This window comes from Serratia sp. CY38905 (assembly GCF_052168875.1).
Classification (GTDB): Bacteria; Pseudomonadota; Gammaproteobacteria; order Enterobacterales; family Enterobacteriaceae; genus Serratia; species Serratia sarumanii.
In genome coordinates, this window is sequence record NZ_JBJNLV010000002.1 from 1 (window position 1) to 112,093 (window position 112,093).

Below are 112,093 nucleotides of genomic sequence, written 5' to 3' on the forward strand. Positions count from 1 at the left end.
AATGGCTGGTGTTGCCGGGGCGCAGAGAGCGAAGTTATCCGAGAGAGCTCAGAGCCAGAAGCAGGAAATACCCAGATAAAAAAGTTGCTGGCCACCCTTAAGTGACCAGCATTACGCGTAACGCGCCCTTTTTTTCGCCTGCCGATCGCCGTCATCCAACACCTGGTGACATTTGATTAGAAAAAATCACGCTGGCGCCTCTTGTATTTCTTCTTGGCAGAATGATAATCACTCTCGTTGCATTTTACGTTTCTTTACAGAGTTGCGCAGCGCATGTCGAGCCAGCTTTCTCTGCCGCCGCGGTCTTTTCAGGGGTGATTATTTATGTTCGTTCCCTTTCTTATCATGTTCCGTGAAGGGCTGGAGGCCGCGCTGATCGTCAGCCTGATCGCCAGCTACCTGAAACGCACGCAGCGCAGCCAATGGCTGGGCGCGGTGTGGGTCGGTGTGATTGTCGCCGCGGCGCTGTGTCTGGCGCTCGGCATCTTCATCAATGAAACCACCGGCGAGTTCCCGCAGAAGCAGCAGGAGCTGTTCGAAGGCATCGTCGCGGTGGTGGCGGTGGTGATCCTCACCTATATGGTGTTCTGGATGCGCAAAGTGTCCAAGTCGGTCAAGGTGCATCTGGAAGGGGCGATCGATCAGGCGCTCAGCGCCGGCAAAGGGCAGGGTTGGGCGCTGGTGGCGATGGTGTTCTTCGCCGTGGCGCGCGAAGGGCTGGAGTCGGTGTTCTTCCTGCTGGCGGCTTTCCAGCAAGACGTGGGCGCCGCGGCGCCGATCGGCGCGGTGCTCGGCCTGGCGGCCGCCATCGTGCTGGGCATGATGATTTACTGGGGCGGGGTGAAGCTGCACCTGGCCAAATTCTTCAAATGGACCAGCCTGTTCATTCTGTTCGTCGCCGCCGGGCTGGCCGCGGGGGCGATCCGCGCCTTCCATGAGGCCGGTCTGTGGAACCACTTCCAGGACATCGCCTTCGATTTCAGCAGCACCCTGTCGACCCATTCGCTGTTCGGCACCCTGCTGGAAGGCATTCTCGGTTATCAGGAAGCGCCGACGGTCAGCGAAGTGGCGGTCTACTTCCTGTATCTGATCCCGGCGCTGATTTTCTTTTTCCTGCCGCAGCGCGCGGAGCCGGCAGCGGCCCCGGCGCAACGTAAAATCAATCATTAATGTTTAATAGGGAATCTCGTATGTCTACTCCGTTATTTCGCCGCAAGGCGTTGCACGCAGCATTACTGGCTATCCCGGCGTTTGCGCTGAGCATCGACGCGCTGGCGGCGGACGTGCCGCAGGTCAAAGTCACGGTCAACGACAAGCAGTGCGAACCGATGCAGCTGACCGTGTCGGCCGGCAAGACGCAGTTTGTGGTGCATAACACCAGCCAGAAAAACGTCGAATGGGAAATCCTGAAAGGGGTGATGGTGGTGGAAGAGCGCGAGAACATCGCGCCGGGCTTCACCCAGAAAATGACCGCCACGCTGGAAGCGGGCGAATATGATATGACCTGCGGGCTGCTGAGCAATCCAAAAGGCAAACTGACCGTCACTGCGGCGGCCAATGGCACCACCGACGGCAAGCCGAGCGCGCTGGATCTGGTTGGCCCGATCGCCGAATACAAAGTCTACGTCACCAAAGAAGTCGATGGGCTGGTGAAACAGACCAAGCTGTTCACCGACGCGGTGAAGGCCGGCAACGTGGAGCAAGCGCGCAAGCTGTATGCGCCGACCCGTCAGCACTATGAGCGCATCGAGCCGATCGCCGAGCTGTTCTCCGATCTGGACGGCAGCATCGACGCCCGTGAAGACGACTACGAGAAGAAATCGGCGGACCCTAACTTCACCGGTTTCCACCGTCTGGAGAAGGCGCTGTTTGCCGACAACTCGACCAAAAACATGGGTAAATACGCCGATCGGCTGTATCAGGACACCGTTGAGCTGCAAAAACGCGTGGGTGAACTGACCTTCCCGCCGAGCAAGGTGGTGGGCGGCGCAGCCGGGCTGATCGAAGAAGTGGCGGCGAGCAAGATCAGCGGTGAAGAAGACCGCTATAGCCGCACCGACCTGTGGGATTTCCAGGCCAACGTCGACGGCGCGCAGAAGATCGTCAATCTGCTGCGCCCGCTGCTGGTTAAGGCCAACAAGCCGCTGCTGGACAAGATTGACGCCAACTTCAAAACCGTGGACACCATTTTGGCGAAGTACAAAACCAAAGAGGGCTATGAGTCCTACGAGAAGCTGAGCGAAGCCGATCGCAACGCGTTGAAAGGGCCGATCACCACGCTGGCGGAAGACCTTTCACAACTGCGCGGCGTGTTGGGCCTGGACTGAGGCATAGGATTATGAGCAACAAGGCAGGCCCGAACAGCGGGCCGCATCCGCAATCGCAGGGGGCGGCCTCGCCTTCGCGGCGCCGTTTGCTGCAAGGGCTGGGGCTGGGCGCACTGGCGCTGGGCGGCAGCCGCCTGGCGCAGGCGGCGGGCAACGCGGCGGAGCCGTTGGCGACGCCGCAGGATGAGCGTTGGCAGAAACAGCCGTTTTATGGTCGCCATCAGGCCGGGGTGCTGACGCCGCAACAGGCGGCGATGATGCTGGTGGCGTTCGACGTGCTGGCGACCAGCAAAGCGGATCTGGAGCGTCTGTTCCGGCTGCTGACCGATCGCATCGCGTTCCTGACCCACGGCGGCAAGGCGCCGGAAGTGGATGCCAAGCTGCCGCCGCTCGATTCGGGCATCATGGGGCCGGAGATTTACCCGGACAACCTGACCATCACCGTTTCGGTCGGCGCATCGCTGTTTGACGAACGCTTTGGCCTGCAGGCGCAAAAACCGCTGCGGTTGCAGAAGATGACGCGCTTCCCCAACGATGCGCTGGACGCCGCGCTGTGCCACGGCGACCTGCTGCTGCAGATCTGCGCCAACACCAATGAAACCGCTCTCCACGCGCTGCGCGATATCATCAAGCATTCGCCGGATCTGCTCAGCGTGCGCTGGAAGCGGGAAGGGTTCATCTCGGCGCATGCGGCGCGCAGCAAAGGCAAAGAAACGCCGATTAACCTGCTGGGCTTCAAAGACGGCACCGCCAACCCGAAAACCGACGACAAACCGCTGATGGATAAGGTGGTGTGGGTTGGCGACGGCGCCGGCGAGCCGGTGTGGACGGCGGGCGGCAGCTACCAGGCGGCGCGCATTATTCGCTTCCGCGTGGAGTTTTGGGATCGCACGCCGCTGCAGGAGCAGGAAACCATCTTTGGCCGCGAAAAGCACAGCGGCGCGCCGCTCGGTATGAAGCATGAACATGACGAGCCGAACTACGCGAACGATCCCGACGGCAAGGTGATACCGATGGACGCGCACATTCGGTTGGCGAACCCCCGCACGCCGGAAAGCCAAAGCAACCTGATGCTGCGGCGCGGCTACAGCTATTCTCTTGGCGTCTCGAATGCCGGGCAGCTGGAAATGGGGCTGCTGTTCGTCTGCTATCAGGCCGATCTGGAAAAAGGATTCCTGACGGTGCAAAAAAGGCTCAACGGCGAAGCGCTGGAGGAATACATCAAGCCGATCGGCGGCGGGTATTTCTTCGTATTGCCGGGCGTGAAAGAGGGCGGCGACTATCTGGCCAGCGGCTTGCTCAAGGCCTGAGTGCGCAATGACGAGGCGCGATCTTCCGCCTCGTTTTACTTTGTATTGCCTATTGCGCGGGACATTGCGCGACGAAGTTCAATTCGATGCTTTGCCTGCGGATTAAAAAAATCTGCACGGCTCACTGGCTTTGGATTGCGCAAAATTTAATCGAGAAACCAAAGTGTCATTTGTGGTTTTTAATTGCAATTCATTGATATTGTTGATGTAAAAATTTTTCTGGAATGACGTGTCGAGCGTGATATAGTGTTTTAGCGCTAACTGAAAACAAAAGATATTAAATTTTTTTACATTTTAGTAACGCGACGAGATTGAATGTCATTATACTGTAATCATCTGGCGGTAGTTTTCACACGGTGCACAGCTTGAAGCTGTAAATATCACTGCGGGGATCGCTAATGGTAAAGTCCTTGGTTGGGCTGGAAAGAAAAAATAACACATCTCCCCTGATTTCTCGTTGTAACGAGGGTTATCTCTCCGACTCTCTTTTACCGGCAACTCCGCACTCTTATCGCTACCGAATCTCATCACTTTTTACTCCACGTTTATTGATGCAGTCCGCGTTGTCCCGTGAAGACACGGCGCTTAAGCGTTGCCGTCAATTCACCTTGTCCCTTGGCTCTTATTGGCTCGGAGGAGGCCAAAACCTAATACGTGTGTGAAACATAATCGCGCGGCCAGGCCGTTGCGGTAGGTGAAACAAACTGTAAGGTGCCACTATGGGTAGACAGAAAGCAGTGATCAAAGCACGTCGTGAAGCGAAACGCGTTATTCGTCGTGACGCTCGTAGTCATCGCCAGCTGGAAGAAGAGTCTGTGACCTCGCTGGTGCAAATGGGGGGAGTCGAGTCTATCGGCATGGCGCGAGACAAGCGCGATAGCTCACCCATCGAGGCTAGAACCGAAGCTCAGGGTCATTACTTATCAGCCATAGAGAATAAGCAGCTGATCTTCGCCACCGGCGAAGCCGGCTGTGGCAAAACATTCATCAGCGCCGCCAAGGCGGCGGAGGCGCTGATTCATAAAGAGGTGGATCGGATTATCGTTACCCGTCCTGTTTTGCAGGCGGATGAAGACCTCGGTTTCTTGCCGGGGGATATCTCCGAGAAGTTCGCGCCTTATTTCCGCCCGGTGTATGACATTCTGGTACGTCGTTTAGGATCTTCCTTTATGCAGTACTGCCTGCGCCCGGAAATCGGCAAGGTAGAGATTGCGCCGTTCGCTTATATGCGCGGGCGCACCTTCGAAAATGCGGTCGTTATCCTGGATGAAGCCCAGAACGTGACCGCCAGCCAAATGAAAATGTTCCTGACCCGCCTGGGCGAAAACGTGACGGTTATCGTTAACGGCGACGTGACCCAGTGCGACTTGCCGCGCGGCGTGAAATCCGGCCTCAGCGATGCCCTGGAGCGCTTCGAAGAGGACGAGATGATCGGCGTTATCCGCTTTGAAAAACAGGACTGCGTGCGTTCCGCTTTGTGCCAGCGCACGCTCAACGCTTACAGTTAACCTATCCGCTACTGGAAAGGCCGCTTCGGCGGCCTTTTTTATCGCCCCTCATTTATCATTTCGTTTAACCTTTGTGTAAATTATTGTGGTTTTTTGTATAGATTTTCGTTGAGTTAGCGTCAATGATTAGTGAGTGCCAGATTGGCGCGCAATTTGCCTGTGCCGCCAAAAGGACATTATCTGGGGTGTGCGCCGTGCGGCGCATAGCGTGTAGGTTCCTTGATGCGATTCAAACATGAAATACATCGTTCTGATTTTGCTTATTTTATGCGTCGTCTATGTGCATTACCGCGGACGGGTGCGCTACAACGTGTGGCGGCAGCTGTCTGACCATTCCACCTTTACCGCACCATTGAACGTCTTCATGTATCTGTTTTCCCGCGTGCCGACCACGCCGTACCTGAAGCCGGAGCAGTTTCCTGAGTTGGCGGTGTTGAGAGATAACTGGGAAACCATCCGCGACGAAGGACAGAAGCTGATGGAGATCCAGCAGATCAAGGCGTCCGATCAATTCAACGACGCCGGTTTCAACTCTTTTTTCAAGACCGGTTGGAAGCGCTTTTATCTGAAATGGTATGAAGACAGCCATCCCTCCGCCATGACCCTGTGCCCGCAGACCACGGAACTGCTGCGCAGCCTGCCTTCGGTCAAGGCGGCGATGTTCGCCGAACTGCCGGACGGCAGCCGTTTGCCGCGCCACCGCGACCCTTACGCCGGTTCGCTGCGTTATCACCTGGGGCTGATTACCCCCAACGATGACCGCTGCTTCATTGAGGTGGACGGCGAGCGCTACAGCTGGCGCGACGGGGAAGGCGTGATGTTCGATGAAACCTATCTGCACTACGCGGAAAACCAGAGCGGGCAGAACCGTCTTATCCTGTTCTGCGACATCGAACGGCCTATGCGCTACCGCTGGGCGCAGGTGGTGAACCACTGGCTGGGGCGCAATCTGATGAGCGCCGCCACCGCGCCGAATGAAGAGGGCGATCGCACCGGCGGCGTCAACAAGATGTTCAAATACATCTATGCGATACGCCGGGTGGGGAAACGCCTAAAGGCCTGGAATCGCACCGGTTACTACATCATCAAGTGGATTTTGTTCGGGGGGATCGCCGCGGCGATATTCTTCTCGGTATAAACGAAGGTGGGGGCGCACGGTGTGCGCCCCTTTTTGATCAGGCGAAGATAGTCATCATGTAGGCGGCGAACAGCGCCAGGTGGGCGGTGCCGTTCAGCACGTTGGTGCGGCCGGTCGAGAACGACAGCTGGCACAGCAGCAACACCGTCAGCATCACCACGATATGCGGCGTTTGCAGGCCGAAGATCAGCGTCTGCCCGGTCAGGGTGGCGATGATGGTGACCGCCGGCACGGTCAGGGAGATGGTCGCCAGCACCGAGCCGAAGAACAGGTTCATGGCGCGTTGCACCTGATTGTTCAACACGGCGCGCAGCGCGCCCAGCCCTTCAGGCGACAGGATCAGCAGCGCCACCAGGAAACCGGTGAACTGCGCCGGCGCGTTCATTTTGGTCAACAGACCTTCCAGCGGATTGGCGTTGAACTTGGTGACGGCGATAACCGCGATCAGGTGCACGATGAGCCAGGCGGCATGCCAGGCGCTGCTGTGGGAAGAAGGCTTGCCGTGATGCGGGTCGCCGTCGTCGTCTTCATGCTCGTACACGAACAGGCTCTGGTGGGTTTTGGTCTGGATCACCAGGAACACGCCATACATGGCGGCGGAGATCAGCGCTACCAACAGCGCTTGCCCGGTGCTGAAGTTGCCGCCCGGCAGCGCGCTCGGGAATACCAGCACAATCACCGCCAGCGGGAAAATCGCCATCAGGTACTGTTTGATGCCGCCCAGATTGACGTACTGGGTGGCGAATTTGCGCCCGCCGAGCAGCAGCGCGAAGCCGACCAGGCCGGCGGAAACGATCATGATGATGGAGTACAGCGTGTCGCGCATCAGCGCCGGCGCGGCGTCGCCGGTGGCCATCAGCGCCGAGATCAGGCTGACCTCGAGGATCACCACCGACAGGCTGAGGATCAGCGAGCCGTAGGGTTCACCCAACCGGTGAGCCAGCACGTCGGCGTGGCGCACCACGCTGAAGGCGCTGCTGAGGATCCCCACCAGCGCGAGAATATTGATGCCGACGATCAGCGGAAAGTTAGCGGTGCTGCTCCACAGATTCAACACCACCAGCGCGGCGATGGGAAAGATCAGCGAGTATTCGGTGTGGCGAGATTTGGTGGATCGGCCAGGATCGTGTTGCGACTTCATGAGGGTGGCACTCCTTCTCAAACAGCGTAGCCCGTCGGCGCCGGTCGCCGTGGCACGGCAACTCTGCGTTTCCAGTAGGTATTTTATATTAGGATACACCCGCGGCGCCGGTGTGATGTTGTTTTTATCTGAGAAAGCAATTGCTTGCTTTATGTGATCAGGGTAGCAAAAAAACCGCACGGGGTGCGGTTTTATTTACTTACTTTTACGCAGTAACGCCAATTTTTAACGTTAGATTTGAGAAAAGTCGTGTTTACTCATTTACCGCTTGGTTAATCAAGGAAAACGAGACAGTTAGTCATCAATATTATCCATGATTTCATGCCGTTTATTGTGGTAACCCTCTTCATTTAGCCCCTCACGCCAGTAAGGTACGGCATAAAGACGATTGCGATCGCATTGGCGTTCACGGCGCAGGTAGCGGCGCAACCCCACCACCAGGCGATCTTCACCGGCGAGCCAGAAGTGCGCTTCGCCCTGCGGCAGGGACTGCGCGCGGAACTGAGCGATCAGTTCGTCGGTTTTCTCCGTGCCGCCGACGATCCAATTGACTTCAACATCAGCGGGTTTTTTCAGGTCAATCATGTCAGCGGTGCTGTCGACGCGGACGAAAGCGCGCCCGGCGCTGCGCGGCGGCAGGTTTTCCAGCAGCGCGGCCAGCGCAGGCAGCGAGGAAGGATCGCCCGCCAGGCAGTAGAAATCGGCCGCCGGCAGCATCGGTTTGGGGCCGCCCGGGTTGCTGATGCCGATTTTATCGCCGATTTTCGCCTGGCGCGCAAAGTCGACCGCTGGGCCTCGGTGATCGTGAATCGCAAATTCGATGTCCACTTCCGCCTGTTCCGGGCGCACGGCGCGAATAGAATAGGTGCGCACGATCGGGCGCACGGCGTCCGCGGCCCAGCGCGGGCCGTTTTCGGTCAGCGTCGGCAGATCCGGCTGAGTTTGGTCGGCGAGCGGCAAAAAGACTTTGATGTGCGCAGCGGCGGCGTTGGCCGGGTAGTAGCGCAGATCGGGCGCGGTAAAGGTGATGCGGCGCAGGTGCGGCGTAATGTCCTGTACGGCGCTGACGGCGATCAGGTAGGGGGCGCGTGAGCGAGGGGCTTCGGTAGTCACGGGGATCTCCTTATAGTTCGTTTGGCGGTGAGTATACCATGCCGTTTGATAATGAGAATTGTTTGCTCATTGAGGCGCAATCGCCTGTGAGCTAGGCTTAAGGTTCACGCAATACGCACGGGAGGACGTGATGCCATACCAAGACACGAACGACTTGCCGGACAATGTGAAGCATGTGCTGCCGGCCCATGCGCAGGCGATTTATAAAGAAGCGTTCAACAGCGCCTGGCAACAATATCGGGATCCTGAAGATCGACGCGGTGACGCCGGCCGGGAAGAGACGGCGCACAAGGTGGCCTGGGCAGCGGTCAAACAAAGCTATCGCAAGGGTGACGATGAGCGCTGGCACAAAAAGTAACGCCTTTTATGCCCGGTAAAAATCGCGCAGACGTTATGCTGACCTCGGCAATTAATATTATTGCTGCTCAGTACAAATACTTTTCCACGTTAACGCCGCTTTGCAACTTGATTGCGCGGCGGGAAAAGAATATGGTCATTATTAATAGGCGCGGTTATTGAATTAATAAAATTCCGCACCAAAAAATAAAATTGCAAAGGTTCAGTAGTGGCGAGGGAGGACGAGAAATCGTATTCCCGGGAGGTTGTAACAGTGTTAACGCGAGATTTTCTGCAAAAAGCGGATTGCAAAACCGCCTTTGGCGCTATTGAGGAGTCGCTGTTGCTGACGCCTGAACAGCGCGCAGCCTCGTTGGCGTGCACATTATCGCGCCGGCCGGATCACAGCCCGGTATGGGTATTCGGTTACGGTTCGCTGATGTGGAATCCGGTTTTCGAATCGGAAGAAGTGCGGCCAGCCATACTGCAGGGCTGGCATCGGGCGTTCTGCATGCGTTTGACCGCCGGGCGCGGCACGCTTCATCAGCCGGGGCGCATGCTGGCACTGAAAGAGGGCGGCCAGACCACCGGATTGGCGTTTCGTCTGCCGGAAGGCAAGCTGCGCGAAGAGCTGGAGCTGCTGTGGAAGCGCGAGATGATCACCGATTGCTACGTGCCGACCTGGTGTGAGCTGCAGCTGGAGGGCGGTGAGGCCGTCACGGCGCTGGTGTTCGTGATGAACCCGCAGCATCCGTTGTTTGAAGCAGACACCAGCCACCAGGTGATCGCGCCATTGATCGCCAGCGCCAGCGGCCCGCTGGGCACCAACGCGCAATACCTGTTTGCGCTGGATAACGAGCTGAAGCACCACGGCATGCAGGATGATTGCATCGGCGATCTGGTGCGTTACGTGCAGCAATGGTTGCAGCAGAACCGCCCCGGCACTTTCGGGGCCGAGGCCACGGCCTGAGGCGTTGGCGGGGCGGCAGACAGTAAAGGGCTCAGCGTGCGGAGCCCTTTTTCATATATCTAATACCTCTATTTAATAACTTTATTCTGCATGATTATTTAAGCCTGTCTCTTTGTATGGTTATTTATCTCGTTATTTTTAAAGCCATTCATCATTTTCCTCCGTCTTCACACCCCGAGAGTCACGATAAATAATTCACTTAGTATTAAATTGCATAACTAAAGGCTATTTCTTATTTGTTCAGCCCCGCAGGACTCCGTATCAATATGGCAGACGCTACCGCAAGAAACAGGGAGACGGGGATGAACTTTCAACAATTAAAAATTATTCGCGAATCGGCGCGCTGCAACTACAACCTGACCGAGGTCGCCAATACCTTATTTACTTCGCAGTCCGGCGTCAGCCGGCATATTCGCGAGCTGGAAGAAGAGCTGGGCATTGAAATATTCATTCGCCGCGGCAAACGGCTGTTGGGCATGACCGAGCCCGGCAAAGAGCTGCTGGTGGTGGCGGAACGCATTCTCAACGACGCCAACAACATCCGTCGCCTGGCGGACGTCTTCAGCAGCAACGATTCGGGGCAGCTGCATATCGCGACGACGCACACCCAGGCGCGCTACAGCCTGCCGGGGGTGATCAAAGAGTTTCGCGCGCTTTATCCACGGGTGCGGGTGGTGCTCAATCAGGGCAGCCCCGAAGAGATCGTCTCGATGCTGGCCGCCGGCGAAGCCGATATCGGCATCGCCAGCGAGCGGCTGATGAGCGACGAGTCGCTGGCGGCGTTCCCGTACTACCGCTGGCATCACACCATTTTGGTGCCGGAAGGGCACGAATTGACGCGCCAGCCGCAGGTGACGCTGGAGATGCTCAGCACCTTGCCGCTGATCACTTACCGCCAGGGCATTACCGGGCGCGCGAAGCTGGATGCGGCGTTCAAAGCGGCGGGCCTGACTCCGGACATCGCGCTCAGCGCGCAGGATTCCGACGTAATTAAAACCTACGTCGAATTGGGATTGGGCGTGGGCGTGCTGGCGGACATGTCGTATGAAAAAGAGCGCGATCGCGGGTTGGTGAGCCTCAACGCCGAGCACCTGTTTGAACCCAATACGGTATGGCTGGGCCTCAAGCGCAGCCAGCTGCAGCGCAACTATGCCTGGCGCTTTATCCAACTGTGCAACCCGACGCTGTCGCTGACCGAAATCAAGGACAAGGTTTTCTCGTCGCAGCTGGATGCGGTGATTGACTACCAGATTTAATCGATAAGCGGCAGGCAACCCCTGCCGCGCATTCCGCATCGCTCCCCTAATAATCAAAATCCCATCTATATACATAAAAAGAATATCTATAGTGATTTAAGTACCTTCAGCTGCCGATCGTGCTCGCATACACTCGCGAAATTATTATAAATTCCATCCGCTTGGAGAGTTTCAGATGAAAGCGCTCGTTCCTTCTTTGCTGTTTTTAGCCGTGGTGGCCAGCGTTAACGCGCAGGCGGCGACGCCGGCCAACACGCTGGTGATCGCGCAGTCTATCGATGACGTGGTCAGCTTTGACCCGGCCCAGGGATTTGAGTTAACCACGGTGCAGTCGTTCAACAGCCTGTATCAGCGTCTGATCCAGTCCGATCCGCACAACCCTATCGATCTCAAGCCAACCCTGGCCAGCAGCTGGCAGGCCGGCGCCGACAATCGCAGCCTGACTTTCAGTCTGCGCCCGGACGCCAGGTTCGCCAGCGGCAATCCGCTGCGGCCGGAAGACGTGATCTTCTCGCTTTCACGGGTGGTAAAACTGAATCTGGAGCCGTCGTTTATCCTGACGCAGCTGGGTTGGAACGCGAAGAACGTGGAGCAACACCTGAGCAAGGTGGATGACCACCAGGTAAAAATCAGCTGGAGTGAAAACGTCAGCCCAGCCTTCGTGCTCAGCCTGCTGTCGGCGCCGGTATCGTCGATCGTCGACGCCAAAGAGGCGCTGGCGCACCAGCAGGGCGACGATCTGGGGCACCAATGGTTGAACAGCCACTCCGCCGGCAGCGGCCCTTACAAAATCCGCACCTATGTGCCACACGAGGTGGTGGTGCTGGACGCCAACCCAGGCTCGCCGGAAGGGGCGCCGACGCTGAAAACCATCCTGATCAAAAACGTGCCCGATCCGGCCGCGCGCCGTTTGCTGATCGAGCAGGGCGATGCCGATATCGCGCGCAACCTGGGGGCAGACCAGATGGCGGCCCTGAAGGGCAAGCCGGGCGTCAAACCGTTGGCCATTCCTTACGCCTCGCTTTATTTCCTGCAGTTCAACGCCAAGGCGTCGTCGGCGCTCGGCAATCCGGCGTTCTGGGAGGCGGCGCGCTGGCTGTTCGATTACCAAGGCATCGCCGACGATCTGCTGAAAGGGCAGTTCCAGAGCCATCAGGCATTCCTGCCGGACGGTTATCTGGGTGCGCTCAAGGATCAGCCGTACAGCTTCAATCCACAGAAAGCCAAAGAAATACTGGCCAAAGCGGGGCTCCGCAACGTCAGTTTCCGTCTGGACGTCAACAACCAGCCGCCGTACCTGGATATCGCCCAGGCGTTGCAGGCCAGTTTTGCCCAGGGCGGCGTGAAGGTGGAACTGGTGCCGGGCATCAGCTCGCAGGTCTCCACCAAGGTGAAAGCGCTTAACTACGATGCGACGCTGACTTCCTGGGGGCCGGATTATTTCGACCCTAACACCAACGCCGCAGCCTTCGCCTACAACCCGGAAGACGGCAGCAAGACGCTGGCCTGGCGCGCCAACTGGCAGATCCCGGCGCTGAGCAAGCTGACGCTGGCCGCCACCGCGGAAAACGACACCGCCAAACGGGTGGCCGACTACCAGCAACTGCAAAAACAGGTGCAGCAAAGCTCGCCGTTCGTCATCGGCCTGCAGGCGCGCAGCCTGATTGCGGTGCGCGACAACCTCAAGGGCTATGTGCAGGGCATCAACCCTGACATGGTGTTCTACAGCAAGGTCAGCAAGTAATGGCCGCTGAACTGTCCGCCTCCGCCGGGGCGGCCCGGCGGTATTGGCGCTGGGGCGGGCGGCTGCTCGGCGGCGCGCTGTCGCTGGCGTTGACGTTGCTTGGCCTGCTGCTGTTCACCTTCATGCTGTCGCATCTGGCGCCGATCGATCCGGCGCTGCAGGTGGCGGGCGATCATGCCAGCGAAGCCACCTACGCACAGGTGCGGCATGAGTTGGGATTGGATCAGCCGTTGCCGGTGCAGTTTTGGCGTTATCTGGTGCACCTGGCGCACGGCGATTTGGGTATTTCGCGCATCACCGCCCAGCCGGTGTTGAGCGATTTGCTGCGTACCTTCCCGGCGACGGTGGAGCTGGCCACCTGCGCCATTATCCTCGGCGCCCTCGGCGGCATTACGCTGGCGTTTCTGGCGGTGCTCAAACCGGGCAGCTGGCTGGATAACGCGGCGCGTCTGCTGTCGCTGATCGGTTATTCGGTGCCGATTTTCTGGCTGAGCCTGCTCGGGCTGCTGCTGTTCTACGCCACGCTGCACTGGTCGGCGGGGCCGGGGCGGCTGGACGACATCTACCTGTACAGCATGGAGCCGCGTAGCGGTTTCGTGTTGATCGACAGCTGGCTGTCCGGCGATCGCGACATGTTCTACAACGCCATCGGCCACCTGTGGTTGCCGGTAGTGGCGTTGGCGCTGTTGTCGATGGCGGGCATTACTCGGTTGCTGCGGGCGGCGATGCTGGAAGAGTGCAACAAGGAATACGTGACGCTGGCGCGTTCCAAGGGGGCCGGCCGCCTGCGCATTCTGCTGCGCCATGTGTTTCCCAACGTGCTGGGCACGCTGATCACCGTACTGTCTCTCTCCTACGCCAGCCTGCTGGAGGGGGCGGTATTGACCGAAACGGTGTTCGCCTGGCCCGGCGTCGGGCGTTACCTGACCTCGGCGCTGTTTGCCGCCGATACGCCGGCGATCCTCGGTGCCACGCTGCTGATCGGCACCTGTTTCGTGCTGTTGAATGCGCTGGCCGACGCCTTGACCTATTTAGTGGATCCGCGAACCCGATGAGCCAATATCTCTCTGAACACGAACCGCAAAGCGAGCCGGCCGTCGGTTACCGCCGTGGCCGGCGCCTGACCACGCTGACGCTGGGCGCGGCGCTGGTGGCGATTCTGATCGTCACAGCGCTGTTGGCCCCGTGGCTGGCGCCTTTCGATCCCAATCTGCAGCATATCGAGCTGCGGTTACTGCCGCCTTCCGCCGCACATTGGCTGGGCACCGACGGTTTTGGCCGCGACTTGCTCTCCCGCGTGATTTACGGCGCGCGGCCGACGCTGATTCTGGTGTCGCTGATTCTGGTGTTGACCATTCCCATCGGCCTGCTGGTCGGCATTGGCGCCGGTTATCTCGGCGGCTGGGTAGAGCGCATTTTGATGCGCCTGACCGACATTTTTCTGTCGCTGCCGAGCCTGGTGATCGCGCTGGCGTTTGTGGCGGTCATGGGGCCGGGGCTGATGAACGGCGCGCTGGCGCTGGCATTGACCAGTTGGCCGGCCTTTGCCCGCCAGGCGCGGGCCGAAACCCTGGCGCTGCGCCGCAGCGATTACCTGGCGGCGGCGCGCATGCAGGGCATCAACGGGCTGCGGCTGATGGTCGGCCACATTTTGCCTTTATGCCTGCCGAGCGCGGTGGTGCGCGCGGCGCTCAGCCTGGGCGGCATCATCCTGTCCGCTGCCGGTCTGGGGTTCCTCGGCATGGGCGTCGCGCCGCCGACCGCCGAATGGGGCTCGATGGTGGCCGAAGGCAGTAAAGTGATTTTCGACCAATGGTGGGTCGCCGCCGCGCCGGGCGGGGCGATCCTGTTCGCCAGCCTGGCGTTTAACCTGCTGGGCGATGGCCTGCGCGACAAAATGGATCCTCGTCATGGACACTGATAACACCTTATTGACCGTCGAACGGTTGGCGATCGGCGTGCCGGGGCCACAGCCGGTGGCGCTGGTGAAGCATATTTCGTTCAGCATGGGGCGGGAGCGGCTGGCGCTGGTCGGTGAGTCCGGCTCCGGCAAATCGTTGACCGCGCGTGCGCTGATGGGGCTATTGCCGCCGCCGTTGCAGCTGCAGGCGCAGCGCCTGACGCTGGGCGATGAAGACTTGACGCGCCTGAGCGAGCGCCAGTGGAGCCGGCTGCGCGGCGATCGGGTGGCGATGGTGATGCAAGATCCCAAGCATGCGCTGAATCCCAATCAGCCGATCGGCCGTCAGGTGGAGGAGCCGCTGGTGCTGCATGCGAAGCTGAGCCGCGCCGAGCGGCGTGAAAAAGTATTGGAGATGCTGGCGGCGGTGGGCTTGCCCGATCCGGCTGCGCTGTGCCGCCGCTATCCGCATCAGCTCTCCGGCGGCATGGGGCAGCGGGTGATGCTGGCCATTGCGTTGATCAACGATCCGCAGCTGTTGATTGCCGATGAACCGACTTCGGCGCTGGATCACCAGATGCGCGATCAGGTGCTGCAGCTGATAGAAAACCTGGTGGCGCAACGCAATATGGGGCTTATCCTGATCAGCCACGATTTGCAGCAGGTGGCGCACCACTGCGAGCGGGTGCTGGTGATGTACAAAGGCGAGCTGTTGGATCAGCTGCCGGCAGCAGAGCTGGCGCAGGCCACGCATCCTTATACCCGCACGCTGTGGGCGTGCCGGCCGAGCCGCGAGACGCGCGGCAAACCGCTGCCGGTGCTGGATCGCGCGCTGTTGGAGACGTTGAAATGAGCGTGATCGCACTGGAGAACCTGAGCGTCAGTCACCGCCAGGGCTACGAACTGCGCACCGTGGTGCATGAGGTTAACCTGCGCATCGAGCCGGGCGAGTGTTTCGGGCTGGTGGGGCCTTCCGGCTGCGGCAAGTCCTCGTTGCTGTGGGTGCTGGCCGGGCTGAATGGCAGCTGGCAGGGCGGCTTTGAGTTGCTGGGGCGGCACCTGCAGCCGGGCCAGGCGTTTACCGGCGAACTGCGGCGCGAGGTGCAGATGGTGTTTCAGGATCCCTATGCTTCGCTACACCCCAAGCACCGGCTTTTGCGTACGCTGTCGGAGCCGCTCAAACTGCTGCAGGAAAGCGATATCGAACGTAAAATCAGCGCGGGCTTTCGCCTGGTGGGGTTGGATCCGCGCCTGCTGGAGCGCTACCCGCATCAGCTGTCGGGCGGCCAGCGTCAGCGTGTGGCGATCGTGCGCGCATTGTTGCTGCGGCCGAAGCTGCTGTTGCTGGATGAACCGACCTCGGCGTTGGACATGTCGGTGCAGGCGGAGATCCTCAACCTGCTCAACGAGCTGAAACAGGCGGGCGATCTGACGATGGTGCTGGTCAGCCACGATGCGGACGTGATTGACCACATGTGCGATCGTTCGGTGGCGATGGCGCACGGCCGCATCATCGTTTGACCCTATGCCCGCCAACGCGGCGGGCATATCCATCCTGGTAATAAATAAAGCAATTTATCGTCGTTCTTCCGTTAATTCTTACCCCCTACACTCGAAAAACAGCGCAACCGCGTGATAGTGGAGAGTGTATCGATGAAACGGTTAATCCCAACCTTATTGTATGGCGCGCTGGCGGCCGCGTTCGGTGCGCAGGCCGCCACCCCGCAGGACACCTTGGTGGTGGTCAGTTCGCTGGAGGGCATTATCAGCCTCGATCCGGCGGAGAGTTTTGAAACCGTCAGCTCGGCCAATCTGGTCAACCTCTATCAGCGCCTGGTGGCGCCGGATCGCGGTGCGCCGCAAACGCTGGCGCCGGACGCCGCCGCCAGTTGGCAAGCGGGCGCCGATGGCCACAGCCTGATCTTTACCCTGAAACCGCAGCAGCGCTTTGCTTCCGGCAATCCCCTGCGGCCCGAAGACGTGATTTTCTCGCTGGTTCGCGCGGTGAAGCTGAACAAGGCGCCGTCGTTTATTCTCGGTGAGTTTGGCTGGACGCCGGATAACGTTGAGCAGCATTTGAAGACGGTGGGGGATAACCAGGTGCAACTCAGTTGGCCCGCCAACATCGGCAGCGAGCTGGCGTTGCGGCTGCTGACGGCGAATGTGGCCTCGATCGTGGATGAAAAGCTGCTGAACGAGCACGCGCAGCAGGGGGATTACGGCAATGCCTGGCTGCGCGGCCATTCCGCCGGCGGCGGCCCGTATCGGGTGAGTAACTATGTGCCGCACGAAGCGCTGCTGTTTGGCCGCAACGACTATGCGCCGTCGCCGGCCCGGCTGAAAACGGTGTTGTTCAAGAACGTCAGCGACGCCGGCACCCGCCGTTTGCTGTTGCTGAAAGGGGATGCCGACGTGGCCTACGATCTGGGTGCCGACCAGTTCGACTCGCTGCGCAACGCGTCTGGCGTGCGCATCGAGCAGGCCGATGCGCCCCGGGTCTATTACCTCGGTTTCAACACCGGCAGCAAAGACAACCCGGCGCTGGGCAATCCGGCGCTGTGGCGGGCGGCGCGCTGGCTGGTGGATTATCAAAGCATCGCCGAGCAGCTGCTGAAAGGGCAATATCGCGTGCATCAGGCCTTCTTGCCGCAGGGATTGGATGGGGCGCTCGACGATCGGCCGTTTACGCTCGACGTGGGCAAAGCCAAACAGATCCTGCGCGATGCCGGTATTGCCGAAGGTACGCGCCTCGATCTTATCGTCATCAATCAGCCGCCGTACACTGACATCGCGCAGGCGCTGCAGGCCAGCTTTGCGCAGGCCGGGCTGCGGCTGGATATCCATCCGGTGGTGGAGAGCGACCTGTGGGGCAAGATGCGCGGCCGCGATTTTCAGGCGATCTTCACCTACTGGGGCGCAGACTACCTGGATCCGAACACCAACGCCAGCGCCTTTGCCTACAACGTGCCCGGTGGGCCGAAAACCCTGGCCTGGCGCACCCAGTGGGGCATTCCCGCCATCAGCGCGGAAACGCGTGCCGCGGCCGCAGAGGGTAACAGCGCCGCGCGCCGCGCACGTTATGCCGCGCTGCAACGGGAACTGCAGGCCAGCTCGCCCTATGTAGTGGCGCTGCAGGGGCAAACGCTGGTGGCATTGCGCGACAACGTCAAAGGTGCCCGGTTGGATATCGCCAACAGCATGCTGTATCTGGATCGGGTCAGCAAGTAGCGCCAACGCCGCGCGCCTGGCCGAGCTTTCTGTCGCACCAAAGGTCGCCCGTGCGTGAAATCGCTTGCTGCTGCAACCTGGAATCGTGAGAGGTTTTGTCAGGGTGAAATAAAATGAAATTTCATAACGTGCTCACATGGCACTGATAAATTGGCGCTGAAAGGCGGCGTTGTTTACGTCTTTCACCGCGGTTGTCCGCAATGAGGCGGACACATCACCTCAGGAGATATTATGGACAATAACGGAAACGCTTCAGTGGAGCGCGCGGCAACCTGGCTCGCCGCCGGTGAGGTTGTGACGCCGGAACAGTTTTTATGGTTTCCAGCCACTGGCCAATCCGGCAACGGCCAGCATGGCAGAAGTGGCCGGATTGCTCAATCGGCTGATCGAGGCGCTGAAGAACTCACCGAACAACGCCGGCGCGTTCTGGCCTGTGTCCAGCAAGAGCAACAGCCAGCCGGCGGCCGCCAAGGCGATGCCGAAAGGTTGCGGCGTTCGCCAGGCGCGACGGTTGCGCAGGCCGCGCGCCAATGCCATGCTTAATCCGAACATTGCCGCCAGGCAGACCAGCAGCGGCAGCATCGTCCAACCGAGCCAGGCGCCCAGCGCCGCCAGCAGTTTGAAGTCGCCCTGGCCGATGCCGTTACGCCGCCGCAGCTGTCGATAAAGCGCGTTGAGCAGCCACAACGCCCCGTAGCCGGCGGCGGCGCCGATAACCGCATCGTCCAGCGGCGCCCAGCGAGCGTCGAGATTGCACAACAGCCCGCCCCACAGCAGCGGCTGGGTCAGCCGGTCCGGCAGCCAGCGGTGGCGCCAGTCCAGCCAGGCCAGGGCGATCAGCAGCGCCGCGGCCGGCGGTAACCACAGCCGGTGTGCTGCCGGCGGGACGAAAGGCAGCGTCGCCAACGCCACACCCAAGGCCGTCAGCAGCAGGCTGCGGCGGCGCAATCTCGGCGGGCTGGCGCGCACGGCCGCCGTTCGCTCCAGCCGGGTGATGAGCGCGAAGGCGACCATTCCTGCCGACAGCAGCGCGGTAAAAAACAGTGCGTGCCACAGTGAGAAAAGAAACATCAAGGCTCCGTCAGTCGTGAAACAGATGTTTAAAATAACGGCAAAATGCGTATTTCATCGGAGTGAAATGCGGTGGATTGTGAGAAATGCGCAGTCGTGCGCATTGCCACTTTAGGTATTGCAGAGTGATACAATGCCATGCGCGGTGGCGCGCAGCAGTGGGTTGCTGCGCTTTTTATCGGCAAAATCGGCGCTAAAAGGGTGTGAATTCACCTGGCGGCCGGAATGGAGCGGCCAATGGCGTAAGTGACGGCGTCACTGAGAGGTGATTGGGGTTTATCCTATTGTTTCTGCTCGTCAAGCCGTTAGGCTTTAAGGGAGAGGCGCCCCGACAGGCCGGGACGTAAGGTTTTTCAGATCTGCCGCGGGAAAGGCGGCAGCAAAGCAGTGGGTTGGCATGCTCCAGGAGGGAGGGAGGCCAACGGTGTCATGAAAGACGAAATTCAGGCAGGACTCATCAAAATCAAAAAACGACTCTGGCGCCGCCGCCGGGCGGCCTGGCTGGCCGGGCCGCTGGTGTGGCTGGCCGGCGCGGCGCCCGTGTGCGCCGAATCCCCGCCGGCGCCGGACGCCGTTATTTCTTCCGAACGGCAAGCCGCGGATCCGGCCGAGAGTTTGCCGGAGCTGGGCGGTGCGCCCGACGATGCCGCGCGCGAGAAGCAGTGGGCCGAGATGGCCAAGCAGTTTGGCGAAAAAGATCTGAATAACGTTTCCCGTCAGCAGATGCGCAGCCGCGCCGAGGATTACCTGCTCGGCCAGGCGGCCGACACGTTGCAGCAACAGGCGCAGGAACTGTTGTCGCCGCTGGGCACCGCCCGGCTATCGCTGAAGATGACCGGGGAGGGTGACTTTACCGGCAGCAACGGGCAGTTATTCAGCCCGCTGTACGACGTCGACGGATTGCTGACCTACAGCCAGATCGGCTGGCTGCAGCAAAGCGCCGGGGCGCTCGGCAATTTTGCGCTGGGGCAGCGCTGGATCGTCGGCGACTGGCTGCTGGGTTACAACACGGCGCTCGACAGCGATTTCGCCCGGCAGCGCAATCGCGGCAGCGTCGGTGCGGAAGCCTGGGGAGACTACCTGCGTTTCTCCACCAACTATTACTACCCGCTGTCGGCGCTGGCGCAACAGCCCGGTGATGGCGTGTTTTTCAGCCGTCCGGCGCGCGGTTACGACATCACGACGCAAGGCTATCTGCCGTTTTATCGCCAGATCGGCGGTTCGCTCAGCTATGAGCAGTATCTGGGCGATAATGTCGATCTGTTTGGCAGCGGCAAAAAACAAAACGATCCGCGCGCGATGCAGCTGGGGCTCAATTACACGCCGGTGCCGCTGGTGACGATGAAGGCGCTGCATAAGATTGGCGCGGGTGGGCAGAGCCAGGATCAGGTCGAACTGGCGCTGAGCTATCGGCTCGGGGTGCCGCTGGCGAAGCAGATTTCGCCGGAGTATGTGGCGCAGGCCAAGTCGCTGCGCGGCAGCCGCTACGATCCCATCGAACGCAAGAACGTGCCGGTGCTGGAATTCCGCCAGCGCAAAACGCTGCAGGTGTTCCTGGCCACGCCGCCGTGGAGCCTGCAGGCAGGGGAAACCGTGCCGCTGGTGCTGGAAATCAAGGCGTTGAACGGCATCGCTCACGTCAGTTGGCAGGGGGATACGCAGGCGCTGAGCCTGACGCCGCCGCACAACGCCAACGATCCGCAGGGCTGGACGGCGATCGTGCCGCCGTGGGACGACGCGCCGGGCGCCGCCAACAGCTACCGGCTGTCGGTCACGCTGGAGGACGAAAAGCAGCAGCGCGTGACCTCCAACTGGATAGAGCTGAAAGTGGCGCCGCCGCTGACGGCGACCGCCGGTGATGATGCGAGCCTGCTGCCGATCAAAACCCTGACGCCGCCGCCGATCCCGGCGCAAACCGGGCCGCTGTACGGCGGCGATTAACCGTTTTTACCCTGCAGCACCCACACCGCGGCCTCGACGCGGGATTTTAGCTTCATCTTTTTCAGCAGGTGTTTGACGTGCACCTTGACGGTGCTCTCGGTGATGGTCAGGCGGCGGGCGATCAGCTTGTTCGGCAGCCCCTGGGCGATCAGCTTCAGGATATCCCGCTCGCGCGGCGTCAATTGCTGAATATCGCGATCGGCGCTGGGGCGGTTTTCCCGCAGGCTGGCGGCGAGGATCGGCGTCAGCGTTTCGCTCAGCACCATCTGCCCGGCCGCCGCCTGATGCAGCGCCTTCAGCAGATCCTCCGGCTCCATGTCTTTCAACAGATAGCCGTCGGCGCCGCGTTTGAGCGCGCTGACGACGTCGTCTTCATGGTTGGACACGCTGAACACCACGACGCGCCCCGAGAGGTCGGTCTGGCGCAGGCGATCCAGCGTTTCCAGCCCGTTGATGCCGGGCATGTTCAGGTCGAGCAGGATCAGATCCGGATCGTGCTGCTCCGCCAGCGCGACCCCTTGCTCACCGTTGCTGGCTTCGGCGATGACCTGCAGGCGAGCGTCCATGCCAATCAGCTGTTTTACGCCGTTGCGCAGCATCGGGTGGTCGTCTATCAGTAAGATTGTGGCGGCGGTTTCTGTCGTCATGGTGTCTCCGTTAGTCGATGGCGTGGTTATCCGGCGTGAAGCTGACCCGCACCTCGGTGCCGCCGCCGCTGCGCGGTAAAATATCGCAGCGGCCATGCAGGCTCTTGGCGCGATCGCGCATGATGATCAAGCCGTAATGGTCGGGGCGGGACGTCTCGGCCGGCAGGCCGCGTCCGTTGTCGCATACGCTCAGGGTCACTTCGCCCCGCTTGTTGATGACCTGAATGCTCACCTCGCTGGCGGCGGCATGCTTAAGGATGTTGCTGAGCGCCTCGCGGGCGATCTGCAGCAGGTGAATGGCCTGGTAAGCCGGCACCGTGCGTGGCCCCAGTTGGTAATCGAGGCTGATGGTCAGGCCCAGTTTGGGATTGAACTCCGCCACCGTCGATTGCAGCGCCGCCAGCAGGCCCGGTTCGGTCAATTGCAGGCGGAAGGTGGTCAGCAGCTCGCGCAGCTGGCGATAAGCGCCGTTCAGCTCTTCGCGCATCTGCTGCACCAGCGCCTGGCTGGCCGACGAGAGCGTTTCGCCCTGCATCTGCAGGCAGGCGATTTGCATTTTCAGGCAGGAAAGCGATTGGGCGATGGAGTCGTGCAGCTCGCGGGCGATCGCCGCCCGTTCTTCCATCAGCATCAGCTGCTGCTGATGGTCGACCTGACGCTCGATGGCCAGCACGCTGGTCAGCTGCTCCACCAGGGTGTTGATCAGCTGGCGGTGCTCATCGTTCAGCGGCTGTTGCGGCGCATGCTGTGCCACGATCACGCCGTAGTCGCCGAGCTTGTCGCTCAGGCTCCAGCTCAGCGACGGATTGTCGGGATGCTGGCGGTCGCTGTCGTTCAGGCAGGCGCTGCACACCGGGTTGTGGCAATGCTCCGGCCGCAGCGGCTGGTTGCCGCTCAGCTGCAGCAGCGGTTCCCGGCTGTCGTTTTCATACAGTCGCACCTGAATGGCGCGCAGCGGCGTCAGGGTTTGCAGCTGGTTGAGCAGCGGCGTCAGGCGGCTGCACAGCGGCTCGCTGGCGTGCAGCAGGCGGCTGGCGCGATAAAGGAAGCTCAGCACCTGATTCTTTTGCTGCAGGTCCGCGGTTTTCTCGGCCACGCGCTGCTCCAGCCCGCTGTAGGTGGCCGACAGTTCGTCGGACATGGTGTTCAACGCGCCGCCGAGCGACGCCATTTCATCCTGGTGCCCGCGCTGCGCGAAGCGGCGGCTAAAATCGCCGCGGCCCACCGCCAACGCCATCTCCACCAGCTGTCGCCACGGATGCAGCAACCGGCGGCGCAGGTAGCAGGTGGTGCCGATCAGCAGCAGCAGGGTCAGCGCGATAAAGCCGGCCTGCACCAGCGTCACCATCAGCAGGCGGCGCTCGGTTTGCCTGTCGATATCCGACACCAGCTTATCCAGCAGCTGCACGAAGTGCGCCACCTGCGGCGCGGCGTCGGCCGGGCGCTGCGCGCTGCGCAGGCGTGGTTGCAGGGTCTGTTGCCAGTAGTCGCGCAAGGCGTCGAAAGGTTGCGTCAACCCTTCCTGCTCCACCGAGCGCTGCAGGTCGGGGCTGTTTTCGTCGCGCTCCAGTTCGTGAATCAACGCTTCATGCCGTTCATCCAGCGGCACCTGCGCCAGCAGACGGTAGCTTTGCATACGCAGTGAGCCGGCCTTGTTGATGGCGTGCGCATTGCCCTGAATGCTTTGCGACATCCAGGCGGAAATCCCCATGCCGGCCACGCCCAGAATGCCCGACAGCAACATCAGCAGGGCGACCTGATTCACGATCGAAAGCGGGGCCAACAGGCGTTTCATAAGCGCGGGTTCCTGGCATTTGGCGCCGCTGAAACTCAGGGGGAGAAGGCGGCGACGGGGTAAACAAGTAACGATTCAGCCGTATTTTTGATTATCCCTGAGCATAACCCCATACCTCGAATGAAGTACCCATTAGTTTCCGGCGGGACGGTGAAGCGGTGAGAGTAGCGGTGTGATTTTTTCTAATTCGTTGATTTAAATTGATTTAATTTTTATTCGGGGCGTACCCCTAAGGGGATGAAGGCGCTATTTATGCCGCCAACTACTTGCATTCGGGTTGATATACATCAACTTTGCCGCCGGGGCCGCCCCCTAGGGTGTGCAGAATGATCCCCTGTGTCTGAGGTTTTTATGTCGCAACTTGCAACGCCTTCATCAAAGAAAACCGGTGCGCTGATTCAGGACTGGCGTCCTGAAGACAGCGCCTTTTGGCAGCAGCGTGGCCATCGCATCGCCACCCGCAACCTGTGGATTTCCATTCCCTGCCTGCTGCTGGCCTTCTGCGTCTGGATGCTGTTCAGCGCCGTCGCGGTCAACCTGAACAAGGTGGGCTTCAACTTCACCACCGACCAGCTGTTCCTCCTGACGGCGCTGCCGTCGGTGTCGGGCGCTATTTTACGCGTGCCGTATTCATTCGTGATCCCGCTGTTTGGCGGCCGTCGCTGGACCGCCATCAGCACCTGCTTCCTGCTGGTACCGTGCCTGTGGCTGGGGTTCGCGGTGCAAGACAGCAGCACGCCGTACAGCGTGTTCGTCATCATTTCCCTGCTGTGCGGCTTCGCCGGCGCCAACTTTGCCTCCAGCATGGCCAACATCAGCTTCTTCTTCCCGAAAGCGCGTCAGGGCGGCGCGTTGGGGCTCAACGGCGGGTTGGGAAATCTGGGCGTCAGCGTCATGCAGCTGGTCGCGCCGCTGGCGATTTCTTTCAGCCTGTTCGGCCTGTTTGGCGGCACGGCGCAAAATCAGGCGGAGGGGGGGCAGCTGTGGCTGGAAAACGCCGCCTGGGTCTGGGTGCCTTTCCTGCTGGTTGCCACCCTGGCGGCTTGGTTCGGCATGAACGATCTGGCGGCGGCCAAGGCCTCGCTGCGCCAGCAACTGCCAGTGCTCAAGCGTGGGCATTTGTGGATGCTGAGTTTGCTGTATCTCGCGACCTTCGGTTCTTTCATCGGTTTCTCCGCCGGTTTTGCCATGCTGTCGAAGACACAATTCCCGGACATCGTGATCCTGCATTACGCATTCTTCGGGCCGTTCCTCGGTGCGCTGGCGCGGCCGGTCGGCGGCGCGCTGTCTGACCGTTTCGGCGGCGTGCGAGTGACGCTGATCAACTTTGTGGTGATGGCCGTATTCGCCGCGCTGCTGTTCCTGACCTTGCCGACGGCGGGTGAGGGCGGTTCGTTCATCGCCTTCTACGGCATCTTTATGGTGCTGTTCCTCACTGCGGGGCTGGGCAGCGGGTCGACTTTCCAAATGATCGCCGTCATTTTCCGTAAAATCACTGTCGATCGCGTGAAAGCGGCCGGCGGCAGCGACGAGAGCGCGCAGCGTGAAGCGGTGACGGACTCCGCCGCCGCATTGGGCTTTATCTCGGCGATCGGCGCCGCCGGCGGCTTCTTCATTCCCCAGGCATTCGGCACCTCGCTGGCGTTGACCGGTTCGCCGGCGGGGGCAATGAAAGTATTCCTGGTGTTCTATATCTTGTGCGTGGTGATCACCTGGGCGGTGTATGGCCGCAAGAAAAAAGCCTGAGTATCAAACGTCTTTCTCAATCCCTCCCGGCAGGGGAGGGATATTTCGCTCATCCCGAGTCATCTCTCCTCGCCTCCTCAGTGAAATTTTCTGTCTTTAGGTAAAATTCTCATCTCCGCTTGCCGTTTTTTTCTTTTTTTATAGCACTATCTCTCAATGTGGGAATATTTTCGCCAAAACGGATTATATTATTTGTACGTTTTTTCCGTTTTATTGAGAGTATTCTTACATTAAGGCGTTAATATCTTTCCGCAGATTAAATGAAATTTCCGGGACGGTAAGGCATAATTAGTGCGATTGTTATAAAATCAGTAATAGGGTTTTGTCATAGATGCTGCACGCACTGAGTGGAATGTGTAACGGGGTTAAATCAGATAACTCTCATTCTGTTTTTTCCGGCTTTTTGTAGTCTATCTGACAATCAGATTAGGTGGAAAAACACAATGAATTCACGGATAAGAATGAAATTTCACAATTTTATTCGATTAACAATCTAACAACACCGCTAGTTTTTCCTTTTTAAATCAATGAGGTGACCATTTGAATTTTACGGTAGCCATGAAAGAAATCCATGTTGCCAGCAGGGAAAAAGAGTCATTTGGGTAAACGGAACATCCTTAATAAGGCCTAATGTAAAAAATGAAATCAGAAAATTTTTATAAAGGCCAATATCCGATGAATGCAACCTGTTGAGTTTACATTTAATTTCTTGAACATTTTTTGATATTTCTATACAAAGTGTGCAGGACAGGCACGCTAAGGAAATTAAAAGTGAATCTTGATAAAAGAATAAAGATTAGGAATCTCGATGTTCTGACTCCTGCCGGGGAGAAATTTCGTCTGCGTTGGAAGGAGTATCAAATTCTTTCGCTGCTTGTCGCCAGATCGCCAGAGCTGGTTACCCGAACGGAAATTATAGAAAATATCTGGAAAGGAACTTACTGCTCAGATTCAACGATAAATCAAACAATTAAATCTATTCGCCAAAAAATTAGCGACACGGAACATACGCTTATCAGAACCATTCCCCGTTTGGGTTACAAGGTGGAAAATCAAGCGGCTTTTCACTTTATATCCGAGGATGAGGGCTACGCTGATGATGATATATTAAATGGCGATGAAAATATTGGCGTTGATATTCAAGCGGAACTTTCTGAAAATGAAAGTGAGTCGTCTGAAACAAACGATGAAAAAATAGATAAGCCGCGTAAATCGACGCTGGTGGCTGCGCCTGTTGCAACGGTAGAGTCAGCCCATGAACCCACGCGTGAAAAAAAGTCGACGACGGTGCGGCGCTTTTTCAGCATGCCCGCCAGCCGCGTAGTGAAATACCTGACGGTATTCGCTTCGTTGCTGGTTATTTCACATTTTTCATATGTGCTCGGCAACCAAACTCGTCCACCGGTGATCAATGATATTCAGAACAACACGCGCGTGGTGTTGACGCTGACGCTGAATAATCCCCATACCAACAGCCCGCAAACCCTGCTCTGCCTGTACCAGGGCGAGAGCATGGAGCAGGCGACCATCGAATGTGTCGACCCCAAGCAAGGGCAGCTTAAGTTGCCGGTAAAATATGAGACTTCTTCTACGCCGGGTAAAGGTCGGATTAATCTCATATTGCCGAACAAAACCTTGCAATATCAAGTTGCTTACGATGTTAAAAATTAGCGCTGAATGAGGTTTTATCTTTAGCGATAATTTTACATTTGATGAAATCTTTTATTTCATTATTTGTTATTTGAAAGCCAGGTTCGATTTGTCCAGTCTGGAACTCATTACCTAACGCATATTAGCGTCCTGTTTCCATCGAGGTGACAGGAATAATGAGAACCTGCTGAGTGACAAATTATGGATAAGCGTAAAGTAGCTATTATCGGGGGTTCCGGTTTTATCGGAACACGCCTGGCAAAACGTCTCAGTGCGCGCGATGATCTGACGTTGGTCATCGTTGACAAGCAACCCAGCGCACATTTTCCGGCGCTCTATCAGTATGGCGATGTGACGCAGCCCCAGACCCTGCAAGAACCGCTGGCGGGCTGTGACGCCATCATTAATCTGGCGGCGGAGCATCAGGACAACGTCGATCCTATTTCGCTCTATTATCAGGTCAATGTCGAAGGCGCACGCCATGTCTGCATGACCGCCTCCGCCTTGAATATCCGCCAAATCATTTTCACTTCCTCGGTGGCCGTTTACGGGTTCGTCGAGCAGGAAACCGATGAAGGGGGACGTTTCGATCCCTTCAACCATTACGGCAAGTCCAAGCTCGAAGCGGAATACGTTTATGAAGCGTGGCGCAAGGCGGATAGCGCAAACAAATTGACCATCATCCGCCCGACGGTGGTATTCGGTGAAGGCAACCGGGGCAATGTGTATAACCTGTTTCGCCAGATCGCCAGCGGCCGATTCGTGATGATTGGCAGCGGCAATAATATGAAATCGATGGCTTACGTTGAAAATATTGCCGCGCGGCTGGAACATGCGTTGGACCAGCAGTCAAGTTATCAGGTCAGCAACTACGTCGATAAACCGGATTTTACGATGAATCAATTGGTCGACGTTATTTCCTCCTCGCTGGGCAGAGAAAATAAGACGATTCGCATTCCTTATGTGGTGGGCATATGCGGGGCGACCGCATTGGATGTCGTGAGTAAAATAAGTCGTAAAAAATTCCCAATCAGCCGCGTCAGAGTGCAAAAATTCTGCGCCAGAACGCAATTTAAAAGTAATGTGAAAAATAATTTCGTGGCGCCGGTTGAACTTGATTCGGCAATCGAAAGAACCATTAAACATGAGTTTTCTGATAGATAACTTAACCGCACGCTGACGTTATTTACGTATTTCCGCCGACAAGCGGATAAATCTGTATTTTTCAGGATTAACTCATGCTGACTTATATCCTGGCCGGATCAATTTTGTTTTTGTTAATAGCGCATTGGGAGCTGTAACTCAAGGGCGGTAGCGTGCTTATTCGCTGGAGGAACGATGTTATATCAACTGAGCGTGATATTTGTGCTGGCGGTCGCCTGGGTGCTTATTGCCCGCCGGGCCGCCTTGACGGTGGGATTGGTGGATAAGCCCAATGCGCGCAAGCAACATCTGGGACATATTCCGCTGGTCGGCGGCATCGCCGTATACCTGACGCTGATGCTGATGACGCTGTGGCAACCCGCCTGGCTGCCCGACAGCACCGTCTATCTGCTGTGCATTACGGCGCTGGTGGTGTTGGGCGTGCTGGATGACCGCTTTGATCTGCCCGTGGCGCCGCGCGTCATGGTGCAGGGAGGGATCGCGCTGGCGATGATGCTGGCGGCAGGGATGCAGCTTTCCTCATTGGGCTATGTCTGGGGGCATCAGGAAGTGATGCTCGGCTATGGCGCGTTGCTGCTTACGCCGCTGGCGGTATGGGGAGCGATCAACGCCTACAACATGGTGGATGGCATCGACGGGCAACTGGGCGCTTTGTCCTGCGTTACCTTCGTTGCATTGGCCATTGTGTTCGGATTGGGCGGCCGGGAAGATCTGGCGCTGTGGTGCCTGGGCCTGATCGCTGCGCTGGCGGCTTATCTGCTGTTCAACCTGAGCCTGTTCGGCGCGCGCAACAAGATCTTTATGGGGGACGCCGGCAGCATGGTGATCGGCTTCAGCGTGCTGTGGCTGGTGTTGCTGGCGACTCAGGGGCCGCAGGCGGTAATGCGCCCGGTCACCGCGCTGTGGCTGATCGCCATTCCGCTGATGGACATGGTGACCGTGATGGTGCGCCGCCTGTTGCGCCGCCAAAGCCCCTTCAAAGCGGGCCGCGATCATTTGCACCACATTCTGATGCGTCGCGGGCTCAATGCGCGCCAGGCGCTGGCGATGAGCACCATGCTGGCGGTGACGCTGGCCTGCGTCGGCATTTGCAGCGAAGTGCTGCAGCTGCAGGAAAGCCTGATGCTGGTGGCGTTTCTGTTTTGTTTCTGCGGTTATTTCGCCATGTTGCGCGAACCGCGTCAGGCGACGGTGTTCAGCGATAATCCGACCGTCGGCCGTTAATCCCCTCACGGGCTGCGGCAGCAGCCCGCTTATCACGGTACTTCCATGAATTTTCATTTGCCTCTTTTGATGCCGTTGGCCTTCACCTCCGCGTTGTTGAGCGGGTGTACGGTGGTCCCCGGCTCACATTTACCGACCAGCGGAAAAGCCATCGTCGTGCAGCAGGATGACGATTTCGATTTGAATGACCAGGTGCAGGTTTACCGCATGTCGCCGATGCTGCTGCAGAAAATGCGGCGCGTAGAACCGGTCGCCCGGCCGAATCCGGCGCTGGATCAGCGGTTGCAGAACTATCAATACCGCATCGGCGTCGGCGACGTGTTGAACGTCACCGTCTGGGATCACCCGGAGTTGACCACGCCGGCCGGGCAGTACCGCAGCGCCAGCGATACCGGCAACTGGGTGCATGCGGATGGCACGATCTTTTATCCCTATATCGGACGAGTGGCGGTGGTGGGCAAGACCGTCACCGAAGTGCGCAGCCTGATCGCCGGCCGTCTGGCGCAGTACGTGGAAAGCCCGCAGGTGGACGTCAGCATCGCCGCTTTTCGTTCGCAGAAGGCCTACGTGACCGGCGAAGTGAAAACCTCCGGCCAACAGGCGATCACCAACGTGCCGTTGACCATTCTGGACGCGATCAACGCCGCCGGCGGCCTGACGGACAACGCCGACTGGCGCAACGTGGTGCTGACCCATCAGGGCAAAGAGCGTGCTATTTCGCTGCAGGCGCTGATGCAGCGCGGCGACATCAGCCAGAACGCGCTGCTGCAGCCGGGCGACATCCTCTACATCCCGCGCAATGACGAATTGAAAGTGTTCGTGATGGGCGAGGTGGGCAAGCAAGCGACGCTGAAGATGGATCGCAGCGGCATGACCCTGACCGAAGCCCTCGGATCTTCCGAAGGGATCAGCCAGACGGTGGCGGATGCGACCGGGGTGTTCGTGATCCGGCCGAGCGGCGGTAAAACGCCGCAGCGGCTGGCGACGCTGTATCAGTTCGATCTCTCCGACGCCAGCGCGCTGGCGATGGGCGCTGAATTTCAGCTGCAACCTTACGACGTCGTGTACGTCACTGCGGCGCCGATCGCGCGCTGGAACCGTTTGATCAGCCAGCTGGTGCCGACCATCAGCAGCTTTAACGATCTCAGCGAGGCTACCTTGCGCGTGCGCAACTGGTAACTCCGCAGGGTGAATAAGGAACAGAAGATGAAAAACAATGCGCTGTCCGTGATGGTGGCCGAACAAGATGAAAAGCTGGAGTGGGAGCGGCTGATCGGGCCGCTGTGGGATAACCGTTGGCGGATCGCCGTCGTGACCGGTTTGGCCGGCGTGCTGGGCGTCGCCTACGCCCTGTTGGCCACCCCGGTGTATCAGGCCACGGCGGTGGTGCAGGTGGAGAAGCAGCTGTCCGGCGATTCGCTGCTGCGTGAAACGCTGGACAGCACGATGGGGCAAAGCTCGGCGACGCAGGATGAGGTGACGCTGGCCAAGTCACGCTACGTGCTCGGCAAAACGGTGGACGCCCTCGGCCTGACGGTGCGCGTCAGCCCGGACTATTTCCCGGTGTTCGGCAAAGGCCTTGCCCGGTTGAGCGGTGAAAAGCCGCCGGTGCTGAACATCACCACGCTGACGACGCCGGCGGACATGCAGGGCGAAGCGCTGACGCTGACGGTGCGCGACGGGCAGCATTACGAATTGAGCCATGACGGCGACAAACTGTTCAGCGGCGTGGTCGGGCAGCCGGTGGCGCAGGGCGGTTGGAACATGACCGTCTCGGCGCTGGACGCGGCGCCGGGCGCCAGCTTTACCGTGGTCAAAGTCGCGCGTCAAGAAGCGGTGGACGATCTGCGCAAATACCTGGACGTGGTACCGGGCGGCAAGGACAGCGGCATCATGGCCTTTACGCTGCCGAGCGAAGATCCGCAGAGCGCCGAGGCGATGCTGAAGAACATCACCGACAACTACCTGCAACAGAACGTGGACCGCAAAACGGAAGAGGCGCAGCGCATGCTGGCGTTCCTGCAAGAGCAATTGCCGCAAACGCAAACCTCGTTGAACAATGCCGAAACCCAGCTCAATCAGTTCCGCCAGCAAAACGACTCGGTGGATCTGTCGCTGGAAGCCAAATCGGTGCTGGATACTCAGGTGCAGCTCGAAGCCCAGCTCAATGAGCTGACCTTCAAGGAAGCGGAGATCTCCAAGCTCTATACCCGCGCGCACCCGGCTTACCGGGCGCTGCTTGAAAAGCGCGCCACGCTGGAGGCGGAAAAGGCACGGCTGGGTAAACAGGTGCAGACGCTGCCGAAAATGCAGCAGGAGATCCTGCGCCTCACCCGCGACGTGCAGGTGGATCAGCAGGTTTACATGCAGCTGATGAACAAGCAGCAGGAGCTGAGCATCAGCAAGGCCGGCACGGTGGGCAACGTTCGCATCATCGACGAAGCGGAAACCGCTATCCGGCCGATTAAGCCGCAAAAGATGCTGATCGTCTTGTTGGCGCTGCTGCTGGGGGCGGGAGGCGCCGCCTCGGTGGTGCTGCTGCGCGCGGCTTTCCATCGCGGCATCAATGATATCGATACCCTGGAGAAGCGGGGCATCAACGTCTACGCTACCGTGCCGCTGTCGCCGTGGCAGGTCAAGCGCAACCGCGAGCAGCGCCATTTGCTGCCCAAATCCGGCGGCCGGCGCTTGCCGATCCTGGCGGTGGCCGAACCGACGGATCTGTCGGTGGAAGCGATCCGCAGCCTGCGCACCAGCCTGCATTTCGCCATGATGGAGGCCAAAAACAACATTCTGATGGTCTCCGGCGCCAGCCCGGAAAGCGGCAAGAGCTTTACCAGCACCAACCTGGCGGTGGTGGTGGCGCAGGCCGGGCAGCGGGTGCTGTTGATCGACGCCGATATGCGCAAAGGCTTCCTGCATCGCTGGTTGGCGGATGATGGGCATCAGGGCCTGTCCGACATGCTGGTGGGCAACGTGACGGCGGAACAGGCGGTGCGGAAAACCGCCATCGCCAACCTGGACTTCGTGCCGCGCGGCCAGGTGCCGCCGAACCCGTCCGAACTGCTGATGCATCGCCGTTTCGCCGATTTTCTGCGCTGGGCCGGGCAAAACTACGATCTGGTGCTGATCGACACGCCGCCGATTCTGGCGGTGACGGACGCGGCGATCGTCGGCAATCACGCGGGCACCTCGCTGCTGGTGGTGCGCTTTGAGGTGAATACCGTCAAGCAGATCGAAACCAGCATGCGCCGCTTCGAACAGAATGGGGTGACGATCAAGGGCGTGATCCTCAACGGCATGGTGAAGAAGGCGGCAACCGACATGAGCTATTACAACTTCGCCTACCCAAGCCATCGGGAAGAGCTCCCGCAGGCAGGGGAGTAAGCGGGTGAAGGCCATTATCACCAATGCCCTGTGGCTGATGCTCGAACGCGTTTCGCTCAGCCTGTCCGGCATCTTCGTCTCCATTTACGTTGCGCGCTATCTGGGGCCCGCGCAGTTTGGCGCGCTCAACTATCTGTTGGCGACGATCGCCATCGTGGTGCCACTGGTGCAGTTGGGCGCCGACAGCATCATTTTCAACCGCGTCGCCCGCCGACAGCCGAGCGGCATTCGCCTGATGCTGGCGTCAATACGCCTGCGCCGCCGGCTGTTCCTGGTGGTGGCGCTGCCGATACTGATATGGAGCTATGTCAGCCAAACGCCCGCCAGCCAACTGATGACGCTGTTGCTGCTTGTCAGCGCCTATTTCTCGATTCAGGACGTGTACAAGATTTATTACGATGCCCGCCTGCAGTCGAAACGCAATACGCTGATCAACAACCTGGCGCTGCTGCTGTCGATCGGGCTGCGGCTGGCGCTGGTGAGCGCCGCGCTGCCGCTGGTGTGGTTCGCGGTACCCTACATCATCAGCAGCGCCGTGCCTTACCTGGTGCGCCTCTGGTTATTCCGTGGGGAAGCTGCGGCCTCGCCGCGGGTTACGCCGCGCCAGGCCAGGCGCTACGGCCGTTACTTGCTAAAGGTGGGGCTGCCGTTGGCCATCTCCAGCCTGTCGATAGTGATCTATACCCGCATCGATCAAATCATGCTGGGCAATCTGGTCGGCGAGCAGGCGGTAGGCTGGTTCAGCGCCGCCACCACCCTTAGCCAAGGCTGGGTTTTCGTGCCGATGGCGCTGATCACCTCGTTGATGCCGGGCATTGCCAGCTGCCGCGATCCGTTGGAGCAGGAGTACCGTATCCGGGTGCTTTATCTGGTGGTCCTGGGCCTGTCGTTGCCGGTGTTGCTGGGCCTGTGGTGGTTCGCCCACCCGGCCATTGCGCTGCTGTACGGCGCCGCTTTCCAACCGGCCGCCAGCATCCTGGCTATTTGTACGCTGACCTCGCTGTTTTCGGTCATGGGGACGGTTTCGTACCGCAGCATCGTGCTGTTCGCCGGCTATCGCTTTATCGCCATCAAGATGCCGTTGGTGGCTGTGGCGAACGTGGTGATGAATCTGCTGCTGATCCCGCGCTATGGCCTGATCGGCGCGGCGGTGTCTACGCTGCTGGCGGAATTCATTTCGTTCTTCGTGCTGAACAGTTTATTCCGTGGCGGAAAAATTACCCGACTGCAGCTGACCTGTTTTTACTGCCTGCCGCGTCTTGTCAGCAAATTAAGGAGAGAGCATGTTAAACATCCTGGTTAAAAACATTTCCAAGCGCCTGCCCGATGCCTGGCACCATCAGGTTAAATACGCGCTCTATTTCAAGAAGCTGCCGCACCTGTCAAAACCGACCGGCTTCAGCGAAAAGATCATGCGCCGCAAAATTTACCCGCGCAGCATCTACACCACCTTGTCGGACAAGTTCAAGGTACGTGAATTTATCGCCGGTCTGTGGGGCGAGGAGTACCTGGTGGAGCTGTATGCGCATGGCACTGAACTCAGCTACGACATGTTCAGGCAATTGCCCAACGCCTTTGTGCTGAAGGCCAACCACGGCAGCGGTTATAACCGGTTGGTGTTCGACAAGCGGCAGGTTAGCTACGCGGAGTTGTACGATCTCAGCAACGCGTGGATGCGCAGCAACTTTTATGAGCAGAGTCGCGAAAAGCATTATCTGGATATCGAACCCTGCATCATGGTGGAGCGCATGTTGCTGGATGGCGAACAGGTGCCGAACGATATCAAGTTTCATTGTTTCAACGACAATCATGAAATTCGCATGTTCATCCAGGTGGATTATCAGCGCTTCGGCACCCATCGGCGCGATATTTTTGATATCGACTGGAACCGCACCGAAATCCGTATCAGCTTGCCCAATGCCGACGAACCGATGCCGCGCCCTACGCGGCTGGATGAAATGATACGTTTGGCTCGCCAGACGGCGCAGCAGTTCTCTTATGTGCGCGTGGATTTCTACCAGGTCGGCGAGAAGGTGTATTTCGGTGAGTTGACGTTTACGCCTGGCGCGGGGCTAAGCAAGCTGATGCCGAAAAACATTGAGCAGGAATGGGGCAGTTATTTTACTGAGTAAACGCTTATGCAAAGAGTCGCCTCCAATTTTCAAATGCATGCCAATGCCGGTTATAATCAGTCGCGGGATTTGATCAATCAATCCATCGTATTGACCTTCCTGCTGATGTTTTTCGTGAAAACCTTCCTGACCTCGGGATCGTTCAACAGCGAGCTGATTAATAAAGCCGTGCTGGGGCTGAATGGCCTGATGTTGCTCTATGTCGGCTATGCATTTTTTATCGCTACGCTGGCGGAAAAGGCGGTTGCGGGTTTTTTGGTTCTGCTGTTTCTTATGAATATTGCCACCGGGCATGGTGATTATCTGTTTGGTGCGGTATTCAGCACGGCGGTGATAATTTTATTTCGTCGTATCGAAATGGGGCGTGGCGCTGAAATGTTTGCCATCACCTTTGTGGTGGCAGGGTTGCTGGTGGTTATTCCCTATACCTTTTACACTGATGGGTTTGTTTACCTTGATGAACGTTATGGCAACAGATTAACGCTGGGGTTCGATAACCCGAATACCCTGGCGTATTATTCTTTTGCCTTGTTCGCCACACTGCTGTGCCTGATCGACCATGCGAAATTAACGCGTGGAATGAAAAATATCGCTTCGTTGGCGGTATCGGCGTTAATTCTCCCGGTGCTGATGTATTCCTATTCTCGCACCTGTTTTATGCTGGCGTTGTTGATGCTGCTGCTGTTTTGGCTGGCGCCGCTGCTGCGTGTCGCCCCCAACAGAAAAGTCTGCATCGCGCTGACGTTGGTCATTGTCGGCTTTCAATTCGCCAGCGTTATACGCTGGGGGAGCAATCCGGCATTGGACGTGCTCTTGAACCAGGCGCTGACCGGCCGGATCTGGTTCTCCTGGCAGATGTTTCAGGCGGTGGGGCTACCCAATCCGCTGTTCGGCATGAATATAGAGCCGTATAAGCCAGTCGATTTCTTCTTCATCGCCATGTTTTATTCGGCCGGTGGCATCGCCTCTGTCGTCATGCTTTTTTGTTATTTTCACTTGTTGGGCAATATGCGCAGGCTGAGTCGATTCATGCGCTGGGTGGTGGTGGTTTTCCTGTTAACAACCTTGACGGAAACCTATTTTTTGGTCCCGGTATTTAACGTGTCGTTATTGTTGCTTTGCCGTGGAAAAGAAATAATAAATTCTAAGCTGGAGGGTTAAGAAATGGATTTCTCTATCGTGATCCCTATTTATAATAGTTCGCGCTACCTGCCTAAAACGCTGAAGCGAATTTTCAACGCTTGCCAAGGGTTCGACTATCAGGTGATTTTGGTTGATGATTGCTCTGACGAGGATGACATCAAATCTATCCGCCAGATAGCGGCGACCAATAGCAATGTGATGCTGCATGAGAAAAAACAGAAGAGCAATGCGGCGGTATCGCGCAACTTAGGCACCAAGTTAGCGCAATCGGAGATCGTGTTTTTCCTCGACTCCGATGATTACTTCACGACCAACTATATTATTCGCCGCATGAAGAAACATGAAGATCGCCAGATTGATATTATCTTCGGCAACTATGCAGAGGTGAGCGGCGATTCGGTACGCGACTTCAACTTCCACTACAAATCCGGTTCTTCCGGCGAAGATTTTCTTTTTCTGGAAATGGGCGATATTCGGTCATCCACCATCAGCATGCGTAAAAAAAGCGATCGCCGCTTTTTATTTCCCGAGTTTCTCAATAAGCATCAGGATTGGGGCTTTCTGGTCAACGCCACCAATTTGGGCGCGCAAGTGGCGCATGACGCCGGCGGCGGGGTGTTTCTCGACGTGGGGCGCTACGGGCGCATGACGGCGAAGCTTAATCTGGAGGCCAGCGACCGCTTTATCAATACCTTCCTCAGCCCCAGCGATCGCCATATCAGCGGATTCGCCTGTAAGCATCTGCTGGCCTCGCTGTATTCGGAAAACGCCCAGGCGTTCAATTATTACTCGTCGCGCATCGTGCGGCACAGCCTGAGCGGCAAGTTCAAGATGATCAAATGGTATGGCGATTGTCTGGCGCGGTTGGGGTTGTTCTCGGTTGGCGGCCGGCTGCTGCGCAACGTGCGCCAGGGATTCAGGAGATGACATGCAACCACGCAAGATAATCATCGTTATCGAAAATATGGCGGGCAAGGGCGGTACTGAACGGGTCGCCAGCGGTTTGGCCAATGCGCTGGCGCGTTTGCCGGGTTACGAGGTCGCGGTGTTTTCGCTGTTTGGCGAGCGGAGCTTCTTTCCGCTGGCGAGCGACGTCCGGTTGCGCTGCGGCGGTGGCGATTCGCTGTTCTGGCCGTGGCGGCTGGCGTTCGCGCTGCGGCGTGAACGCGCGGACGTGATCATTACCGTTTCCATGGGGAAACTGTCGGTGGTGATGACGCCTTTCCTGCGTTTGTTCTGTGCCCGCAGCCGGCTGCTGTTGAGTGAGCACGTCAGCTTTCACCAGTATCCGCGCGTATTTAAGTGGCTGAAGTTGCTGGTTTACCGGCTGAGCGATCGCGTGATTTTCCTGACGCGGCAAGATAGCGACGCCATCGCTCGCTGGGTGAGGGCCGGGAAATGTCGGGTGATCGAGAACGTTTCGCCGTTCCGCGCACAGGCGCCAACGCCGGCGCTGCAGCAAAAGGTGGCGCTGGCGGTGGGGCGCTTGAGCAATCAGAAGGGCTTCGATCGTCTGATCGCGCTGTGGCGAGGGGTGGCGGCGCAGGTGCCGGATTGGCGGCTGCTGATTATTGGCGACGGCCCGGAGCGCGATGCGCTGCGGCGGCAGATTGAAGACGCCGGGCTGGCGCGGCAGGTGAGTCTGCTGCCGGCCACCGCCGACGTGGCGGACTATTATCGCCAGGCCAGCCTGTATTTGATGACCTCTCGCTATGAGGGATTGCCGATGGTGCTGATCGAAGCCATGAGTTTCGGCCTGCCGTTGGTGGCCTACGACTGCAAGACCGGCCCGGCCGAGTTGATAGACGATGGCGTCAACGGCTATCTGGTGCCCGATGACGACGCCGCCGCCTTCAGCGAAGGGGTGATCAAACTGATGCTCGATCCGGGTTTGCGCGAGCACTTTTCTGTCGCCGCGTTAGAGAAGTCTCGCCGTTTTTCTCCCGAACGTATTTATCCCCAGTGGCAACAGCTCACCGAGTGAGGACAAAATGGAAAAGATATCCGTAATCATGCCGGCCTACAATGCCGCGAACTCTATCAAAGAGTCGATTCTAGGCGTGCTGAACCAGCGATTTACCGATTATCACCTGTATGTGATCGATGATGCGTCCACCGACGATACTGCCGAGGTGGTGCGGCCGTTTATCCACGATCGCCTCACCTATATACGCAATGAGCATAATCAGGGCGTGGCGGAAACGCGCAACATCGGCATTGAGGCGGCGAACGGCGACTATATCGCCTTCTGCGACAGCGATGACGTATGGCTCCCCAACAAGCTGTCGCGCCAGGCGAGCATTTTGCAAACCCGCCGCTACGACGTGGTGTGTTCCCATTACTACACCTTCGAAGACGACCTGAAATTGATCAAAAACACCCGTGGCGCGGAAGAGCTTATCGGCTATCAGGACATGTTGAAAAGCAACTGGATCGGTAATCTCACCGGCATCTACAACCAAAAGCGCATCGGCAAGGTGTATCAGCAAAAAGTGGGCCATGAGGACTATTTGATGTGGCTGGCGGTGCTGCAGAAGGCGCGTAACGGCCTGGCCTACTGCATTCCTGAACCGCTGGCCTGTTACCGATTGTCTACCCATTCGCTGTCGGGCAACAAAATCCGCGCCGCTGACTGGCAATGGCGGATTTACCGTCAGCATTTGGGGCTGTCTTATCAGAAATCCTGCTATCTGTTCGCCACCTATCTGTTCAATGCCGTGGTGAAAAGGAAATGACCATGAGGGGGATGTATCAGAGGGTGGTTCTGGGCTGTTGCGCCTTGTGGGGCGCTTCGGCTCTGGCGCAGAGCTGCCAACCCAATCTGTTGGCCAACCCCGGCTTTGAGCAGGGGCTCGGCGGCTGGCGAGCGCAGGGCGCGCAGGCCGACGGCGATACGCACAGCGGCAATGGCAGTTTGCGCTATGACAATGCAGATGCCGCGCAGTACCGCACCTTCAACCAGGCGCTGCAGGTTGCGCCCGGACAGACGATCGATTTCGGCGTCTGGCTCAAGACTCGCGGCGTACGCGGGCAAAGCCGCGACGGCGGCGCCGGGGTTTATCTGCAGAGCTTTGATGCGCAGGGGCGCTTTCTGGAGGGCAGCTATCCGGCTGGGGTGACCGGCGACAGCGGCTGGCGGCAGGTGAACGCCAGCTATACCGTGCCGCCGCAGGCGGCGCGAATCACGTTTGGCGTTTATCTGCGCAAGGGGAGCACCGGTACCGCCTGGTTTGACGACGCCTATGCGTGTGCTCGAGCGTCTATGCCGGCGTTGTATCAGCTCGGCGCGTCGGCGCAGGGGAAGGTCGACACGCTGGTCGTCACTTCGCAGCCGCAGCATTTGCAGGTCGACAGCGAATTGCTCAATGCCGAGGGGCAGGTTGTTCACCGTAGCCGTGACCGTTATCAGGTTGAAGGGCAGCGCCGTATCGAATACCAACCGCCGACCGGCCTGGCCCAGGGCGAATACCGCCTGCGTCAGCAGGTCACCGGGCAGCAATCCCGGCCGGCACCGGACAGCGAGCTGTCTTTTCGCGTCGGGCAGCCTGCGGCCAAAGTGGCGATCGACAGCGAAGGCTTTACCCTGCGCGACGGTCAACGGCTTTTCCCGTTGGGTATTTACGCCAACGTGGCGACCGATGAGCATTTGGCGCGCATCGCATCGGCGGGATTCAACACGGTGCTGAATTATGATTATGGGGAGAAGAAAGACCCTTACGCCTTTTTCCGCAACGCACGCCAGCGCGGGCTGCTGGTCATTTACTCCGTCAAAGATCAGTACCGCGGCAGCCGTTTCGCTCCGGCCGTGCGCGGCGGCGATTATGCGGCGATGACGGCCTGGTACGTGCAGCGCTTGCGCTCTCAGCCCAACCTGCTCGCCTGGTACATCAACGATGAGCTGGGGCCGGAATATCTCGATAAGATCGAGGAAAAAAACCTGCAAATAAAGCGGCTTGACGGCGATCATCCTACCTTCCAGGTGTTGAACAAAACCGGGGAGTTGGACGCTCACTTCAACAGCAGCGACATTTTGGCGACCGACCCTTACCCGGTGGGGAACGATCGCGATCTGACGCGCACCACGCGTTATACCGAACTGACGGTGCAGGCCGCCCGCCAGGCGCGCGGGGCCTGGGTGGTGATGCAAATCATGGATCATGCCGCTTATGACGCCCGCCGCAAGCCACATCCGCCGTCAGAGGCGGAAATCCGCAATCAGGCCTGGCAGGCGCTGATCGGCGGCGCCAAGGGGCTGTTGTTTTATTCTTATACCGATCTGTTTTACAAGCGCAAAACCGGCCGCTTCGACCAACGGGAGTTTGACGCCACCTGGCGCGTTGTGGCCGCCGTGTCGCAGCAAATCGCCGCCTTCACCCCTTATCTGCTGACGGGAAAATCGACGCCGCTGGCGGGAAGCAACCCTCAAATGCCGGCGCGGATGTTTGTTCTGGGCGATCGCGCCTTGCTGCTGGTAGCCAACCCTTACTATCGAGAGGAAAGCACCCGATTGCGCCTTCCGGCGGGCTGGCGGCAGCGGGAAGGGGGGGCGGAGATCCAGCTGGCGTTGCCCGCCGTGGGCACCGCGACGCTGTGGCTCCAACGCTGAAAGCGTCGAGTTAGCGTTACGCGGGAGGTTTCTCCCGCGTCCTACCCCCAAATACCCCATCTTGCCTCCCGCCCGTCAGCCTCTGTCTTCCACTCCTGATTTATTCATTTAAATTCAACATATTAATCTCGTTTATCGCACCTATACTTTGGTGGTATTTCTCACCCGGTGCGTGTATCGCCTCCCGCTTTCTCTTGATCGCAATCAATTTGCCGCCGATTGGCCGTCAGTAGGCTGGCGGCAGATTGAGCATGTCTTCTTATAACGACAAGAGCCTTCAGGAGCATTCCGGATGAGCAAATTTTTAGACCGTTTCCGCTATTTCAAGCAGTTGGCGGAGCCTTTTTCTGGCGATCACGGCCAGACCTTGAACACCAACCGCGACTGGGAAGACGGCTACCGCAGCCGTTGGCAGCACGACAAAGTGGTGCGTTCCACCCACGGCGTGAACTGCACCGGTTCCTGCAGTTGGAAGATCTACGTGAAGAATGGCCTGGTGACCTGGGAAACCCAGCAAACCGACTACCCGCGCACCCGCCCCGATCTGCCCAACCATGAACCGCGCGGCTGCCCGCGCGGCGCCAGCTACTCCTGGTACCTGTACAGCGCCAACCGGCTGAAATACCCGCTGATGCGCAAGCGTCTGCTCAAGCTGTGGCGCGAGGCGAAAGCGCAGCACAGCGATCCGGTCGCGGCCTGGGGCTCTATCGTCGGCGATGCGGAAAAAGCCAAAAGCTACAAGGTGGCGCGCGGCCGCGGCGGTTTCGTCCGCTCCAGCTGGCAGGAGGTCAATGAACTGATCGCCGCCGCCAACGTCTATACCGCCAAAACCTTCGGCCCGGACCGTATCATCGGCTTCTCGCCAATCCCGGCGATGTCGATGGTGTCCTACGCCGCCGGCGCCCGCTACCTGTCGCTGATCGGCGGCGCCTGCCTGAGCTTCTACGACTGGTATTGCGATCTGCCGCCGGCCTCGCCGATGACCTGGGGCGAGCAGACCGACGTGCCGGAATCCGCCGACTGGTACAACTCCTCCTACATTATCGCCTGGGGCTCCAACGTGCCGCAGACGCGCACCCCGGACGCCCACTTCTTTACCGAAGTGCGTTACAAGGGCACCAAAACCGTGGCGGTGACGCCGGACTATGCCGAAGTCGCCAAGCTGTGCGACCACTGGCTGAATCCGAAGCAGGGCACCGACAGCGCGATGGCGCTGGCGATGGGCCACGTAATGCTGAAAGAGTTCCATCTCGATCGCGAAGTCGGCTACTTCCGCGACTACGTGCGCCGCTATACCGACATGCCGATGCTGGTGCTGCTGGAAGCGCGTGAAGGCGGCCATTACGCCGCTGGCCGCCTGCTGCGCGCCGCCGATCTGGTGGACGGGCTGGGCCAGGAAAACAACCCCGAGTGGAAAACCGTCGCTATCGACAGCCGCAGCGGCGATCTGGTGGCGCCGCAGGGCTCCATCGGCTTCCGCTGGGGCGAGAAGGGCAAGTGGAACCTGGAACAGCGCGAGGGCAAGTCGCAACAGGAAGTCGAGCTGCAGCTCAGCCTGTTGGGCATGCATGACGACGTTGCCGAGGTGGGCTTCCCGTACTTCGGCGGCGCCGACAGCGAGCATTTCAACAGCGTGGCGCTGGACGAGATCCTGCTGCACAAACTGCCGGTGAAACGCCTGCAGCTGGCGGACGGCAGCGAAGCGCTGGTGACCAGCGTGTACGACCTGACGCTTGCCAACTACGGCCTCGAGCGCGGGTTGGGTGACGCCAACTGCGCCGCCGACTATGACGAGGTCAAGGCCTACAGCCCGGCCTGGGCCGAACAGATCACCGGCGTGTCGCGCCACAACATCATCCGCATTGCCCGCGAGTTCGCGGAAAACGCCGAAAAGACCCACGGCCGTTCGATGATCATCGTCGGCGCCGGCGTCAACCACTGGTATCACATGGACATGACCTACCGCGGCCTGATCAATATGCTGATCTTCTGCGGTTGCGTCGGCCAGAGCGGCGGCGGTTGGGCGCACTACGTCGGCCAGGAAAAACTGCGGCCGCAAACCGGCTGGCTGCCGCTGGCGTTCGGCCTCGACTGGCAGCGTCCGCCGCGCCACATGAACAGCACCTCGTTCTTCTACAACCATTCCAGCCAATGGCGCTATGAAACCGTCGGCACCGACGAGCTGCTGTCGCCGCTGGCGGACAAATCGCGCTTCGGCGGCAGCCTGATCGACTTCAACGTGCGCGCCGAGCGCATGGGCTGGCTGCCGTCGGCGCCGCAGCTGAGCACCAACCCGCTGCGCCTGGCGGAGCAGGCCCGCGCGGCCGGTCAGTCGCCGGTCGAGTTCACCGTCGACAGCCTGAAAAATGGCTCGCTGGGCTTCGCCGTCGAGCAGCCGGACAATCCGCAGAACTTCCCGCGCAACCTGTTCGTCTGGCGCTCCAACCTGTTGGGCTCCTCCGGCAAGGGCCATGAGTACATGCTCAAATACCTGTTGGGCACCGAAAACGGCATTCAGGGGAAAGATCTCGGCCAGCAGGGCGGCGTGATGCCGCAGGAAGTGGAATGGCGCGAGCAGGGCGGCGAAGGCAAGCTGGATCTGGTGGTGACGCTCGATTTCCGCATGTCGAGCACCTGCCTGTACTCCGACGTGGTGTTGCCGACCGCCACCTGGTATGAAAAAGACGACATGAACACCTCCGACATGCACCCGTTCATCCATCCGCTGTCGGCGGCGGTCGATCCGGCCTGGGATTCGAAGAGCGACTGGGAGATCTACAAGGGCATCGCCAAGGCCTTCTCCGAGGTGTGCGTTGGCCATCTGGGCCAGGAAACCGACGTGGTGACCCTGCCTATCCAGCACGATTCCGCCGCCGAACTGGCGCAGCCTTACGGCGTGCAGGACTGGAAGAAAGGCGAATGCGATCTGATCCCCGGCAAAACTGCGCCGCACATCATCGCGGTGGAACGCGATTACCCGGCCACCTACGAGCGCTTCACCTCGCTGGGGCCGCTGCTGGACAAACTGGGCAACGGCGGCAAGGGCATCAGCTGGAACACCCAAACCGAGGTCGACTTCCTCAAGCAGCTTAACTACGTCAAGGCCGACGGCCCGGCGGCGGGGCGGCCGAAGATCGAGAGCGCGATAGACGCGGCGGAAGTGATCCTGTCGCTGGCGCCGGAAACCAACGGCCAGGTGGCGGTAAAAGCCTGGGAGGCTCTGAGCAACGTCACCGGCCGCGATCACCGCCATCTGGCGCTGAACAAGGAAGACGAGAAAATTCGCTTCCGCGACATTCAGGCGCAGCCGCGCAAAATCATCTCCAGCCCGACCTGGTCCGGTCTGGAAGACGAACACGTTTCCTACAACGCCTGCTACACCAACGTGCACGAGCTGATCCCGTGGCGCACCCTCAGCGGCCGTCAACAGCTGTATCAGGATCACGAGTGGATGCGTGCCTTCGGTGAAAGCCTGCTGGTATACCGGCCGCCGATCGACACCCGCGCCGCGCAGCCGTTGCTCAACAGCAAACCGAACGGCAACAAGGAGAAGGCGCTGAACTTCCTGACGCCGCACCAGAAGTGGGGCATTCACTCCACCTACAGCGACAACCTGTTGATGCTGACGCTGTCGCGCGGCGGCCCGATCGTCTGGCTGAGCGAAGACGACGCCAAAGATCTGGGCATCGCGGACAACGACTGGATCGAGGCCTTTAACGCCAACGGCGCGCTGACGGCGCGCGCGGTGGTCAGCCAGCGTATCCCGGCCGGCATGACCATGATGTACCACGCGCAGGAGCGCATCGTGAACCTGCCGGGCTCGGAGATCACCAGCCAGCGTGGCGGCATCCACAACTCGGTGACCCGCGCCTGTCCGAAGCCGACCCACATGATCGGCGGCTATGCGCAGCTGGCCTACGGCTTCAACTACTACGGCACCGTCGGCTCCAACCGCGACGAGTTCGTGGTGGTGCGCAAGATGAACCGCATTGATTGGTTGGATGACGAAGGCAACGACTACGCGCAGGGCAGTCAGCAGGAGAACAGCAAATGAAAATTCGTTCGCAAGTCGGCATGGTGCTGAATCTGGACAAGTGCATCGGTTGCCACACCTGTTCGGTCACCTGCAAAAACGTCTGGACCAGCCGTGAAGGTATGGAATACGCCTGGTTCAATAACGTGGAAAGCAAGCCCGGCGTCGGGTATCCGCACGCCTGGGAAGATCAGGAAAAATGGAAGGGCGGCTGGATCCGTAAAATCAACGGCAAGCTGGAGCCGCGCATGGGCAACCGCGTCGGCGTGCTGGCGAAAATCTTCGCCAACCCGGACGTGCCGGCGCTGGACGACTACTACGAGCCGTTCGATTACGACTACCAGCATCTGCACACCGCCAAACAGGGCAAGCACCAGCCGGTGGCCCGCCCGCGCTCGCTGATCACCGGCCAGCGCATGAACAAGATCGAAAGCGGCCCGAACTGGGAGGAGATCCTCGGCGGGGAGTTCGAAAAACGCTCGCAGGACAAGAATTTCGTTAACCTGCAGAAGGCGATGTACGGCCAGTTCGAAAACACCTTCATGATGTACCTGCCGCGCCTGTGCGAGCACTGCCTCAACCCGGCCTGCGTCGCCACCTGCCCGAGCGGGGCGATCTACAAGCGCGGCGAAGACGGTATTGTGCTGATCGACCAGGACAAGTGCCGCGGCTGGCGCATGTGCCTGACCGGCTGTCCGTACAAGAAAATCTACTTCAACTGGAAGAGCGGCAAGTCCGAGAAGTGCATCTTCTGCTACCCGCGCATCGAAGCCGGGCAGCCGACGGTCTGTTCGGAGACCTGCGTGGGCCGCATTCGCTACCTCGGCGTGCTGCTGTACGATGCCGACCGCATCGAGCAGGCGGCGGCGGTGGAGAACGACAAGGATCTGTATCAGAGCCAGCTCGACATCTTCCTCGATCCGCATGACCCGAAGGTGATTGCTCAGGCGCTGGCGGACGGCGTGCCGCAGGGGGTCATTGAAGCTGCCCAGCAGTCGCCGGTGTACAAAATGGCGATGGACTGGAAGCTGGCGCTGCCGCTGCACCCGGAATACCGCACTCTGCCGATGGTCTGGTACGTGCCGCCGTTGTCGCCGATTCAGTCCGCCGCCGACGCCGGCGAGCTGGCGCACAGCGGCGTGCTGCCGGACGTCGAGAGCCTGCGCATTCCGGTGCAGTATCTGGCGAACCTGCTGACCGCCGGCGATACCGAGCCGGTGCTGCTGGCCCTGAAACGCATGCTGGCGATGCGCCACTACAAGCGGGCGGAAACCGTCGACGGCGTGGTGGACACCAGCGCGCTGGAGCAGGTCGGGTTGAGCGAAGCGCAGGCGCAGGAGATGTATCGCTACCTGGCGATCGCCAACTATGAAGATCGCTTCGTGGTGCCGTCGAGCCACCGCGAGCTGGCGCGCGAAGCCTTCCCGGAAAGCAAAGGCTGCGGTTTCAGCTTCGGCGACGGCTGCCACGGCAGCGATGGCAAGTTCAACCTGTTCAACAGCCGCCGCATCGACGCCATCGACGTGACCGCGAAAACCGCGCGGCCGGAGGACGCCTCATGATCAGCCTGAAAGTGATCGCCCGCCTGCTGGATTACCCGGAGCAGGTCCTGTTTGACCATCAGCAAGCGCTGATTGAGGCGCTGGAGCCGGCCAGCGAGCTGGATCTGCACCACAGCGCGCAGCTGATTCTGTTTATCCGCCGCCTGTGCGCCCGCCCGCTGCTGGACGCGCAGGCCGACTATTGCGAGCTGTTCGATCGCGGCCGCGCCACCTCGCTGCTGCTGTTTGAGCACGTGCACGGCGAGTCGCGCGATCGCGGCCAGGCGATGGTCGATCTGATGGCGCAGTACCGTGCCGCCGGGCTGGAGATCGACAGCCGCGAGCTGCCGGATTTCCTGCCGCTGTACCTGGAGTATCTGGCCAGCCGCAGCGCGGCGCAGGCGCGGGAAGGGCTGCAGGACATCGCGCCGATCCTGGCGCTGCTGGGCGCGCGCCTGCAACAGCGCGAAAGCCCGTATGCGGTGCTGTTCGATCTGCTGCTATTGCTGTCCGGCAGCGAGGTGCAGGCCCAGACGCTGGAAACCCAGGTGGCGCAAGAGGCGCGTGACGATACGCCGCAGGCGCTGAATGCGGTGTGGGAAGAGGAGCAGGTCAAGTTTCTCGGCGAACAGGGCTGCGCCTCCGCCCAGCAGACGGCGCACCAGCGGCGCTTCGCCGGCGCGGTAGCGCCACAGTATCTGGATCTGACGGATGCGTTAACCGGAACCAAAGGACGCTAATCATGCAATTTTTGAATCAGTTCTTCTTCGATATTTACCCTTATCTGGCCGGCGCGGTATTCCTGATTGGCAGCTGGTTGCGTTACGACTACGGGCAGTACAGCTGGCGCGCCGGCTCCAGCCAGATGCTGGATAAAAAGGGCATGCGGCTGGCGTCCAACCTGTTTCACATCGGCATTATCGGCATCTTCGCAGGCCACTTCCTCGGCATGCTGACGCCGCACTGGATGTATGAGGCCTTCCTGCCGATCGACGTGAAGCAGAAGCTGGCGATGATCGCCGGCGGCGCCTGCGGCCTGATGACGCTGATCGGCGGCGCGCTGCTGCTGAAGCGCCGGTTGACCAACCCGCGGGTGCGCGCCACCAGCAGCTTCGCCGACATCATGATCCTGACGTTGCTGGTGGTGCAGGTGTGCCTCGGCCTGCTGACCATTCCGTTCTCCGCCCAGCATATGGACGGCAGCGAAATGATGAAGCTGGTGGCCTGGGCGCAGGCGGTGGTGACGTTCCACGCCGGCGCTTCCGCGCACCTGGAAGGGGTGGCGATTATCTTCAAACTGCACATGGTGCTGGGCATGACGCTGTTCGTGCTGTTCCCGTTCTGCCGCCTGGTGCATATCTGGAGTGCGCCGGTAGAGTATCTGACCCGCCGTTACCAGCTGGTGCGCAACCGCCGCTGAGCCTGACCCCGCCGCCGCCGATCGCCAGCGGCGGCGCTATTCTGATAATTCCCCCGCCGTCTGCCCATTCTCGCCGCCTTGTCGTAAACTTACTATCTCAGTCATGTTACGCTTATGCTTGCGCCGACGGACGTCGGCCCGTGGTAGCCGATAACAAGAGATAGCGCCTTGATGAAAGGCCTTTTGGGACATAAAAACCGGGGATGATCCGCATGGCCTTCGCGCCGCGCGGGAGAATCGCTTTATGGATAGTCAGGTTAATCAATAACAATAATGACCACACAATGTCGCTCACCCGAGCTGTTGCCTCTGAAAATCATCGCCACCGGGGCCGCGTTGCCGCCCAACCGCGTGGCCTCCTCTACGCTCGATGCCCGCCTGGGGAAACCGGCCGGCTACGTTGAAAAGCGCTCGGGCATCGTTTACCGCTATCACGCCGACGACGACGCCAGCCAGGCCGAGCTCGCCGCCGCCGCACTGCAAGACGCGCTGGCCCGCAGCACTATTCCGGCCGCTTCGATTGACCTGCTGATCTCCGCCTCGGCGATAGCGGTACAGGCGCTGCCGTGCTCTGCCGCGCATATTCTCAAGATCGCCGGATTGGCGCCGGGTACGCCGGGCTTCGACATCAACAGCAGCTGCGTCAGCTTTATCTCTGCGCTGCAGGTGGCGGCGGGGCTGTTGAACGCCGGGACGTATCGGCGTATCGCCATCGTCTCGGCGGATCTCGCTTCGCGCGGCATCGACTGGCAGCACGAAGAGTCGTCGCTGATTTTCGGCGACGGCGCCGCCTGCGCCATCGTGGAGCGCGGCGACGGCACCGGCGGCATCCTCGCCAGCCTGGTGGAAACCTATCCCGCCGGCAGCGAACTGTGCGAGATCCGCGCCGGCGGCACGCGCCGCAACCCGCGCGCCGGCATGTGCGAGCAAGACTTCCTGTTTCATATGCAGGGCAAACCGCTGTTCCGTCAGGCGTCGGCGCTGATTGAGGACTACCTCGACCGGCTGCTGAGCGCCAGCGGCTTGACCCTGGCGCAGATCGCCACCGTGGTGCCGCACCAGGCCAGCCATTTGTCGCTCGAACATATGCGCAAACGGCTGCACGTCTCCAGCGAGGCGCTGGTGGACATCTACCGCCATCACGGCAACCAGGTGGCGGCCTCTATCCCGACCGCGCTGCATGCCGCCGTGACCAGCGGGCGCTTCAACCCCGGCCAGCCGGTGATGCTGATCGGCACCGCCGCCGGGCTGGCGCTGGCCGGCATGGTGTTGCTGCCATGAGGGTGCTGGTGACCGGGGCGACCAGCGGGCTGGGGCGCAACGCGGCGCAGTGGTTGCTGGAGGCCGGGCATCAGGTGCGCGCCACCGGCCGCGATGAGCGGGCCGGCGAAGCGTTGCGGCAGATGGGCGCTGAATTTTACTCGCGCGATCTGGCGCAGGCCACGCCGCAGCAGTGCCGGGAGCTGGTGACCGACTGCGAGTGGGTATGGCACTGTGCGGCCAAGTCTTCGCCCTGGGGCAGCAAAGCGGAATTTCACCGCATCAACGCCGCGGCGACGGAGAAACTGGCGGAGGCGGCCGGGCGCTGCGGCGTGCGGCGCTTCGTGCATATCTCCACGCCGGCAATCTACTTCGATTTTCAGCCGCATTACGATCTTGATGAGGGTTATCGCGCCCGGCGCTTCGCCAATCACTATGCCGCCAGCAAGCACGCCGCCGAGCAGCGGTTGTTGGCGCAGGCGAAAATCTACCCGCAAACCACCTATATTATGCTGCGGCCGCGCGGCCTGTTTGGCCCGCACGATCGGGTGATCGTGCCGCGGCTGTTGCAGCAGCTCGAACGCGATCGCGGCGTGCTGCGGCTGCCCGGCGGCGGGCAAGCGCTGCTGGATCTGACCTTTGCTCCCAACGTGGTGCACGCCATGGAGCTGGCCAGCCGGCAGCGCGGATTGCCGTCCGGCGCCGTGTATAACATCACCAACCACCAACCGCAGCGGCTGGCGGAGATGCTGGATGCACTGCTGCGCCAGGAGCTGGGGCTGCGTTACCGGCTGCAGGCCGTGCCTTACCCGCTGCTGCAGGCGCTGGCCGGCGGCATGGAGCTGTGGGCAACGCTGAGCGGCAAGGAACCGCTGCTGACGCGCTACAGCGTGGCGGCGGTGCATTTTGACATGACCCTGAGCCAGACCCGCGCGATCGAAGAGCTGGGCTATCGGCCGCGTTACTCGATGGAAGAGGGGATCCGCCTGACCGGCGAGTGGCTGCGGCAGCAAGGAGGCATACAGCATGGCTAAGGTCACCGTATTTGAAGTGGGCTATTGCACGCATATCGGCTGCATGGCGCTGCGCGGCGCCGGGTTCCGGGTGTGTAAATTCCCGGCGCGCGCCTATCTGCTGGAGGTGGGAGAGCGCCGCTGGCTGTGGGATACCGGCTATGCGCATTATTTTCAGCAGCACACGCAGTCGGGGCTGTTCAGCCTTTACCGCCGCATGACGCCGGTCTATTTCGATCCCGCCGAGTCGTTGGCGCATCAGCTGCGCGAAGCCGGTTACGCCGAAGGCGACATCCAGGCGCTGATCGTCTCGCACTTTCACGCGGATCACATCGCCGGGCTGCAGGATTTCAGCCGCCTCGATTTTATTTGCTGCGGCGAAGGCTGGCAGCAAACCCGCGGGCTGCGCGGTTTCGCGGCGCTCAAGCGCGCCTTTATTCCCGGCCTGATCCCGGCGGATTTCGAGAGCCGCCTGCAGTTTATGGAGTCTTTTCCCTCGGTGGCGTTGCCCGCACTGCTGGCGCCGTTCGATCGCGGTTACGCGCTGCCGGGCAGTGAAGGACAAATCGTGCTGGTGCCGCTGCCGGGGCATGCGGCCGGCCATATCGGCGCCTTTATCCTCACCGACGCCGGCTGGACGCTGTTGGCCAGCGACGCCGCCTGGTCGCCGCAGAGCTACCAGACGCTGCGCGGACCCTCACGCCTGGCCAATCTGGTGATGGACGATGCGGCGGCGTACACCCGCACGCTGGAGCGGCTTAACCAACTGTGGGCGGGCGGCCAGGTCAACATTTTGCTGTGCCACGAGGGGGACCTGTGATCCCCTTCATGACCCTTTGGCACTACTTCCGCGCCCGGCGCCTGCGCTTTGGCGATCGTGCGGCGCTGGAGGCGCATCAGGCCCGGCAGCTCGCGGGCTTTGCCCGCCGGGTGCTGAGCAAGAGCCCCTATTTTCAGTGTTTCAGCCGCCGGCCGTTCGCCGAATGGCCGCAGATGGACAAGGCGCTGATGATGGCGCAGTTCGACCGGATGAATACCGCCGGGCTGAGCCGGGAGGCGGTGCTGGCCTGCGCGCAGCGCAGCGAGGCGGATCGCGATTTCACGCCAAAGATCGGGCGCTACAGCGTCGGGTTGTCGTCCGGCACCTCTGGGCAGCGCGGCGTGTTTGTCGTCAGCCCGCGCGAACAGCAGGTGTGGGCCGGCGGCATGCTGGCGAAGATGCTGCCGGACGGGCTGCTGGCCGGTGAGCGTGTCGCGCTGTTTCTGCGGGCGGACAATAATCTCTATCACAGCGTAAACAACCGTTGGCTGAGCCTGGCGTTTTACGATTTGCTGGCGCCGTTCAGCGAGCATCTGCCCGCACTGGAACGGCAGGCGCCCAGCATCATCGTGGCGCCGGCGCAGGTGCTGCGCGCCCTGGCGCTGGCGGTGCTGGCCGGGCAGGTGAAGCTGCCGGTCAAAAAAGTGATTTCGGTCGCCGAGGTATTGGAAGAACAGGATCGCCGCCTGCTGATGCAGGTGTTTCCGGCGGTCGGCGAAGTGTATCAGGCTACCGAGGGGTTCCTGGCCGCGACCTGCGCGCACGGCACCCTGCATCTGAACGAAGAGTTTTTGCATATCGAACCGCAGTGGATCGACGAACTGCGTTTCACGCCGCTGATCACTGATTTCACCCGCGGCACGCAGCCGATCGTGCGTTATCGGCTGGACGATGTGCTGGTACTGCGCAAGGAACCCTGCCCGTGCGGGCAGCCGACGCGCGCGATTGCGCGTATCGAAGGGCGGCGCGACGATCAGCTGATGCTGCCCGATGCGCAGCGGCAACCGCAGGCGGTGTTCGCCGATGCCTGCAGCCGGACGATCGCCAATGCGCTGCCGCTGACCAGCGATTACCGCCTGATCCAGCGCGGCGAGCAGCGGCTGGAGTTGATCGCCGATTGCAGCCCGGCGGCGTTGGCGCACTGCCAGGCGCAGCTGATCGCGCTGTTCGCTCGCCAAGGCATCGCCACCGATCGGCTCGAATGGCGGTTGACGGCGCAGGCGGTGTTGCCGCAGTTCGATCGCAAGCGGCGGCGCATCGTGCGCCAGGCGGAGGAAGCATGAAAAAGATGCTGTTCAGGCTAGGGCACATGTTGCTCGGCTGGGGGACGGTCGGGGTGGTGTATAGCCTGACCGATCGCCTGCAGGGGGCGGGAACCCTGCTGCCGCCATCGGCGCTTGACCGGGCGATCCCGTTTAATCCGGCGGCCATTTGGCTCTATCTGTCGTTCTTCCTCATCGTCCCGGCGGGCTATTTGCTGGCGCCGCTGCAGCGAATCAAATGGCTGACGCTGGCGATGCAGCTGACGGCGCTGGGCGCCGGGGCAGTTTACCTGCTGTGGCCGACCACCATGGCCTATCCGCAGAACGAGGGCGTTGGGCTCAGCGCGCAGCTGCTGGCGGCGTTAACGCAGGTGGATTCGCCGCAAAACTGCCTGCCGTCGTTGCACATGGCGCTGACGGTGCTGGCGGTGTGGGCGTTGAGCGACGGCGAGCGCAAAGTGCGAACGGCGCTGTGGATGCTGTGGGGCGTGGCGATCGCGTTCTCCATTCTGCAGCTGCGCCGCCATTTGTTTGTCGATCTGGCCGGCGGCGCGCTGCTGGCGCTGTGCGCCGGGTGGTTGGCCCTGCGCATCAAGACCCTGCGCCGGCGGGTGGTTAAAGGAGAAATGGGATGAGCGATCTGGCGTTGCCGATAGTGTTCATGCTGTTCATCGTGGTGGCCGAGGCGGTGGCGCTGCAGTGGGGGCGCCGTGAGCCGGTCAACTGGCACGATCTGGTGTTTAACCTGAACTCCGGCCATATCATGCTGTGGCTGTTCCGCGGGCTGGAGATCACCTGCTACGGCTACGTGGCCGCGCATTTCAGTCTGGGGCTGCTGGACGCCTGGCCGCCGCTGCTGATGTGGCTGTTCGCCCTGCTGGCGTGGGACTTCGGTTTCTACTGGCTGCATCGCCTGCACCACCGCTTCCGCGTGCTGTGGGCGGTACACGTGGTGCACCACCAGGGGGAGCACTTCAACCTGTCGCTGGGGGTGCGCAACTCCTGGTATTCGTCGTTGACGTCGATCCCGTTCTTTTTGCTGCTGGCGCTGGCGGGTGTGCCGCTGTCGGTGTTCGTCACGGTGTCGATTTTTCACTACAGCATTCAGCTGTTTAACCACAATGCGCTGACGCCGAAGCTGGGCGTGCTGGAAAAAATCCTGGTCACGCCGGCGCACCACCGAGTGCACCACGTCAAGGACATGGCGTATTCCAATAAGAACTTCGGCGGCAGCTTTATCTTCTGGGACAAGCTGTTCGGCACGTTCTGCCCGGCGTTGCCGACCACGCCGTTCAGCTACGGCGTCGGCGGCGACCGGCCGTCCGCCAACCCGTTCTGGGCGAGCAATCTGCCGTTTCTGCGCTATTTCCGTCTGGCATGGCGCCCGGCGCCGGGCCGGCCGCGCGACCGCCGTTCGGCGCTCAGCGTCTTCAGCGGCGCTATGCTGTTGTTCTCGTTGGTGGTCGGTTACGTCTACCAATACGGTTACGGCTACGGCGACATCAGCTGGCCGCAAATGGCGCTGCTGGTGCTGCTGGCGTTGGGCTCGGTAGCGCTGGGTGGCATGACGGAAGGGCGGCGGTGGGCGAGCGCCGTCTGGCTGCTGATCGCGCTGGGCATGCCGCTGCTGTTTATCGGCTATCTTGGCTGGCCGCAGCGCTATTGGCATATCGCCATGGCCGCCGTCGCGCTGCATGCCCTGTGCGTGGCGCTGGGCTGGGGGCGAGTGGCCGCGCCGGCCGCCGTGGAGGAACCGCATGGCTGACTTATTGCCGCCGCTGCGTTTCCCCGCCGATGGCGAGCAGGCGTTTCACCGCGATCTCAAGCGCGCGGCGCACGCCTGCCTGGCGGGCGATCATCGCTATGCCGATGCCGCGCGATTGGCCAAGGCCGCGCTGTTGCTGGCGCTGTGCGTCGGGTTTTACGCCCTGAGCCTGATGCAGCATCAGCCCTGGGCGTTTTTCCTCTGCTATTTCCTGTTCGTGGCCATGGGCATGCTGCTCAACGTCAACGTCAACCACGATGCTTCGCATAACGCCTTCTTGCGCGCGCCCTGGGCCAATCGCCTGGTGGGGCGGCTGGTGACGCTGCCGCTGGGCGTCGATCCGGACTACTGGCGCACGCGCCACGTGGATTACCACCACGTTTACGCCAACGTCGAACACTACGATCTGGACACCGAAGAGAACGGCTTTTTCCGCCAGACGCCGTTCCAGCGCTGGCGGCCGCATATGCGCTATCAGCATCTGTACTGGCCGCTGATCGCCGCGCTCTCGCTGCCCTACATCGCGTGGATTTTCGATTGGTCCGATCGGCTCGATAAAACGCCGCTGCGGGAAAAACGCGTGCTGGCGGGGCGCGGCGGTTGGGCGCTGTTCGTGCTGTGCAAATTGCTTCATGTGGCGCTGGTGCTGGTGGTGCCGCTGATCCTGTGCCACCTGCACGGCATCGGTTGGGGCTGGGTGCTGTTGGCTTACGTGCTCAGCCAGATGTTTGCCTCGCTGCTGGTGGTGTTCCTGCTGCTGGGCACCCACTGGGCGCAGGCCGAGTTTTACCCGGCGCCGGCGGGTGACAGCATGCCGCACGGTTGGTACCGGCACAATTTCGCCACCGCCTGCGACTGGCAGCCCGAGCCGCGCTGGCTGGAGCACCTGACCGGCGGGCTGAACTATCACCTGACCCATCACCTGTTTCCCGGCTGGAATCACCGCCACTACCCGGCGCTGGCCGCCGCAGTGGCGGAAGTGGCGCATCGGCACGGCATGGCGTACCGCTGCATCGGCTATCGCGAACTGCTGGCGCAGCAACAGCGCTTCTTACGCCGGATGGGGCAGCCATGAAGCCGCTGCGTCCGTTAGCCTACCGGCGTGACGACAGTGGGCTACATCGTGCGCTGATGCAGGCCGCCCAGCATTATTTGGCGGCCAACGGCGATCACCGCTTCGCCGACGGCGGCATGCTGGCGAAGGTGGCGCTGCTGCTGGCGCTGTGCGGCCTGTGTTACGGGTTGAGCCTGCAGCAGCAAAACGGCTGGGCGTTTTTCGCTTGCTACTTCGGTTTTATCTTTATCGGCATGTTCCTGACGGTGAACGTGGTGCACGATGCCTCACATAACGCGTTTTTCCGTCGGCCCTGGGCCAACCGCTGGCTGAACGCCCTGGTGAGCGTGCCGCTGGGGCTGGATCCCGACTGCTGGCGTGTGCGGCACGTGCTGTTCCACCATGCCCATAACAATATCGAACATTACGACCCCGACATCGACGCCAACGGCGTGCTGCGGCAAACGCCGTTCCAGCGCTGGCGGCCCTTTATGCGCGCCCAGCGCTACTATTGGCCGCTGGTGGCGGCGCTGACGTTCCCGTACTACATCTGGCTGTTCGACTGGCTGGATCGGGCGGGCCGCACCCGCGTGGCGGCACGCATGGCGCAGCAGGGTGTGCGCGGCTGGTGCGGATTTCTGGCGGGCAAGGCGGCGCACCTGCTGCTGGCGCTGGCGATCCCGTGCTGGCTGCTGCCGCCGGCCATCGGCATCGGGCAAATTCTGCTGGTCTATTTGCTGAGCCAGATGCTTTCTTCATTGCTGTTCGTGATGTTGATCATCGGCACCCACTGGGCCAAGGCCAATTTTTACCAGGCGCCGGCGCAGGGCGCGATGCCGCACGGCTGGTATCACCATGTGTTCGCCACCACCTTCGACTGGCTGACCCGGCCGCGTTGGCTGGGATACTGGCTCGGCGGGGCGAACCTGCATTTGACGCATCATCTGTTCCCGCACTGGAGCCACCGTCATTACCCGGCGCTGAGCCGCATCATCGGCGAGGTAGCGCCGCGTTTCGGCATCGACTACCGCCTGCTGGAGCTGGGGGAGCTGTTGCGCCTGCAGCAGCGCTTCCTCAGCGCGATGGGGCGCAAACCACATTAGCGTTGCATGCGGATTGTGCGAGGCGTTACGCAGTTCACTAATTGAACGATAGTTGCCCTTCCAGTAGACTTTCCCCCTGTGAATCAACGGCCACAGGAGGTGGACTATGCGCAGCTTGCCGATTCGGTTATCGAATAAAATTGATGATGATCTGAACGATATTGCCCGGCGTCATGGGATGGAAAAAACCGAGGTAATCAAAATGGCGTTTGCACTGATTACCCTTGCCGATAAGTACTGGATGAAACAGGATGGTACTTCTCTTGGCATTGTACGGGAGAAGGGTGAACAGCTTGAAGCGGTGGGGCGGGTCGTGGAGATCTTCCCATGAACATCGAAAGCCGTAATCTGCGCGATGAGGCCAGCCAGGTTTATCTGGAGCAGGTGTTGGTCTTCGACGAAATGGAGCGTCTGCGCCTGGCGCGCCAGGTATTGTGCGGGATATTCGCGGTCAGCGTGGGCGTATTCGCCGCCCACGCGTATTGGGACAAAAATGAAGTGCTCGGACAAACGTTCGAACTGGTGAAGATCGGCGCCTTGCCGCTGGTTACGCTGGTGGTTTCCTTCTACTTTCCCACCAGCGTGGCCAGATAAGGCGCCGCGTCAATGCGACTTCATGCCCGCCGCGGTCATCAGCAGGCGGAACAGCGAGGCGACCACGAACAGCCCCAGCACGCTGGCGCTCCAGATGATCACCAGCCAGCCGATGCGTTTCCACCAGGGCGCCGGCGCGGCGGTTGCCGTTTTATCTTGCATAGCGTCCTCCCTTCTCAGTGATAGCCGTGTTCATGGCTGATCTTGCCGCGGAACACGTAGTAGCTCCAGAAGGTGTAGACCAGAATGATCGGGATGATGAACAGCGCGCCCACCAGCATAAAGCCGAGGCTCTGCGGCGGGGCGGCGGCGTCCCAAAGGCTGATGGCCGGTGGGATCAGGTGCGGCCAGATGCTGATGCCAAGCCCGCTCAGGCCGAGGAACACCAGCAGCAGCGTCAGCATGAACGGCGAGTAGTGCGCGCCGCGTTTCACCCCGCGCTGAATTCCCCAGGCGCTGAGCAGCACCAGCACCGGCACCGGCAGCAGCCAGAACAAATTCGGCAGCGTAAACCAGCGGGCGGCGATTTCAGGATGCGCGATCGGCGTCCAGATACTGACCGCGGCCAGCACCAGCAACAGGATCGCCAGCAGCGGCGTCGCCAGATGATACATGCGCGCCTGCAGGTCACCGGCGGTTTTCATCACCAGCCAGGTGCAGCCTAGCAGGGCGTAGGTCACCACCAGTCCCAGCCCGCAGAACAGCGCGAACGGCGTCAGCCAGTCCAGTGCGCCGCCGGCGTAGGTGCGGCCTTCGACCGGGAAGCCGTTGATCACGGCGCCCACCACCACCCCCTGGCTGAAGGTGGCGAAGATTGAGCCCCAGATGAACGCCTTGTCCCAGATATGGCGTTTCTCCGGCGTCGCCTTGAAGCGAAACTCGAAGGCCACGCCGCGGAAAATCAGCCCGATCAGCATCAGCGTCAGCGGGATCGCCAGCGCGTCGAGGATCACCGAGTAGGCCAGCGGGAAAGCGCCGAACAGCGCCGCACCGCCCAGCACCAGCCAGGTCTCATTGCCGTCCCACACCGGGGCGACGGTGTTCATCATCAGATCGCGGTCGCCGCTCTCTTTCACCCACGGAAACAGGATGCCGATGCCCAGGTCGAAACCGTCCATCACCACGTACATCATGGTGCTGAACACGATGATCACAAACCAAATCAGCGGAAGATCGATGCCCATGTTCAGCTCCTGTCGTCCAGAGTGTCGTTGACCGCGGACAGCGGACGCGCCGGCCGGCCCTCGGTATTGTCTTCTTGGTGTTCATGCGGCTGCGGCCCTTTGCGGATCAGGCGCATCATGTAGGAATAGCCCACGCCGAACACCGAGCAGTAGACGATGATGAACGCCAGCAGGCTGATGCTCATGTGCAGATCGCCGTGCGCGGAGACCGCGTCCTTGGTGCGCAGCAGGCCGTACACCACCCACGGCTGGCGGCCGATCTCGGTGGTGAACCAGCCCGCCAGCAGCGCCAGCAGCCCGGAAGGGCCCATCCACAGGATGAAGTACAGGAACGGACGCGACTGATACAGCCCGCCGCGCCAGCGCAGCCACAGGCTCCACACCCCGGCCAGGATCATCAGCATGCCCAGCCCGACCATGATGCGGAACGACCAGAACACCACGGTGGAGTTGGGGCGATCTTCCGGCGGGAAGGATTTGAGCGCCGGTACCTGTTCGGTCAGGCTGTGGGTCAGGATCAGGCTGCCGAGGTACGGTACTTCCAGCTTGAAGCGGGTCTCTTCGCGCTCCATGTCCGGCCAACCGACCAGGATAAGCGGCGTGGCTTCGCCCGGCGGGTTTTCCCAGTGGCCTTCGATGGCGGCGATCTTCGCCGGCTGGTGTTTCAGCGTATTCAGGCCATGCGCATCGCCGATCAGCGCCTGCACCGGCGCGACGATCAGCGCCATCCACATCGCCATCGACAGCATTTTGCGCATCGCCGGGGTATCGCGGCCGCGCAGCAGGTGCCAGGCGGCGGAGGCGCCGACGAAGAACGCCGAGGAGAGGAAGGCGGCGGTGGACATGTGCAGCAGGCGGTACGGGAAGGACGGGTTGAAGATCACCTTCAGCCAGTCGACCGGTACCACCTGGCCGTTGATGATTTCATGCCCCTGTGGCGTCTGCATCCAGCTGTTGGAAGCCAGGATCCAGAAGGTGGAGATCAGCGTGCCGAGCGCCACCATGCAGGTGGCGAAGAAGTGCAGGCCGGGGCCGACGCGGTTCCAGCCGAACAGCATTACGCCGAGGAAACCGGCTTCGAGGAAGAAGGCGGTCAGCACTTCATAGGTCAGCAGCGGCCCGGTAATGCTGCCGGCGAACTCGGAGAAGAAGCTCCAGTTGGTGCCGAACTGATAGGCCATCACCAGCCCGGACACCACGCCCATGCCGAAGTTGACGGCGAAAATCTTTGACCAGAAGTGGTAAAGCTCACGGTAGGCTTCATTGTGCGTTTTCAACCATAATCCTTCCAGCACCGCCAGATAGCTGGCTAAACCGATGGTGATGGCGGGGAAGATGATATGGAAAGACACGGTGAAGGCGAACTGTATTCTGGCGAGTTCCAGTGCATCAAGACCCAGCATGGCGCCTCCTAGGGTTGAACATAAATTAACCTCTTGAGTATAGCTGTCATTTTTATGTGAAATACTTGGCGTTAAGTTAAGCACGGAGTACAGTGACTATAATAGTGACAGTTATTTTACTTTTTCATATAACAGTTAATGGTTATGACCCGATACGAGCAGCTTGCGCAGCAGATTAGAGAACAGATCCAGAACCGGGTGTGGCGGGCGGGCGACAAGCTGCCTTCGCTGCGCGAGAGCGGCAAACGCGCCGGACTGAGCCTGATGACGGTGGTGCAGTCTTACCAACTGCTGGAGAGCCAGGGGTGGATCGTCGCCCGGCCGCAGTCGGGCTACTACGTGGCGGCGCGCCCGCAGCCGCTGCCCCAGCCTTCGCGCGGCGAGAAGCTGTTGCTGAGCGAGCAGGTGGACATCAACGCCTTTATTTTCGACGTGCTGCAGGCCTGCAAGGATCCGGATATCGTGCCTTTCGGTTCGGCCTTTCCCGACGCCACGCTGTTCGCCCAGCCGAAGCTGGCGCGCGCGCTGAGCAGCGTGGCGCGCAAGTTCACGCCGCACAGTTCGCTGGCCAACCTGCCGCCGGGCAACGACGCGCTGCGGCGGCACATCGCCCAACGCTATGCGCTGAGCGGCATGCAGGTCGCGCCGGACGAAATCGTCATCACCGCCGGGGCGATGGAGTCGCTCAGCCTCAGCCTGCAGGCGGTGACCCAGCCGGGCGACTATGTGGCGATCGAATCGCCGGCGTTTTACGGCGCGCTGCAGGCGCTGGAACGGCTGCGGTTAAAGGCGGTGGCGATCGCTACGCATCCGCAGGACGGCATCGATCTGGACGCGCTGCAGCAGGCGGTGGACCAGTATCCGATCAAAGCCTGCTGGCTGATGACCCATTTCCAGAACCCGCAGGGCGCCACCCTGCCGGAGGTCAACAAGCAACGGCTGGTGACGCTGATGCGCGAACGGCAGATCTCGCTGATAGAAGACGACGTCTACGGCGAACTGTACTTCAGCGCGGAACGGCCGCTGCCGGCCAAGGCGCTCGACAGCGGCGGCCAGATCCTGCATTGCTCGTCGTTTTCCAAATGCCTGGCGCCGGGCTTTCGCGTCGGCTGGGTGGCGGCAGGGCGTTATGCGCAGCAGATCCAGCGTTTGCAGCTGATGAGCACCGTTTCCACCAGCGTGCCGACCCAGATGGCGCTGGCGGATTATCTGCTGCACGGCGGCTACGATACCCATCTGCGGCGGCTGCGGCGCCTGCTGGCCCAGCGCCAAAGCGCGATGCGTCAGGCGATCGCCCACCATTTCCCGCCGACGGTGAAGGTCAGCCAGCCCGACGGCGGCTACTTCCTGTGGCTGGAGCTGGATCCGGCGCTGTCGTCGATGGAACTGTACCGGCGCGCCCTTTCCCGGGGCATCAGCATCGCGCCGGGGCGCATGTTTACCACCGGCGACCATTTCAACCACTGCTTCCGTCTCAACGCCTCTTTTGAATGGAACGACCGCTTTGAAGAGGCGATCAAAACCTTAGCCAAACTTATCCGGGGGCTGGCGGCGGCAGGCTGAACGGCACACCTGGCGTCAGGACAGGTAGTGCTTCAACGCGCGCCCGGCCTGGTGGATCGCCGAATGCACCGCCGGGACGTGGGCGAGCGGATTCAACAGGCCGTAGTCGTGGATCAGCCCGTTATAGCGGGTGGAGGTGACCTCGACGCCGGCGGCATCGAGCAGACGCGCGTAGGCTTCGCCCTCATCGCGCAGCACGTCCAGCTCGGCGGTTTGCACCAGCGCCGGCGGCAACCCCCGCAGCTGGTCCGGCGTGGCGTTGAGCGGCGAGGCGTAGATATCTTTGCGCTGCGCCTTATCGGGCGCGTAGCTGTCCCAAAACCACTTCATCATGTTGCGGGTCAGGAAATGGCCTTCGGCAAACTGATGATAGGAATCGGTATCAAACTGGGCGCGGGTGACGGGCCACAGCAGGATCTGGCAGCGCAGCGCCGGTATGCCTTTCTGTTTGGCCATCAGGCTGACCACCGCCGCCATATTGCCGCCGGCGCTGTTGCCGACCACCGCCAGCCGCGAGCCGTCGACGTTGATCTTCTCGCCGTACTCGGCCACCCATTCGGTGGCGGCGTAAGCCAGGTTGATCGCCTCAGGGTAGCGCACCTCCGGTGAGCGGGGATAATTGACGAACACCGCCGCCGCACCTGAGCTGTGCACCAGATCGCGCACCAGCCGTTCATGGGTGGGAAAATCGCCCAGCACCCAGCCACCGCCGTGGAAGAACATGAATACCGGCAGCGCCTCTTTGACCCTGGCCGGCCGCACCAGCTGCAGCAGAATATCCTGACCTTCTACGTGAATGGTTTTCTCGCTGATCTCGACCTCGCGCAGCGGCACCTCGACGCTGCGTTGCGCGTCCTCCAACACCCTGCGCGCCTCTTTGGGCTTCATCTGTTCCATAGGTTTACCGCCGCCGGCATTCAGCGCGTCGAGAAACGCGCGGATGTCGTGTTGGGCGTGCGGCTGGCTGAGATCGACGGTTTTCTTGGGCATGGGGACTCCTTGTGCGCAAAAGAGAAGGGGCGGTCAGGATCACAGTGTAGTCGCTGGCGCACAAAGCAGGAGCCGCGGCCAGCGTGGCCCCTTTTGGCCGGTGGGGTCTCGCGTCGCTGCCGCGATGCACCATTCTGGCGCACCGCTGCACCCGCTGGGGGCAAAAAGTGTGATAGCGAGCAAATCGGGCGAAATTGTTTTTGCGAGCCCGATCAGAAATCCTGAAGTTTTTCGCAATTGAATAGGATTTCGCGCGCAATGATGATTTTAGGCCTTATTTTTTAATTTATGCATTACCAATGCATATAAAATGAATAACTATGCAATATAAGCCGTTGTTTTAACGCCAGAAATAGCAAAATCCGGTAAAAATCCCGTTTTGGCACGATAGCTGCTCTACACTCTTTATCAAACGACATGTATTTTAACTGCTCGTTAACATTTACTCCCCGCTCAGGGACCGGATATACGCCATAAATAGTGAAAAACCGATTTTATGTAACAGATTTGTTTCTAAATCAGCGGTGAGGGGCAGCATTTTCTCCGCCGTGAAAGTCGGTTTTGAACAACGGTTTTTTTGCAATGTGGCGGCCTAGCCGGGCCTGAGCGGCCCTTACAGTCAAAATTCAGCCTTTGCTGAGATTATGAGGTCACTATGGAACAGCCAATCGCAGTTACCCGCCAGTCTTTCGATGACTGGATGGTCCCGGTTTATGCCCCTGCCGATTTTATTCTGGTGCGGGGAGAAGGCTCGCAGGTGTGGGATCAGCAGGGTAAGTCTTACATCGACTTCGCCGGCGGCATCGCGGTTAACGCGTTGGGGCATGCGCACCCGGCGGTCAAGGCGGCGCTGGTGGAGCAGGCGGGCAAACTGTGGCATCTGGGCAATGGCTATACCAACGAACCGGTGCTGCGCCTGGCCAAAAAATTGATCGACGCCACCTTCGCCGACAAGGTGTTCTTCTGCAACTCGGGCGCTGAAGCCAACGAAGCGGCGCTGAAACTGGCGCGCAAGCATGCGCACGACCAGCACGGCGCCGGTAAAGATCAGATTGTGGCGTTCAACAACGCGTTCCACGGCCGCACGCTGTTTACCGTGTCCGCCGGCGGCCAGCCAAAATACTCGCAGGACTTTGCGCCGCTGCCGGGCGGCATCACCCATACGCCGTACAACGATCTGGCCGCGGCGGCCGAGCTTATCAACGATCGCACCTGCGCGGTGATCGTCGAGCCGATCCAGGGCGAGGGCGGCGTGCTGCCGGCGGAAGCCAGTTTCCTGCAGGGGCTGCGTGAGCTGTGCGATCGCCATAATGCGCTGCTGATCTTCGACGAAGTGCAGACCGGCGTCGGCCGCACCGGCCATCTGTATGCCTACATGCAGTACGGCGTGGTGCCGGACGTGCTGACCACCGCCAAAGCGCTGGGCGGCGGCTTCCCTATCGGTGCCATGCTGACCACCGATGCGCTGGCGAAAACGCTGGGCGTCGGCACCCACGGCACCACCTACGGCGGCAACCCGCTGGCGACGGCGGTGGCGGGGACGGTGTTCTCCATCATCAACACCCCGGAAGTGCTGGAGGGCGTCAAACAGCGTCACCAGTGGTTTATCGACGGGTTGAACGACATCAACCGTCAGTACCCGATCTTCGCCGACATTCGCGGCGGCGGTTTGCTGATCGGCTGCCAATTGACGAAAGACTATGCCGGCAAAGCGAAGCAGATCACCCAGCTGGCCAACGAAGAAGGCGTTATCGCGCTGATCGCCGGCCCGGACGTGGTGCGTTTCACGCCGTCGCTGATCATCCCTGAGCAGGATGTGAAAGAGGGGCTGGCGCGATTCGCGCGCGCCGTGGCGCGCATTTGCAGCTAATCAGCGGGCTGCGCCTTCACCGGCGCAGCCTGATTCAGAAGAGGTTCGCATTATGATGATTATTCGCCCTATAGAGCGTCGCGATCTGGCGGATTTATTGACGCTGGCCGGTAAATCCGGCATCGGTCTCACTTCACTGCCGCAAAATGAAGATACCCTGTCGGCACGCATTGAGCGGGCGTTAAAAACCTGGCAAGGCGAACTTCCGCAAAGTGACCAGTGTTATCTGTTCGTGTTGGAAGACAGCGAGCGCCGTCAGGTGGTCGGGGTCTGCGCGATCGAAGTGGCCGTCGGCCTGGCGGAACCCTGGTACAGCTTCCGCGTCGGCACGCAGGTGCACGCTTCCAAACAGCTGAACGTCTATAAATCGGTGCCGACGCTGTTCCTCAGCAACGACCATACCGGCCATTCGGAGCTGTGCACGCTGTTCCTCGATCCGGATTATCGTCACGGCGAGAACGGCAAGCTGCTGTCGAAGGTGCGTTTCCTGTTTATTGCCGCGTTCCGCGAACGTTTCTCCCGGCGCCTGATCGCCGAGATGCGCGGTTTCTCCGATGAAAACGGCCGTTCGCCGTTCTGGGAGAGCGTCGGGCGCCATTTCTTCTCCATCGAGTTCGCCAAGGCGGACTACCTGAGCGGCACCGGGCAAAAGGCGTTTATCGCCGAACTGATGCCGAAACACCCGTTGTATGTCGATTTCCTGGCCGAAGACGCGCAGAAAGTGATCGGCGAAGTGCATCCGCAAACCCTGCCGGCGCGCCGATTGCTGGAGGCGGAAGGCCTGAGCTATCAGGGCTACGTCGATATCTTCGACGGCGGCCCGACGCTGGAAGCCGAGATCGACCACATCCGTGCGGTGAAGCAGAGCCGCCTGGTGAAAGTGGTGCTGGATGACACGCCGATGTGCGCCGATGCGCCGGTGCATCTGGTGGCCAACGACAACTATCAGCACTACCGCGCACTGTTGGTCAATGCCGATCTGTATGACGACCGCCTGCATATCAACGCCGCCACCGCCGCGGCGCTGGGCGTCGAACAGGGCAGCCCGGTGCGGGTGCTCCCCCTTATTGCACAGGAGAAAGCATGATGTCTCATCCTGCACTGTTGATTAACGGCGTCTGGCGGCAGGGCCGCGGTGCCGAGTTCGGCAAGGCCGATCCGGTCGGCAACCAGCCGCTGTGGCGCGCCAACGCCGCCGATACCGACGACGTCGCCGCCGCCTGCGAAGCCGCGCGCGCCGCGTTCCCGGCCTGGGCGCGTACGCCGTTCGAGCAGCGCGAACAGCTGGTAAAACGCTTCGCCGCCTTGCTGGAAGAACACAAGCAGTCGCTGGCGGAAACCATCAGCCGCGAGACCGGCAAACCGCGCTGGGAAACGCTGACCGAAATTCAGGCGATGATCGGCAAGGTGGGCATTTCGCTGCAGGCCTATCAGACGCGCACCGGCTTTAGCCAGACGGCGATGGCCGACGGCGCTTCGGTGCTGCGCCATCGTCCGCACGGCGTGCTGGCGGTGTTCGGGCCTTACAACTTCCCCGGCCATCTGCCGAACGGCCATATCGTGCCGGCGCTGTTGGCCGGCAACTGCGTGGTATTCAAACCGAGCGAGCTGACGCCGCTGACCGCCGAGGAGACCCTGAAGCTGTGGCTGCAGGCCGGCCTGCCGGACGGGGTGATCAATCTGGTGCAAGGCGGCCGCGAGACCGGCGAAGCGCTGGCGGCCAGTGCGGATATCGACGGCCTGCTGTTCACCGGCAGCGCCGGCACCGGCTATCACCTGCATCGCCAATTGGCGGGGCAGCCGGAGAAGATCCTGGCGCTGGAGATGGGCGGCAACAACGCGCTGATCGTCGACGGTTTTGACGATCGCGATGCGGCGGTCAACCTGGCTATCCAATCGGCGTTTATCTCCGCCGGCCAACGCTGCACCTGTTCACGCCGTATTCTGGTGAAGCAGGGGGCGGAAGGCGACGCCTTTATCGAACGTTTGGTCCAGGTGGCGGGCGAACTGCGCGTCGGCCGCTGGGATGCCGAACCGCAGCCGTTCATGGGCGGGGTGGTGTCGGCAGCCGCGGCGGAAAACATGCTGAACGCGCAGCAGCGCTTGCTGGCGCTGGGCGGCAAATCGCTGCTGAGCATGCGCCTGCTGGAACCGGGCAGTTCGCTGCTCAGCCCGGGCATCGTCGATCTGACCGGCGTGGCCGGCGTACCGGACGAAGAGTATTTCGGCCCCTTGACCACCATCGTGCGTTACCGCGATTTCGACGAAGCGCTACAGCTCGCCAACCGGACGCGCTACGGCCTGTCGGTGGGGCTGGTATCGCCGCAGCGCGAGTTGTTCGAGCGCTTGCTGCTGGAAGCGCGCGCCGGCATCGTCAACTGGAACAAGCCGCTAACCGGGGCGTCCAGCGCGGCGCCGTTCGGTGGCGTGGGGGCCTCCGGCAACCATCGCCCAAGCGCCTTCTATGCGGCGGACTATTGCGCCTGGCCGATGGCTTCGCTGGAAAGCGAAAGCCTGTCGCTGCCGGCGACGCTCTCGCCGGGCTTGTCGTTCCGTTAATCGTCTGCGGCGGCGCGATGGCGCCGCCGCAGGCCATCCCCAGGGGATAGCCATGTCAGGATATGAAGTCAATTTCGACGGTTTGGTGGGGCCGACGCACCACTATGCCGGGCTGTCGTTCGGCAATGAGGCCTCGACGCAGCACCAAAACAGCGTATCTAACCCGAAGCTGGCGGCGAAACAAGGTTTGCTGAAAATGAAGGCGCTGGCCGATCTCGGTTTCCAGCAAGGGGTATTGCCGCCCCAGGAGCGGCCGCATGTGCCGATGCTGCGGCGCCTGGGTTTCAGCGGCAGCGATGAGGCGGTGCTGGCGCAGGCGATGCGTCAGTCGCCGCGCCTGCTGTCGGCGCTCAGCTCGGCGTCGTGCATGTGGACCGCCAATGCGGCCACCGTGTCGCCTTCGGCGGACAGCGCCGACGGCAAGGTGCATTTCACCGCCGCCAACCTGAACAACAAATTCCACCGCGCCATCGAAGCGGAAACCACCACCGCCGTATTGCGGGCGATGTTCAGCGACGATCGGCATTTCGCCCACCACGAGGCGTTGCCGCAGGTGGCGTTGTTCGGCGACGAAGGGGCCGCCAACCACAACCGTTTGGGCGGCGACTACGCCAGGCGCAGCGTGCAGGTGTTCGTCTACGGTCGGCAGGAGTTCGGCGGCGACACGGCGCCGGCGCGTTATCCGGCGCGCCAGACGCGCGAAGCCGGCGAGGCGATCGCTCGCCTGCACCAGCTGGACGAGCAGCATACGGTCTTCGTGCAGCAAAACCCGGCGGTGATCGATCAGGGCGTGTTCCATAACGACGTGATTGCGGTCAGCAACCAGAACGTGCTGTTCCACCACCAGCAGGCGTTTCACCGCCAGCAGCAGGCGCTGGATGAAGTGCGCCGCAAGATGGCGACGCTGGACAGCGAGCTGGTGGCGATCGAGGTGCCGACCGAGCGCGTTTCGGTGGCGGACGCGGTGGCGACCTACCTGTTCAATAGCCAAATTCTTACCAAACCGAACGGCAGGATGATGATCGTGGTGCCGGAAGAGTCGCGTCAGCACGCCGGCGTGTGGCGTTATCTGAACGACATGATCGGCAGCGGCGGCCCGATCGATGAAATCCGCGTGTTCGACCTGCGCGAAAGCATGCGCAACGGCGGCGGCCCGGCCTGCCTGCGGTTGCGGGTGGCGCTCAACGAACAAGAGTTGAGAGCGGTCAATCCGCGCGTGATGATGAACGAGCGGCTGTTTGCGACGCTGAACGAATGGGTGGATCGTCATTACCGCGATCGCCTGACGCAGGATGACCTGGCCGATCCGCTGCTGCTGCGCGAAGGGCGCGAGGCGCTGGATTCGCTGACGTCGATCCTCGGCCTCGGTTCCATCTATCCATTCCAACGCTAAGGGAGGCGGCATGATCGATCTACTGCCCCTGACGCTGGAAGGGAACGAACCCGTCGAATGGCAGGGTGAAACACCACAGCTGCGCTGGCGCTGGCAGGGGGAAGGGGTGCTGGAGCTCACGCCGCGGCAGCCTTACCGCCAAGCGATGGTGATGTCGGCGGGCGTGCACGGCAACGAAACCGCGCCGATTGAACTGCTCAATCAGCTGGTCGGCGATCTGCTGGCCGGCCGGTTGCCGCTGAAGGTGCGGCTGTTGGTGGTGCTGGGTAACCCGGCGGCGATGCGGGCCGGCAAGCGTTATCTGCACAGCGATATGAACCGCATGTTCGGCGGCCGCTACCGCAACTTCGCCGCCAGCGGCGAAACCGTGCGCGCGCAGCAGTTGGAGCGTGCGCTCGCCGCCTTTTTCGATGGCGAGCAGGCGGCGCGTTTCCACTACGATTTGCACACCGCCATCCGTGAATCGCGTTTGCCGCGCTTCGGCATTCTGCCCTTCCAGAAACGCCCGTACAGCGAGCCGATGTTGCAGCTGCTGGATGCCGCCGATCTGGATGCGCTGGTGGTGCACAGCGCGCCGGGCGGTACCTTTAGCCACTACTCCAGCGAACATCTCAATGCGGCGAGCTGTACGCTCGAGTTGGGCAAGGCGCGGCCGTTCGGCAGTAACGATCTGCAGCAATTCGCCGCCATCGATCGCGCGCTGCGGGCGGCGGTCAGCGAAGGGCCGCCGCCGGTGCGTGCGGGCGCCGAGATTCGGGTTTTCCGTGTGATGCACTCGTTGATCAAGCACAGCGAAGATTTCAAGCTGCACCTGGACGATGACACGGCCAACTTCACCGAGCTGAAACCGGGGATGTTGCTGTGCGAGCAGCCGCAGGAGGAGTATCGCGTGGGCCAGGAGGGGGCGTGGATACTGTTCCCTAACCCCGGTGTGGCGTTGGGCCTGCGTGCCGGTATGTTGTTGAGCGAAGTTTCCCGTTCTACGCTGTATTGATTTATCCACGGCGGCGCCCTCAGCGCACCGCCGTTATTCCCTTCATTATTTTAGTCTGCTATTTCCCGCTATTTTAATTGCCGTAAGGCGAATTTTATTCGTTCCGAAGAGATTCCCTTATGTGAATGAATAAAAGGCGGTGTCAGATGATTAGCTGAAAGTCTTAATTGCCTGGTGAATATGTTAAGACAAAAATGTGAAATAAGTAACGTTTTTAATAACCATGCTAATTTTGTTGTTACCTTTGAATCGCGCAGAAAGCACGCAAAACGAAACCTAAATGCACCATATTGGTGCGTTGCACCATTTTGGTTATAACTTATGTGGCAAAATATTCATATATTCAATGGGTTGTGTGAGGCTTTCTTTGTAATGTTTAGTTACAAATAAACATGCTTTCTCCTCGTTGTTTCATGAACTTTTTGATTTTAAGTTTTGATTCATGATGCTAATGTCACATCACCCCCGTATTAGGGGTGCTCATAAAATACCAAAAGATAAAATCACAGCCCAAATTATAAATGGGCGTGACGGGCAGGGTTCTAATTATAATATCTAGGAAAATAAATGATGAAACGCAGTGTATTAGCCTTAGCTGTCGCCCTCGGGGCGATCACCTCCTTCGCCAACGCGGCTGAAATCTACAATAAGGATGGCAATAAACTCGACCTGTACGGCCGTGTTAACGCCAAGCATTATTTCAGCGACAGTAAATCCAACGACGGTGATATGACCTATGTTCGCCTGGGCTTCAAAGGCGAAACGCAAATCAATGATCAGTTGACCGGGTACGGCCAGTGGGAATACAACGTCCAGGCCAATCACGACGAAGCGCAGGGCACTACCGGCACCAAAACGCGTCTGGGCTTCGCGGGGCTGAAATTCGGCAACTACGGTTCTTTCGACTACGGCCGTAACTATGGTGTGGTCTATGACGCCGAGGCTTACACCGACATGCTGCCGGAGTTCGGCGGCGACTCCTACAGCTATACCGATAACTTTATGACCGCCCGTTCCAACGGTTTGGCCACCTACCGCAACCGTGATTTCTTCGGTTTGGTGGACGGCCTGAATCTGGCGGTGCAGTACCAGGGTAAAAACGATGGCGACGGACGCAGCGTGACCAAGCAAAACGGCGACGGTTACGGCCTGTCTCTGGACTATCAGGACATCGGCGGTTCCGGCATCGGCGTAGCGGCGGCGTTCTCCGACTCCAACCGCACCAGCGCTCAGAAAGCGCTGCAGTACGGTAAAGGCGACAGCGCCACCGCATGGACCACCGCGGTGAAATACGATGCCAACCAGGTTTACCTGGCTGCGATGTATGCCGAAACCCGCAACATGACGCCGATCAGCGTCAACGGCACTTCCGGTTTCGCCAATAAAACGCAAAACTTCGAAGTTGTGGCCCAGTATCAATTCGAGAACGGTCTGCGTCCTTCCGTGGCTTACGTGCAGTCCAAAGGCAAGGATATCGAAGGGATCGGTGATGCCGACCTGGTGAAATACGTGGAAGTGGGGGCGACTTACTACTTCAATAAAAATATGTACACCTACGTTGATTACCAAATCAACCAGCTGAGCGACGATAACAAACTGAAATTGGCCAACGATGATATTGTTGCCGTCAGCCTGACGTATCGCTTCTAATCTGCAATTCTCTTACCTTCATCCTGTGTCGGGATTGGTAATCAGGCGGGGCGTAAGCCCCGCCTTAGCTCGTTGACAAAGGCGGAAAAAGCGTGGTTTCTCCTTCTTTGTGGTGAGCAACCGAAAATCAATGAATTGATTTCCCTTATTTTAAATGCTGTTTTCGGTAAACCTGGCAATGTCATCAGGCTTGTCATTCACCTCAGGCGGGGCGCAAGCCCGGCCTTCGTTTTATCGGGATCTCAGCCTTTGGGCGCCAGCCCGACCAGCTCAATGGCGGAACGCAGCGCGGTGAAACGTTGCTGATCCTGCTCACGCTCTATTTCGTTCACCAGCTGTGAAAGAATATTGCCGCCGGAGACCTTTTTATGGTTTTGGATTAACTGCAACACTGCGTCGCCTAACGCCAGGCTGACGTCGTGCAGCAGAGTTTCATATTGCTCGTTGGAGTGAGCCGATGCTGGCATGACCTTTCTCTGTCTCTTTCTTCTTCGGGAGCCGCAATTTAGCAAAACAGCGGCCTTATGCCTCGGAGGAAGATGCAGTTTCCGATGAAATCAGAAATTCCTCAGCGTCGCGCGGGGAGGGCGTTAAAAATCCGAATATTCGCTGGCTGGCAACCAGAAGCCGTCGATAAACTCTTCCATGGGATAACAGCCGGCGTGTCGCAAGTTCTGTTCCTTCATCGCGACCAGGCATTGCGGCTCGTCGCGCAATATATCGACCACCATTTCACTGCAGCCACCATCCAGATAACAGACAAACATCACCAATGCGTACATCGTTGCACGCCTCCTTCGTCGAGTTGCTCTGTCTGCAACAGTGTAGGTAAAAAAGCGCGATTTTTCAGCATCATTGCGCGATTAATCGCCATCGAAACGCCGTTGACTGCACTTTCGGAATACTCTAACCGTTTCTGACGCCGTGAGCGGATGGCATATCCTTTTGTCGATGCTAAGCTTAACTAGCCTTACTTAAACGCATTAGTGAAACCATCAAAAGGAGTGAATATGGGCTTGTTTAACTTCGTCAAAGAAGCGGGCGAAAAACTGTGGGACACAGTCACCGGCAATGCCTCCGCCGAAGATCAAGGCGCCAAACTCAAGGAGCATCTCGATAAGAGCGGCTTGCCGGGCACCGACAAAGTCAATGTGCAAGTGATCGATGGTAAAGCCGTAGTGACCGGCGACGCCGTCAGCCAGGAGTTAAAAGAGAAGATCCTGGTGGCTGTCGGCAACGTGGCGGGCATCAGCGGCGTGGAGGATAAGGTGGCGGTGACGCAACCCGACGCCGAGAGCCGCTTCTATACCGTGAAGAAGGGCGATACGCTGAGCGCCATCTCTAAAGAGATGTACGGCAACGCCAATCAGTACAACAAGATTTTCGAAGCCAACAAGCCGATGCTGTCGAGCCCGGACAAGATTTATCCTGGGCAGGTGTTGCGTATCCCGCAATAACGCGTCGGTCTGCCATAGCCCGGTTGCGTACCGGGCTTTTTTTTGTCCTCTGCAATAGGCGTCTCTTATTTCCCTGCGATCTTGATGCCGGTTACATTTCCCCTGTGTACCCGCTCGCTTGCCGGCAGGCGCGGTGTTGACCCTGATGGGGAAAATTGATAGCGTCATCCCCCGGTTGAGCCGGAACGACCAAGGCGGCAACGTTGGCGCCTTATTCTGAGGGGATGTTTTGCCCCGTCAAACAGCAATGCAGCAGTTGAACGAGTGAAACCGATTTAGTGAAACAACAGCGTAACGCCTCAACGGATAAAAACTATCGAGAAACCTTGGGTGATGCGCAATTTGCGATCGTCGTGTTGGCGGTGGCGTCCTGCTCACTGATTATCTTTACGCTGGCGGTCACGCTGTGGGTGACCTGACGCGATTAACTAGGGGAGATAAAATGGAGCCTAATCTCCATGATGAGACCAAACTGCTGGCGATTATCGGCCTGTTGGTGTCCGTGCTGCTGGTGGTATCAATTCTCTTTGGCGTGACCTATTTTTCCGATCTCAGGCACGCGCAGGACGATATAGACATCATGAGCTGCTATATCAAAGCGTCCTGACCGCGCAACTGCGCCTGAGCGTCGCCGCTCTGTGGGGAAGCTGTCCTGTGTTAAGCTTGGGCGGTTACCCTTGGCGAATCGGCGCCATTCAGGAGGTCTTTGCGATGAGTCAGTCACGTCCTACGCTCTCTTCACCTGCACGCGAATGCCCTGTCGTTGACGGCGTGCGCCAGATACAACGTATTGCCGTGCGTAACGCAGAAGTGGGGGGCATCCCGATCAACCGTGCGTTACCAACCCGGGAGCGGCGCACCGTCGGCGCCTGGTGTTTTCTCGATCACGCCGGGCCGACGGTCTTCAACGGCACCTCGCCCGGCATGGATGTGGGGCCGCATCCGCATATCGGGCTGCAAACGTTCACCTGGATGATAGAGGGGGAGGTGCTGCACCGAGACAGCCTCGGCAGTGAGCAGGTGATTCGTCCAGGCCAGGTTAATCTGATGACCGCAGGGCGCGGCATTGTGCATACCGAACAGTCGGTGGGTGAGCAACGGCGATTGCATGCCGCACAATTATGGATCGCGCTGCCGGCCGAACATGCCGACATGGCGCCACGCTTCGATCATTATCCTGACTTGCCGCAATGGCAGAATAACGGCGTGAATCACCGTTTGCTGGTGGGGGAATTTGGCGCTTATCGTTCACCGGTGTTTACGCTTTCGCCATTAATCGCCATTGATCTGGAATGGCAGGAAGCGGCGAGGATCGAATTGCCGCTGCGCGATGATTATGAAATCGGCTTTTTGCCCCTTATTGGTGCATTTGAACTTAATGGTGAAACTTTTTCACCTGATGAGTTCGCCTATTTGGGCATGAAGAATAACTCTATTGGGTTAAATGCGCAAAAGGGCAGCCGGGGATTATTAATCGGTGGGGCGCCATTAAACGAAGAGATCCTTATCTGGTGGAATTTCGTTGGCCATAGCAAGGCTGAAATTACTCGGGCTCAGCATGATTGGGAACAAGGGGCGCCGCGCTTCCCGGCGGTTAGCGGTTATTCTGGTGAGCGCATGACCGCGCCACGCCTGCCCTGGAGCGATGTTTGATAGCGTTAGGATATAATCGCCGCGATTATTCGGCTTATTTCGCTCTAATAAGGCGCAATTAATGTGATCGCGGCTCCAGCTTTACGACAATATAAGGTTTATCGGCGGAAAAGTGATCTGGCGCATATAATGACAGCGAGAAGAAGTTTAGGATAATCCTCAGGAAGTAAGGTTGTCTCCCGTTAGTCAGATGTCAGTGAGGTCATTATGAGCCAGGTACTCTATCGTGCAAGACTGTCCCATGTCGTGGTTGCCACGGCGCTGTTTTGGGCCTCTGTCGCGGCATTGTTGGTCGCCGTATTAAACTAACCTCAAAAAATGACTCCTGCATAAACCCGCCTCGGCGGGTTTTTTTATCTCCGCCGATGGGAAGATGAGAGGCGGAGTTTATAATTGATGACATCTTCAATAAACGACCGGGATCCTCATGAAGCTCTTTGCCGATATTTTGCTGCTGCTCATCGCAGCGCTCCATCTTTATATCCTGGTGCTGGAAATGTTCCTGTGGCGTACGCCACTCGGCAGGCGCGCATTCGGCACGACGGCGGAGTTCGCCGCCGCCACCCGGGTGCTGGCCGCCAATCAGGGGTTGTACAACGGCTTTCTGGCGGTGGGGTTGGCATGGAGCTACTGGCGTGGGGATATGGCGCTGCAGCTGTTCTTTCTCGGGTGCGTGTTGGCGGCCGGCGTGTTCGGCGGGCTGACCGCCAGCCGCAAAATTCTGTGGGTGCAGGCGCTGCCGGCCGCGATCGCGATACTGGCTGCATGGGCGGCGCGTTAACCCGCCGGTTTGCGGCGGGCTTCAGGCGGATTTTTGGTGAATGACGTGCAGCGGCGGATCGATATGCAGATCGACGCTCAAATCCTGGCGGAAATCATAGGGCGTGATATTAAAACGCTTTCTGAACATGTACGTGAAGTGAGACTGTGAACCGAAGCCAAAGTCCAGGGCAATATCGAAGATCGACGCTTCACTGCTGCGCAGTTGGTAGACCGCGCCGGCCAGACGGCGTTCGCGAATGTATTTGCCGAGCGAAATTCCCGTCGCTTCTTTGAACAGCTTCTGCATGTGCCACAGCGAGTAGCCGGAGTACTCGGCCAGCTCTTCGAGATGGATCACTCGTCCGAGGTGAGTTTCGACCCATTTGCTGAGGGCGCAGACCAATGAGAGGTGGTGTTCTTGTATCATCAGTGCGTCAGTGTGAGACCTACATAGCGGTGAAGTATACACAACTTGCCGCCGTGGACAAAAACGCCGCCGGTGTCGGGCGGCAATTATTCGGAAAAACCGCGTAACCGCCGCTTGTCAGCCGAAAGGAAAAACGGCTAATCTGAGACGGTCACCGCCTCGGTAGGGGACGCAAAGAAGGCCGCAGCAAGTAACCGCCAAAACAGAGTCAGCCGTAACAACTCAACGTTGATGGGGTGATCGCATGTTAATGACAGTGATTATTACTCTGGTTGTAATCGTGGGCGTCGGCGCTTTTATGGCGATGCCGGTGATGAGCATGAAAAACGCGGAAGGTGTGGGAGGTGAAGAACCGTGAGAGCAAGAGATATTGCACGCCGCTGAGCGGGGCGAACGCCAATCGGGAAAGCCTGGGTCAGAAACCCGGGCTTTTTGTTGCGCAGGCGCTCAAACGTTTTTCCGCTCGACGGTTTCCTCTCCCCAATAAAGCTGGTCGGCGGTGGTTTTGGCAAAGGCTTTCTCCAGCGCTTCGTCGCTGCCTTCTTCCCAGATTTTCTGCGCCAACACTTCGTCGTTCCCTGCCAGTTCAAAAATGGCTTCGGCGATCTCCACCGAAGTTTCACGCACTGTCGCCCAGGATTTCACATTGTGATTCGCCATAACTTTCTCCTGTTGGTTGTGGCTTGGGGGTGGTTTTTGCCACCGTCATGCTGCAAGTATAGGCTAATCCGCCGCGGGCTTTTGCCCGGCGGTGCGCAGAAGGGGGAAAAAGACGGGGAGAGCGGGCAATGGCGCGGACGCCATGCTATTCTGTGCGGCGTTTGAATCAAGAAGGAAAGTTATTATGTCTGACATGCTGAGCAACGAGCAGGAATTGGCTTCCGATCTGGTCGCTTGCCAACTGGTCATCAAACAGATTCTGGACGTTATCGACGTGATTGCGCCGACCGAAGTGCGCGACAAGATGGCGGGTCAGCTCAAAAGCATCGATTTCTCCACGCACCCTGCTGGCGCCGATCCGGTGACCCGCCGAGCGATTGACAAGGCGATTGCGCTGATCGAGATGAAGTTTACCCGCAACTGAGGCGGGGCCGCCGCAGAGCGGCGGCGTCGGGCGGTGGCGGTTAATCCACCACCGTTTCGATTTTCTTGAACAGCGGGCAGTCGGCTACGCCGATGAAACCGTTGTCGCCATTCACGTACTGGGCGATCGCCACGTTACGCGCCGTCAGGTATTTGCACTGCAATCCCAACCCGCCAACGTTTTTGTTGCTGCCGATCAGCACGCCGTAACCCGAGATCAAAAAGCCGCCGTAAATGACCGCCAACACCAGTACCCACTTAATCAATTTACTCATCGCATTTCCTCGTTGTCCCTGAGGGAGCATCTAGCCACGGCGCGCATGCGAGGGCAAGGGTAACAGTCTGAAAACCGGGCGATAGCCAGAAATCTAAACGAAAAGTTAAACTTCGTTTAACTTCGCTGTGATAACATGCGCGATAGATTACCCAGATAACAATGAGGCTGCTAAATTTGTTGCGAAAAAAAATCCTCGTGATAATGACGGCCGTCGCTGCCTGCCTGTTTTTCTACCTGCTGGCGCTGGACAGCTATTGCGACGATGGTGGAAATTTTGCGTTGGGCATCTGTTCGGTGACCCGCTTCGTGCCCTGGTAAGCAATTTTCGGCAGGGATGTTCGCACGGCCGCCGCGAGTGTTAAGATGGCGGCCTGAATGTCGCAGTAGATAGGGTTTTCCATGTACGATTTAGGTTTTGGCCAGAACGGCCTGTTGTCGCTGGCCCTCGCCGCCGTGGCGTTGCTGGCCGGGCTGTGGGTTTGGTTCCTGGTGAACCGCGCCAGCGTGCGCGCCAACGAGCAGATTCGCCTGCTGCAAGAGATTGCCGAGCAACAGCGTCAGCAAACGGCGCTGTTGAAGCGTATGGCGCACCGCGCTGGCACTGACGGCGCTGCTGCTGACGACGACGATCTCAGCCCCGCGCTGGATTTCAAAGGTTTTATCCCCGAACGTTGAGCATGATGCTCCGGCTGGCACTGCCGCCGGGGCGCCTCAGTAAAACACCATGCCCTGATAAGGTTTTTCCCGGCATGCCGCCAGGCGGCTGGCCAAATCGCCGGCATGGATCTCCAATTGATGCCCGTCAGGATCGAGAAAATAGAGCGATTCGCCTTCGCTGCGATTGCTTTTCCACTCTTCGACGCCGGCCTGACGCAACCGCTGACTGGCCTGTTCAATGTGTTCCGGCGCTACGCTGAAGGCGTAATGGGTGTAATCGCGCTCGTGTTGTTGCGTGCGCTTTTCATCCAGCGACAGGCATAGCCACAACGGCCCCAACGAAAGATAGGCGCCGTCTTGCCAGCGGGCGTGCGGGGTAAAACCCAACAGATGACGATAAAAATCGAAGCTGCGATCGAGATCGCTGACGGCAAGCGTCAGATGGTTGAGGCCGGTCAACATGCATGCGTTTCCTGGGCGCAGAACAGAGATAAAAGTGTACGCAGGCGCTCAGGAAAGATAAAGGGGGCAAAGCATTAGTAGAGATAATGTGAAAACCGGCGGCGCTGTCATAAAACTGTCGTACAGACATCGTAATGTAGCGCGAACCTTACGAAAGATGGATGAAGCCGATGATTAAATGGTACGAAGAAAGCGATGCCGAAGTGAACCGCAGCATCGCGCTGCTGACCGGAGAGAACCCGGACAAGTGGTATCCCTACGGTGGTGTGAAAGGTAAAGATTACTGCAAGAATCCCTCCGATGCCTGGCCGATCATTTGCGCCAACAAAATCAGTCTGAACCCCGATAACCAAAGCGACAGCCCGCAATGGCAGGCGCGCATGAGCACCCAGGGCGGTGAATGGCAGGCGGACAGCGCCAGCCCGCTGCGCGCGGCGATGATCTGCTTTCTGATGAGCCGACAGGCTAACTGAGTCAAAAATACCGGTGATTGGTAAGAGTTTCTCCTTTTTCTAATAACAGAGCTGTCGTTGGCGGAGGCTGTTTATGAAGCGCATTATCAAAGGTGATAAAAACTTGTCTCATCTGGTGATTGCCCATGCGGCGATCGATCGTCATGCCGAAAGCTTCGGCCAGCGCCGTCAGGGCTGGCCCTCGACCTACCTGATAAAATATCAAAACGATCGCGTGGCGGTGGAAGTGGTCACGCGTAGCCAATCCTATGTCGCCACGCTGATGATCGGCGCGCGCAACCTGACCAAACTGTGCGGTATGCCTGGCTGAACGCCACCGTTGCATGCTTTCTCACGGTTAAAAAATCGCGCTCCGTTACGCCGTCTCGGGGCGCTTCTCCTTGATGCTCACGGGGTTAAGTGTTAAAAAGCCGCCCGCAGATACATTTATTGATTGGTGAAATCTTGGCCGACAGCGGCAAGGGTGTACGCCATATGAGGATAAGATGGGCGGTCAGCATCAGGATACTCCGCTAAAACGCGGCTTAAAAAACAGACATATACAGCTTATTGCCCTCGGGGGCGCCATCGGTACCGGTTTATTTCTCGGCATTGCGCAAACCATTAAAATGGCCGGCCCCGCCGTGCTGTTGGGTTACGCCATCGGCGGTTTTATCGCGTTTTTAATCATGCGCCAGCTGGGCGAAATGGTGGTGGAGGAGCCGGTCGCCGGATCGTTCAGCCACTTTGCCTATAAATATTGGGGCGACTTCGCCGGCTTTCTTTCCGGCTGGAACTATTGGGCGATGTTCATTCTGGTCGGCATGGCGGAATTGACCGCCGTCGGCATCTACATTCAGTACTGGTGGCCGGAGATCCCCACCTGGGCCTCCGCCGCGCTGTTTTTCGTGCTGATCAACCTGATTAACCTGGTGAACGTGCGCCTGTACGGCGAAACCGAATTCTGGTTCGCCATCATCAAAGTGGTGGCGATTGTCGGCATGATCGTCTTCGGTGCCTGGCTGTTGGTCAGCGGCAACGGCGGGCCGCAGGCCAGCATCACCAACCTGTGGCAGCAGGGCGGCTTTATGCCGCACGGCTTCTCCGGGCTGGTGATGGCGATGGCGGTGATCATGTTCTCGTTCGGCGGCCTGGAAATGGTCGGCATCACCGCGGCGGAAGCCGCCGATCCGCGCCGCAGCATTCCCAAAGCCACCAATCAGGTGGTGTACCGCATTCTGATCTTCTATATCGGCTCGCTGACCGTGCTGCTGTCGCTCTATCCGTGGGGGCAAGTGGTGGAGGGGGGCAGCCCGTTCGTGCTGATTTTCCATGCGCTGAACAGCAATCTGGTGGCGACCGTGCTCAACGTGGTGGTGCTGACCGCCGCGCTGTCGGTCTACAACAGCGGCGTTTATGCCAACAGCCGCATGTTGTTCGGGCTGGCCAGCCAGGGCAATGCGCCGCAGGCGCTGACGCGGGTTAACAAGCGCGGCGTGCCGGTGCTGTCCATTGCGCTATCGGCGTTGATTACCTCGATCGGCGTGCTGATTAACTACCTGATGCCCGGCAAGGCGTTTGAGCTGCTGATGGCGCTGGTGGTTTCAACGTTGGTGATCAACTGGGTGATGATCTGCCTGGCGCACCTGAAATTCCGCGCCGCCAAGAACCGCCAGGGCGTCATTCCCAGCTTTAAGGCGCTGTGGTACCCGTTCGGCAACTACCTGTGCCTGGCGTTCCTCAGCCTGATTCTGGTGATTATGTATTTCAGCGAAGGGATCCGCATTTCGGTGTTGCTGATGCCGGTGTGGATTGCGGTGCTGTGGTGCGGGTTTATGCTGACGCGCCGTAAAGGCGCCAAGCGTTAATCGGTATGCTGCGGAGGCGTATTGCGCGCCTCCGCTTCTTTTCTCGTTAGCCGCGCGGCATAAAGGCGCGCCCCTCACTATGCCCCCGCCCCAGCAGTTTCCGACACAGCAGCAGCAGGGTGCTGATCACGTCGATGGCGACCACGCTGAGCATCAGCAGGGTCAGCATGAAGAATCCGAGCAGCGAACCGCCCAGCACCACCAGCGGGGCAGGTACGCGCAGACGGCGCAGCTTCATGGCGAAATACATTTTCCAGTATTGCTTCTGCGCCAGCAGCGCGCTGCGAATACGGCGCCCCAGGCCGATGCCTGATTTGCGGGATGTAGAACGACTCATAACTTCTCCTTTTCTGTATGCCCTACAAGTCAATCACAAAGATCTTAAGAGAGTCTTAACGAGCTCTTGGCGGCCCTGGCTGTCTCACCGGAGTGAGACAACAGCATACGGCAAAAGGTCCCGAGATGCAGCGCACGGCTGACAAAGTGCGAGCTTCATCGGGTTTGTTACACTGAAAGTCATGCCCGTGCAGGGCGCAGTGGTCGGGAGAAAAGGCAGGATGAAGAGAATCAACCGTTATTACGACGCGGCCAAGGCGCATCACACGCCGGAGGGATTTCGCAACCCGGAACCCTCGCAGCGCCAGGAGGGCGACCTGCAGCGTTGGCAGGATGAACGCAAGCGGCAGGGGCTGCCCAGGCCGCCGCAGCAGGGCTACGCGCAATTTACCGAGCGTTGGTGGCAACCCGCCGATCTCAGCGGCGGCGATGACAGCATTTGGTGGCTTGGGCATGCGTCAATGCTGCTGCGGCTGGGCGGGCGCTATATCCTGATCGACCCGGTGTTGTCCGAACGCGCATCGCCGCTGAGCTTCTACGGCCCGAAGCGCAGAACGCCGACGCCGCTGACGGTGGGGCAACTGCCGGCGGTGGATGCGGTGCTGATCTCCCATAATCATTATGATCATCTCGACAGGCGCACGGTGCGGCAGCTGGCGCGGCGCTTTCCACAGGCCGAGTTTATCGTGCCGCTCGGATTGAAGCGCTGGTTTCGCCGCTATCGGCTGAAGGTGCATGAACTGGACTGGTGGCAGAGCCTGTCGCTGGGCGAACTGACGGTCTACGCCACGCCGGCGCGGCATTGGAGCATGCGCACGCTGTGGGATCGCAATCGCTCGTTGTGGTGCGGCTGGGTGATCCACCATCCGGCGCTGCGGTTTTATTTTTCCGGCGACAGCGGCTATTCGGAACGGCTGGCGGAGATCGGTCAACGGCTGGGGCCGTTCGACGTGGCGGCGCTGCCGATTGGCGCCTATGCGCCGCGCTGGTTCATGCAGGAGCAGCATATGGATCCGCAGCAGTCGGTGACGTTGTATCGCGAGCTGAATCAGCCGCGCGCCATTCCCATCCATTGGGGGGTATTCGAATTGGCGGACGAATCGCTCGACGAGCCGCCGCAGCAGTTGAACCTGGCGCTGAGCGAGGCGGGGCTGGATCAGCATCAATTCCACCCGTTGAAGATTGGCGAGCGCATCGCGTTGCAGGACTCGCAGCAAGCGTTCTCTCTTCACCCTGCGGTATCGGGGAAAGAATAAGATCAACGGTTTGAAAGCGTGGCGGTAATTAGCAGAATCGATAAGCACGGGTGGTGATTCAAATAACCACCCGATCTTCAAGATTTAATTCCATGCCACACTTTCGCTATTCATAAGATTATTCCGGTTATTCAGACTCGTGGCTTTCGGATTATTTAGGATGAAACAACCGGCCAGCGGGAGAGGCGTCTGGAGGTTGCATGCTTATGCAACCGTTGCCCGCGGTACCCGCTTCACTTGCGCCTTCCGACGCGATGGGGTTCTCACCCTGTGGCGGCAGGGTTGAAGACCGACGATGAATGCGCTTTCCGGCGCTAAAGGGTCGGAGGAGCATTGAATAAATTGGCCCCCGTTCATCGATATTCAAATGTTGCATATGACATTCCATAAAGATTCAAATTTTTTAACGCTATAAGCGGCAAAAAAGCGAAAGTGCCGAGAGGGAGAGGCGTCAAAACGATGAAAGTTTTGTTAAAACGCTATCAGAATGCGGGGTCTGGCGCAGTGATTTTGGCAAGCAGAAAATAGCCGATGCTTCAACATCTTTTGGGCTATTTAAGCAAATGCGGCGCTCGACCGTTTCAAATATGTGCGACATGTCGTTCAGTGATTAAAAATGGCTTGCCATCGCATACAGAGTATGTGATAACGCATCTGGGTAAAACGAGGTACAGTTCTGTATATGTGTGGCATTTTCAGTAAAGAAGTTCTGAGTAAAGACGTTAGCGTTGAATACCGCTTCTCTGCCGATCCTTATCTTAGTGCCTCAAGCAGTAACGACTCTAGTTTGTCTATGTAACGCCCACGGGCGGTTTAAACAATCCAAAGGAAATACTCAAGATGGCAAAGATCAAAGGTCAAGTTAAGTGGTTCAACGAGTCTAAAGGTTTCGGTTTCATCACCCCGGCTGACGGCAGCAAAGACGTGTTCGTACACTTCTCTGCAATCCAGGGTAACGGCTTCAAAACCCTGGCTGAAGGCCAGAACGTTGAGTTCGAAATCCAAGATGGCCAGAAAGGCCCATCTGCAGTAAACGTTACTGCTATCTAATCAGCGTCAGCTGTACAAAAAGCCCGCCTCCGCGCGGGCTTTTTCGTTTCCGTCATCCGGCGGCGATGATGATGCCGGCATACTGGTTGCGGCCTTTGATCCCCGGATGCGTCGGATCCTGCGCGCGCCGATGGCTGTTGCGGCGATAGCTGGTGTACTTGAAGCGCTGCGGCCGCTGCGGGTCGACGTCCGGCGTGCAGATGGTGCAACTGCCGGCGCGGTCAACGGCGGCGAAGCCCAGCGCCACCAGCTTGTGTTCGGCAATCGCGGCCAGATCCAGGTGCCGATAATGCGGGCTGATCAGCGTGGCGGGCAGCGGCAGGCGCTGTTTAAAATTCTCCACCAGCGCTTCGTCGACTTCGTAGCAGCACGCGCCGGCGGCGGGGCCGATAGAGACCACCCAGTCGGCGGTGTCGCCGTCCTGGCGAATGCGCGCTGCCATCTGTTCCAGAATGCCGTCCAGCAACCCGCGCCAGCCGGCATGAACCGCGGCGATGGCGCCGCCGTCGCGGCGGCTGAACAGCACCGGCAGACAGTCCGCCGTCAGCACGCCGAGCAGAATGCCGGGCTGGCGGGTGTAGAAGCCGTCGGCTTCACCGCACGCCTGCGCCGGTTGCAGCACCTCGACGATACGGGTGCCGTGCACCTGCTTCTTTTCCGGCAGCGTGGCGCTGTAGGGCAGCAGATGCCCCGGCAGCAGCGCGAGTTTGCTGCCGAAGCCGTGCTGAATGTGGGGCACCGCATCGAGCAGCGCGGAACGATCGCTCATAAGTTATTTTCACCTGCGTGAGAAAACAGACTCACAGTGTAGCCAGCTTTTTCCCCGCTTGACCAGGCGTTGTTGGCGGCGAAAGCGAGCGGGGATGCGCCTTGCATCGAGCCGACGCCTTCTTTAGACTAGCCGCGCCCTGTCTTTCTGGAAGCCCATTCATGTCTTATCAATGCCCCCTGTGTCATCAACCGCTGCATTTCTCATCGCAACACTGGCGTTGCGACGGCAATCATCAGTTCGATCAAGCCAAAGAAGGCTACGTCAATCTGCTGCCGGTACAGCACAAGCGATCGAAGCAGCCGGGAGACAGCGCGGAAATGATGCAGGCGCGGCGCGCGTTTCTCGACGGCGGTTTTTATCAGCCGCTGCAACAGCAGGTGGCAGAGTGGCTGGATTTGGCGCTGGCGGCCGATGCAGGCGCGTTATTGGATATAGGCTGTGGGGAAGGGTATTACACCGCCGCCGTGGCCGCACGGCTGGCGCAGCAGCGCAATATGGCGGTTTATGGGCTGGACGTCGCCAAGGTGGCGATCCGCTACGCTGCCAAGCGTTATCCCGCGGTCTCGTTCTGCGTCGCCTCCAGCCACCGCCTGCCGTTCGCCGACGGGGCGCTGGATGCGGTGTTGCGCATCTATGCGCCCTGCAAGGCGGCGGAGCTGGCGCGAGTGGTGAAGCCGGGCGGCGTGGTGGTGACGGTTTCGCCGGGCCCGCGTCATCTGTACCAACTGAAAGAGCAGGTGTACCAGCAGGCGCAGCTGCATGCCGAACAGGACGAACAGTTCGACGGATTCGAGTGCGAGCGTAAAGAGGCATTGGCCTATACGATGACCTTGCCGGGCGCACAGGCCGCCAACCTGCTGCAGATGACGCCGTTCGCCTGGCGCGCTACGCCGGAGGTGCAGCAGAGGCTGGCGCACGGCGGCGAGTTTGAGTGCGAAACGGATTTCGTGCTGGCGTTGTACCGGCGCCGTGCTTAACAGGCGCAGTGAGCCCAGAAACAAAAAAACCTGCCGCGGCAGGTTTTTTTGTAGCGCGAGCGCCTCAGGCCAGGTAGCCGAGATGCTCCAGCAGAATGTTGACGCCGATACCGATCAGCACCACGCCGCCGAGGATCTCGGCGCGTTTTCCCAGCAGCGGGCCGATAAAGCGGCCGATCATCATGCCCAGCGTCGCCATGATCATGGTGGCGCAACCGATGGCCATGGCGGTGTGCACGATATTGACCTGCAGGAAGGCCAGGCCGACGCCGATAGCCATGGCGTCGAGGCTGGTGGCGATAGCGGTAGCCACCAAGATCCAGAAGCCGTGGCGTTTGACCTTCTCTTCTTCATCGGGCTTGTTGCGCACCCCTTCGACAATCATGCGCATGCCGAGAATGAACAGCAGCGAGAAGGCGACCCAGTGATCCCATTCCATGATGTATTGGCTGGCGAACAGGCCGATGGCCCAACCGATGAGCGGGGTGATCGCTTCGACCACGCCGAAGATCAGGCCGGTGCGGATCGCTTCGCGGAAACGGGGTTGATGCAGGCTGGCGCCTTTGCCGATCGAAGCGGCGAAAGCATCCATGGACATGCCGAAAGCGAGAATGAGTGTTGCTGAAAGGTTCATGTGAAATAGCCTCGGCCGGGTGGCTCCATATACACGTAACCCACCCCCAACCAAACGACGGAGTTACGTGTCTATGGTCTCGCCAACCTTACCTGGCTGCCCGCACCACGTTTCATACGGCGAAACGAGTATGTTGATACGGGCGTTTCTGGCGTTTTATTCTCCAGAAACCGGCTACTCCCCAATGACGGCGCAACCATACCATATTATTTCCGCCACCGACAACTTTATTCTGGCGTGATGTTCGCGCTTAATTGAGACTCGTTTTCATTAATCTAATTTCATGTGGGAATATAATGTAGACGTGGGTAACAATGTTGCGTAAATAATAGTCAGAGTGAAAGTGACGCAGCCCATTAATTACCCACAGGCCGCGCAAGGTTTGAGCGGTAACAAAGCGGTTATTTATTTATCTATTGATTATCAACGAAAAACTGATAAATCTTCTCCAGGTCGTCCAGGTGTGTCACCTGAACCAACAGCCGGCGCTGTTCCAGGTCGATGGCCAGAATACCGTCTTCCGATAAATTCATGGCTTTAATGCGGTTATATTCAACAAACACATTGGCGAAGAAAAAACCCTGCGCTTTAAACACCATCTTGGGAGCGCGAATATAAGAAACATAGATAGCGAGCAGCGCCAAGGAAATAAGCAGGTAGGTGGTTAATACCGCACCATTGTCGGTGACATTGCGGTAAATCAGAATGGCGATCAGGCCGACGAAAATCAGGCTGTCGAGGCGGTGGCGGCGTTTGAGCAGCACCTTGAGGCGCGTTTTGCCTTTCAGCAGATCCATGCCGAATTCGTCATACAGCGAGTACAGCAACAGCAGGGTGATAAACAGCATCAGTACGGCGTCGGTCAGTGACATCTCTTGCTCCACACATAAAAAAGCCGGGGGTTGCCCCCCGGCCGTTTCGAACGATTACAGGCCCAGCAGGCCAATCCAATAGCCAAAGATACCGATGACGAAGAAGCCGATGATGATCCACAGCGCGTTGACTTTCTTGCGCAGCAGCCACATACAGGCGAAGGTCAGCAGCAACGGCACCAGGCCCGGCATCAATTGGTCGAGGATGGTCTGCACCGTGGTCACGTTGGTATGCCCGGTCTGGTCGGTGATCTTGGACACCACCAGCGGGATATTCACGTGCGTCCACTTGTTGACCAGCGCCCCCATGACAAACAGGCCGAGAATGGACGCCCCTTCCGTCAGTTTCTGCAGGAAGCCGCCGCCCATGTCGTTGACGATATCCACCCCTTTACGGTAACCGTAGGCCACGCCGTAGTAGCGGGTCAGCAGGCGCACCAGGTTGAACAGCACGAAGAACAGGATTGGCCCGAGCAGGCTGCCGCTCATGGCGATGCCGGCGCCGAGCGCGGCGAACACCGGCCGCACGGTGCCCCAGAAAATCGGGTCACCGACGCCCGCCAACGGCCCCATCAGACCGACCTTGATGCCGTTGATCGCGCCGTCGTCGATCGGCGCGCCGTTCGCGCGTTGCTCTTCCATCGCCATGGTTACGCCGAGCACCGGCGCCGCCACGTAAGGGTGGGTGTTGAAGAACTCGAGGTGGCGCTTGATCGCCTGTTTGCGATCGTCATTGTTTTCCGGATACAGGCGACGGATCACCGGCACCATCGAGAAGCAAAAACCCAGCGCCTGCATGCGTTCGAAGTTCCACGAACCCTGGAACAGGTTCGAGCGCAGGAATACGCCGCGAATATCGGCCGGCGTGAGTTTCTTTTGAGCAGTTGTATCAACCATTTCTCTCACCTATTCCTAGTCGAGTTCGTTATCGAGATCGTTCGCGTTAGCCGGGCCAGCCTGGACAACCTGAGACTTGTTGTATTTCGGGCTGAGCTGGATATACAGCACGGCCATCACCACGCCGATGACGCCGAGCGCCACCAGGTTGAAGTTGGTGAAGGCGGCGGTCACGAAACCCAGGTAGAAGAACGGCATCAGGTAGCCGGCGCGCATCATGTTAATCACCATCGCGTAACCGACCACCACGATCATGCCGCCGGCGATGTTCAGGCCGCTGGTGACCACTTCCGGGATCGAGTTGAGCAGGGCGTGTACCCCGGCGGTGCCGACCGAGATGGCGACGATGACCGCCGGGATGGCGATACGCATCGCCTGCAGCAGCAGGGCGCCGATGTGGATCCAGGTGATGGCCCGCAGGCTGCCGCGCTCCGCCGCGCTGTCCGCCGCGTGCTGGAAGGCCACGGTGAGGGTGCGCACGATGATGGTCAACACCTGGCCGGCCGCCGCCAGCGGAATGGCCAGGGCGATACCGGCGCCGACGCTTTGCCCGCCGGCGATGACCAGAATGGTCGAGATGATGGACGCCAGGGCGGCATCCGGCGCGACCGCCGCGCCGATGTTCATCCAGCCCAGGGCGATCATTTCCAGCGTACCGCCGATAATGATGCCGGTTTTCATATCGCCGAGAATGAAGCCGATCAGGGTACAGGCGACCAGCGGACGGTGGAACTGAAACTCGTCGAGGACGGAACCCATCCCGGCGATACAGGCAACGATAAATATCAGCACAATCTGAAGAGTGGTGATCTCCATTGCACTTCTCCTATGACCAAAAAAGCTCTGAGTAAAATAATCAGCGGCTGGCGCCACTAATTGAGTTTGTTAATCAGGTCCATCATTTTTAGCCGGCTGTCGGACGAGACCTTACGCACCTCCAGCTCGATACCGCGATCGTTCAGTTTCTTAAACGCTTCGATATCTTTTTCATCGACGGAAACGGCGTTGTTCACCTGGGTTTTCCCCTGACGGAACGCCATGCCGCCGATATTGACGGATTGAATATCCACGCCGCCCTCCACCAGACGCAAGACGTCGGTCGGGTTGGTAAACAACAGCATCACGCGGTCGTTGGCGTATTTCGGGTTGTTCCAGACGCGGATGGCCTTCGCCACGTCCACCACGTGGGCGGTGACGCCCGGCGGGGCGACCTGGGTCAGCAGGGTTTTGCGCACATGGTCGGCGGCGACTTCATCGCTGACGACGATAATGCGGCTGACGTTGGTCTCTTTGGTCCAGCGGGTAGCGACCTGGCCGTGAATCAAGCGGTCATCGATGCGCGCCAGGCCGATTTTCATGTGGTCATTCGGCCCCAGCGGCGCCTGAGGGGCAGCTGCTTTGGCGACGGGTGCTGCGGGTTTTACGGGTTCTTCCTGCGGTTTTTTCAGCGCTTTCACGCCTTCGCGGCCGGTTTCCAACGCCAGCGCTACCAGTTCATCGAAGGCGGGGTTGTCGTCCCGCGCCATGAAGGTTTCCACCAGCATCGGAATGTTGACCCCGGTGACGACCTCATAGTTTTCCTTGTCGACCGCAATGCGGCTGGCGGCGTTGAACGGGCTGCCGCCCCAGGTATCCACCAGGAACAGCACACCGCCGCTGGTATCCAACCCACTGATTTTCTCGTTGTACTTGACGATTAACGTCTCGGCATTCTCACCGGGAACGAAGTCTATAAAGGCGACGTTGTCCTGCTCGCCCAATAGCATCTCCGCCGTTTTCAGCAGTTGTTCCGCTGCAGCCCCGTGTGTGCCGATGATAATAGCTATTGCCACTCGCTACCTCCTCGTTGAACTCCAGGCGCGGTTTGTGTCGTTTCTCCGCGCCATCTTGGCAGTCACTTCCGCGGTTCAGATACATTATGGTAGAAAAAAAGAAACGCACGCCTAACATTTCTCACGCAGTTTCAAATGCCTGTGCGCAATACTTCACGAACGCGACATTTATTTTAGTGAGTGAAAAAATATTTTTTGTGACGCTGCTCCGCTATTGAATGCTCGGAGAAATCTTAGCTGTCGCAGATGACATGACGGGGGCGTCATCCTAAACCGCCGTTGAAAAAGCCGCTTTGTCCCCCAGAAAAATCCTGATACAGTAATTCCTTCTTTCATTACTAAGGAGTGAAGGGCCTCAGCCCTCCCTATGGACTGTCACCGAAGTTACTGTTTTTCCAGGTTTCACCCGCCACCCGCTGGCGTTGCATATGCTGTTCGGCCCTTCGGCCATCTCCCGGCAATCCCATCCCGTCACCTTGCTATTGTCGACTGCACCCATGCAGCGGCGGCATCGTCACGTCTGAGCGGCGTGCGCTCATTCCCACTTTTCTCTGGAGTCTGATATGGAATTTTTAATGGACCCCTCTATTTGGGCGGGGTTGCTGACGCTGGTGGTGCTGGAAATCGTGCTGGGCATCGACAACCTGGTGTTCATCGCCATTTTGGCCGACAAGCTGCCGCCGAAGCAGCGCGATAAGGCGCGCATTATCGGCCTGTCGCTGGCATTGCTGATGCGTTTGGGCCTGCTGTCGGTGATCTCCTGGATGGTAACCCTGACCACGCCGCTGTTCAGCGTCGGCGACTTCAGCTTCTCCGGCCGCGATTTGATCCTGCTGTTCGGCGGGGTATTCCTGCTGTTCAAGGCCACCATGGAGCTGCATGAACGGCTGGAAGGGCAGACGCATCAAGACGGCGCTAACCGCGGTTACGCCAAGTTCTGGGCGGTGGTGGTGCAAATCGTGATCCTCGACGCGGTATTTTCGCTTGATGCGGTGATTACCGCCGTGGGCATGGTGAACGATCTGCCGGTGATGATGGCGGCGGTGGTGATCGCGATGGCGGTGATGCTGTTGGCGTCGAAGCCGTTGACCAACTTCGTCAACGCGCACCCGACCATCGTGGTGCTGTGCCTGAGCTTCCTGTTGATGATCGGCCTGAGCCTGATCGCCGAAGGCTTCGGTTTGCACATTCCTAAAGGCTACCTGTATGCCGCTATCGGCTTCTCGATTCTGATTGAATTGTTCAACCAGATCGCGCGTCGCAACTTTATCAAGCATCAAGCGCGTCGTCCGATGCGCGAGCGCACCGCGGAAGCGATCATGCGCCTGATGGGGCAGCAGCGTGCGCAGCAGACGGACGATGCGGTCGCCTTGCCGCGGGATGAAACCTTTGCGGCGGAAGAGCGCTATATGATCAGCGGCGTGTTGACGCTGGCCTCGCGTTCATTGCGCAGCGTGATGACGCCGCGCACCGACATTTCCTGGGTCGACTGCGAGCGCTCCCGCGAGGAGGTGCGCGCACAGCTGCTGGATACGCCGCACAGCCTGTTCCCGGTGTGCCGCGACTCGGTGGATGAAATCGTCGGCGTGGTACGTGCCAAGGATCTGCTGGTGGCGCTGGAGCAAGGGGAAGATATCGCCGAGTTCGCCGCCCGCACGCCGCCGATCGTGGTGCCGGAAACCATGGACGTCATCAAGCTGCTGGCGGTGCTGCGCCGCGCCAAAGGGCGTCTGGTGGTGGTCACCAATGAGTTCGGCGTGGTGCAGGGGCTGGTAACGCCGCTGGACGTGCTGGAAGCGATTGCCGGTGAATTCCCGGACGAGGACGAAACGCCGGACATCGTGGCGGAAGGTGACGGCTGGCTGGTGAAGGGCGGAACCGATCTGCACTCGCTGGAACAGGCGCTGGCCTGCGATGACCTGGTCAGCCCCACCGCCGACTACGCCACCCTGGCGGGGCTGCTGTTGGCTCACTACGGGCAGATGCCGGTGGCGGGAGATAGCATTGAGCTGAACCACCTGCGGTTCGATATCGTCGAGGTGTCCGAATACCGTATCGAACTGGTGCGCGTTACCCGCGTCGTCCTGGACGAGACGGCGCACGCGTAACCCTTCCGCCGGGGGCTCAGGCCTCCGGCGGATCCTCTTCCGCTTTCCTGACGCGCGATTCGTACTGCTGCAACCACAGCGGGAAAACGTGGATCGGCATCGGCTTGGCGAAATAATATCCCTGCAGGGCATTGACCTCGCGTGAGCGCAGATAGTCGGCCTGTTCCTCCGTTTCCACCCCCTCTGCCACCAGTTTCAGCTTCAGGCGCTGCGCCAGCGTAATGATGGTGTCGGTCACCGTGGCGTTGACCGCGTCGGTGCCGATGGCGGCGGTAAACCCGCGATCGATCTTCAAGACGTCCGGGCTGAGGTTCTTCAGGTAGCTCAGCGAGCTGTGACCGGTGCCGAAATCGTCGATGGCCAGCATGATCCCCATGTCTTTCAGCGTGCGGATCTGGTCATACTGAATTGCCGACAGCGCGGTGCGTTCGGTCAGCTCCAGCATCAATGAGGGCATCGGGTGCGCCGGAAGCCAAATCTGGCGAATATCGTCGATGATATTGAGCGTTTTAAAATGCTCGGCGGCGACGTTGATGCTGATGTAGAACGACGGCCGGGGCGGGAACAGCTGCAGATTTTCCGTTACGGTGCTCATCAGGTAGCGGGTGAGCGGAATGATCAGCTCATGCTGCTCGGCCAGCGGAATAAACACGTCGGGCGAGATCCACCCTTGCCGTTTCTTTTTCCAACGCAGCAGCATCTCAACGCCGGCGCAGCGCCCGGTATCGCTGTGGATGATCGGCTGGCAGTAGACGCGGAACTCGCGATGGGTGATGGCATGGCCGATGTGATAAGACAGGCTCATGCGGTTGGCGGTGAGCAGATAGACCACATAGGCGGCCAACAGGCTGATCAGCAGCGCCAGCGGAATATGGCGCGGCAGGGCGGAAAGCGCCAGCATGCCGATCTGCGGGCCGAACAGCGAAATCGAGAACGGATACAGCGCGGAGCCGGCGGTGTAGCGCAGATCGTTGGTCAGGGTATCGCGGCTCAGGATTTCGCGGCGGCCGTATTCCAGGCTGCTGTCGGCCACGTTCAGCACCACGCGCTGAACGTAAGGCTCCTGCGGCTCGAGTAAAAAGTTGGACAGCAGCTCGATATTGAATACGTGCAGCACGCCGCTGGTTTTATCGCGGGGCGATGGCGTCCACAGCACCAGCGTGGGCAGACCTTTGCTCACCGCCAGCGAGGGGCGCAGCGCCAGCCTGGCCTCGCTGTTGACGAAGGTGGGCATCACCGCGGCCAGCTGATAATGACGGGCGCCAAACAGGCTGGAGCAATAAATAATGCCGTTCTTCACCAGCAACATGGCGCGCAGCGCCTGATTTTGCGCGGCGCGAAAGCGCAGGGTAGATGACACGTTCTCGCAGGACTGGTTCAGCATGTCCATGCTGCGTTCCGCCTGCAGCTGCGCCGGCGTCAGCAACTGGTTGAGCTTGCCGACGGTGCGGGTGGCCAACGTGTGTTGGCTCAACTCGATGCTTTTGACCTCTTGATAGTAACGGGTATACAGCGATACCAACAGAATAGCCGCGCCCACCGCTCCGGCCAGCAGCCAACGGTAGTAACGATATCGGGACGCGGCGAGGTGGGTCATCAACATCCGGTAAATCCTTGTTCGGTAATCCAGCTCCGAGTCACAGTCAGGCCATTGATCCTTAAGTTGCGCTCGGCTAATTCTAGCCTGAGGTTATACAAGATTGATGGTAACTCAGTAAATTATTTCAGTTTGGTAAAACAGAAGGCCAATTTGCAGGCTAACCGCCGGATCGATGAGAAAAATGCAGGATTTTTTCTGGTGACATTGTCACTAAAACGTTCAATGAATTGATTACCCATAAAAAACCCCGCCGGGCGGCGGGGTTATCTGTCAGTCGCATTGCACCTTGATTGCCAGGCCGCCGCGTGACGTTTCGCGGTACTTGGCGTTCATGTCTTTGCCGGTTTCGTACATGGTCTCGATCACCTTATCCAGCGAAACGCGCGGCTCGCTGGTGCGGCGCAGGGCCATGCGGGCGGCGTTGATCGCCTTGACCGAAGCGATGGCGTTGCGCTCGATGCACGGCACTTGCACCTGGCCGGCGACCGGGTCACAGGTCAGACCCAGGTTGTGTTCCATGCCGATCTCCGCCGCCACGCACACCTGTTCAGGGCTGCCGCCCAGCAGTTCGGCCAGGCCGGCCGCCGCCATGGAGCAGGCTACGCCGACTTCACCCTGGCAGCCGACTTCGGCGCCGGAAATGGAGGCGTTCATCTTGTACAACGCGCCGATGGCGCCCGCCGCCATAAAGTAGCGGATGTAGATGTCCGGGCTGACGGACTCGATGAAGTGATCGTAGTAAGCCAGTACCGCAGGCACGATGCCGCAGGCGCCGTTGGTCGGCGCGGTAACCACGCGGCCGCCGGCGGCGTTTTCTTCGTTAACCGCCAGCGCGAACATGTTGACCCAGTCGATCACGTTCATCGGATCGCTGGACAGTTTGTCCGACGCCACCAGCATGCGGCGCAGCGCGGAGGCACGGCGCGGCACGCGCAGCGGCCCCGGCAGCACGCCTTCGGTGTTCAGACCGCGATCGATACAGGCGCGCATGGTTTGCCAGACGTTGCCGAAGTAGGTCTCGATCTCTTGCTTGCTGTGCAGCGCCAGTTCGTTCTGCATCACCATGCCGGACAGCGACAGCCCGGTCTCGCGGCAGTGATCGAGCATTTCGCGCGCGGAGTTGAACGGATAGGGCATTTGCAGCTCTTGCTCTGCGTCCTTACCGAAGTTCTCCTCGTCGACGATGAAACCGCCGCCGATAGAGTAATAGGTCTTGCTGTACACTTCTTTATCGCCGGCGAAGGCGTGGATCTGCATGCCGTTTTCATGCAGCGGCAGGTTGTCGCTGCGGAAGACCATGCCGCCGTCGCGCGGGAAATCGACTTCATGCAGGCCGTTGGCCAGCATCAGGCGTTGACGTTGTTCTACATCGCGAATAAAACCCGGAATGCTATCGATATCGACGGTGTCCGGCATGTTGCCGGCCAGGCCGAGAATGATGGCGATATCGGTATGGTGACCTTTGCCGGTCAATGAGAGTGAGCCGTAAACGTCTACGGCAACACGCGTGATAGAAGGCATCAGGCCTTTATTTACCAGATCGTCGACAAACTGTTTGCCGGCTTTCATCGGTCCAACCGTATGAGAGCTGGACGGGCCGATGCCGATCTTAAACATGTCGAAAACGCTAATCACGCTAAAACTCCTTAAAGAGACGTATTGTTATGGCTGCGGCGGTTAAAAACCGCGCAGGGAACAGCGATATTGTAAAAGGGCCGTGCGGGTTCGGCTGCCTTTTTCGCATGAAATTAAATAATCCGTGGTGTCGCTTTTTTTCCTGATTACCCGGGGCGAACCCTTAAGCGGGGTATCCGCTTTCGCCCAAGCTCCATTAGCGGTAATCGCGCCAGCCTTCCGTGCTGAACGCCGCCGGCTTAACCCCTGTTTCTACAGTGGTTTATCTCGGGCGGTGGTATTTTACAGGTATTTCGTAAGGTTTAAGAGAGGGTTTACAGTTTTTTTAAAACCATTCAACCGGAACGGTAGTTGAAAAAGCGATCAAATGAAGTGATTTCGATCGCTTTACCTGCAGCGGACGTCGACGGCCATGCCAGATTGCGAGTCAGATCACGCAATGCGGGCTAAATACTGACCTGTTGCGCCAGGCGGCGAATGATGGCGGCGGTCAGCCCCCAGATAAACTGGCTGTGATACCAGGAGAGATAAATGCGGTGCGTGCGGCCGGCGCGATGAATATCCAGCGGGTAGTAACGCGACAGGGTCAGCGCTTCCCGCAGGGGCATCTCGAACACGTCCGCCACTTCACCCTCGTTGGCGCGAAACTGCACGTCCGGCGGGATCAGGCCGACGATAGGCGTGACCTGAAATCCGGTGCTGCTGTCGAGCGGCGCCATTTGGCCGAGGACGGTCACCGCGTGCGGCGGTATCGCCACTTCTTCCTGAGCTTCCCGCAGCGCCGTGACGATCGCCGATCCGTCTTCGGCGTCGGTCTTGCCGCCGGGGAAGGCCACCTGGCCGGCATGTTTGCGCAGCGAGTCGGCGCGGCGGGTCAACAGCAGCGTCGGCTCGGCGCGGCAGACGATCGGGATAAGCACCGCCGCCGGGCGCACATTGTGCGAGATCTGCGCCGCCTGCGGCAGCTGCAGTTGAAAACGGCTGATAAAGGCGTGCAGCGAGGCCGGTGAGTTCGATGGGATCACGACGGGGCATACTCCCCAAGCTGCGGCAGAATACGGCCAACCTTGTCGAAGGTCTCCTGGTATTCCGCCTGCTCCTGGCTGTCCGCCACGATGCCGCCGCCAGCGGAGCAGTGGATGCGGCCGTTTTCGGTGACGAGCGTGCGGATGGTGATGTTGGTATCCATGGTGCCGCAGGCGCTCAGGTAACCGATGCTGCCGCAATAGGCGTTGCGCCGCTGCGGCTCCAGCTCTTCGATGATTTCCATCGCGCGCACCTTGGGCGCGCCGGTGATCGAACCGCCGGGGAAGCAGGCGCGCAGCAGCTCGGTGGCCGAGGCCTGCTCCGGCAGGGTGGCGGTAATGGTGCTCACCAGGTGGTGTACGGCGGGGAACGGCTCCACGACGAACAGTTCCGGCACCCGTACGCTGCCGGGCTGGGCGACGCGGCCGATATCGTTGCGTAGCAGATCGACGATCATCAGATTTTCAGCGCGATCCTTGGGCGAATCGGCCAAGCGGCGCGCCTGTACGGCGTCCTGTTCCGCGTCCGCCAGCCGCGGCAGCGTGCCCTTGATCGGGCGGGTTTGGATGCGCTGCTGCGCCAGCCACAGGAAGCGCTCGGGAGAGACGCTCAGCACGCTGTTGTGCGGCAGCCGCAGGAAAGCGGAGAACGGCGCGCGGTTGCAGGCGCTCAGTCGGCAAAACGCCTGCCATTCATCCCCCTGATAGTCGGCGGAGAACCGCTGCGCCAGATTAATCTGGTAACAGTCGCCGCTGCGCAGGTAGTGTTGAATACGTTGGAACTTCTCGCCATATTGCCGGCGGCTCATATTGGCACGCCAGCCGCTTAGCAGCGTGAAGGGGCGCTCCGTCGGCGCGGTTTGGCTAGCAAGCCAGCGCCAGCGCTGCTCCACATCGCCATAGCTGAGCAGCGTCAGGGTTTGCAATTGGTGGTCGGCGATCAATGCCCAGTCATAAATGCCCACCGCCATGTCCGGCAGAGCGAGGTCGGCTTCAGCCAACTGCGGCAAGGTTTCCACCCGGCGCCCGAGATCGTAGCCGAACAGCCCCAGGGCGCCGCCCTGAAACGGCAGATCCGGGTTAAACGCCGGCTGCCAGCCTTGCGCCGCCAGCTGCTGGTGCAGCAGGGAGAACGGATCCTCCTGAGACTCAATGGTGACGCCGTCACTTTCGATTGTCGTGCCGGCGCCCTGGGTGGTGAGCGTAACGCGCGGCTGTGCGACCAGGATATCGAAGCGGTTATGCGAATGGTCGGCGAAGCCAGAATGCAGCAGCATCGCCCAGGGCTGTGCTGAAAGCGGGGCGAAAAGCGTCATCAGGGCACTGCGGCTGTAGGGCAACGATTTTATGTTTGGGGCGGTTACGCTCATGAACGTCAATAAACCTGGCTGTGAGGGCGGCGATATCTGGCGGCTAGTGTGCCATAGACGGTCACGTCATGCATGTTTTGCCATGCGCAGCATGCAGCACAGTTCACATAAACGGCAGTTCAATAAACCTGAAATAAGGCATTTTTTGCGCCATTGATTATACTTCGATATGTTAAAAATTTAACGTCAAATGCACTGGAAGCCTATTTGCCGCGGGCGCAAGACCCGAAAAATATAAAAAAAGATTCGTTAATTTCATAAATTTATTATTTCTGCTTGTTATTAGATGCGGAGCGGCGTGGTTTTGCCTGATGTTAGCCAGCGTCGCCGCCCTTTGGAATTAATGGGTTAATTACTCAGCGCTTTCTGGCGCTGGTTTGAATAAAGAAAAGCAGGTTCGGTTCCATTAGCCGCTGCGGGAATTTGCAGGCGTCACGCTATTTCAGCGTGCGCTGAACCCTATGCGTCTTTTAGAAAAGTAAAATTATTATTTTGTTACATTATCATTAAAGAGCTGCCTATGTCGTTAATGCTGAGCGTGATCGTCCCGATGCACAATGCGGGGGAATTATTGGAGCCTTTCCTGGCCTCGCTGCTGGCCCAGCGTGAGCAGCGGTTGGAGGTGATCATCGTCAACGATGGTTCCACCGACGGTTCGGGGGAGATCGCACACCGTTACGCGGCGGCGCATCCGCATATTCGTGTGATCGATCAAGCCAATGCCGGTGTTTCTAACGCGCGCAATGCCGGGCTCGCCGTTGCCCGAGGCAAATATGTGGCGTTTCCCGATGCCGACGATGTGCTGGCGCCGGACATGTATTCCACGCTGCTGGAACAGGCGGAACAACACCAATTAGACGTGATGCAATGCAATGGCGAACGCTATTTCACCAGCCAGGATGAATTGCAGCCGATTTTTCCCGAGGCGCGTTTGCGCACCACCGACGTTATCACCGGCGTACAGTGGTTTGAACGTGCGTTGAAATCGCGAAAGTTTATTCACGTTGTATGGCTGGCAATATATCGCCTCGACTTTATTCGCCAGCATCGGCTTTATTTCGAGCCGGGATTGCATCACCAGGATATTCCCTGGACAACGGAAGTCATGTTTAATGCCAAACGGGTCAAATATTTAAGCACGCCGCTGTACCGTCAACGGGTGCACGACAAATCGATCAGCAACCGTCGTCGCACCGGTCAGGCGAACGTGGATTATCAACGCCACTATATGAAAATCGTCGAGATGCTGGAGCGGCTCAACCGGCGCTATGCCGGCACTGTCGCCATTCGTCCGGCTTTCCATTGGCAAATCACCCGCGAAGCGCTGGGCATTTGCCACAGCATTCGTCGTGAACCGGATCCGGCAGCCCAGAGTCAGATCACCGAAGAGTTCTATCAGCGCGGCATCGACAGAGCGATGTTCGCCAATGCGCGCGGTCTGAAACAGGGGTGGCATGTCATGCTGTGGCGGCATCGGCTGAAGCAGTGGCGCAGCGATAACGGCTGCTCGCAACCGGCCTGAGCCACAAGACGTTGGGATCCGCCGCGTTAGCGCGTATACTCCTTCTCCCTTTTGCCGGAGAAAACGACACATGCATGCAGGTATGCCATTACTGAGTCACGCGGAGCAGCAGGAAGCGGCGGATCGCATCCATCAACTGATGGAGCAGGGCATGAGCAGCGGTGAAGCCATTGCTCGCGTTGCGCAGGAAATTCGCGAGAAGCATCAGGGCGCTCAGGTTGCGGTACTGTTCGATGACGATGATGAAGACGAGCAGCATGAGGCCGCCCCGGAGGCGTCGCGGAATGACGATGCTGAAGAAGACGAAGACTATTGACGTTATCGGGGCCGCGTAAGCGGCCCCGTGAGTATCAGCCGTTGACCGCCACGGCGGCGGCGGCTTGTTTCGCTTGCTCCACCGCCTGTTCCGTCGTTTCCGCTGTCGCCAGCGCTACGCCCAGGCGACGCTGCCCGGCGATCTCCGGTTTGCCGAACAGGCGCAGCTGGCTGTGCCCGCGCAGCGCGTGTTCCAGGCCGCCGAAGCGCACATCGCTGCTGGTCAGCTGCGGCAGGATCACCGCCGAAGCGGAAGGGCCGAACTGGCGGATGGCGCCAATCGGCAACCCGAGAAATGCGCGAACGTGCAGGGCGAACTCGGACAGATCCTGTGAGATCAACGTGACCATGCCGGTATCGTGCGGCCGCGGAGACACCTCGCTGAAGATCACGTCGTCACCGCAGACGAACAGCTCCACGCCGAACAGGCCGAAACCGCCCAGGGCCTTCACCACCTTCTCCGCGATAGCCTGAGCACGGCTTAACGCCGCGGCTGACATGCGCTGCGGCTGCCAGGATTCGCGATAGTCCCCATCCTCCTGACGATGGCCGATCGGCGCGCAGAAATGTACGCCGTCCACGGCGCTGATGGTCAACAACGTAATTTCAAAATCAAATCTTACCAGCCCTTCGACGATCACCCGGCCGCCGCCGGCGCGGCCGCCCTGTTGGGCGTAGTCCCAGGCGCTTTGCAGCTGCTCAGGCGTGCGGATCAGGCTTTGTCCTTTGCCGGAAGAACTCATCACCGGTTTGACGATGCACGGGTAGCCGATGTGCTCGACCGCCTGCCGGAAAGTCGCCTCGCTGTCGGCAAAGCGGTAGCTGGAGGTGGGCAGGCCAAGCTCTTCCGCCGCCAGGCGGCGGATGCCTTCACGGTTCATGGTCAGGCGCGTGGCTTCGGCGCAGGGCACCACGCGGTGGCCCTGGCGTTCAAGCTCGACCAGCATGGCGGTGGCGATCGCTTCGATTTCGGGAACGATATAGTCCGGCCGCTCTTGTTCGATAACGGCTTTCAGCGCGTCACCGTCCAGCATATTGATGACGTGGCTGCGGTGCGCCACGTGCATGGCGGGGGCGTCGGGATAGCGATCGACGGCGATCACTTCCAGGCCGAGGCGCTGGCATTCAATGGCGACTTCTTTGCCCAGCTCCCCGGAGCCGAGCAACATAACGCGGGTGGCGGAAGGGCGCAGGGCGGTTCCAATCGTTAACATAGTTTCGTACCTGGATCGGTGAAAGTAAGCGGATTGATGATCGGCGGGCAGTATATACGAAAACGATTGCGTGCGCAGCCGCTGCGCCAAGTTTGTTGCTAACTTACTGTTTTTATAACAAGCAGAAATATTTGCCCTGCATGGGCGATTATGCGTTAATAACCGACGACGAAAGAAGGCCCACATATCGCATGGTTTTCGCGTCTCGTGCCGTCAAGGCAGGTTTATCAAGTAAAGGAAACACAAATGAGCAAGATCACTGGTCACGTTAAATGGTTCAACGAAAGCAAAGGTTTCGGCTTCATCACGCCTGCCGACGGTTCTAAAGACGTTTTCGTTCATTTTTCCGCTATCGTTAGCGATGGTTTCAAGACTCTGGCTGAAGGCCAGCAGGTTGAGTTCTCCATCCAGGACAGCCAACGTGGCCCAGCCGCAGCCAACGTCGTCGCCATTTAACGACTGAGCCGCCAAGAAACCCGCCGCCGGCGGGTTTTTTTATGCCCGCTGCCCGTAACGCCGCCCATCTCTGTTATCATTTGCCGCTGATTCGGCGCCAACCTGCGGGCGCGCCGCCATTCCATTCGTCATATAAGAGTTATCGCCGTGAGCACAGTTTCTTTTTCTTCCCTGCCGCTGCCAGCCGAACAGTTGGCCAACCTCAACGAACTGGGGTACGCCAAAATGACGCCGGTGCAGGCCGCCGCGTTGCCCGCCATTCTGCAAGGGCGGGACGTGCGCGCCAAGGCGAAAACCGGCAGCGGCAAAACGGCGGCGTTCGGCATTGGTCTGCTGAATAATATCGTCGTCGCTCAGGTCGCCACGCAGGCGCTGGTGCTCTGTCCCACCCGCGAATTGGCCGATCAGGTGAGCAAAGAGTTGCGTCGCCTGGCGCGTTTCACGCAAAACATCAAAATCCTGACGCTGTGCGGTGGCCAACCGATGGGGCCGCAGCTCGATTCGCTGGTGCACGCGCCGCACATCGTGGTGGGGACGCCGGGGCGCATTCAGGAGCATCTGCGCAAGAAAACGCTGCTGCTGGACGAACTGAAGGTGCTGGTGCTGGATGAGGCCGACCGCATGCTGGACATGGGCTTCGCCGACGATATCGACGATGTGATCAGCTACACGCCGCCGCAGCGTCAGACGCTGCTGTTTTCCGCCACCTATCCGGCGGGTATCGAACGCATCAGCGAACGCGTTCAGCGCCAGCCGCTGAGCGTCGAAGTGGACGATGACGAAGCGCAGACCGCCATCGAACAACGCTTCTATGAGACCACGCGCGATCAGCGCCCGGCGCTGCTGGTGTCGGCCATTCGTTATCATCAACCCGCGTCCTGCGTGGTGTTCTGCAATACCAAACGCGATTGTCAGACGGTGCTTGAGGCTTTGGAGGCCCGCGGCATCAGCGCATTGGCGTTGCATGGCGATCTGGAGCAGCGCGATCGCGACCAGGTGTTGGTGCGCTTCGCCAACCGCAGTTGCCGGGTGCTGGTGGCGACCGACGTCGCCGCTCGCGGGCTGGACATCAAAGAGCTGGAGCTGGTGGTTAACTACGAACTGGCGTTCGATCCCGAAGTGCACGTGCACCGTATTGGCCGTACCGGCCGTGCCGGCATGAGCGGGCTGGCGATCAGCCTGTGCACGCCGCAGGAAATGGCGCGGGCGCATGCAATTGAAGACTACCTGCAGATGACCATTGCTTGGGCGCCGGTGTCCGAGCTGAGCGGGGCGGCCAACGGCTCGCTGGAGGCGGAGATGGTGACGCTGTGCATCGACGGCGGCCGCAAGGCGAAGATCCGCCCCGGCGATATCCTCGGCGCGCTGACCGGCGATGCCGGGCTGACGGCGGCGGAAGTGGGCAAGATTGACATGTTCCCGGTGCATGCCTACGTCGCGATCCGTAAAGCCAGCGCACGCAAGGCGCTGCAACAGCTGCAACAGGGCAAAATCAAAGGCAAGAGCTGCAAGGTGCGGCTGCTGAAATAAGCCGAAGGCGGGCGGCGGTTTGCCTTCCCGCCGTCATCCATTTATACTGTATGTATTTACAGTTGTTTGAGTATTTGAGGACGCACGCATGGCGGTTGAAGTTAAATATGTGGTGGTGAGAAACGGTGAGGAAAAAATGACTTTCGCGAGCAAGAAAGAAGCCGACGCCTACGACAAAATGCTGGATTTGGCGGATAACCTCGGAGAGTGGTTGCAACAGGCGCCGCTGAAGCTGGATGACGAACAGCGCGAAGGGCTGAGCTTCTTCCTGGCGGAGAATAAGGATGCGCTGGGGCTGATCCTGCGCGGCGCATCACCGGCGGAAACCGGCAAGAAACCGACGGAAGCGAAAGCGAAAAAAGCAGTCTCTAACTCAAAAGAGGGATCTGCGTCAGAAAAGCAAGCGGCATAATGGCTTATGTTGCGGTGTTGTGATGAAAAAGGATCTAAAATGAGCCGTGAAATAACTTTCTTCAGCCGCTTTGAGCAAGACATTCTGGCGGGGCGCAAAACCATCACCATTCGGGATGCCAGTGAGTCGCACTTCGAACCGGGCGAGGTATTGCGCGTAAGCCGCAATGAAGACGGCGTATTTTTCTGCTTTATCGAAGTGCTGTCGGTAACGCCGGTGCGCCTGGATGCGCTGACCGAACGCCATGCACAGCAGGAGAACATGTCGCTCGGCGAACTGAAGCAGGTGATCAAGGAAATCTATCCGGGCCTGGATGCGCTGTTTGTCATCGAGTTCGTCAAACGGTAACCCTTTGCCGAAACCCTGTTGTGAGCCAGGGATGGGCGCCCGGATAGCGCTAATCACAACGGGAGGACACATGAAAAAAACGGCTTTGGCTATCGCCTTGTTGGCCATGATGGGAGCATCGACTGCGGTGTGGGCGCAGGTTCAAGAGCAACGCAGCGCCAAGGTGGGGCAGTGTGCGGGGCTGCAGCCGGCGGATATCGCCGCCCAGGTCAAGCGCGACTTCTTGCAGAACCGCATCACGCGCTGGGAGGCGGACAAAAAACTGCTGGGCACCGCTACCCCGATCGCCTGGATCAGCCCGGATGCCATCACCGGCAAGGATCAGGTGTGGCAGGTGCCGCTGACGGTGCGTGGCACCAAAGCGGATAAAACCTACAACGTGACGCTCAACTGCAACACCGGCGAGATCGCCTACAGCGCGCCGCAGTAATCGTTTTCCGCAATAAAAAGCCCGCCTGGCGGCGGGCTTGATGCATCAAGAGGCGGTCAGTCGCTAAACGGGATCACCAACTCGCCCGGCTTCACTTCCAATCCCTTCGCCAGTTTTTTCGCCAGCGCTTCGGTTTTGCTGTTGTCAGGATTCAGCACATAAGCCGGCTTTTGGTCGAAGTAAGACTTCAGCGACTGATTCAGATATGGCGTCAGCGCTTTCATCACCGTCTGCATTTTTTCCGGCTGCACGCTGTAATCGGTCAGTTCCATGTCTTTAAGGTAAATGGCGCCCTGTGCACGGTCGTAAACCGGCTGCGCTTTCAGCGTCAGCTTCAGATCCGCCGCCTGCGGGCCGAGAATCGACGTGATATTGACCTTGGCATCGCCGGAAAGGGTGACCTTGCCCGGCTCGCTGCGGCCAATCTGGCTTTGCAGCTGCGTCAGTACGATGTTGGCGTCCACCAGGCCGGGCACGCCGATCTGCTTCTGATAGTCGTTGTGTTTCTGCAGGTAATCATTCACTTCCTGCTCGCTCAGGGTGTACTGGGTCAGTTGATTGCAACCGGCCAATACGCCGGCGAACAGCAGGGCGGCTGCGCCCATCAGGATCTTCTTCATTAATGCCTCATTGCGACTGCTGGCGAAAAGTGCTGCAGATAATTGATTAATCATTATAAACGTTCCGCCTGCCCCTGAAAACGGCAGGCGGCGATGTGCAGGGGATAGTGCGCGCAAAAGTGGGCGACACCTATCGGATAACGCCGAAAGCGTCAACGTCGCAATCGCAGCGCCAAGAGCGCCACGCCGGCCAGGCAGGCCGCGCCCCCCAACAGCGGGAACAGCGGAATGCCCCACAGCCGCAGCGAAGAATGCATCAGATAAGGCGCCAGGCCCAGGGCAAAAGCGGCGGTGACGATAGCGATGGCCAGGGTGACGGCGGCGCGCTCCAGCGCTTTGCTCAACTGACCGAGGTTCCTGACGTTGATATCGGCATTGAGCTGCCCGCGTTTCAGACGGCGCACCATCAGCCGCAGGGTTTGCGGCAGTTCTTCTCCGGCGTCGAGCGCTTCCCCGCCCAGAGCCAACAGCCGCTGGCGCACGGCGTCCGGGGCATAGCGTTGCAGCACCGTTTGTTGCAGCATCGGTTTGAGCGTGGCGACGATGTCGAAGGCCGGATCCAATCGGTGCAGCACGCCGTCGGCGGTGATTAACGCCTTGAACAGCAGCACCAGATCGGGCGGCAGCGCCAGTTGGTGCTCACGCGCCATCACCAGCAGGTCGGTCAGGGCCTTGCCCAAGGTCAGAGTGGCGGCGGCCTGTTTGTCGAGAAAGTTTTGCGCCGCCAGCTCCAGATCCATCAAATCCAGCGGTTCGCTGTCCGACCAGGCGATCAGCGTGTTGACGATGCCTTCGGACTGACGATCGGCGATGGCCTGCAGCAGCAGGAGCAACTGGTTGCGCCGCCGCTCGGACAACTGGCCCACCATGCCGAAGTCGATAAAGCCGACGCGGTCACCGCTCAGCGCCATGACGTTGCCGGGGTGAGGGTCGGCGTGATACAGCCGATGCTCCAGGACCATGCTCATAAAGGCGCGGGCGCCGCGTTGCGCCAGCAGCGGGCCGTCAAAGCCCGCCGCCGCCAGCTGCTGAGGGTTTTCCGGCGCGGTGCCGGGCAGGTATTCCTGCACTAACAGGCGCGGGGAAGACCATTGCCAATAGATTTTGGGCACGACGACGTCAGGTTGATGGGCGAACATCCCGGCGACGCGGTCGCAGTTATGCCCTTCGTGGGTCAAATCCAGTTCATGATTGAGCGCCGTCGCCAGCGCTCTGACCATCTGCCGCGGCCGATAGCGCGCCAGCGCCGGGCTCTGCTGCTCTACGGTTTCCGCCAGCGAGGCCAGCAGCCGCAAATCGGCGTGGATGGTTTTCGCCAGACCGGGCCGCAGCACTTTCACCACCACCTGTTCGCCGCTGTGCAGGCGTGCGCGGTAGATTTGCGCCATCGACGCCGCCGCCAGCGGCGTGCGATCGAATTCGGCGAACAGCCGCTCGGGTTCGCCGCCCAGGTCGGCAACGATCTGTGGCGCCAGCGTTTCCCATGGCAACACTGCCGCCCGGCTGTGCAGGCGATCCAGTTCGTCGGTCCAGGCCGGATCCAGCAGGTCGGAGCGCGTGGCCAGGATCTGGCCGAATTTGACGAAGGTAGGCCCCAGCGCCTCGAGCGCTTCGCGCAGCCGCTCAGGCAGGGTTTGGGCGTCCTGTTGGGCGGCTCCAGCGCGGGCGCCGTGCAGCAAAGCCCCCAGGCCCAGCAGACGCAGAACGTCTTGCAGGCCGTAACGGATCAGAACGGAGGTTATTTCCTTCAGCCGCGCCCGATCGCGAGCGGTGGCGAGCACCATTTTCAGCATCAGTACGCCATATCCTTTTGGTTGCTCAAACGTTATTGTTCCATATCCAGCAGCAACGGCACCTCGCTGCGCTGCGCCATGCGGTTGCGGTAGGCTTCCACGTTATCCGGCAGCGCAACCCCGGCGACGATCGACAATGAGCGCAGCAGCGGGAACAGGTGAATATCGTCCTCGGACAGTTCGCCGTTCACCGCGTCGGCGGAGACGATCAGCGGCGACAGCGCTTGCAGATCGGCTTCCAACTGGGCGATCAGATCGGCGCTATTGGCGAGATGCTCGGCGAAATCCCCGATTGACGCCTGTTTTTTATCGATAAAGTAACGGCGGGCGCTGTCGGTGGCAAACTCTTCGAAATCGGCATGCGCAATTCGCGGCAACAATAATTTCGCGCTGTAACCGCCCACCCGCTGCAGCCACTCGGCGATGGCCGGGTTGGTGCGGCCGGTCAGTACCGGCTTGCCGTCCAGAGCATCGACATAGCGCACGATATCCAGGCTTTCCGGCATCGCTTCACCGTTGTCTTTGACCAGGATAGGCACCATTTTTTGGCCGATCAGGTTAAACGGAGTCGTTTCATCGTCGTTGAGCAACGTGACCAGGCGAATCGGCAGACGTTTCAGGCCGAAAATCATGCGGGCTTTCACGCAGAATGGGCAATGATCGTAAATAAACAGTTTCATGCTTGCTCCGGGTTGTCAGGTTTTAACAGCAATAGTTACCACAGCTTATCGAGGCTGTCTTGACGTGCGTGTGTTGGATGGTGCGTTATTGCGAAATTGCCCGCGCATCGGCGCGGGCCAGGGGGCGTTATTTCTTGGCCGGTACTGAGTTGAGCACATCGATCAGGTGAATGCGAGCTTCATCCAGATCGATTCGGTCACGTTCGTTGGCGGCGGTGACGACCTGCAGCTGTTTGATAATATCGTTTTTCAGGCCGGCGTCGCTGGCGAGGATATGGGCCAGCGCCTTCTCCACCAGGGTGGCGCGCGCATAAATCATGCGCAAGTTCAGTATCATATGTTCGAGTAGTTGCGGTAATTTTGCTTCTTCACTCATGCCGACGGGCTCCTGTGGGTGTTTTTACTAACAGGATAGCAGCTGTTGCCGATTCGGCCGGATTTCTATGGCGTCAACCGCCGCGCAGCATCATCGACGCGCTGCGCCGCGGGCTGAACTGCCAGTACAGCGCCAGCAGCGTAGCGAAGCCTACTGCACCAAGCAGCAACCAGGGCAGCTCCGGCATGTTCATCGTCCGGCCGGTATCGTACATCCAGCCGCCGCCGGTGTAACCCAACGCGCCGCCCAGCGCCAGGCCGAGGCGGCTGAAGCCCATATAGCTGCCGCGCGCACGCGGATCGGCCAGCGAAGCGCTCAGCGTTTCGCGCGCCGGTTCGGCGATGATCGATCCCAGATAGAAGCAGCAGATCAACGTGAATACACCCTGCAAGCTGGTGGCGAGACCGATCGGCAGCAGGCTGAGCGTCATCAGCAACAGGCCCGCCATCAGGCGCTGCTCTAGCCGGAAGTGTTTTTCTCCCCAACGCGCCAGCGGATAGAGCAGCGATAGCGACAGCGCCGCTTCAATCGCATACATCCATTTCACCGCCGCCGGTGAACCGGCGATTTCGTTGACCACGATCGGCATCATCAGCATTACCTGCACCGCCAGCATGTAGTAACCGGTCAGCGTCAGGACATAGGTGAGGAAGCGGCGATCGCGCAGGACCCGCAACATGCCTTCCTTCATCGGTATGCGCACGGTAGAGATGCGATAAGCCGGCAGTAGCCAGGCGTTCCAGCCGGCGGCCAGCACGAAGATCGCCGCCCCAACCCAGCAGACAAAGTGAAAGTCGTACTGCAGCAGCCAACTGCCGATCAGCGCGCCGACCACCGCTCCGGCGCTGTCCTGCATCATCAGCAGCGAGAAAAAACGGCCGCGTTCGTGTGGGCGGGTCAGCTTGATCACCAAAGCGGTGCGCGGCGGATCGAATAACGTGCCGCCGAGGGCGGACAGCGCGCAAGAGAACCACAGGATCCAGGGGGCATCGGCCATCGCCATGGTGGCGAAACCGGCGGCGCGCAGCAACATGCCGGTGACGATCATCGGCTTGGCGCCGAAGCGATCGGCGATGGCGCCGCCAAAGATGCCGAGCCCTTGTTGCAACAGCTGCCGCAAACCCAGCGCGATGCCGACGATCAGCGCTGCCCATCCTAATTGATCGACAAAGCGGATCGAAATAAGCGGAAAAACGACAAAGAAGCCTAAAACCACCAGCAGATTATCGAGCAACAGAAAATATTTACCCAAGCTGCGTGCTTGCGACACCAGAGACATGCTTCACCATGAGCAATTAAAGAAAGAGGGGGGAACAACGCTTCCATTCTCTACCCAATTCCCCTACGGCGACAGGGGGCGTGTAGATAATATTTTTTTATCGTCAAGGTGTTACCTGTGCTGCAAAATGGGCGGAAAAACGCCGTAAAACGCGTATTCGACGATTTACTGAGCGACCGGGATTTTACCTCGGGGGCGGGCTACGGTTATATTGAATGCGGGGAAGTGCGGTTCTGAGGCGCTATTGGCAAAATAAAGTCATGGCATCAGATCGGCGCTGGATAATTATCCACGCGGCTTCCCAATAAATACTTCTTATCGAACCGTTTTGACTGCGGGGGAAATGATGTTCGGCTATCGCTCTGCATCGCCAAAAGTACGTCTTACAACCGACCGGATGGTGGTCCGTTTAGTGAATGAACGGGATGCCTACCGTCTGGCGGATTATTATGCCGAGAACCGAGCCTTTCTCAAACCCTGGGAGCCGGTGCGCGACGAAAGCCACTGTTATCCTTCCGGCTGGCAGGCGCGTCTGGGCATGATCACCGAAATGCAAAAGCAGGGCAGCGCCTACTATTTTATCCTGCTCGATCCAGAAGAGCAGGAAGTGCGCGGCGTGGCGAACTTCAGCAACGTGCTGCGCGGTTCGTTTCATGCCTGTTTCCTCGGCTATTCGCTGGGGGAAAAATGGCAGGGGCAAGGGCTGATGTTCGAAGCCTTGCAGTCCGCCATCCGCTATATGCTGCGCCAACAGCGCATGCACCGCATCATGGCCAACTATATGCCACACAACCAGCGCAGCGGCGCATTGCTGACGCGTCTGGGATTCGAACGCGAAGGTTACGCCAAGGATTACCTGCTGATCGACGGCCAGTGGCAAGACCACGTTTTGACGGCATACACCAATAAAGAGTGGCTACCCCCACGTTGAGGCCAAACGATGAAATATGAATTGAACGCCAGAGAGGCCCGGGTTATCGGCTGTCTGTTGGAAAAACAGGTCACGACACCGGATCAATACCCGCTTTCGCTGAATGCCATTACGCTGGCATGCAACCAAAAAACCAACCGCGAACCGGTGATGGACCTGAGCGAAAGCGAAGTGCAGCAACTGCTCGATCTGTTGCTGCGCAAACATTTCCTGCGCACCCTCAGCGGGTTCGGCAATCGGGTGGTGAAGTACGAACAGCGGTTTTGCAACTCCGAGTTCGGCCAGCTGAAACTCTCGCCTGCCGAACTGGCGGTGATCGCCACCTTATTGCTGCGCGGCGCGCAAACGCCGGGCGAGTTGCGCTCCCGCACCAATCGGATGCACGAGTTCAGCGATGTCAGCGAGGTCGAACAGGTGCTGCAGCAACTGGCCACGCGCGAAGATGGTCCGTTCGTGGTGCGCCTGGCGCGTGAGCCGGGCAAGCGCGAAAGCCGGTTCATGCATCTGTTCAGCGGCCAGATTGATGAAGCGCCGCCGGCGGCGTTCGACGCTGAGGACGACGGCGAACTGAGCGCCAGAGTCAGCGCATTGGAAAGCGAAGTGGCGGAGCTGAAACGGCAGTTGCAACAGCTGTTGGCGAGGGATGCGAATGACTAAATTGCGTGTAGGCGTGGTGGGGTTGGGCAGTATCGCGCAGAAGGCGTATCTGCCAATCCTCGGCCAGGCGGCGGATTGGACGCTGGTGGGCGGTTTTTCGCCCAATCAGCAAAAAGCGCAGCCGCTGTGCGACAGCTACCGTATGGCCTGTTTCTCCCGTCTGGACAGCCTGGCCGAACAGTGCGATGCGGTCTTTGTTCACAGCAGCACCGCCAGCCATTTTTCGGTGATAGGCGAGCTGCTGAACCGCGGCGTGCACGTTTACGTTGATAAACCGCTGGCGGAGACGTTGGAGCAGGGCGAGCAGCTGCTTGAGCAGGCCGAGCGGCGAGGCAAAACGCTGATGGTGGGGTTCAACCGCCGTTTCGCGCCGCTTTACCGGCAGCTCAAACAGCGAATGAATCAGCCGGCCTCCATTCGCATGGATAAACATCGGGCGGACAGCGTCGGCCCGCACGATCTGCGTTTTACCCTGTTGGATGATTACCTGCACGTGGTGGACACTGCGCTGTGGCTGGCGGGCGGGCGGGAGCAACTGCTGAGCGGCAGCCTGCGCGCCAACGCCGCCGGTGAAATGCTGTACGCCGAGCATCACTTCGCCTGCGGCGACACGCATGTGACGACCAGTATGCATCGCCGCGGCGGCAGCCAGCGCGAAAGCGTGCAGGCGGTGACCGACGGCGCGCTGTATCAGTTGACCGATATGCGCCACTGGCTGCGTGAAGATGCGCAGGGCGAGTTGGAGCAGCCGGTGCCGGGCTGGCAAAGCACGCTGGTGCAACGCGGCTTCGACGGGGCGGTGCGGCATTTCCTTGATGCCGTCGCCAATCAGAGCGCGCCGGAAACCGGCGGCGAACAGGCGCTGGCCGCCCAGCGGGTGGTCGAGCGTTTGCTGCGGGATAACTCTATGTAACATATGGCGGTAGCTATTCTTTTCCGGATGCGTAAACTGAGCCGATTGTTTCACTGACGCCTGCTGTTGCAGGCGTTGATATTTACGGTACCTATCAGACAACCACATGAACCTACTCAAATCCTTGGCTGCTGTCAGCTCGATGACGATGTTTTCGCGGGTGTTGGGCTTTGCCCGCGATGCGATCGTCGCGCGCGTGTTCGGGGCCGGCATGGCAACGGACGCCTTTTTCGTGGCGTTCAAACTCCCGAATCTGTTACGCCGTATCTTTGCCGAAGGGGCGTTTTCGCAGGCCTTCGTGCCGATCCTGGCCGAATACAAGAGCCAGCAGGGTGAAGAGGCGACGCGCACTTTTATTGCCTATGTCTCCGGGCTGCTGACGCTGGTGCTGGCGGTGGTGACGGTGCTGGGGATGCTGGCCGCGCCCTGGGTTATTTACATTACTGCGCCGGGCTTTACCGATACGCCCGACAAGTTTGCCCTGACGTCGGCGCTGCTGCGCATCACCTTCCCCTATATTTTGTTGATCTCACTGGCGTCGCTGGTGGGGGCGATCCTCAATACCTGGAACCGCTTCTCGATCCCGGCTTTTGCGCCAACGCTGCTTAACGTCAGCATGATCGGTTTCGCGCTGTTCGCCGCCCCGTATTTCAACCCGCCGGTGCTGGCGCTGGCCTGGGCGGTGGTGGTGGGCGGCGTGCTGCAGCTGGGTTATCAGCTGCCGCATCTGCGCAAGATAGGCATGCTGGTGCTGCCGCGCCTCAAGCTGGGCGATGCCGGGGTCTGGCGAGTGATGCGCCAGATGGGGCCGGCGATCCTCGGGGTGTCGGTGAGCCAAATCTCGCTGATCATCAACACCATTTTCGCTTCGTTCCTGGTGTCCGGCTCGGTGTCCTGGATGTACTACGCCGACCGCCTGATGGAGTTTCCTTCCGGCGTGCTGGGCGTGGCGCTGGGCACCATCCTGCTGCCGTCGCTGGCCAAAAGCTTCTCGAGCGGCAACCATGACGAGTACTCGCGCCTGATGGATTGGGGGCTGCGTCTGTGCTTCTTGCTGGCGTTGCCGAGCGCCATCGCGCTCGGCATTTTGGCCAAGCCATTGACCGTTTCGCTGTTCCAGTACGGCAAGTTCAGCGCCTTTGACGCGGCGATGACGCAACGCGCGCTGGTGGCTTACTCGGTTGGGCTGATGGGGTTGATCGTGGTTAAAGTGCTGGCGCCGGGCTTCTATTCGCGGCAGGACATTAAAACGCCGGTCAAGATCGCCATCATCACGCTGATTATGACGCAGGTGATGAACCTTGCGTTTATTGGCCCGCTGAAGCATGCCGGCCTGGCGCTGTCGATCGGTTTGGCAGCCTGCCTGAACGCCTCGCTGCTGTATTGGCAGCTGCGCAAGCAGAAGATCTTCCAGCCGCAGCCGGGTTGGGCGCTGTTCCTTACCAAGCTGGTGATCGCCGTGCTGGTGATGTCGGCGGTGCTGATTGGCGTGATGTGGCTGATGCCGGCCTGGGATCAGGGCAATATGCTGGAACGTTTGCTGCGTTTGGCTGCGGTGGTGGTGGCCGGTGTGGTGGCCTACTTTGGCGTGCTGGTAGGGTTGGGCTTCCGCCCGCGCGACTTTGCGCGCCGCGCCGCCTGAGCCGAAAGCAAGAACAAAAAAAGGTCGCTCAGGCGACCTTTTTGCTTTCCGCGCGGTGCGGTTTACATGCGTTCGACGGTTTCGATGCCCAGCGTATCCAGACCGGTTTTCAGCGTTTTCGAGGTCAGCAGCGCCAGCTTCAGGCGGCTCTGACGCGCTTCTTCGCTGTCGGCGTTCAGGATCTGGCAGTGCTCGTAGAAACCGGAGAACAAGCCGGCCAGATCGTACAGGTAGCTGCACATGACGTGAGGCGTGCCTTCACGCGCGACGGTGGTGAGTACCTCTTCGAACTGCAGCAGGCGGGTAGCCAGCGCAATTTCACGCTCTTCGGTCAGCGTCAGCGGCAGCGTCAGGCTGCTTTCGTCGATCCCGGCGCGCTTGAATACCGATGCCACGCGGGTATAGGCGTATTGCATATAAGGCGCGGTATTGCCTTCGAAGGCCAGCATGTTATCCCAGTCGAAGACATAGTCGGTGGTGCGGCTTTTCGACAGATCGGCGTATTTCACTGCACCGATGCCGACCACGCGGGCCACGGTCTTCATTTCGTCTTGCGGCATGTCCGGGTTTTTGCCGGCGATCAGCTGTTCGGCGCGTTCGATGGCCTCATCCAGCAGATCGGAGAGCTTCACCGTACCGCCCGAGCGGGTTTTGAACGGCTTGCCGTCTTTGCCCAGCATCATGCCGAACATGTGGTGTTCCAGCGAGACGGAGTCCGGCACGTAACCGGCCTTGCGCACGATGGTCCAGGCCTGCATCAGGTGCTGATGCTGACGGGAGTCGATGTAATACAGCACGCGATTGGCGCCCAGGGTTTCGTAGCGGTACTTGGCGCAGGCGATATCGGTGGTGGTGTAGAGATAGCCGCCATCCTTTTTCTGGATGATGACGCCCATCGGATCGCCGTCCTTGTTCTGGTATTCGTCGAGGAACACCACGGTGGCACCTTCGCTTTCCACCGCCAGCCCTTTGGCTTTCAGATCGGCGACGATGCCTGGCAGCATCGCGTTATACAGGCTTTCGCCCATCACGTCGTCTTCGGTCAGCGTGACGTTCAGGCGGTTATAGGTCAGCTGGTTTTGCGCCATGGTGATGTCGACCAGCTTGCGCCACATTTTCAGGCAGTACTGATCGCCGCCCTGCAGCTTGACGACGTAAGCGCGCGCGCGCTCGGCGAACTCGGCGTCTTCGTCGTAATGCTTCTTGGCTTCGCGATAGAACTGTTCCAAATCGGACAGGCCCATGTCGCTGGCGTTTTCGTTCTGCATTTTTTCCAGGTAGGCAATCAGCATGCCGAACTGGGTGCCCCAGTCGCCGACGTGGTTGGCGCGGATCACTTTATGGCCCAGAAACTCCTGGGTACGCGCCGCGGCGTCGCCGATGATGGTGGAGCGCAGATGGCCGACGTGCATCTCTTTCGCCACGTTCGGCGCGGAGTAGTCGATAACGATGGTTTGCGGCTCAACCGGCGCAATGCCCAGTTTCGGTGCTTTCAGCACCTGGTCGGCCTGGCGGGCGACCCAGTCGCTGTTCAGGAAAATGTTGATAAAGCCGGGACCGGCGAT

General features: G+C 59.6%; 109 protein-coding genes and 1 riboswitch (1 of these 110 cut by a window edge). Of the genes, 76 read left to right on the plus strand and 33 right to left on the minus strand.

Features of this window, described 5'->3' with window-relative positions; all coding sequences use genetic code 11:
- Positions 1–324 precede the first annotated feature (324 nt).
- The 5 genes from efeU (at position 325) to lpxO (ending at position 6,283) form a co-directional block, all read left to right on the plus strand.
- The gene (efeU, locus tag ACJ8MK_RS06725; protein WP_033647751.1) at positions 325–1,170 is read left to right on the plus strand and encodes an iron uptake transporter permease EfeU; all 846 of its coding nucleotides are present in this window, start codon (positions 325–327) and stop codon (positions 1,168–1,170) included.
- A gap of 20 nt (positions 1,171–1,190) precedes the next feature.
- The gene (gene efeO / locus ACJ8MK_RS06730) at positions 1,191–2,327 is read left to right on the plus strand and encodes an iron uptake system protein EfeO (protein WP_197771778.1); all 1,137 of its coding nucleotides are present in this window, start codon (positions 1,191–1,193) and stop codon (positions 2,325–2,327) included.
- Positions 2,328–2,338: 11 nt separating this feature from the next.
- Positions 2,339–3,637, plus strand: a complete 1,299-nt coding sequence (gene efeB / locus ACJ8MK_RS06735; RefSeq protein WP_442517608.1) for an iron uptake transporter deferrochelatase/peroxidase subunit — start codon at positions 2,339–2,341, stop codon at positions 3,635–3,637.
- A 719-nt stretch (positions 3,638–4,356) separates the two neighbouring features.
- Positions 4,357–5,145, plus strand: coding sequence for a phosphate starvation-inducible protein PhoH (gene phoH, locus ACJ8MK_RS06740; protein WP_015378226.1), 789 nt, complete (start codon positions 4,357–4,359; stop codon positions 5,143–5,145).
- 235 nt (positions 5,146–5,380) lie between these two features.
- Positions 5,381–6,283, plus strand: coding sequence for a lipid A hydroxylase LpxO (lpxO, locus tag ACJ8MK_RS06745; protein ID WP_421084963.1), 903 nt, complete (start codon positions 5,381–5,383; stop codon positions 6,281–6,283).
- A 37-nt stretch (positions 6,284–6,320) separates the two neighbouring features.
- Here the strand turns inward: lpxO and chaA are convergent, their stop codons facing one another.
- Together chaA and ACJ8MK_RS06755 are read right to left on the minus strand one after the other, a co-directional pair.
- Positions 6,321–7,424, minus strand: a complete 1,104-nt coding sequence (gene chaA, locus ACJ8MK_RS06750; RefSeq protein WP_033647747.1) for a sodium-potassium/proton antiporter ChaA — start codon at positions 7,422–7,424, stop codon at positions 6,321–6,323.
- 294 nt (positions 7,425–7,718) lie between these two features.
- On the minus strand, positions 7,719–8,537 hold the full coding sequence (locus tag ACJ8MK_RS06755) for a siderophore-interacting protein (protein ID WP_442517609.1): 819 nt from the start codon (positions 8,535–8,537) through the stop codon (positions 7,719–7,721).
- 130 nt (positions 8,538–8,667) lie between these two features.
- Between ACJ8MK_RS06755 and chaB the strand changes: the two genes are divergently transcribed.
- The 9 genes from chaB (at position 8,668) to ACJ8MK_RS06800 (ending at position 17,971) form a co-directional block, all read left to right on the plus strand.
- Positions 8,668–8,895, plus strand: a complete 228-nt coding sequence (gene chaB / locus ACJ8MK_RS06760; RefSeq protein ID WP_033647745.1) for a putative cation transport regulator ChaB — start codon at positions 8,668–8,670, stop codon at positions 8,893–8,895.
- A 252-nt stretch (positions 8,896–9,147) separates the two neighbouring features.
- Positions 9,148–9,843 carry a gamma-glutamylcyclotransferase gene (locus ACJ8MK_RS06765; RefSeq protein ID WP_041035583.1) on the plus strand — a complete coding sequence of 232 codons (696 nt, stop codon included), beginning with the start codon at positions 9,148–9,150 and terminating at the stop codon, positions 9,841–9,843.
- Positions 9,844–10,145: 302 nt separating this feature from the next.
- Complete coding sequence (gene cbl / locus ACJ8MK_RS06770; RefSeq protein WP_033634950.1) at positions 10,146–11,099, plus strand: HTH-type transcriptional regulator Cbl; 954 nt, start codon at positions 10,146–10,148, stop codon at positions 11,097–11,099.
- Between the two features lie 175 nt (positions 11,100–11,274).
- Positions 11,275–12,843 carry an ABC transporter substrate-binding protein gene (locus ACJ8MK_RS06775; RefSeq protein ID WP_101427042.1) on the plus strand — a complete coding sequence of 523 codons (1,569 nt, stop codon included), beginning with the start codon at positions 11,275–11,277 and terminating at the stop codon, positions 12,841–12,843.
- A complete protein-coding gene (locus ACJ8MK_RS06780; protein ID WP_033647742.1) occupies positions 12,843–13,898 on the plus strand; it encodes an ABC transporter permease in 1,056 nt (351 codons plus the stop codon). The genes ACJ8MK_RS06775 and ACJ8MK_RS06780 overlap by 1 nt, the downstream gene beginning before the upstream one ends.
- Entirely contained in the window at positions 13,895–14,764 is an 870-nt protein-coding gene (locus tag ACJ8MK_RS06785; RefSeq protein ID WP_033647740.1) for an ABC transporter permease, read from the plus strand. The genes ACJ8MK_RS06780 and ACJ8MK_RS06785 overlap by 4 nt, the downstream gene beginning before the upstream one ends.
- The gene (locus tag ACJ8MK_RS06790) at positions 14,754–15,596 is read left to right on the plus strand and encodes an ABC transporter ATP-binding protein (protein WP_048321687.1); all 843 of its coding nucleotides are present in this window, start codon (positions 14,754–14,756) and stop codon (positions 15,594–15,596) included. Before ACJ8MK_RS06785 ends, ACJ8MK_RS06790 begins: the two co-directional genes overlap by 11 nt.
- Positions 15,593–16,264 (plus strand): ABC transporter ATP-binding protein, encoded by a 672-nt coding sequence (locus tag ACJ8MK_RS06795; protein ID WP_442517610.1) that lies wholly within the window; start codon positions 15,593–15,595, stop codon positions 16,262–16,264. The genes ACJ8MK_RS06790 and ACJ8MK_RS06795 overlap by 4 nt, the downstream gene beginning before the upstream one ends.
- A 132-nt stretch (positions 16,265–16,396) precedes the next feature.
- Complete coding sequence (locus tag ACJ8MK_RS06800; RefSeq protein ID WP_440527090.1) at positions 16,397–17,971, plus strand: ABC transporter substrate-binding protein; 1,575 nt, start codon at positions 16,397–16,399, stop codon at positions 17,969–17,971.
- 312 nt (positions 17,972–18,283) lie between these two features.
- Here the strand turns inward: ACJ8MK_RS06800 and ACJ8MK_RS06805 are convergent, their stop codons facing one another.
- A complete protein-coding gene (locus ACJ8MK_RS06805) occupies positions 18,284–19,042 on the minus strand; it encodes a prepilin peptidase (RefSeq protein WP_442517611.1) in 759 nt (252 codons plus the stop codon).
- Between the two features lie 429 nt (positions 19,043–19,471).
- On the opposite strand from ACJ8MK_RS06805, the gene ACJ8MK_RS06810 reads away from it, so the two are divergent.
- Positions 19,472–20,983: a YchO/YchP family invasin gene (locus ACJ8MK_RS06810; protein ID WP_033653663.1), complete on the plus strand. Its 1,512-nt coding sequence runs from the start codon at positions 19,472–19,474 to the stop codon at positions 20,981–20,983.
- On the opposite strand, the gene narL is transcribed toward ACJ8MK_RS06810, so the two are convergent.
- Both narL and narX read right to left on the minus strand, forming a co-directional pair.
- Positions 20,980–21,630: a two-component system response regulator NarL gene (gene narL / locus ACJ8MK_RS06815; protein WP_004934684.1), complete on the minus strand. Its 651-nt coding sequence runs from the start codon at positions 21,628–21,630 to the stop codon at positions 20,980–20,982. The genes ACJ8MK_RS06810 and narL overlap by 4 nt on opposite strands.
- 10 nt (positions 21,631–21,640) lie before the next feature.
- Positions 21,641–23,425, minus strand: coding sequence for a nitrate/nitrite two-component system sensor histidine kinase NarX (gene narX, locus ACJ8MK_RS06820; RefSeq protein WP_060421467.1), 1,785 nt, complete (start codon positions 23,423–23,425; stop codon positions 21,641–21,643).
- Between the two features lie 351 nt (positions 23,426–23,776).
- Here narX and ACJ8MK_RS06825 point away from each other — a divergent pair, with 351 nt between their 5' ends.
- The 27 genes from ACJ8MK_RS06825 (at position 23,777) to ACJ8MK_RS06955 (ending at position 56,342) form a co-directional block, all read left to right on the plus strand.
- On the plus strand, positions 23,777–25,171 hold the full coding sequence (locus tag ACJ8MK_RS06825; protein ID WP_033647734.1) for a NarK family nitrate/nitrite MFS transporter: 1,395 nt from the start codon (positions 23,777–23,779) through the stop codon (positions 25,169–25,171).
- A 771-nt stretch (positions 25,172–25,942) separates the two neighbouring features.
- Entirely contained in the window at positions 25,943–26,842 is a 900-nt protein-coding gene (locus ACJ8MK_RS06830; RefSeq protein ID WP_033653666.1) for a winged helix-turn-helix domain-containing protein, read from the plus strand.
- Between the two features lie 180 nt (positions 26,843–27,022).
- Positions 27,023–27,985, plus strand: a complete 963-nt coding sequence (locus ACJ8MK_RS06835) for an NAD-dependent epimerase/dehydratase family protein (RefSeq protein ID WP_049212712.1) — start codon at positions 27,023–27,025, stop codon at positions 27,983–27,985.
- Between the two features lie 174 nt (positions 27,986–28,159).
- The gene (gene wecA, locus ACJ8MK_RS06840) at positions 28,160–29,209 is read left to right on the plus strand and encodes a UDP-N-acetylglucosamine--undecaprenyl-phosphate N-acetylglucosaminephosphotransferase (RefSeq protein WP_033647732.1); all 1,050 of its coding nucleotides are present in this window, start codon (positions 28,160–28,162) and stop codon (positions 29,207–29,209) included.
- A gap of 45 nt (positions 29,210–29,254) precedes the next feature.
- Complete coding sequence (locus ACJ8MK_RS06845) at positions 29,255–30,388, plus strand: polysaccharide export protein (protein ID WP_033647730.1); 1,134 nt, start codon at positions 29,255–29,257, stop codon at positions 30,386–30,388.
- Positions 30,389–30,415: 27 nt separating this feature from the next.
- Positions 30,416–32,596 carry a polysaccharide biosynthesis tyrosine autokinase gene (locus tag ACJ8MK_RS06850; protein WP_033634933.1) on the plus strand — a complete coding sequence of 727 codons (2,181 nt, stop codon included), beginning with the start codon at positions 30,416–30,418 and terminating at the stop codon, positions 32,594–32,596.
- 4 nt (positions 32,597–32,600) lie between these two features.
- Positions 32,601–33,899, plus strand: a complete 1,299-nt coding sequence (locus ACJ8MK_RS06855) for a flippase (RefSeq protein ID WP_442517612.1) — start codon at positions 32,601–32,603, stop codon at positions 33,897–33,899.
- Positions 33,880–34,728, plus strand: a complete 849-nt coding sequence (locus ACJ8MK_RS06860) for an ATP-grasp fold amidoligase family protein (protein WP_033634931.1) — start codon at positions 33,880–33,882, stop codon at positions 34,726–34,728. Before ACJ8MK_RS06855 ends, ACJ8MK_RS06860 begins: the two co-directional genes overlap by 20 nt.
- Positions 34,729–34,734: 6 nt before the next feature.
- On the plus strand, positions 34,735–35,889 hold the full coding sequence (locus ACJ8MK_RS06865; RefSeq protein WP_060427407.1) for a hypothetical protein: 1,155 nt from the start codon (positions 34,735–34,737) through the stop codon (positions 35,887–35,889).
- A 3-nt stretch (positions 35,890–35,892) separates the two neighbouring features.
- A complete protein-coding gene (locus ACJ8MK_RS06870; RefSeq protein WP_033647723.1) occupies positions 35,893–36,798 on the plus strand; it encodes a glycosyltransferase family 2 protein in 906 nt (301 codons plus the stop codon).
- Between the two features lies 1 nt (position 36,799).
- Positions 36,800–37,855 carry a glycosyltransferase family 4 protein gene (locus tag ACJ8MK_RS06875; protein WP_442517613.1) on the plus strand — a complete coding sequence of 352 codons (1,056 nt, stop codon included), beginning with the start codon at positions 36,800–36,802 and terminating at the stop codon, positions 37,853–37,855.
- Positions 37,856–37,862: 7 nt separating this feature from the next.
- On the plus strand, positions 37,863–38,606 hold the full coding sequence (locus ACJ8MK_RS06880) for a glycosyltransferase family 2 protein (protein ID WP_033634927.1): 744 nt from the start codon (positions 37,863–37,865) through the stop codon (positions 38,604–38,606).
- Between the two features lie 11 nt (positions 38,607–38,617).
- Positions 38,618–40,477 (plus strand): carbohydrate-binding protein CenC, encoded by a 1,860-nt coding sequence (locus ACJ8MK_RS06885; RefSeq protein WP_442517688.1) that lies wholly within the window; start codon positions 38,618–38,620, stop codon positions 40,475–40,477.
- Between the two features lie 292 nt (positions 40,478–40,769).
- Positions 40,770–44,531 (plus strand): nitrate reductase subunit alpha, encoded by a 3,762-nt coding sequence (locus tag ACJ8MK_RS06890; protein WP_442517614.1) that lies wholly within the window; start codon positions 40,770–40,772, stop codon positions 44,529–44,531.
- Positions 44,528–46,072 (plus strand): nitrate reductase subunit beta, encoded by a 1,545-nt coding sequence (gene narH / locus ACJ8MK_RS06895; protein WP_060421453.1) that lies wholly within the window; start codon positions 44,528–44,530, stop codon positions 46,070–46,072. Before ACJ8MK_RS06890 ends, narH begins: the two co-directional genes overlap by 4 nt.
- On the plus strand, positions 46,069–46,791 hold the full coding sequence (gene narJ / locus ACJ8MK_RS06900) for a nitrate reductase molybdenum cofactor assembly chaperone (protein ID WP_442517615.1): 723 nt from the start codon (positions 46,069–46,071) through the stop codon (positions 46,789–46,791). The genes narH and narJ overlap by 4 nt, the downstream gene beginning before the upstream one ends.
- A 2-nt stretch (positions 46,792–46,793) precedes the next feature.
- Positions 46,794–47,471: a respiratory nitrate reductase subunit gamma gene (gene narI, locus ACJ8MK_RS06905; RefSeq protein ID WP_025303199.1), complete on the plus strand. Its 678-nt coding sequence runs from the start codon at positions 46,794–46,796 to the stop codon at positions 47,469–47,471.
- A gap of 273 nt (positions 47,472–47,744) precedes the next feature.
- Positions 47,745–48,752, plus strand: a complete 1,008-nt coding sequence (locus tag ACJ8MK_RS06910) for a 3-oxoacyl-[acyl-carrier-protein] synthase III C-terminal domain-containing protein (protein ID WP_041035554.1) — start codon at positions 47,745–47,747, stop codon at positions 48,750–48,752.
- Complete coding sequence (locus ACJ8MK_RS06915; RefSeq protein WP_049212717.1) at positions 48,749–49,765, plus strand: NAD-dependent epimerase/dehydratase family protein; 1,017 nt, start codon at positions 48,749–48,751, stop codon at positions 49,763–49,765. The genes ACJ8MK_RS06910 and ACJ8MK_RS06915 overlap by 4 nt, the downstream gene beginning before the upstream one ends.
- Positions 49,758–50,564 carry an MBL fold metallo-hydrolase gene (locus tag ACJ8MK_RS06920; protein WP_049212719.1) on the plus strand — a complete coding sequence of 269 codons (807 nt, stop codon included), beginning with the start codon at positions 49,758–49,760 and terminating at the stop codon, positions 50,562–50,564. The genes ACJ8MK_RS06915 and ACJ8MK_RS06920 overlap by 8 nt, the downstream gene beginning before the upstream one ends.
- The gene (locus ACJ8MK_RS06925; RefSeq protein ID WP_049212721.1) at positions 50,561–51,847 is read left to right on the plus strand and encodes a F390 synthetase-related protein; all 1,287 of its coding nucleotides are present in this window, start codon (positions 50,561–50,563) and stop codon (positions 51,845–51,847) included. The genes ACJ8MK_RS06920 and ACJ8MK_RS06925 overlap by 4 nt, the downstream gene beginning before the upstream one ends.
- Positions 51,844–52,461: a phosphatase PAP2 family protein gene (locus tag ACJ8MK_RS06930; RefSeq protein ID WP_442517616.1), complete on the plus strand. Its 618-nt coding sequence runs from the start codon at positions 51,844–51,846 to the stop codon at positions 52,459–52,461. The genes ACJ8MK_RS06925 and ACJ8MK_RS06930 overlap by 4 nt, the downstream gene beginning before the upstream one ends.
- Complete coding sequence (locus ACJ8MK_RS06935; protein ID WP_033653680.1) at positions 52,458–53,591, plus strand: sterol desaturase family protein; 1,134 nt, start codon at positions 52,458–52,460, stop codon at positions 53,589–53,591. The genes ACJ8MK_RS06930 and ACJ8MK_RS06935 overlap by 4 nt, the downstream gene beginning before the upstream one ends.
- The gene (locus ACJ8MK_RS06940) at positions 53,584–54,666 is read left to right on the plus strand and encodes a fatty acid desaturase family protein (RefSeq protein WP_442517617.1); all 1,083 of its coding nucleotides are present in this window, start codon (positions 53,584–53,586) and stop codon (positions 54,664–54,666) included. Before ACJ8MK_RS06935 ends, ACJ8MK_RS06940 begins: the two co-directional genes overlap by 8 nt.
- On the plus strand, positions 54,663–55,748 hold the full coding sequence (locus ACJ8MK_RS06945; RefSeq protein WP_049212725.1) for an acyl-CoA desaturase: 1,086 nt from the start codon (positions 54,663–54,665) through the stop codon (positions 55,746–55,748). The genes ACJ8MK_RS06940 and ACJ8MK_RS06945 overlap by 4 nt, the downstream gene beginning before the upstream one ends.
- Before the next feature lie 106 nt (positions 55,749–55,854).
- On the plus strand, positions 55,855–56,079 hold the full coding sequence (locus tag ACJ8MK_RS06950; RefSeq protein WP_025303190.1) for a hypothetical protein: 225 nt from the start codon (positions 55,855–55,857) through the stop codon (positions 56,077–56,079).
- Complete coding sequence (locus tag ACJ8MK_RS06955; protein WP_060451632.1) at positions 56,076–56,342, plus strand: hypothetical protein; 267 nt, start codon at positions 56,076–56,078, stop codon at positions 56,340–56,342. Before ACJ8MK_RS06950 ends, ACJ8MK_RS06955 begins: the two co-directional genes overlap by 4 nt.
- 9 nt (positions 56,343–56,351) lie before the next feature.
- Here the strand turns inward: ACJ8MK_RS06955 and ACJ8MK_RS06960 are convergent, their stop codons facing one another.
- The 3 genes from ACJ8MK_RS06960 to ACJ8MK_RS06970 are packed head-to-tail and all read right to left on the minus strand — an operon-like array spanning position 56,352 to position 58,929.
- The gene (locus tag ACJ8MK_RS06960; RefSeq protein ID WP_071605360.1) at positions 56,352–56,504 is read right to left on the minus strand and encodes a DUF2474 domain-containing protein; all 153 of its coding nucleotides are present in this window, start codon (positions 56,502–56,504) and stop codon (positions 56,352–56,354) included.
- Between the two features lie 14 nt (positions 56,505–56,518).
- Positions 56,519–57,526: a cytochrome d ubiquinol oxidase subunit II gene (cydB, locus tag ACJ8MK_RS06965; protein ID WP_033634913.1), complete on the minus strand. Its 1,008-nt coding sequence runs from the start codon at positions 57,524–57,526 to the stop codon at positions 56,519–56,521.
- A gap of 2 nt (positions 57,527–57,528) precedes the next feature.
- Complete coding sequence (locus ACJ8MK_RS06970) at positions 57,529–58,929, minus strand: cytochrome ubiquinol oxidase subunit I (RefSeq protein WP_033647706.1); 1,401 nt, start codon at positions 58,927–58,929, stop codon at positions 57,529–57,531.
- Between the two features lie 144 nt (positions 58,930–59,073).
- On the opposite strand from ACJ8MK_RS06970, the gene ACJ8MK_RS06975 reads away from it, so the two are divergent.
- Positions 59,074–60,492 (plus strand): aminotransferase-like domain-containing protein, encoded by a 1,419-nt coding sequence (locus ACJ8MK_RS06975; protein ID WP_442517618.1) that lies wholly within the window; start codon positions 59,074–59,076, stop codon positions 60,490–60,492.
- A gap of 15 nt (positions 60,493–60,507) precedes the next feature.
- On the opposite strand, the gene ACJ8MK_RS06980 is transcribed toward ACJ8MK_RS06975, so the two are convergent.
- Positions 60,508–61,482: an alpha/beta hydrolase gene (locus ACJ8MK_RS06980; RefSeq protein WP_043147591.1), complete on the minus strand. Its 975-nt coding sequence runs from the start codon at positions 61,480–61,482 to the stop codon at positions 60,508–60,510.
- Positions 61,483–62,137: 655 nt separating this feature from the next.
- On the opposite strand from ACJ8MK_RS06980, the gene ACJ8MK_RS06985 reads away from it, so the two are divergent.
- From ACJ8MK_RS06985 to ompC, 6 genes are all read left to right on the plus strand, one after another.
- Positions 62,138–63,352 carry an aspartate aminotransferase family protein gene (locus ACJ8MK_RS06985; RefSeq protein WP_033647702.1) on the plus strand — a complete coding sequence of 405 codons (1,215 nt, stop codon included), beginning with the start codon at positions 62,138–62,140 and terminating at the stop codon, positions 63,350–63,352.
- 52 nt (positions 63,353–63,404) lie between these two features.
- Positions 63,405–64,439 (plus strand): arginine N-succinyltransferase, encoded by a 1,035-nt coding sequence (astA, locus tag ACJ8MK_RS06990; RefSeq protein WP_103773573.1) that lies wholly within the window; start codon positions 63,405–63,407, stop codon positions 64,437–64,439.
- The gene (gene astD / locus ACJ8MK_RS06995; RefSeq protein ID WP_041038021.1) at positions 64,439–65,911 is read left to right on the plus strand and encodes a succinylglutamate-semialdehyde dehydrogenase; all 1,473 of its coding nucleotides are present in this window, start codon (positions 64,439–64,441) and stop codon (positions 65,909–65,911) included. Before astA ends, astD begins: the two co-directional genes overlap by 1 nt.
- A gap of 52 nt (positions 65,912–65,963) precedes the next feature.
- Positions 65,964–67,304 (plus strand): N-succinylarginine dihydrolase, encoded by a 1,341-nt coding sequence (gene astB / locus ACJ8MK_RS07000; RefSeq protein WP_442517619.1) that lies wholly within the window; start codon positions 65,964–65,966, stop codon positions 67,302–67,304.
- Between the two features lie 10 nt (positions 67,305–67,314).
- The gene (gene astE / locus ACJ8MK_RS07005; protein WP_033654434.1) at positions 67,315–68,298 is read left to right on the plus strand and encodes a succinylglutamate desuccinylase; all 984 of its coding nucleotides are present in this window, start codon (positions 67,315–67,317) and stop codon (positions 68,296–68,298) included.
- 567 nt (positions 68,299–68,865) lie between these two features.
- The gene (ompC, locus tag ACJ8MK_RS07010) at positions 68,866–69,948 is read left to right on the plus strand and encodes a porin OmpC (protein ID WP_033634904.1); all 1,083 of its coding nucleotides are present in this window, start codon (positions 68,866–68,868) and stop codon (positions 69,946–69,948) included.
- A 242-nt stretch (positions 69,949–70,190) separates the two neighbouring features.
- On the opposite strand, the gene ACJ8MK_RS07015 is transcribed toward ompC, so the two are convergent.
- Both ACJ8MK_RS07015 and ACJ8MK_RS07020 read right to left on the minus strand, forming a co-directional pair.
- A complete protein-coding gene (locus tag ACJ8MK_RS07015) occupies positions 70,191–70,415 on the minus strand; it encodes a biofilm development regulator YmgB/AriR family protein (protein WP_049194710.1) in 225 nt (74 codons plus the stop codon).
- 123 nt (positions 70,416–70,538) lie between these two features.
- On the minus strand, positions 70,539–70,730 hold the full coding sequence (locus ACJ8MK_RS07020; protein WP_004934567.1) for a YebW family protein: 192 nt from the start codon (positions 70,728–70,730) through the stop codon (positions 70,539–70,541).
- A gap of 228 nt (positions 70,731–70,958) precedes the next feature.
- On the opposite strand from ACJ8MK_RS07020, the gene lysM reads away from it, so the two are divergent.
- The 5 genes from lysM to ACJ8MK_RS07045 all read left to right on the plus strand — a co-directional run bounded on the left by lysM (position 70,959) and on the right by ACJ8MK_RS07045 (position 73,839).
- Positions 70,959–71,405, plus strand: coding sequence for a peptidoglycan-binding protein LysM (gene lysM, locus ACJ8MK_RS07025; protein WP_033634902.1), 447 nt, complete (start codon positions 70,959–70,961; stop codon positions 71,403–71,405).
- A gap of 278 nt (positions 71,406–71,683) precedes the next feature.
- Positions 71,684–71,824, plus strand: a complete 141-nt coding sequence (locus tag ACJ8MK_RS07030) for a hypothetical protein (RefSeq protein ID WP_162846225.1) — start codon at positions 71,684–71,686, stop codon at positions 71,822–71,824.
- Positions 71,825–71,847: 23 nt separating this feature from the next.
- Positions 71,848–72,012 carry a hypothetical protein gene (locus ACJ8MK_RS07035; protein WP_162846224.1) on the plus strand — a complete coding sequence of 55 codons (165 nt, stop codon included), beginning with the start codon at positions 71,848–71,850 and terminating at the stop codon, positions 72,010–72,012.
- A 104-nt stretch (positions 72,013–72,116) separates the two neighbouring features.
- Positions 72,117–73,058, plus strand: a complete 942-nt coding sequence (locus ACJ8MK_RS07040; RefSeq protein WP_253337234.1) for a pirin family protein — start codon at positions 72,117–72,119, stop codon at positions 73,056–73,058.
- A 427-nt stretch (positions 73,059–73,485) separates the two neighbouring features.
- On the plus strand, positions 73,486–73,839 hold the full coding sequence (locus tag ACJ8MK_RS07045) for a DUF1304 domain-containing protein (protein ID WP_033654431.1): 354 nt from the start codon (positions 73,486–73,488) through the stop codon (positions 73,837–73,839).
- Between the two features lie 21 nt (positions 73,840–73,860).
- On the opposite strand, the gene ACJ8MK_RS07050 is transcribed toward ACJ8MK_RS07045, so the two are convergent.
- Positions 73,861–74,247 carry a helix-turn-helix domain-containing protein gene (locus ACJ8MK_RS07050; RefSeq protein ID WP_004927697.1) on the minus strand — a complete coding sequence of 129 codons (387 nt, stop codon included), beginning with the start codon at positions 74,245–74,247 and terminating at the stop codon, positions 73,861–73,863.
- Positions 74,248–74,694: 447 nt separating this feature from the next.
- A complete protein-coding gene (locus ACJ8MK_RS07055; RefSeq protein WP_004927694.1) occupies positions 74,695–74,907 on the minus strand; it encodes a YccJ family protein in 213 nt (70 codons plus the stop codon).
- Positions 74,908–75,091: 184 nt separating this feature from the next.
- On the opposite strand from ACJ8MK_RS07055, the gene ACJ8MK_RS07060 reads away from it, so the two are divergent.
- On the plus strand, positions 75,092–75,331 hold the full coding sequence (locus tag ACJ8MK_RS07060; protein ID WP_004927692.1) for a DUF2766 family protein: 240 nt from the start codon (positions 75,092–75,094) through the stop codon (positions 75,329–75,331).
- Between the two features lie 40 nt (positions 75,332–75,371).
- Here the strand turns inward: ACJ8MK_RS07060 and ACJ8MK_RS07065 are convergent, their stop codons facing one another.
- Positions 75,372–75,605, minus strand: a complete 234-nt coding sequence (locus ACJ8MK_RS07065) for a YobH family protein (protein WP_004927690.1) — start codon at positions 75,603–75,605, stop codon at positions 75,372–75,374.
- Between the two features lie 161 nt (positions 75,606–75,766).
- Between ACJ8MK_RS07065 and ACJ8MK_RS07070 the strand changes: the two genes are divergently transcribed.
- Both ACJ8MK_RS07070 and ACJ8MK_RS07075 read left to right on the plus strand, forming a co-directional pair.
- The gene (locus tag ACJ8MK_RS07070; protein WP_004927688.1) at positions 75,767–75,925 is read left to right on the plus strand and encodes a PhoP/PhoQ regulator MgrB; all 159 of its coding nucleotides are present in this window, start codon (positions 75,767–75,769) and stop codon (positions 75,923–75,925) included.
- An 81-nt stretch (positions 75,926–76,006) separates the two neighbouring features.
- Positions 76,007–76,282 carry a YebO family protein gene (locus ACJ8MK_RS07075; protein WP_033647694.1) on the plus strand — a complete coding sequence of 92 codons (276 nt, stop codon included), beginning with the start codon at positions 76,007–76,009 and terminating at the stop codon, positions 76,280–76,282.
- A 36-nt stretch (positions 76,283–76,318) separates the two neighbouring features.
- Here ACJ8MK_RS07075 and fos read toward each other — a convergent pair whose 3' ends face one another.
- Complete coding sequence (fos, locus tag ACJ8MK_RS07080) at positions 76,319–76,726, minus strand: fosfomycin resistance glutathione transferase (protein ID WP_442517620.1); 408 nt, start codon at positions 76,724–76,726, stop codon at positions 76,319–76,321.
- Between the two features lie 170 nt (positions 76,727–76,896).
- Here fos and ACJ8MK_RS07085 point away from each other — a divergent pair, with 170 nt between their 5' ends.
- The 3 genes from ACJ8MK_RS07085 to ACJ8MK_RS07095 all read left to right on the plus strand — a co-directional run bounded on the left by ACJ8MK_RS07085 (position 76,897) and on the right by ACJ8MK_RS07095 (position 79,046).
- Entirely contained in the window at positions 76,897–77,199 is a 303-nt protein-coding gene (locus tag ACJ8MK_RS07085) for a phage protein NinX family protein (protein WP_004927682.1), read from the plus strand.
- 73 nt (positions 77,200–77,272) lie between these two features.
- Positions 77,273–77,509 carry a DUF4060 family protein gene (locus ACJ8MK_RS07090; protein ID WP_004927680.1) on the plus strand — a complete coding sequence of 79 codons (237 nt, stop codon included), beginning with the start codon at positions 77,273–77,275 and terminating at the stop codon, positions 77,507–77,509.
- Positions 77,510–77,684: 175 nt separating this feature from the next.
- Positions 77,685–79,046, plus strand: coding sequence for an amino acid permease (locus ACJ8MK_RS07095; RefSeq protein ID WP_033634896.1), 1,362 nt, complete (start codon positions 77,685–77,687; stop codon positions 79,044–79,046).
- A gap of 46 nt (positions 79,047–79,092) precedes the next feature.
- On the opposite strand, the gene ACJ8MK_RS07100 is transcribed toward ACJ8MK_RS07095, so the two are convergent.
- Positions 79,093–79,383 carry a hypothetical protein gene (locus tag ACJ8MK_RS07100; RefSeq protein ID WP_033647690.1) on the minus strand — a complete coding sequence of 97 codons (291 nt, stop codon included), beginning with the start codon at positions 79,381–79,383 and terminating at the stop codon, positions 79,093–79,095.
- Between the two features lie 220 nt (positions 79,384–79,603).
- Between ACJ8MK_RS07100 and ACJ8MK_RS07105 the strand changes: the two genes are divergently transcribed.
- The 3 genes from ACJ8MK_RS07105 to cspE (ACJ8MK_RS07115) all read left to right on the plus strand — a co-directional run bounded on the left by ACJ8MK_RS07105 (position 79,604) and on the right by cspE (ACJ8MK_RS07115) (position 81,688).
- On the plus strand, positions 79,604–80,638 hold the full coding sequence (locus tag ACJ8MK_RS07105; RefSeq protein WP_101427028.1) for an MBL fold metallo-hydrolase: 1,035 nt from the start codon (positions 79,604–79,606) through the stop codon (positions 80,636–80,638).
- A 682-nt stretch (positions 80,639–81,320) separates the two neighbouring features.
- Positions 81,321–81,437: a DUF2627 domain-containing protein gene (locus ACJ8MK_RS07110; RefSeq protein ID WP_002211058.1), complete on the plus strand. Its 117-nt coding sequence runs from the start codon at positions 81,321–81,323 to the stop codon at positions 81,435–81,437.
- Between the two features lie 41 nt (positions 81,438–81,478).
- Entirely contained in the window at positions 81,479–81,688 is a 210-nt protein-coding gene (gene cspE / locus ACJ8MK_RS07115; RefSeq protein WP_002221949.1) for a transcription antiterminator/RNA stability regulator CspE, read from the plus strand.
- Positions 81,689–81,740: 52 nt separating this feature from the next.
- Here the strand turns inward: cspE (ACJ8MK_RS07115) and pgeF are convergent, their stop codons facing one another.
- Positions 81,741–82,457 carry a peptidoglycan editing factor PgeF gene (gene pgeF, locus ACJ8MK_RS07120; RefSeq protein ID WP_101427027.1) on the minus strand — a complete coding sequence of 239 codons (717 nt, stop codon included), beginning with the start codon at positions 82,455–82,457 and terminating at the stop codon, positions 81,741–81,743.
- A 161-nt stretch (positions 82,458–82,618) separates the two neighbouring features.
- Between pgeF and rlmA the strand changes: the two genes are divergently transcribed.
- Positions 82,619–83,437 carry a 23S rRNA (guanine(745)-N(1))-methyltransferase gene (rlmA, locus tag ACJ8MK_RS07125; RefSeq protein ID WP_041035504.1) on the plus strand — a complete coding sequence of 273 codons (819 nt, stop codon included), beginning with the start codon at positions 82,619–82,621 and terminating at the stop codon, positions 83,435–83,437.
- Positions 83,438–83,501: 64 nt separating this feature from the next.
- Here the strand turns inward: rlmA and mntP are convergent, their stop codons facing one another.
- The 5 genes from mntP to manX form a co-directional block, all read right to left on the minus strand.
- On the minus strand, positions 83,502–84,071 hold the full coding sequence (gene mntP, locus ACJ8MK_RS07130) for a manganese efflux pump MntP (RefSeq protein WP_033647683.1): 570 nt from the start codon (positions 84,069–84,071) through the stop codon (positions 83,502–83,504).
- Between the two features lie 11 nt (positions 84,072–84,082).
- A riboswitch (yybP-ykoY riboswitch) is annotated at positions 84,083–84,266 on the minus strand.
- A 218-nt stretch (positions 84,267–84,484) separates the two neighbouring features.
- Positions 84,485–84,943 (minus strand): DUF986 family protein, encoded by a 459-nt coding sequence (locus tag ACJ8MK_RS07135; RefSeq protein WP_033647681.1) that lies wholly within the window; start codon positions 84,941–84,943, stop codon positions 84,485–84,487.
- A 54-nt stretch (positions 84,944–84,997) separates the two neighbouring features.
- The gene (locus ACJ8MK_RS07140) at positions 84,998–85,840 is read right to left on the minus strand and encodes a PTS mannose transporter subunit IID (RefSeq protein WP_033634889.1); all 843 of its coding nucleotides are present in this window, start codon (positions 85,838–85,840) and stop codon (positions 84,998–85,000) included.
- Positions 85,841–85,855: 15 nt separating this feature from the next.
- Positions 85,856–86,656, minus strand: coding sequence for a PTS mannose/fructose/sorbose transporter subunit IIC (locus tag ACJ8MK_RS07145; RefSeq protein ID WP_033634888.1), 801 nt, complete (start codon positions 86,654–86,656; stop codon positions 85,856–85,858).
- A gap of 56 nt (positions 86,657–86,712) precedes the next feature.
- Positions 86,713–87,672 carry a PTS mannose transporter subunit IIAB gene (gene manX, locus ACJ8MK_RS07150; protein ID WP_101427026.1) on the minus strand — a complete coding sequence of 320 codons (960 nt, stop codon included), beginning with the start codon at positions 87,670–87,672 and terminating at the stop codon, positions 86,713–86,715.
- Between the two features lie 563 nt (positions 87,673–88,235).
- On the opposite strand from manX, the gene ACJ8MK_RS07155 reads away from it, so the two are divergent.
- Positions 88,236–89,780, plus strand: a complete 1,545-nt coding sequence (locus ACJ8MK_RS07155) for a TerC family protein (RefSeq protein WP_033634886.1) — start codon at positions 88,236–88,238, stop codon at positions 89,778–89,780.
- Positions 89,781–89,796: 16 nt separating this feature from the next.
- Here ACJ8MK_RS07155 and ACJ8MK_RS07160 read toward each other — a convergent pair whose 3' ends face one another.
- The 4 genes from ACJ8MK_RS07160 to pabB all read right to left on the minus strand — a co-directional run bounded on the left by ACJ8MK_RS07160 (position 89,797) and on the right by pabB (position 95,410).
- Entirely contained in the window at positions 89,797–91,383 is a 1,587-nt protein-coding gene (locus tag ACJ8MK_RS07160) for an EAL domain-containing protein (RefSeq protein WP_342133718.1), read from the minus strand.
- Between the two features lie 267 nt (positions 91,384–91,650).
- On the minus strand, positions 91,651–93,015 hold the full coding sequence (gene sdaA, locus ACJ8MK_RS07165; RefSeq protein ID WP_033634884.1) for an L-serine ammonia-lyase: 1,365 nt from the start codon (positions 93,013–93,015) through the stop codon (positions 91,651–91,653).
- A gap of 446 nt (positions 93,016–93,461) precedes the next feature.
- Entirely contained in the window at positions 93,462–94,040 is a 579-nt protein-coding gene (locus ACJ8MK_RS07170; protein WP_033654422.1) for a CoA pyrophosphatase, read from the minus strand.
- A complete protein-coding gene (gene pabB / locus ACJ8MK_RS07175; RefSeq protein ID WP_442517621.1) occupies positions 94,037–95,410 on the minus strand; it encodes an aminodeoxychorismate synthase component 1 in 1,374 nt (457 codons plus the stop codon). Before pabB ends, ACJ8MK_RS07170 begins: the two co-directional genes overlap by 4 nt.
- A gap of 520 nt (positions 95,411–95,930) precedes the next feature.
- On the opposite strand from pabB, the gene ACJ8MK_RS07180 reads away from it, so the two are divergent.
- Positions 95,931–96,932: a glycosyltransferase gene (locus ACJ8MK_RS07180; RefSeq protein ID WP_033634882.1), complete on the plus strand. Its 1,002-nt coding sequence runs from the start codon at positions 95,931–95,933 to the stop codon at positions 96,930–96,932.
- Positions 96,933–97,002: 70 nt separating this feature from the next.
- Positions 97,003–97,248 carry a YoaH family protein gene (locus tag ACJ8MK_RS07185; protein ID WP_033634881.1) on the plus strand — a complete coding sequence of 82 codons (246 nt, stop codon included), beginning with the start codon at positions 97,003–97,005 and terminating at the stop codon, positions 97,246–97,248.
- Between the two features lie 34 nt (positions 97,249–97,282).
- On the opposite strand, the gene purT is transcribed toward ACJ8MK_RS07185, so the two are convergent.
- Positions 97,283–98,461, minus strand: coding sequence for a formate-dependent phosphoribosylglycinamide formyltransferase (gene purT / locus ACJ8MK_RS07190; RefSeq protein WP_060427416.1), 1,179 nt, complete (start codon positions 98,459–98,461; stop codon positions 97,283–97,285).
- A gap of 246 nt (positions 98,462–98,707) precedes the next feature.
- Between purT and cspE (ACJ8MK_RS07195) the strand changes: the two genes are divergently transcribed.
- The 5 genes from cspE (ACJ8MK_RS07195) (at position 98,708) to yebF (ending at position 101,637) form a co-directional block, all read left to right on the plus strand.
- Positions 98,708–98,917: a transcription antiterminator/RNA stability regulator CspE gene (gene cspE, locus ACJ8MK_RS07195; RefSeq protein ID WP_004927572.1), complete on the plus strand. Its 210-nt coding sequence runs from the start codon at positions 98,708–98,710 to the stop codon at positions 98,915–98,917.
- 147 nt (positions 98,918–99,064) lie between these two features.
- Complete coding sequence (gene dbpA / locus ACJ8MK_RS07200) at positions 99,065–100,447, plus strand: ATP-dependent RNA helicase DbpA (protein ID WP_060423966.1); 1,383 nt, start codon at positions 99,065–99,067, stop codon at positions 100,445–100,447.
- A gap of 88 nt (positions 100,448–100,535) precedes the next feature.
- Entirely contained in the window at positions 100,536–100,859 is a 324-nt protein-coding gene (locus ACJ8MK_RS07205; protein ID WP_039565715.1) for a YebG family protein, read from the plus strand.
- 39 nt (positions 100,860–100,898) lie between these two features.
- Positions 100,899–101,207, plus strand: coding sequence for a N(4)-acetylcytidine aminohydrolase (yqfB, locus tag ACJ8MK_RS07210; protein WP_004927562.1), 309 nt, complete (start codon positions 100,899–100,901; stop codon positions 101,205–101,207).
- A 70-nt stretch (positions 101,208–101,277) separates the two neighbouring features.
- Positions 101,278–101,637 carry a protein YebF gene (yebF, locus tag ACJ8MK_RS07215; protein ID WP_041035491.1) on the plus strand — a complete coding sequence of 120 codons (360 nt, stop codon included), beginning with the start codon at positions 101,278–101,280 and terminating at the stop codon, positions 101,635–101,637.
- 56 nt (positions 101,638–101,693) lie between these two features.
- Here yebF and ACJ8MK_RS07220 read toward each other — a convergent pair whose 3' ends face one another.
- The 5 genes from ACJ8MK_RS07220 to mdtH form a co-directional block, all read right to left on the minus strand.
- Positions 101,694–102,257 (minus strand): lipoprotein, encoded by a 564-nt coding sequence (locus ACJ8MK_RS07220; RefSeq protein ID WP_004927555.1) that lies wholly within the window; start codon positions 102,255–102,257, stop codon positions 101,694–101,696.
- A 152-nt stretch (positions 102,258–102,409) separates the two neighbouring features.
- Positions 102,410–104,050 (minus strand): ABC1 kinase family protein, encoded by a 1,641-nt coding sequence (locus ACJ8MK_RS07225; protein ID WP_193146337.1) that lies wholly within the window; start codon positions 104,048–104,050, stop codon positions 102,410–102,412.
- 32 nt (positions 104,051–104,082) lie between these two features.
- Positions 104,083–104,730, minus strand: a complete 648-nt coding sequence (gene grxB, locus ACJ8MK_RS07230; RefSeq protein ID WP_047571591.1) for a glutaredoxin 2 — start codon at positions 104,728–104,730, stop codon at positions 104,083–104,085.
- 127 nt (positions 104,731–104,857) lie between these two features.
- A complete protein-coding gene (locus ACJ8MK_RS07235) occupies positions 104,858–105,106 on the minus strand; it encodes a hypothetical protein (RefSeq protein WP_033634870.1) in 249 nt (82 codons plus the stop codon).
- Positions 105,107–105,179: 73 nt separating this feature from the next.
- A complete protein-coding gene (gene mdtH, locus ACJ8MK_RS07240; RefSeq protein WP_033654414.1) occupies positions 105,180–106,385 on the minus strand; it encodes a multidrug efflux MFS transporter MdtH in 1,206 nt (401 codons plus the stop codon).
- Between the two features lie 346 nt (positions 106,386–106,731).
- On the opposite strand from mdtH, the gene rimJ reads away from it, so the two are divergent.
- From rimJ to murJ, 4 genes are all read left to right on the plus strand, one after another.
- Entirely contained in the window at positions 106,732–107,316 is a 585-nt protein-coding gene (gene rimJ / locus ACJ8MK_RS07245; RefSeq protein ID WP_033638511.1) for a ribosomal protein S5-alanine N-acetyltransferase, read from the plus strand.
- 9 nt (positions 107,317–107,325) lie between these two features.
- Complete coding sequence (locus ACJ8MK_RS07250) at positions 107,326–107,973, plus strand: YceH family protein (RefSeq protein ID WP_442517622.1); 648 nt, start codon at positions 107,326–107,328, stop codon at positions 107,971–107,973.
- Positions 107,966–108,886: a Gfo/Idh/MocA family protein gene (locus tag ACJ8MK_RS07255; protein ID WP_060425849.1), complete on the plus strand. Its 921-nt coding sequence runs from the start codon at positions 107,966–107,968 to the stop codon at positions 108,884–108,886. The genes ACJ8MK_RS07250 and ACJ8MK_RS07255 overlap by 8 nt, the downstream gene beginning before the upstream one ends.
- Positions 108,887–108,992: 106 nt before the next feature.
- A complete protein-coding gene (gene murJ, locus ACJ8MK_RS07260) occupies positions 108,993–110,528 on the plus strand; it encodes a murein biosynthesis integral membrane protein MurJ (RefSeq protein WP_033654412.1) in 1,536 nt (511 codons plus the stop codon).
- Between the two features lie 62 nt (positions 110,529–110,590).
- Here murJ and argS read toward each other — a convergent pair whose 3' ends face one another.
- Positions 110,591–112,093, minus strand: partial view of an arginine--tRNA ligase gene (gene argS, locus ACJ8MK_RS07265; RefSeq protein WP_060706631.1) — the 3' portion only. It continues 228 nt past the right edge of the window; the window shows 1,503 of its 1,731 coding nt (coding positions 229–1,731); the start codon falls outside the window, past its right edge — the gene reads right to left on this strand; it ends in the stop codon at positions 110,591–110,593.

What these genes read in the sequence shown, in the direction of transcription:
- ACJ8MK_RS06795 (WP_442517610.1), top strand. Translation starts at nt 15,593, where the DNA reads ATGAGCGTGATCGCACTGGAGAACCTGAGCGTCAGTCACCGCCAGGGC.
- astA (WP_103773573.1), top strand. Translation starts at nt 63,405, where the DNA reads ATGATGATTATTCGCCCTATAGAGCGTCGCGATCTGGCGGATTTATTG.
- ACJ8MK_RS07055 (WP_004927694.1), bottom strand. Translation starts at nt 74,907, where the DNA reads ATGGCGAATCACAATGTGAAATCCTGGGCGACAGTGCGTGAAACTTCG.
- pabB (WP_442517621.1), bottom strand. Translation starts at nt 95,410, where the DNA reads ATGAGCGTAACCGCCCCAAACATAAAATCGTTGCCCTACAGCCGCAGT.
- ACJ8MK_RS07155 (WP_033634886.1), top strand. Translation starts at nt 88,236, where the DNA reads ATGGAATTTTTAATGGACCCCTCTATTTGGGCGGGGTTGCTGACGCTG.
- ACJ8MK_RS07250 (WP_442517622.1), top strand. Translation starts at nt 107,326, where the DNA reads ATGAAATATGAATTGAACGCCAGAGAGGCCCGGGTTATCGGCTGTCTG.
- murJ (WP_033654412.1), top strand. Translation starts at nt 108,993, where the DNA reads ATGAACCTACTCAAATCCTTGGCTGCTGTCAGCTCGATGACGATGTTT.
- ACJ8MK_RS06870 (WP_033647723.1), top strand. Translation starts at nt 35,893, where the DNA reads ATGGATTTCTCTATCGTGATCCCTATTTATAATAGTTCGCGCTACCTG.
- ACJ8MK_RS07185 (WP_033634881.1), top strand. Translation starts at nt 97,003, where the DNA reads ATGCATGCAGGTATGCCATTACTGAGTCACGCGGAGCAGCAGGAAGCG.
- ACJ8MK_RS07145 (WP_033634888.1), bottom strand. Translation starts at nt 86,656, where the DNA reads ATGGAGATCACCACTCTTCAGATTGTGCTGATATTTATCGTTGCCTGT.
- yqfB (WP_004927562.1), top strand. Translation starts at nt 100,899, where the DNA reads ATGAGCCGTGAAATAACTTTCTTCAGCCGCTTTGAGCAAGACATTCTG.
- ACJ8MK_RS06985 (WP_033647702.1), top strand. Translation starts at nt 62,138, where the DNA reads ATGGAACAGCCAATCGCAGTTACCCGCCAGTCTTTCGATGACTGGATG.
- ACJ8MK_RS06940 (WP_442517617.1), top strand. Translation starts at nt 53,584, where the DNA reads ATGGCTGACTTATTGCCGCCGCTGCGTTTCCCCGCCGATGGCGAGCAG.
- lpxO (WP_421084963.1), top strand. Translation starts at nt 5,381, where the DNA reads ATGAAATACATCGTTCTGATTTTGCTTATTTTATGCGTCGTCTATGTG.
- ACJ8MK_RS07135 (WP_033647681.1), bottom strand. Translation starts at nt 84,943, where the DNA reads ATGTCACTGACCGACGCCGTACTGATGCTGTTTATCACCCTGCTGTTG.
- ACJ8MK_RS06790 (WP_048321687.1), top strand. Translation starts at nt 14,754, where the DNA reads ATGGACACTGATAACACCTTATTGACCGTCGAACGGTTGGCGATCGGC.
- ACJ8MK_RS07180 (WP_033634882.1), top strand. Translation starts at nt 95,931, where the DNA reads ATGTCGTTAATGCTGAGCGTGATCGTCCCGATGCACAATGCGGGGGAA.
- narH (WP_060421453.1), top strand. Translation starts at nt 44,528, where the DNA reads ATGAAAATTCGTTCGCAAGTCGGCATGGTGCTGAATCTGGACAAGTGC.
- ACJ8MK_RS06950 (WP_025303190.1), top strand. Translation starts at nt 55,855, where the DNA reads ATGCGCAGCTTGCCGATTCGGTTATCGAATAAAATTGATGATGATCTG.
- ACJ8MK_RS06920 (WP_049212719.1), top strand. Translation starts at nt 49,758, where the DNA reads ATGGCTAAGGTCACCGTATTTGAAGTGGGCTATTGCACGCATATCGGC.
- ACJ8MK_RS06805 (WP_442517611.1), bottom strand. Translation starts at nt 19,042, where the DNA reads ATGTTTCTTTTCTCACTGTGGCACGCACTGTTTTTTACCGCGCTGCTG.
- ACJ8MK_RS07205 (WP_039565715.1), top strand. Translation starts at nt 100,536, where the DNA reads ATGGCGGTTGAAGTTAAATATGTGGTGGTGAGAAACGGTGAGGAAAAA.
- pgeF (WP_101427027.1), bottom strand. Translation starts at nt 82,457, where the DNA reads ATGAGCGATCGTTCCGCGCTGCTCGATGCGGTGCCCCACATTCAGCAC.
- rlmA (WP_041035504.1), top strand. Translation starts at nt 82,619, where the DNA reads ATGTCTTATCAATGCCCCCTGTGTCATCAACCGCTGCATTTCTCATCG.
- chaB (WP_033647745.1), top strand. Translation starts at nt 8,668, where the DNA reads ATGCCATACCAAGACACGAACGACTTGCCGGACAATGTGAAGCATGTG.
- ACJ8MK_RS06930 (WP_442517616.1), top strand. Translation starts at nt 51,844, where the DNA reads ATGAAAAAGATGCTGTTCAGGCTAGGGCACATGTTGCTCGGCTGGGGG.
- ACJ8MK_RS07220 (WP_004927555.1), bottom strand. Translation starts at nt 102,257, where the DNA reads ATGAAGAAGATCCTGATGGGCGCAGCCGCCCTGCTGTTCGCCGGCGTA.
- mdtH (WP_033654414.1), bottom strand. Translation starts at nt 106,385, where the DNA reads ATGTCTCTGGTGTCGCAAGCACGCAGCTTGGGTAAATATTTTCTGTTG.
- ACJ8MK_RS07060 (WP_004927692.1), top strand. Translation starts at nt 75,092, where the DNA reads ATGTCTGACATGCTGAGCAACGAGCAGGAATTGGCTTCCGATCTGGTC.
- ACJ8MK_RS07140 (WP_033634889.1), bottom strand. Translation starts at nt 85,840, where the DNA reads ATGGTTGATACAACTGCTCAAAAGAAACTCACGCCGGCCGATATTCGC.
- ACJ8MK_RS07095 (WP_033634896.1), top strand. Translation starts at nt 77,685, where the DNA reads ATGGGCGGTCAGCATCAGGATACTCCGCTAAAACGCGGCTTAAAAAAC.
- ACJ8MK_RS07045 (WP_033654431.1), top strand. Translation starts at nt 73,486, where the DNA reads ATGAAGCTCTTTGCCGATATTTTGCTGCTGCTCATCGCAGCGCTCCAT.
- narJ (WP_442517615.1), top strand. Translation starts at nt 46,069, where the DNA reads ATGATCAGCCTGAAAGTGATCGCCCGCCTGCTGGATTACCCGGAGCAG.
- ACJ8MK_RS06825 (WP_033647734.1), top strand. Translation starts at nt 23,777, where the DNA reads ATGTCGCAACTTGCAACGCCTTCATCAAAGAAAACCGGTGCGCTGATT.
- ACJ8MK_RS07110 (WP_002211058.1), top strand. Translation starts at nt 81,321, where the DNA reads ATGTGTGGCATTTTCAGTAAAGAAGTTCTGAGTAAAGACGTTAGCGTT.
- yebF (WP_041035491.1), top strand. Translation starts at nt 101,278, where the DNA reads ATGAAAAAAACGGCTTTGGCTATCGCCTTGTTGGCCATGATGGGAGCA.
- ACJ8MK_RS07015 (WP_049194710.1), bottom strand. Translation starts at nt 70,415, where the DNA reads ATGCCAGCATCGGCTCACTCCAACGAGCAATATGAAACTCTGCTGCAC.
- ACJ8MK_RS06980 (WP_043147591.1), bottom strand. Translation starts at nt 61,482, where the DNA reads ATGCCCAAGAAAACCGTCGATCTCAGCCAGCCGCACGCCCAACACGAC.
- ACJ8MK_RS06890 (WP_442517614.1), top strand. Translation starts at nt 40,770, where the DNA reads ATGAGCAAATTTTTAGACCGTTTCCGCTATTTCAAGCAGTTGGCGGAG.
- ACJ8MK_RS06850 (WP_033634933.1), top strand. Translation starts at nt 30,416, where the DNA reads ATGAAAAACAATGCGCTGTCCGTGATGGTGGCCGAACAAGATGAAAAG.
- ACJ8MK_RS06880 (WP_033634927.1), top strand. Translation starts at nt 37,863, where the DNA reads ATGGAAAAGATATCCGTAATCATGCCGGCCTACAATGCCGCGAACTCT.
- ACJ8MK_RS07255 (WP_060425849.1), top strand. Translation starts at nt 107,966, where the DNA reads ATGACTAAATTGCGTGTAGGCGTGGTGGGGTTGGGCAGTATCGCGCAG.
- ACJ8MK_RS06865 (WP_060427407.1), top strand. Translation starts at nt 34,735, where the DNA reads ATGCAAAGAGTCGCCTCCAATTTTCAAATGCATGCCAATGCCGGTTAT.
- astE (WP_033654434.1), top strand. Translation starts at nt 67,315, where the DNA reads ATGATCGATCTACTGCCCCTGACGCTGGAAGGGAACGAACCCGTCGAA.
- efeU (WP_033647751.1), top strand. Translation starts at nt 325, where the DNA reads ATGTTCGTTCCCTTTCTTATCATGTTCCGTGAAGGGCTGGAGGCCGCG.
- ACJ8MK_RS06945 (WP_049212725.1), top strand. Translation starts at nt 54,663, where the DNA reads ATGAAGCCGCTGCGTCCGTTAGCCTACCGGCGTGACGACAGTGGGCTA.
- ACJ8MK_RS06775 (WP_101427042.1), top strand. Translation starts at nt 11,275, where the DNA reads ATGAAAGCGCTCGTTCCTTCTTTGCTGTTTTTAGCCGTGGTGGCCAGC.
- ACJ8MK_RS06810 (WP_033653663.1), top strand. Translation starts at nt 19,472, where the DNA reads ATGAAAGACGAAATTCAGGCAGGACTCATCAAAATCAAAAAACGACTC.
- astD (WP_041038021.1), top strand. Translation starts at nt 64,439, where the DNA reads ATGTCTCATCCTGCACTGTTGATTAACGGCGTCTGGCGGCAGGGCCGC.
- ACJ8MK_RS07225 (WP_193146337.1), bottom strand. Translation starts at nt 104,050, where the DNA reads ATGCTGAAAATGGTGCTCGCCACCGCTCGCGATCGGGCGCGGCTGAAG.
- cydB (WP_033634913.1), bottom strand. Translation starts at nt 57,526, where the DNA reads ATGGGCATCGATCTTCCGCTGATTTGGTTTGTGATCATCGTGTTCAGC.
- ACJ8MK_RS07020 (WP_004934567.1), bottom strand. Translation starts at nt 70,730, where the DNA reads ATGTACGCATTGGTGATGTTTGTCTGTTATCTGGATGGTGGCTGCAGT.
- ACJ8MK_RS07040 (WP_253337234.1), top strand. Translation starts at nt 72,117, where the DNA reads ATGAGTCAGTCACGTCCTACGCTCTCTTCACCTGCACGCGAATGCCCT.
- ACJ8MK_RS06960 (WP_071605360.1), bottom strand. Translation starts at nt 56,504, where the DNA reads ATGCAAGATAAAACGGCAACCGCCGCGCCGGCGCCCTGGTGGAAACGC.
- ACJ8MK_RS06860 (WP_033634931.1), top strand. Translation starts at nt 33,880, where the DNA reads ATGTTAAACATCCTGGTTAAAAACATTTCCAAGCGCCTGCCCGATGCC.
- ACJ8MK_RS07035 (WP_162846224.1), top strand. Translation starts at nt 71,848, where the DNA reads ATGGAGCCTAATCTCCATGATGAGACCAAACTGCTGGCGATTATCGGC.
- ACJ8MK_RS07050 (WP_004927697.1), bottom strand. Translation starts at nt 74,247, where the DNA reads ATGATACAAGAACACCACCTCTCATTGGTCTGCGCCCTCAGCAAATGG.
- ACJ8MK_RS06875 (WP_442517613.1), top strand. Translation starts at nt 36,800, where the DNA reads ATGCAACCACGCAAGATAATCATCGTTATCGAAAATATGGCGGGCAAG.
- ACJ8MK_RS06955 (WP_060451632.1), top strand. Translation starts at nt 56,076, where the DNA reads ATGAACATCGAAAGCCGTAATCTGCGCGATGAGGCCAGCCAGGTTTAT.
- ACJ8MK_RS07065 (WP_004927690.1), bottom strand. Translation starts at nt 75,605, where the DNA reads ATGAGTAAATTGATTAAGTGGGTACTGGTGTTGGCGGTCATTTACGGC.
- ACJ8MK_RS07085 (WP_004927682.1), top strand. Translation starts at nt 76,897, where the DNA reads ATGATTAAATGGTACGAAGAAAGCGATGCCGAAGTGAACCGCAGCATC.
- ompC (WP_033634904.1), top strand. Translation starts at nt 68,866, where the DNA reads ATGATGAAACGCAGTGTATTAGCCTTAGCTGTCGCCCTCGGGGCGATC.
- ACJ8MK_RS07090 (WP_004927680.1), top strand. Translation starts at nt 77,273, where the DNA reads ATGAAGCGCATTATCAAAGGTGATAAAAACTTGTCTCATCTGGTGATT.
- ACJ8MK_RS06780 (WP_033647742.1), top strand. Translation starts at nt 12,843, where the DNA reads ATGGCCGCTGAACTGTCCGCCTCCGCCGGGGCGGCCCGGCGGTATTGG.
- mntP (WP_033647683.1), bottom strand. Translation starts at nt 84,071, where the DNA reads ATGAACCTTTCAGCAACACTCATTCTCGCTTTCGGCATGTCCATGGAT.
- cspE (WP_002221949.1), top strand. Translation starts at nt 81,479, where the DNA reads ATGGCAAAGATCAAAGGTCAAGTTAAGTGGTTCAACGAGTCTAAAGGT.
- chaA (WP_033647747.1), bottom strand. Translation starts at nt 7,424, where the DNA reads ATGAAGTCGCAACACGATCCTGGCCGATCCACCAAATCTCGCCACACC.
- grxB (WP_047571591.1), bottom strand. Translation starts at nt 104,730, where the DNA reads ATGAAACTGTTTATTTACGATCATTGCCCATTCTGCGTGAAAGCCCGC.
- ACJ8MK_RS07070 (WP_004927688.1), top strand. Translation starts at nt 75,767, where the DNA reads ATGAGGCTGCTAAATTTGTTGCGAAAAAAAATCCTCGTGATAATGACG.
- efeO (WP_197771778.1), top strand. Translation starts at nt 1,191, where the DNA reads ATGTCTACTCCGTTATTTCGCCGCAAGGCGTTGCACGCAGCATTACTG.
- ACJ8MK_RS06800 (WP_440527090.1), top strand. Translation starts at nt 16,397, where the DNA reads ATGAAACGGTTAATCCCAACCTTATTGTATGGCGCGCTGGCGGCCGCG.
- fos (WP_442517620.1), bottom strand. Translation starts at nt 76,726, where the DNA reads ATGTTGACCGGCCTCAACCATCTGACGCTTGCCGTCAGCGATCTCGAT.
- ACJ8MK_RS06915 (WP_049212717.1), top strand. Translation starts at nt 48,749, where the DNA reads ATGAGGGTGCTGGTGACCGGGGCGACCAGCGGGCTGGGGCGCAACGCG.
- narI (WP_025303199.1), top strand. Translation starts at nt 46,794, where the DNA reads ATGCAATTTTTGAATCAGTTCTTCTTCGATATTTACCCTTATCTGGCC.
- ACJ8MK_RS06970 (WP_033647706.1), bottom strand. Translation starts at nt 58,929, where the DNA reads ATGCTGGGTCTTGATGCACTGGAACTCGCCAGAATACAGTTCGCCTTC.
- astB (WP_442517619.1), top strand. Translation starts at nt 65,964, where the DNA reads ATGTCAGGATATGAAGTCAATTTCGACGGTTTGGTGGGGCCGACGCAC.
- efeB (WP_442517608.1), top strand. Translation starts at nt 2,339, where the DNA reads ATGAGCAACAAGGCAGGCCCGAACAGCGGGCCGCATCCGCAATCGCAG.
- ACJ8MK_RS07100 (WP_033647690.1), bottom strand. Translation starts at nt 79,383, where the DNA reads ATGAGTCGTTCTACATCCCGCAAATCAGGCATCGGCCTGGGGCGCCGT.
- purT (WP_060427416.1), bottom strand. Translation starts at nt 98,461, where the DNA reads ATGTTAACGATTGGAACCGCCCTGCGCCCTTCCGCCACCCGCGTTATG.
- rimJ (WP_033638511.1), top strand. Translation starts at nt 106,732, where the DNA reads ATGTTCGGCTATCGCTCTGCATCGCCAAAAGTACGTCTTACAACCGAC.
- ACJ8MK_RS06835 (WP_049212712.1), top strand. Translation starts at nt 27,023, where the DNA reads ATGGATAAGCGTAAAGTAGCTATTATCGGGGGTTCCGGTTTTATCGGA.
- cbl (WP_033634950.1), top strand. Translation starts at nt 10,146, where the DNA reads ATGAACTTTCAACAATTAAAAATTATTCGCGAATCGGCGCGCTGCAAC.
- wecA (WP_033647732.1), top strand. Translation starts at nt 28,160, where the DNA reads ATGTTATATCAACTGAGCGTGATATTTGTGCTGGCGGTCGCCTGGGTG.
- narX (WP_060421467.1), bottom strand. Translation starts at nt 23,425, where the DNA reads ATGAAACGCCTGTTGGCCCCGCTTTCGATCGTGAATCAGGTCGCCCTG.
- ACJ8MK_RS06910 (WP_041035554.1), top strand. Translation starts at nt 47,745, where the DNA reads ATGACCACACAATGTCGCTCACCCGAGCTGTTGCCTCTGAAAATCATC.
- ACJ8MK_RS06935 (WP_033653680.1), top strand. Translation starts at nt 52,458, where the DNA reads ATGAGCGATCTGGCGTTGCCGATAGTGTTCATGCTGTTCATCGTGGTG.
- cspE (WP_004927572.1), top strand. Translation starts at nt 98,708, where the DNA reads ATGAGCAAGATCACTGGTCACGTTAAATGGTTCAACGAAAGCAAAGGT.
- ACJ8MK_RS07075 (WP_033647694.1), top strand. Translation starts at nt 76,007, where the DNA reads ATGTACGATTTAGGTTTTGGCCAGAACGGCCTGTTGTCGCTGGCCCTC.
- ACJ8MK_RS06785 (WP_033647740.1), top strand. Translation starts at nt 13,895, where the DNA reads ATGAGCCAATATCTCTCTGAACACGAACCGCAAAGCGAGCCGGCCGTC.
- narL (WP_004934684.1), bottom strand. Translation starts at nt 21,630, where the DNA reads ATGACGACAGAAACCGCCGCCACAATCTTACTGATAGACGACCACCCG.
- phoH (WP_015378226.1), top strand. Translation starts at nt 4,357, where the DNA reads ATGGGTAGACAGAAAGCAGTGATCAAAGCACGTCGTGAAGCGAAACGC.
- ACJ8MK_RS06885 (WP_442517688.1), top strand. Translation starts at nt 38,618, where the DNA reads ATGTATCAGAGGGTGGTTCTGGGCTGTTGCGCCTTGTGGGGCGCTTCG.
- ACJ8MK_RS07235 (WP_033634870.1), bottom strand. Translation starts at nt 105,106, where the DNA reads ATGAGTGAAGAAGCAAAATTACCGCAACTACTCGAACATATGATACTG.
- ACJ8MK_RS06975 (WP_442517618.1), top strand. Translation starts at nt 59,074, where the DNA reads ATGACCCGATACGAGCAGCTTGCGCAGCAGATTAGAGAACAGATCCAG.
- lysM (WP_033634902.1), top strand. Translation starts at nt 70,959, where the DNA reads ATGGGCTTGTTTAACTTCGTCAAAGAAGCGGGCGAAAAACTGTGGGAC.
- ACJ8MK_RS07160 (WP_342133718.1), bottom strand. Translation starts at nt 91,383, where the DNA reads ATGTTGATGACCCACCTCGCCGCGTCCCGATATCGTTACTACCGTTGG.
- ACJ8MK_RS07105 (WP_101427028.1), top strand. Translation starts at nt 79,604, where the DNA reads ATGAAGAGAATCAACCGTTATTACGACGCGGCCAAGGCGCATCACACG.
- ACJ8MK_RS06845 (WP_033647730.1), top strand. Translation starts at nt 29,255, where the DNA reads ATGAATTTTCATTTGCCTCTTTTGATGCCGTTGGCCTTCACCTCCGCG.